Raw genomic sequence first — 112,436 nt, 5'->3', positions numbered from 1 at the left:
GAGGTGTACCAGTCGACGGTCTGGCCGAGGGCGTCGTCGGTGAGCCGCGGTGACTGGTGCCCCAGGAGCGACTCGAGCTTCGACACGTCGGCGAGGTGGCGACGCACGTCTCCGGGACGCTCCTCCGTGTGGATGACGGGGTGGTCGGGGCGGCCCATCAGGCCGAGGATCCGTGACACGAGCTCGTTGACGGAGGTCTCGACGCCGGTGGCGAGGTTCAGCACCTTGCCGCGGCACTCGTCCGAGTCGTGCACCTGGGCGATGAGGTCGGCGCTGTCCTTGACGAAGATGAAGTCACGGGTCTGCTCGCCGTCGCCGAAGATCTCGATCGGCACGCCGTCGAGAACGCGGCGCACGATGATCGGCACGATCCCGGCGTACGAGCCGGGGTTCTGGCGCGGACCGATGTTGTTGAACGGCCGGATGACGGTCGCGTCGATCCCGAAGGTCTGCACGTACGACTCGATGATGTGGTCGGCGGCGGACTTGCTGGCCGCATACGGCGTGATCGCGTCGTGCGGGTGCCCCTCGTCCATCGGGATGTAGCGGGCCGAGCCGTACGCCTCCGAGCTGGACACGTGGATGAGGCGCTCGACGAGGCCGCGGCGCGCGATCTCGCAGAAGGTGGTCGCGATGCCGACGTTCGTCTGCACCGTCCACGCCGGATAGGTGAGCGACGTCGGCAGAGGGATGACGGCGAGGTCGAAGACGGTGTCGATCTCGTGGGTCGTCACGACATCCTGCATCGCCGCGAGGTCGGACGCGTCGAGCCGGATGATGTCGATGTCCGGTCGGGCGGCCTGGGCGGCGGTGAGGTTCTCCATGCTGCCGAGGAAGAAGTTGTCGACGACGGTGATCCGTCGCGGCTCGTCGCGGATGAGCCGGTCGACGAGGTGGCTCCCGATGAATCCGGCTCCGCCGGTGATCAGAATGGATTTTTCACGCACAGACATGGATTTCGAGTTCTCTCGTTATCGAGCTCCCGTGGCAGCACGGAAGCGGGCAGACTGCTAAGTATCATATGGGATGGAGGTGCGCCGAACCGTGAGAGAGCCCGCAGAGTCGCCGATCCCGGAGGTGCCGGAGTGGCATGGGATCGCTGCCAACCGATTCAACCCGCACGCCTGGATCGTCGGAGAGCCGGAGATCGGCGACGACGTCTGGATCGGGGCCTTCACGGTCGTCGACGGCAGCGGAGGACTCGTGATCGGGGACGGGTGCGACATCTCGGCCGGCGCGCAGATCTACACGCACTCCACGGTGGAGCGGTGCGTCAGCGAACGTGCCCGCGACATCCAGCGCTCATCGAGCCGCATCGGCAGGTACGTGCACATCGGTGCGAACGCCGTGGTGCTCATGGGGGCCGACATCGGCGACCACAGCGTCGTCGCTGCCGGCGCCGTCGTCACCGAGAACACGACGGCGCCCCCGTACAGCGTGCTGCGCGGCGTGCCCGCACGCGTCTTCCTCGACGCCGCTCGGCGCTTCGCGGACTGATCGGCATCGCGGCGCTGCGAGGCGCACCCCCGTAGGCTGAGTGACCGTGAAGATCGTCAGCGTCGTCGGCGCCCGCCCGCAGTTCGTCAAGCTCGCCCCGATCGACCACGCCGCCAAGGCGGCCGGCGTCGAACACGTCATCGTCCACACGGGTCAGCACTACGACCCGATGCTCTCCGACGTGTTCTTCGAGGACCTGGGCATCGCGACGCCCGACGTGCACCTCGGCGTCGGCAGCGGATCGCACGGCGTCCAGACCGGGTCGATGCTCGCGGCCCTCGACGCCGTGTTCGACGAGCACCGTCCCGACTGGGTCCTCGTCTACGGCGACACCAACTCCACCGTCGCCGCCGCCCTGAGTGCGGTGAAGATGCACATCCCGGTCGCGCACCTCGAGGCCGGCCTGCGGAGCTTCAACCGGCGGATGCCGGAGGAGCACAATCGCGTGCTGACCGATCATGCGGCCGATCTGCTGCTCGCGCCGACCGAGGTCGCGGTCGCGCATCTCGCACACGAGGGCCTGAGCGAGCGGACGGTGCTCGTCGGCGACGTCATGACCGATGTGCTGTTCCAGGTGCGCGATCAGGTGGCGGGCACCCCGTCCCCGCTGATCGCCGAGCTCGGCCTGGAGTCGGGAGGCTTCTACGTCGCGACCATCCACCGTCCGGACAACACGGATGACCCTGCCCGCCTGGCGGAGATCGCTGCGGGCCTCGCCGACCTCGACAAGCCCGTGATCCTGCTCGCCCACCCGCGCGTCGTCGCGAAGGCCGCCGCCCACGGCATCGCACTCACCCAGGGATCCCTGATCGCGCACGCGCCCCTCGCGTATCCGGACCTCATCGCCGCGGTCGTGTCGAGCGCGGGCGTGGTCACCGACTCCGGGGGGCTCCAGAAGGAGGCGTTCCTGCTGCGCGTGCCCTGCACGACGGTGCGGACCGAGACCGAGTGGGTCGAGACCGTGCAGCTGGGATGGAACGTGCTGGTCGGCACCGCGCAGGAGATCGCGGCCGGCGTCACACGCGAGAGGCCGGCGGACACGGACCAGGCTCCCTACGGAGACGGACACGCCGCCTCGCGGGTGATCGCGGTTCTGACCGGCGACGGCCGCTGAACGCACACCTCGCGCAGGCGCGGAGAACAGTTGACGCGCGCGGGCGCTGATGCGTCGCAGCGAAGAGCCCGGCTCTCCGCCCGCCATAGAATATTGCTCATGCGTATCGCCGTCGTGGCCCTCGGGAAGATCGGGCTCCCCCTTGCTCTGCAGTTCGCCGACCGCGGGCACGAGGTGATCGGAGTCGACGTGAACCCGGCGCTCGTCGATGCCATCAACAGCGGAGTGGAGCCGTTCCCGGGCGAGGCGCAGCTGCAGGAGAAGCTCACCGCGGCGCTGGCCGCCGGACGCCTGCGCGCGACGACCGATTACGCCGAGGCCATCCCTTCGGCGGAGGCCGTCGTCGTCGTCGTGCCGCTCTTCGTGAACGAGGAGACGGCCGAGCCCGAGTTCGGCTGGATGGATCAGGCCACCACCTCGCTCGCGAAGCACCTCAGCCCTGGCACGCTCGTGTCCTACGAGACGACCCTCCCGGTGGGCATCACCCGCGGACGATGGAAGCCGCTGCTGGAGGAAGTGTCCGGTCTCACCGAGGGTGAGGACTTCCACGTCGTCTTCTCTCCGGAGCGGGTCTACTCCGGCCGTATCTTCGCCGACCTGCGCAAGTACCCGAAGCTCGTCGGGGCGCTGTCCGACGAGGGCGCGCGTCGCGCGGTCGACTTCTACGAGGCTGTTCTCGAGTTCGACGATCGTCCGGACCTCGCGCGGGCCAACGGCGTCTGGGATCTGGGCAGCGCGGAGGCCGCCGAGATGGCCAAGCTCGCCGAGACCACGTATCGCGACGTGAACATCGGCCTGGCGAACGAATTCGCCCTCTTCGCCGGCGCCAACGGGATCGACGTCTACCAGGTGATCGAAGCCTGCAACTCCCAGGTCTTCAGCCACATCCATCGTCCCGGCATCGCCGTCGGCGGTCACTGCATCCCGGTGTACCCGAAGCTCTACCTGTCGACCGACCCCGGTGCCGATATCGTCCGCACCGCCCGTCGGGTGAACGAGTCCATGCCGGAGCGCCTGGTCGCCCAGGCGGAGGGCATCCTCGGCTCCCTCTCCGGGCTGCGCGCCGTCGTCCTCGGCGCGAGCTACCGCGGCGGCGTCAAGGAGACGGCGTTCTCCGGTGTCTTCCCGACGGTGGCCGCCCTCGAGAAGCGCGGCGCGGTCGTGCAGGTGCACGACCCCCTGTACAGCGACGAGGAGCTCCGGCGCCTTGGCTTCGAGCCGTACGCGCTGGGCGACGACATCGACATCGCGATCCTGCAGACCGACCACGCGGCCTACCGTGAGCTCGAGCCGGCGCAGCTCCCCGGCATCAAGCTGCTGGTCGACGGACGCGCGGCGACGGATGCCGCGCGTTGGGCGGGCACGCCCCGCATCGTCGTCGGGACCGCCGTCGAGTTGATGGCCGCAGCAGGAGCACCGAGCTGACGAACAGCCGCCCCGCGCCTCGTCGGGGCACCGCATTCCGCGCCGACATCCAGGCGCTCCGTGCGGTGGCCATCGGCGCGGTGGTGCTCAACCACCTCTGGCCGACGCATCTGACCGGCGGCTACGTCGGCGTCGACGTCTTCTTCGTCATCTCGGGATTCCTGATCACGAGCCATCTCGCCCGCGAGGTTTCGGCCACCGGGCGCATCGCGCTCGCCTCGTTCTATGCGCGTCGGGTGCGCAGGCTGCTGCCGGCGGCTCTCCTCGTGCTGGTCGTGAGCGCGATCGGCACCCTTCTTCTGCTGCCGTACCCGCGCTGGTCGCGTGCCGGCGCGGAGATCATGGCCAGCGCCGGGTACGTCGAGAACTGGTACCTGAGCGCCATGTCGGTGAACTACTCGGCGATCAACGACCAGGCGACGGTCGCTCAGCACTACTGGTCGCTGTCGGTCGAGGAGCAGTTCTACCTTCTCTGGCCGCTGCTGCTGCTCGCGGCCTCCTGGTGGGCGGCGCGGCGGTCCGCGCGTCCTCGTGTCGTCGCCGTCGTGGTCCTGAGCGTCCTCGTGGTCGTCTCGCTCGCGGCGAGCGTGATCGCCACGACACTCATCCCGAGCCCGGCGTACTTCGCGACGTACACGCGGGCGTGGGAGTTCGGGGTCGGCGGGCTGCTGGCGCTGATGGCGACACGACGTCTGCCGGCGGTGGGGGCCAATGTGCTCGCGCTCGCGGGGCTCGTGATGATCGCCCTCGCCGCGGTGCTGTTCGGGCCGACGACGCCCTTCCCCGGGTACGTCGCGCTCCTGCCGGTGCTGGGCACCGCAGCCGTGATCCTCGCCGGGACCGGACGGGAGCGCCTCTGGCACACCGCCGTCACCGGCATCCGTCCCGTGCAATGGATCGGCGACGTCTCGTACTCGCTCTATCTCTGGCACTGGCCGCTGATCGTGCTCGTGCCGTTCCTGATCGGGGCGGCGACGTCGACGGCCATGAAGATCGGCATCCTGGCCCTCTCGGTGCTGCTGGCGTGGGCGACGGCCCGCTTCATCGAGCGTCCCGGTCAGCGATGGAAGCTCCTCACCGTGTCTCCGCGTCGCACTCTCCTCGCGATGCTGGGAGCGGTGGCCGCGGTGGCCGTCATCGGAGGCGGGCTCGTGCTCGCGGGCAGAGCCGTCTCGGCGGCGGATGTCCCGCCGGTCAGCGTGACTCTCGAAGAGTGCGTGGGCCCGCAGGCGATGGATCCCGGTGCGGAGTGCGCGGACCGGTTCGGTCCGGCGGCCGACGTCGTCATGGGGCCGGGCAACGCCTACTTCGCGGTGCCCGACGAGTGCAGCGCCGATCCCGAACTGCTGCCCTTCGGCGGCACGACCGCGACCGTGGTCTGCGATTTCAGCGGGGGAGCCCCCGACGCACCGGCGGTCTGGCTCGTCGGGGACTCGCACGCTCAGCAGTGGCAGGGTGCGGTGTTCGACCTCGCCCGTGCACAGGGGTGGACCGTGACGACCTCGTTCGGCGGAGGGTGTCCGGTGATCGATGCGCCGTTCGTCGGCTTCCGTGAACCGTCGAGTGCGGCGGACCGGGATCGATGCCGGGACTGGTCGACCGCGGTGCAGTCCGCGGTGGTCGAGGCGGCGCCCGACATCGTGCTCACCTCGTCGGCGGGCAGGGTGCAGCTCGTGGACGACGGCTCCGACCGACCCCAGTCCGACCAGTTCGCGGACGGCCTGCAGCGCACGTGGCGCTCGTGGGCGGATGCGGGTGTCACGGTCATCGCCCTCGGCGGCGTGCCGTTCAACGGCGAGGTGCGCTCGCCGGACTGCCTGCTCGTCAACGCACGCAACCCGCTGGCCTGCGCCGTGCCGATCGCCGAGGCGCAGCCGGAGGATCCGTACCTGCGGGCGGCCGCCGCCGCCGCAGACCCGGCGATCCGGTCGTTCGACGCCGGGCCGTACTTCTGCGACGAGACGCAGTGCTACGCCGCGATCGGCGGCACAGCGGTGTACTACGACGCGGATCATCTGAACCTGGACTTCGTCCGCCGGTTCGCGCCGATGCTGGCGGATGTGATCGGCGCCGTCCCCGGGGACTGAGCTCCCAGGTACGCGCCGATACGATTGCCGTATGGATCTTCTCGTCGTCGGGTCGGGTTTCTTCGGCCTCACCATCGCGGAGCGCGCAGCAGAAGCGGGCCGCAAAGTCACCGTCATCGACCGTCGCCACCACATCGGCGGCAACGCCTACAGCGAGGCGGAGTCCGAGACCGGGATCGAGGTCCACCGCTACGGCGCCCACCTCTTCCACACCTCGAACCCGACGGTCTGGGAGTACGTGAACCGGTTCACGACCTTCACGAACTACGTCCACCGGGTGTACACCACCCACAAGGGCACCGTCTTCCCGATGCCGGTGAACCTCGGCACGATCAACCAGTTCTTCCAGGCCGCCTTCACCCCCGACCAGGCACGTGCGCTGGTCAAGGAGCAGGCGGGGGAGTTCGACGCCAAGACCGCGGCGAACTTCGAGGAGAAGGGCATCGCCCTCGTCGGGCGCCCGCTGTTCGAGGCCTTCTTCCGCGACTACACCGCGAAGCAGTGGCAGACCGACCCGCACAAGCTCTCCGGCGACATCATCAGCCGGCTCCCCGTGCGCTACACGTACGACAACCGCTACTTCAACGACACGTGGGAGGGACTGCCGACCGACGGCTACACCTCGTGGATCGAGCGGATGGCGGATCACCCCAACATCGAGGTCAAGCTGAACGTCGACTACTTCGACGAGTCGCAGCCGCTGAGCAAGAAGGCGACCGTCGGCCAGGTGCCCGTCGTGTACACCGGGCCCGTCGACCGGTACTTCGACTACGCCGAGGGCGCGCTCAGCTGGCGCACGCTCGACTTCGAGCAGGAAGTGCTGAACGTCGGCGACTTCCAGGGCACGCCGGTCATGAACTACCCCGACATGGACGTCCCGTACACGCGCATCCACGAGTTCAAGCACTTCCACCCGGAGCGCAAGGACGTCTTCGCGCAGGATAAGACCGTCATCATGCGCGAGTTCTCCCGCTTCGCGAACCGCGAGGACGAGCCGTACTACCCGGTGAACACTCCGACCGACCGCGAGGGCCTGCTGGCGTACCGCGAGCTGGCCAAGGGCGAACAGGACGTGCACTTCGGCGGCCGCCTCGGCACGTATCAGTACCTCGACATGCACATGGCCATCGGCTCGGCGCTGTCGATGTGGAACAACGAGCTCGCCTAGACTCGGCACTGTGAGTCACGCTGCTGTCGGGGCGCCGGGAACGCCGCGGCGATACCTTCATTCGCTGTGGCTGTTGTCGGCCCGCGACCTGAAGGTCCGGTACGCGACGAGCATGCTGGGCTACGTCTGGTCGGTGCTCGATCCGCTGGTGATGAGCCTGATCTACTGGTTCGTCTTCACGCAGGTGTTCCACCGCGATGTGGGCGAGGAGCCGTACATCGTGTTCCTCATCAGCGCGCTGCTGCCGTGGGTCTGGTTCAACTCGTCCGTCGGCGACTTCACGCGTGCGTTCAAGAAGGACGCCAGACTCGTGCGGTCGACGGCGATCCCGCGGTCCATCTGGGTCAACCGCATCGTGCTGAGCAAGGGGATCGAGTATCTCTTCTCCCTGCCCGTGCTCGTGCTGTTCATCGTGATCAGCCTGTTCATGGAGACGGATCCGAACAACACGGTGCAGATCGGCTGGGGCATCCTGTGGATGCCGGTGGCGATGCTGCTCCAGACGATCCTGCTCGTCGGGCTGGGGCTGCTCGTCGCGCCGCTGTGCGTCATGTACGTCGACCTCGAGCGGACGACGGCACTGATCCTGCGCGCGATGTTCTACGCCACCCCGATCATCTACAACGTCACCGACCTGCCGGGCATCGCGCAGAAACTGGGGGCGTTCAACCCGCTCGCCGGCATCTTCATGCTCTACCGGATGGCGTTCTTCCCGGATCAGTGGAACCTGTTCACGCTGGTGATCAGCGTCGTGATGAGCCTGGCGATCCTCGCGCTCGGAATGTGGACCTTCCGGCGGCTCGAGCGTCCTGTGCTGAAGGAGCTGTGATGGCTGCAGCGATCGAAGTCCGGGGACTGGGCGTCCACTTCCGCCGGAACAGACGGGGCAACCGCTCCTTCAAGGACCTGTTCGCCGGTGCGTCGCGACGGTCGCGACCGGGGGAGTTCTGGGCTCTGCGCAACGTCTCCTTCACCGTGCAGCCCGGCGAGTCGATCGGCGTCGTCGGTCGCAACGGACAGGGCAAGTCGACGCTGCTCCGTCTGGTCGCGAAGGTACTGCTGGCCGACGAGGGAACCGTCGAGGTCAACGGCGGTGTCGCCCCGCTGATCGAGATCACCGGCGGCTTCGTCGGCGATCTCACGGTGCGCGAGAACGTGCGACTGACCGCGGGACTGCACGGGATGTCGCGCGACGAGGTCTCGCGCCGGTACGACGACATCATCGCGTTCGCCGAGCTGGCCGGCTTCGAGGAGACCCCCTACAAGCACCTCTCCAACGGCATGAAGGTGCGCCTCGCGTTCTCTGTCGTCTCGCAGCTCGATGAGCCGATCCTGCTCGTCGACGAGGTGCTCGCCGTGGGCGACAAGGCGTTCCGTGAGAAGTGCTACACGCGCATCGACGAGCTGCTCGCCGAGGGGCGCACGCTGTTCTTCGTGAGCCACAACGAGCGCGACCTGCGCCGGTTCTGCACTCGCGGGCTCTACCTCGACAGGGGCGAGCTCGTGCTCGACGCCCCGATCGCCGAGGTGCTCGAGCGCTACAACGCCGACTACAACAGTTAGACCGGTCCTGTAACGTTCCCCCTCGTCGCGACACTCCATGGTGAGGGGAGCCGTCGGCTTCCGAGGGCGCGAGCAAGGAGGTCGGTGTGGCGATGTCGATCAGGTGTCGCGCATACGCGGCTGCTCTCGTGTTGGTGGCACTGATCGTGTCGGGGTGCGCCACGCCGCGCTCTGACGGCCAGCGAGCCACTGGTGCCCTCGGGGCCACGGCATCGGTGACGTTCATGACGGAAGCGTCGGGAACCGTCATCGAACGGAATGGTCGAACGGATCTCTGCTTCGGCGTGGCACAGTCGAGTCCTCCCGGCTGCGCCGGCGGGGTGCAGCTGGTCGGCTGGGACTGGGACGCCGTCGACGCGGAGTACGACGAGCGCATGGAGGTGCACTGGGGAGATTTCACCGTCAGGGGGAGCTACGACACGGTCGCACAGGTTCTGACCGTCGTCTCCGTCACCGCGTTCTCCGTGACGTCGTCCTCGATCAGCCCGCAGGGGCCGGTCCTGCCATCGCGCTGCCCGGAGCCTGCGGGAGGATGGCGGATAGTCGACGAGTCGCTGGCCACCTACGACGCGCTGCTCGGGATCCACGCCGCGGCGACGGCGCTGGACGGATACGCGACCTCATGGATCGACAGGAGCGAGATCCCTGCGGTGTCGCCGGGGACGGATGTCCTGGAGGAGATGCGACTCGACGCGGTCCACGCCGGCCTCTCGATCGTCAATGTCGGCGTCCACGGTGACCCTGCCGCGGCCGAGGCTCGGTTGCGGCAAGTATGGGGAGGAGCGCTCTGCGTCTTCTCGGCCGACTACACGGCCGCGGAGCTCGATGCGAGGCTCCAGGAGATCATGTCGGATGAGAAGTTCCTGTCGGATCACCAGGTCATGTCGGCAGGGCCGGACGCGATGACCGGTCAGATCGGAATCAGCGTCGTGCACGATGAGAATGGAGAGCTGCAGCAGCAGATGGACGACGAGTACGGACCGGGGGCGGTCGTCGTCTCCTCGGTCCTGAAACCGCTCTGACCGCCCATGGTCATGCTCAGCGGAGCCGACAGCAGCGACGTCGACCTGTGGGCGCGGGCGTGCGCCGGCGACGCCGACGCGTTCGCCGCGGTCTTCGATCGGCACGTCGACCGCGTGCATCGGCACGCACGGCGATTCGCTCGCACGCGCGAGGATGCCGAGGACGTCACGGCGATGGTGTTCCTCGAGGCGTGGCGGCTGCGCTCCCGGGTGAGGGTCGTGAACGGCTCGGTGATCGGCTGGTTGCTCGTGACGGCCGCCAACCTCGCGAGGAACAGTGCCCGGACGCGGATGCGGCACGAACGGCTCCTCCGGAGGCTGCACCCCGAGACCGCTCCGGACCATGCCGAGGAAGTGCTCGAGGCCGAGACGCGCGCTCATCGTCGCGGCGAGGTCGAGGCGGCGTTCGCGCGGCTGAGCGCGGCGGACCAGGAGATCCTGGCTCTCTGCGTGATCGAAGAGGTCGCGCCCGCGGACGCGGCCCGGCTGCTGCGCCTGCCGGCCGGAACAGTCCGCACGCGCCTCAGCCGCGCGAAGGAGCGACTGCGCATCGCGATGGTCGAGCTCGCCCCCGACGCGGGGATGGGCGGGAGGGAGTTGTCATGAGCGGAGGAGACGAAAGGCTCGACCCGGTGTTCCGCGCACGGCTCAAGGAGACCCTTGTCGCGCAGGCGGCAGGCGACGACGGATCGATGCGACGAGGTCCGCGGATCGCGTGGGCACTGGTCGCCGGCGTCTGCCTGGTCGCCGGGGCCGGTGCCGCCTGGGTGCTCGCTGGCCCCGGCGCGGAGTCCGTGGCCGGCGGGCTGGAACTGCGGTCGGTGGAGGTGGTCTGCGCGACTGTCGCCGGCCCGATCAACTCCGCGTCTGCCACCGGCGGTGCACTCACGGAACCGCGCGACGTCACGATCTCGGTCGCGATCGCGGGTGAGACGGACCCGTCGCCCGCACTGATCGACGGCTGCATGCGGCTGTGGGACGAAGGGCTGCTCGCGGGTGTGGAGTTCCAGAGCAGCAGTCCCCAGAGCGGCGCGGACGACGTGCCCGCTCTGACGCTGTGCAGCCTTCCCGACGGCGCGCCCGTCGTGATCCCGGCATCCGACTGCCGTGCCGCGGGCATGACGGAATGGAGCGACGCCGATCGACCGGCGTCGTGATTGCGGGCCGGCCTCAGAGGCCGACGAGGCTCCGCAGGTTCTCCGCAGCCGTCCGGGCGGCTCCCGCCGCACTGGCGGTCGAACCACCTGACGACACCGCGGAATCGAGCTCGGTCAGCCGCTGCGAGTAGGCCGAGAGCCCCTCGCTCCACGCCTGCGCGATCGACGAGGGCGCCGGAGAGTCGGACAGACGCTGCGCATCCTGCTGCAGAGTGTCGACCAGAGACACCGCGTCCTCGCCGCTCGTGCTCGCCAGGAGGTCGAGAAGGCGGGTCGCGTCGTCGAGCGACGGAGTCACCTTCTCGCGGAACGCGCCCACGTCAGGATCGACCACGGGCGGTGCCGTCGTGATCGGAGTCTGGGTCGGCTCCGGCGTCGCGGTCGGCGTCGGTGACGGCGTCGCCGTCGCGGAGGCAGACGGAGAGGGAGACGGGCTCTCTTCGGGCGTGGGGCCGTCGCCACGCGGCAGGAAGAGGAACAGCAGCACGCCCACGATCACGAGCGCCGCGACCGAGAGCCCGACGATCAGCCAGATACGTCCGGTGCGCCTCGGCGCAGGTTCCAGCGGCGCCCACCGCAGTTCCGGCTGCTGCTCGTCCATCGTCATGCCTCCAGGGGTTCCATCGGCTGCCAGGTGCGGTCGCGACCGGCCTTGCCGCCGTCACGGATGCCGCGGAAGAGGTTGCTCGTGCCGCGCACCGTCCGCTCGACGAACACGAGCCGGATGAGTTCCTTCGCGAAGGTCGCCGCCGTGCCCAGACCGAACAGGACCGGGTTGTAGACGCCGTGCACGCGGTAGTACTGCTTGATGAATCCGCGGTTGCGCATGATGTAGTAGCGGTAAGCGTTGCTCGACGCGTTCATGTGGCGGATGCCCATGTCCCACTGCTTGATCTCGCGCGTGCGTCGCAGCACGAACTCGTCCACGATGACCGCCGTCGTCCGGCGCGAGGCGAGCCACCCGTACATCTGGTCGTCCCAGTAGATGAAGAACCTCGGGTCGGGGAGGCCGATCTGCGTCACGATCGAGCGGTGGATGAACATGCCCTCGAAGCATCCGCTGTTCATCTCCTTGAATCCGGACCCGTCGAATCCGGAGGGGGCGAACGGGATGGGGATGCCCATGCGCTCGGCGATGCGGTACTGCCAGTAGAACTCGCTGCCGTCGTAGTCGAAGCGGCGGCCCTGGATGCTCTTGAAGCGCGGCGCCCACTTGCCCATCTTCGCGAGGCCGTCGGTGAGGACCTCGACGTCGTCGTCCATCATCCAGATCCACTCGGACCCGAGCTCGTACGCCGTGCGCATGCCCTCGCTGAAGCCGCCGGATCCGCCTGTGTTCGTCTCGAGACGGCGATAGACGATCTCGGTGCCGATGCCCTCGCGGAACGACTCGACGACGTCGGTGGTGTCATCCGCCGAGGCGTTGTCGATGATCACGACGTGGCCGGGCTTCGGGTTCATCGCCGTGATGCTGGTGAGCAGTCCCGCGAGCAGGTGCGAGCGGTTGAAGGTGACGATGACGATCGTCGCGGCCGTGGGGTCGAATGCAGCGGGCGCCGCGGTCATGCCTTCTCCTCGAAGATCTTCTGCCAGGACTGGGGTGAGACGAGCTCGGGGAGCGCATCGCGATACTGCTTCTGCAGCTGCGGCCACCTGCGGCGCAGCTCGGAGTGCAGGCGGATGCTCTCGCGGAGCATACGGCGGTACTGACGCCGATCGCGCGTGTAGATGTTCTTGCCGGATCCGTCGGCCGCGCTCACGAGCGCGCTGTCGAACGACGGGACGCGCCACCACAGGGCGTCCTCCTTGCCGAACTCGACCTCGGGCTGAGCGATGTTCGCGGGGTGCGGGCGATGGATCCAGTGGGAGATGAGGGCGCGCAGCGTGAACACGCGGAGCTTCATCCCCGTCGGGTTGTCGAGGTCGTTCTTCGAGAGCTGCTGGAAGACGCGTCGTCCGTGGCGGGAGTGCAGCACGGTCGACGGGTCGCGGTGCACGACCGTCTCCGGGAACTCCGGTGCGAGCGCGCGAGCAGCGGGCATCGCCGTCGCCAGGTTCCGCTTCATGTGGTCGGGCCCGGACAGCACGTCCCGCAGCGCACGGGCACGGAGCGCGACGGGGTAGTACTGCATCATCATCAGGTGCTTGAGGTCGACGCGCCTGCTGTGCTTCAGGAGGGTGCCGCCGCGTGGCGCGCCGGAGTGCAGAAGACCCGCCACGATCCGGTTGCGCGCATGGAAGTACGCCTGCCAGTCGATCGTGTCGTCCTTATTGACCCAGGAGACGTGCCACAGCGCGACGCCCGGCATCGACACCGTCGGGAACCCGGCCTCGCCGGCACGCAGGCAGAATTCCGCGTCGTCCCACTTGATGAAGGCCGGGAGGGCGAGACCCACCTCGCGGATCACGTCGAGGGGGATGAGGCACATCCACCAGCCGTTGTAGTCGGCGTCCATCCGGATGTGGAGGAGCGTCGACTGGCGCAGGTTCGACACGCCGAAGTCGTGCGGCATCTTCTCCTGGTACAGGTTGCGCCACATGAATGGGCCCTCGTCGACCACCTCGGCCCAGCCGTGCAGCTTGGGTCGGTCGAGCAGGTCGAACATGTGGCCGCCGACGAGCACCGGCGTGGTCGCGTATTGCCCGAACACGATCGAGCGGCGCAGCGACTCCGGCTCGAGGCGCACGTCGTCGTCGAGCAGCTGCACGAAATCGCTCTCCGGACGCTGCAGGGTCTCGTGCATCGCGCGGGCGAATCCGCCGGAGCCGCCGAGGTTCTCCTGGCGGATGAGCTGCAGCGTCTCCCCGAGGCTCTCGGACACCTCGTCGAAGCCGTCCTGCTCGGAGACGAGCTGAGAGCCCTGGTCGACGAGGAAGATGCGATCGACGAACTCGAGTGCGTCCGGTGAGGCCGCGAGGGCGCGCAGCGTCTCGACGCAGTAGTCCGGCTTGTTGTAGGTGGTGATGCCGAGCGACGCCTTGCCCGTGCGGGCGGGCTCCTGCTCGGTCGTCCACTCCGCGCCCTCGAGCACCGCCGGCTTCTCGTCGGCGACGATGTCGAACCAGATCCAGCCACCGTCGCTGTACTGAGTGAGCTCGAGGTCGAAGGTCGTCGTCGCCTCGCCGGTCACCTCGCGGGTCGCGACGCGCTGGCGGATGCCGGACCCGTTGGAGCGGTAGACGAGGATCGTCGCGGGTCCGGTCGTGCGGACGGTCAGCGTGACGTCTCTGACGCTGGTCCAGTGCTGCCAATACGACGCGGGGAAGGCGTTGAAGTAGGTGCCGAGCGACACGCGGCGTCCGGCGACGATGCGCGCCCGGTGACGGCCGAGGATGTTGCCCAGGTGCGCCCTGTTCGACACGCGCACGGGTTCGTTCTCGATGACCGACCACGTCTCGGGGTCGGCGTACAGGGGAAGCAGATCGGGGTCGCGATCGAGTGGGAAGACGACGTTCTGAAGGACGTGGGCCACAGGGAAGTTCTCCGATGTTGGTGCCGCAGACAGCTGTCACAGGACAGCGCGCGACTCGACGAGCAGTGAGTAGCCTACCGTCCGTCGCCTTCGGATCTGCGGAGAGTGCGCTCCATGAACCGTGCCCCCGGCTGGCTAGACTGGGCGCGATGAAGGTATTGATCACCGGCGGCGCCGGCTACATCGGGTCCACTGTCGCGACGGCGTGCATCGAGTCCGGCATCGAGGTCGTGATCCTCGACGACCTCTCCAAGGGTCTGCGTGCGTTCGGTGAGGGCCGCAACCTCTACGAGGGCGACATCGCCGATGCGGCGCTGCTGGACCGGCTGCTGGCGGATCATCCCGACATCGACGCGGTCGTGCACTGCGCCGCTCGCGCCGTCGTGCCGGAATCGGTCGCCGATCCCCTCGGCTACTACGACTCCAACGTCGGCAAGACCGTGCTCCTGCTGCAGCGCCTGCGCGACGCCGGCATCGCCCGCATCGTGTTCAGCTCGTCCGCGTCGGTGTACGAGGGAGAGAGCGGTGACGGCGTCGATGAGAACGGCGTCCTGGCACCGTCCAGCCCGTACGCGACGACCAAGGCCATGGTCGAGCAGATCCTGCACGATGCTGCGGCCGCCGGCGACTTCCGGGCGATCGCGCTCCGCTACTTCAATCCGATCGGCGCCGACCCGCAGCTGCGCACGGGCCAGCAGAACCCGGCTCCCTCGCACGCCCTCGGCAAGATCATGCAGGCGCGCGCCGCAGGTGAGTCCTTCACGATCACGGGCACCGACTGGGCCACCCGCGACGGTTCGGGGCTTCGGGACTACATCCACGTCTGGGATCTCGCGCTCGCGCACGTCGCGGCGGTGGTGAAGTTCGACGAGGTGGCCACCGAGGAGGAGCCGTACCAGGTGATCAACCTGGGCACCGGCGACGGCGTGACCGTGCGCGAGCTGGTCGCCGCTTTCGAGCGAGTGACCGGAGAGCCGCTGCCCGTCGTGGAGGCCGGCCGGCGTCCCGGCGATCAGGCCGGAGCCTTCGCGATCGTGGATCACGCCGCCGAGGTGCTCGACTGGCGTGCTGAGCGCTCCGTCGACGACGGGGTGCGCGACGCCATCGCCTGGGCCGAGAAGCTGAGCGCGCTGCGCTGACCTCGGGCTGAGACCGTCGGCTCAGAGCTGCGGGCGCAGCGTCGGGATCGCGCCCGTGTGCGCGGCATCGATGTTCTCGCGCCAGGAGCGGGACTGCCCGGCGCGCAGGGCGCAGAGCACGAGCATGAACCAGCCGGCGCCGACGAGGGTGAAGCTCTCGAACATCGAGTCGACCGCCAGTGTCACCAGGGTGATCGGCGTCCACGCGTAGACGACGGATCGGCGGACGCTCGCCACCAGCCAGGAGCGGATCAGCGCCACCCCGCCGAGGAGCAGGAAGAGCACGAGTCCCGCGGCGCCGAGCTGGAGCAGCACGTCGAAGAACGCGTTCAGTGCGCTCTGGTGGTGGTCGTCGAGCTGGAAGTTGATGTAGGTGAACGGATACTCGCCGCGCGCCCAGTCGCCGAACCAGCCCCAGCCCTGGACCGGCTTCACGGCGACGAAGTCGAGGATCGTGTTCCAGAGCGTCGCACGGATCGAGAAGTCGGAGCCCGCGTCGAGCAGCGCGATGATCTGGTGACGCAGCGAGAACGCCACGGTGAGCGCGAGCGCGACGAGGATGCCGAGCATCCACTGCACGAGACCCCGTCGTTGCGGGGAGGCGTGCCGCACGATCGTGAGGGCGGCCGTCACGATGCCGACCGCGACCGCCAGCACGAGCACGGTCGGCGAGGACGAGAGGAACGCGAGCGAGCCGGCCAGCGCGACCGACACGACGGCGAGCGGCGGATTCACCGACTGCGTGCGCCACTCGATCACGAAGGTGATCAGCGCGATCACGGCGATGAACCCGAGCATGTTGCGGCTGCCGAACAACCCCTGGACGGGACCGCCGTCGGCGAGGTTGCCCTGGATGCCGAGGAAGGCGAACGGGACGTCGAGCAGGATGCCGGACAGGATCTCGACGCCGAGCGAGACGGCGAGCAGACCGCGGAGCGTGTCGCCGATCGCGCGCACGGTCTGCAGCGTGTCGCGGATATGGCCGACGGTGAGCGCGAGGAACGCGAAGCCGAACAGCGAGAGCCAGCCGAAGACCGTGTCGGAGCGGTCCGTGGTCCACACGAGACTCACCAGTGCCCAGCAGAGGAAGGCGAAGAGCGACGTCGGAGCGATCCGCAGCGGAGACAGCTCCTCGCGGCGGACCCAGAGGATGGCCCCGCCGAGCAGGCACAGCGCGGTGATGACGGCGGCGAGGGTCACGGCCGACGTCATCTGCTGGATCGCGAACGACCCGAACACGGCCGTGAGCGCGGCGAGGGTGAACGCCCTGGCCATCTCGACGGACCCGAGGAGGCGCACCATCGGGCGGACGGGGGTCACGGCACCCGCCGCTGGCGTGCGCCGCGTTCGAACAGGAGGTCGCGCTCGCCCACGCCCACCAGGGGCACCGACTTGAGTTTGAACGACAGCAGGACGAGCAGCATCCATCCCCAGAGCATGATCGGCGTCGACTCGGACAGGCCCTGCACCAGCAGCACGACCGTGAACAGGATCGGGAGCAGGGTCAGCGGCGAGAACGGCCGGGCGCCCTCGAGATCCCAGCGCGGCCGGTCGACCGCGAAGAACCACGAGCGCCAGAGAAGGCTGATGTAGGCGAGGGCCATCAGGACGACGCCGAGCACGCCGAGCTGGAGCAGCACGTCGAGCCACATGTTGTGCGCGTGGAAGACCGTGATGCCGTGGTCGATGATCCAGCCGTCGAAGGCGGGGTCGGTCGGGATCCACGGGCTCGAGAAGCCGTTGCCGAAGAGCGGATGCTCGCCCGCCCGCTCGAGGACCTTGCTCCAGATCCGGTCGGAGCGGCCGGTGAGGTCGGAGCTGCGGCCGAGGAGGGCCAGCAGCGGTCCACGGAGCAGCCACACGGCGACCACTCCGACCACCGTCGTGCCGATCGCGATCACGTAGATGAGGGTGCGTGCTCCGGGGGTCGATGCCCGCCGCATGAGCAGCGCGACCACGAGCACGACGGCGGCGGCCGCGGCGCAGACGAAGGCGGTCGCCGAGGAGGTGCGGAAGAGGAAGTAGGCGGCGAGCAGCGCCCAGAGGGCGAGGGTGGTGCGCCAGCGCGCACGCGCGGCGAAGAGCACTCCGAAGGTGATGATCGCGAAGAGCGAGATGATCGCCAGCAGGTTGGCGTTCCCGACGATGCCCTGGATCCGCCCGCCGTCGAACAGGTTGTCGCGCACCCAGTACCACTGCGGGTCGAGCTCGCCGTCCGGCAGGGTGACGAAGTTCGGCAGCAGCGGCCCGTGGATCACGAGGGAGACCCAGAGCTCGAGGGCCAGCGAGAGCCCGAGGATCCATTTGAAGGCCGACGACAGGGCGCGGACGATCTCGTGCCAGGTCAGCACATGCGCGATGAACAGGCCGTTCACCGTGACTGCGGCGAGAAGCACCCACGTGAGCACGGTCGGCCCTCGCCATTGCGACCACGCGACCGAGACGAGCGCGAGGGCCGTGTAGCCGAGAGCCGCCCAGGGGAGGCGCCGCCAACGGAACGGCTGCGGCCGGTTGCGCGCGAGCTGCGGGATGCCGATGGCGAGGGTCGCGAGCGTGAAGAGGCCGAGCACCGCCCCGGCGCCGACGATGCCGAGGAGGTTGTAGACGGCCGAGTGCGCGAACGTGATGAACAGCACGAAGATGACGTAACCGCGCAGCATCAGGTGCCCCGTCGACTCGCGTTCCGGCGCGGTGGGCGGGGGCGCCACGGGATGCTTCGTGTACTGGGCCATCGCGTTCAGGCTACCGCGCCGCGCTTCCGGCGTCCCTGAGCGCCGCCGTGCGCCTCTACGCTGGGATTCATGCTGCTCAGCCTCACCAATGCGCCCCGCGACTACGCCTGGGGATCCGACACGCTTCTCGCCGAGCTGGAGGGCCGCACGCCCACGGGGGCTCCCGAGGCGGAGGTCTGGTTCGGCGACCATCCGGGGGATCCGGCGGACGTCGAGGGCGGCGGCACGCTCGACCAGGTCACGGGCGGCACGCTGCCCTACCTGCTGAAGCTGCTCGCGGCCGGCCGGCCGCTCTCGATCCAGGTGCATCCCACGGTCGCGCAGGCGCGCGACGGGTGGGCGCGAGAGGGCGAGCTCTCGGAGGACGACCCTCAGCGCAACTACCGTGACGACAATCACAAGCCCGAGCTCATCGTCGCCCTGAGCGAGACCTTCGAGTCGCTCAGCGGTCTGCGTCCGGTGGCGGGCACGCTCGACCTGCTCACCGCGCTCGGTGACAGCGCCGGCGTGAGGGCACTCCGAGAGCGGCTGGGCGGCGAGGGGGATGCCCTCCGTGAGGTGCTCGCCTGGTTGCTCGGCGGTGACGCGCAGTCCGAGGTCGACGACATCATCGCGGCGGTCGAGACCGCGGCGGCCACGGCGGACGCAGGGGAGTGGGCCACCGCGATCCGCGCGATCGCCGGTGTCGCGGCGAACTATCCGGGCGATCCCGGTGTCGTGGTCGCACTGCTGATGAACCACGTCATCCTGCGGCGCGGCGAGGGTGTCTTCCTGCGGGCGGGGCTGCTGCACGCCTACCTCGCGGGCCTGGGGGTCGAGATCATGGCGGCCAGCGACAACGTGCTCCGCGGCGGGCTGACGCCGAAGCGCATCGATGTGCCGGAGCTGCTGTCGATCCTCGACACGACCCCGGGCGAGGTGCCGGTGCTGCGTCCGTCGGGCGACGGCGCGATCACCCCGTACCCGGTGCCGGTGCCCGACTTCGCGCTCGAGAGGGTCGCGCTCGACGGCACACCTGTCACGCGGCAGGTCACGGGGCCCACGATGGTGCTGGCGACCGCGGGCGAGGTCACCGTCGCCGCTCCCGGAGGAGCGGCGCGGCCGATCGCCGTGGGTGCCGTGGCGTTCGTGACGCCCGACGAGGAGACGGTCACCCTGTCCGGCACGGGCGAGGCCTTCATCGCAGCCCCGGGCGCGACACGCCGATGAGCCGCCAAGAACTTTAAACAGCGGCTTGAGGGTTTACGATCCGCGACTTGACCGGAGCGAATGACACGGGTGTAATTAGTCATGAGCACGGCCCGCCGGGGGGCGGAGACAGGGTTGGAGATCGAGATGAGCGGATACCGTTCCGACGTACCGGAGAACTGGTTCGTCGATCCGATCAACCTCGGGGTCCCCGGGGTTCGGAAGCCGAGCGCCGATGACGACAACGCCCTCGCGTGGCAGAGCGATGCGCTCTGCTCGCAGACCGATCCCGAAGCCTTCTTCCCGGAGAAGGGCGGCTCGACCCGAGACGCGAAGCGCATCTGCACGACGTGCGATGTCCGTGGCGAATGCCTCGAATACGCGCTCAACAACGACGAGCGTTTCGGAATCTGGGGCGGCCTGTCCGAGCGCGAGCGTCGCAAGCTCAAGCGCCGCGCGAGCTGACCCGCTCGTCAGACCGGGCGGCCCGCTTCGCGGGCGCGCCGCGTCCACTGCTCCAGCGCCGATGATCGCGCGCTTAGGCTGACGACGTCATGCCAGCCCGAGTTCACGCCATCATCGTCGCGCGCCCCGGATCTTCTGCCCGCGCGCAGCTCCTCCGCACTCTCGACGCCGTGCGGTCCCAGACGGCACCGCCGTCCGCCGTGACGCTCGTCATGTGCGGTGATGCGATCACGGCCCGCGAGAGCGAGACGGTCGCCAGCACGGTCGAGGGCATCATCGAAGCGCGCTCCACGACATCGTTCGCGGAGGCGGTCGAGCTCGCGCGTCCTCGCGTCGCAGACGGATCGGCGATCTGGCTCCTCGCGCAGGACACCGCGCCGCATCCGCGCGCCCTGGAGCGTCTGACGGGGATGCTGGAGCGCTCGCCGTCCGCGGCCATCATCGCGCCGAAGCTCGTCGCGACCGACAACGAGCGCGAGATCGTCTCCCTCGGCGTGAGCATGACGACTCTCGGTCGGTCGGTCGAGCTCGCGGCCGGCGAACTCGATCAGGGACAGCACGACGGCATGGACGACGCCCTCGGCGCCGACATCCGCGGAATGCTCATCCGCGGCGAGATCCGCGACTCCCTTCGTCCTGACCCCGCCCTGGCGGGCGCCGATGAGGGGCTCGACCTGGGCGTGCGCGCACGGCTCGGCGGCGGCCGCGTCGTGCTCGCTCCGACCGCGCGGATCTCCGTGTCGCCGGACGGTCCCGCTGCCCTCCCGACGGGGTCGTCTCGTCGCGCCTACGTCCGACGGCTCGCCCAGCTGCATCGACGCCTCGCCTACGCCCCCGCGCCGGTGGTGCCGCTGCACTGGCTGGCCCTCCTTCCGCTGGCGCTCTGGCGATCGATCACCGACCTCATCGGCAAGCGACCGGAATCGGTGATCCCCGAGTGGGCAGCCGCACTCACGGCGATGCTCCGCTTCGGGGCCATCGCGCGCTCGCGCGCCGGCATCCGCTCCTTCCGCTCCTCCGGCTGGGCGAGCATCGCGCCGCTGCGGGTGACCTCATCGCAGCTGCGCCGTCGGCTCGACGACGGGCACGGCAGCGAGGGCGGCGCGGTCAGCGAACTGCGGTTCTTCTCCGGCGGAGGAGCATGGACCGTGCTGGCGGCCCTGGTCGTCAGCATCGCGTCGTTCACCACCGTGCTGGCATGGCCGGCCGTGGGCGGTGGCGCTCTGCTTCCGCTGCGCGAGACGGTGGCCGCACTGTGGGGCGACGCCGCGTGGGGGCTCCGCAGCGTCGGCGTCGACCTCGTCGGCCCTGCCGATCCGTTCGCGGCGGTCGTCGCGGTGCTCGGCACCCTCTGGCCGGCCGCTCCCTCGTTCTCTCTCGTCCTGCTCTGGATCCTCGCCCTCCCGCTCGCGGTGCTCGGCGGCTGGTTCGCCGCGACCCGTGTCACCGACCGTGCGGGCCTGCGGATCTTCGCCGGTGTGGCATGGGCGATGGCGCCGACCTTCCTGACCGCGCTCGTCGACGGACGGCCCAGCGCCGTGCTCGTGCATCTGCTGCTGCCGTGGCTCTTCCATTCCGCCGTCGTGGCGCACCGGTCGTGGGGCGCGGCGGGCGCCGCCTCCCTCCTCCTCGCCGCGGTCGTCGCCTGTGCGCCCTCGCTGGCACCGGCCCTCGCTCTGCTGCTCGTCGTCGCGATCGGCATCACCCTGGCGACCGCGCAGTTCCGCGGGGCCGGCCGGTTGCTCTGGCTGCCGCTTCCCACGGCTGTGCTGTTCGCCCCGCTCGTGTTCTGGCAGCTCGCACACGGCACACCGCTGGCCCTCCTCGGCGATCCGGGAATGATCTGGGCGGGTCCGCAGGCCTCCGCCGACGCGGCGGGCCGACTCGCGATCGCGACCGGCTTCCCGACGGTCGACCTCGCCGGCTGGACGGTGCTGGCACCCGCGGCGATCGGCACCTGGGCGCCCCTGCTGTGCGCGCCGATCGCGCTGCTCGCCCTCGTATCGGCCGTCGCACCGCGCTGGCGCGCGGGGATCACGCTTCTCGTCGTCGCGCTGGCCGGAGTGGCGACCGCCTTCCTCGCGGTCGGCATCACCGTCAGCTTCACGCAGGGGACTCCGGTCGCGATCTGGCCGGGCGCCGGATTGAGCCTCGCCTGGATCGGCGTGGTGGGAGCCGCACTGGTCACCCTCGACACCGCGCTCACCCTGCCGCGACTGCGCCTGCTCGCCACCGCCGTCGCCGCAGTGGCCCTCGTCGTGTGCGCCGTGCCGGCCCTCACGGCGTTCCACACGGGGCGGTCGGCTCTGACCAACGGCCCGGTGTCGACGCTGCCCGCATATGTCGCCGCGCAGGCCGCGGGGGATCGGCCGATCGCGACGCTCGTGCTCACTCCGCAGAACGACGGCGGTCTCGCGGTCGACGTCGCGTGGGGTGCGAGTGAGACGCTGGGTGCGCAGTCGACGATGCTGACCACGGCCGTCGAACCCCAGGGCACCGACATCAGCTCTCTCGCCGTCGACCTCCTCTCCGCCCGCGACTTCGACGCGCCGGGAGAGCTCGCCGCGCAGGGGATCAGCTACGTGCTCCTCGCGCAGATCCCCGGCGGCGAAGGCGATCAGGCACGCGCGCTGCGGACCACGGCCGTCACCTCGATCGATCAGCGCCCGGGTTTCGTCCACGCCGGCACCACCGATCGCGGCGTGCTCTGGCGCCTGGAGGCGGATGTCGCCGAGCCGGAGTCGTTGACGTCGGTCCAGCAGGGCAATGCCCGCCTGGTGATCACCCTGCAGCTCCTCTTCGTCTTCGCCGCTCTGCTCCTCTCCGTCCCGACGCGTGCGTCGCGTCGCGCAGCGCGGGCCCAGTCGCGCATCGTCGGTCGGGTCCCGGAGGAGCCGCTCGTGCTTCCTCGGCATGCCGAGGATCGCGACGACGAGGTCGCCGGCGTCGCCGAGGCGACGGTGCCGACGGTCGCGACCGGGGAAGCCGAGGACGCGATCTCCGACGATCCTCTCGTCGGTGTCGAACCGATCGACGAACCGCCTGCTGACGAACCGCCCGTCGATGAACCGCTCGTGGACGAACCGCCCGTCGATGACGCCGGCGCAGACAGCGATCCGGAGCAGGCCGCACCGACATCCGACGACCCGGCTGAGGAGGAAAACCGATGAACGGCACCCGCGCGTTCCGAGTCGCCGCCACCGGCGCACGCGTCGTCACCGGCGTTGCCGTCGCCGTGGCCTGCGTGGTCGGCGTCGTCGCCGCGATCCATGCACCGTGGCCGAGCGTGCGGCACGATCCGGCCCAGGTCGAGGTGACTCCGCTCCCCGGTGACACCGTGCTCGTGTGCAACGGCGATCTGCGTGCTCTGGGTCGTGATTCCTCGGCGCCGCTGGACATGCGCTCCGCCGCGTCGCCGCGACTCACCCAGGCAGGCACGTCCGGCACGCCGGCCACGCGGACGCTCGAGGCGCCCGATCTCATCGACGCCGGAGACGTCCGCGTGCTGACCGGCGCGGTCGAAGGGCGCAGCGCCCCGATGCTCGCGGCAGCGGAATCCGTATCGATCGCCGAAGAGGATCTCGCCGGGTTCGCAGCTCTCGCCTGCGGCGAGCCGCGTCTGGAATCCTGGCTCGTGGGCGGCAGCGTCGGCACGGGCACCGAGGACATCGTGATCCTGACCAACGCGGGTGAGGTGCCGACGACGGTCACGCTCTCGGTCTACGGCACGACGCGCAGCTCCCGCACCGTGGTGGTGCCGGCCGGCACGCAGTCCGCGCTCCCGCTCACCTCCATCGCCGCGGGAAACGAGGCGCCCGTCGTCAAGGTGAACGCCGTCGGCGCGCCCGTGCGCGCCGTGCTGCAGTCCTCCGTCGTCCAGGTGCTCGACCCCGCCGGCATCGATCTGCAGGATGCCGTCGCCGGCGCCCAGCAGAACGTGGTGCTCGCGGGGGTGCAGGCCTTCCCGGTCGAGGGCGACGAAGCCGACATGACCGTGCTGCGGCTGCTCGCTCCCGAGAACGACGCGCAGGCCCGCATCATCGCGCGGTCGTCGGGATCCGGCGCCGCGGCGACCGAGTTCACGGTTCCGCTGACCGCCGACACTCCCGCCGACGTCTCGCTCAGCGGGCTCGAACCGGGCACCTACACGGTCGAGGTCGAGGCCGACGCCCCGGTGGTGGCCGCGGTGCGTCAGCAGGACGGGTCGGGGCTGGACTCCGACTTCGCGTGGGTGACCCCGGCGCCCGAGATCGATGCCGAGGTGCTCGTCGCCGTGCCGGAGGGCCCGACGCCTCAGCTGCAGCTCGCGAACACCGCCGACGCGGAAGCGACGGTCAGCCTCGAACCGGTCGACGGCGGCGACGCGGAGGAGATCGTCGTCCCGGCGGGGGAGTCGGTGAGTGTCGACCTGGAGTCGAACACGACCTACCGGCTCAGCCCCAACGGAACCGTCCACGCAGCGGTGACGATGACCGCGGCCGCGGCGCTCGCGGTGCTGCCGGTCCACCCCGGTGCCGGCGCGGAGCAGGCGATCACCGTCTACCCCTGAGCGTCGTGCTCAGTGGTCGTGGCCGAGATCCCACGGCTCGCGCCCGACGTACTCCGCGGCAGCGCGGAACACGGCGCTCTCGATCGCCATCCGCCGGTGCGCCGCGTCGTCGTGACCCGGCGGGAGCAGCCTCTCGATGGGTAGACGGAACAGCACGATCCGACGGTTCTCCCGGTCGAGATACCAGCGTGGCACCTCGTCCGTGGCCTCGAAGGCGGGGATGGCACCGATCTCGAACCGCACCTCCTGCAGCTCCGGCCAGGTGCCTCGCAGGAACTCGACGGCGGTCCCCACGGTCAGATCGAACCTGTCGAGTCGGCCGTCGAGGGGAGCGAGCGGAGGACGCACGACCTCGCTGCGGCCGAGGCGCCCGTGCCGTCCGTGCCTGGCTCCGCGCCGAGGGGCTGCGGAGGCGCGAGCGGTTCGGCGACGGGGCATGACGAAAGTCTAGGCGGTGCGGGTGTGCGCGGCGCGGCATCCGTCCGCCCGCGTCGGGGCGTCGTACTGTTGCGGTGATGGACGGACGACTCTGCTCGAAGGTCGGCTGCGCGCGAGAAGCGGTAGCCACGCTCACCTACGATTACGGCGACCAGATGGCCGCGCTCGGACCGCTCGGCGCGCCGAACGATCCACAGGCGCATGACCTGTGCTCCCCCCACGCGGATCGGATGTCGGTGCCGTCGGGTTGGATCGTCGTGCGGCACGAGGCCCTCCGCGCCTGACGCCATGCCGGCATACCGCCGACACGCGGCGGATGACCCGATGTCCGCATTTCGCGACTGGCATCCTGTCTGCGGGCGTGTCAAGGCGGCGGGTCCGGAAAGGCAGCCGTGATCGTCTGGCGACGCTGGATCTTCCCCCTCCTTCTCGTCCTGGTGTTCGGAGCCTGCGCCGCAGCGCTGGTCAAGATCGCGTTCTTCCCCGACCGCGCGGAGAGCATCGTCAGCCCGGAGTCGGGGATCACCGATCCGATCGTGGCCGTGGAACGCGGCTCGGTCGTCAACGCGCTGAGCCTCACGGGGAACGTCGCGCGGGATGACAGCTACGCCGTGCGGAGCGAGCTGAACGGCACGGTTCTCGCCGTCCATGTCGCGGAGGGTGCGTCGGTCGCAGCCGGGCAGAAGCTCTTCACCATCCGCCAGGATGACCCGCGCAAGGACATCGACGTGCTCGCCCCGGAGGCGGGCGACGTCTCCGAGATCGCCCTGGTCAAGGGGCAGGTCGCAGCCGTCGGCGCCGAGTCGTACAAGCTGACGCCGGCGCGGTACCACCTGCTGGCGACCGTGGAGCCCGTGCAGCTGTATCGGCTGGTGAACGCGCCGACCGAGGGCACCGTGACGATCGCGGGCGGCCCTGCCCCCTTCGTCTGCACGGGGGTCGGTGTGCAGGTCAGCGCCGAGGGCACGGCGAGCGTGCGCTGCGCCATCCCCACCGATCAGACGGTGTTCGCTGGTCTCCCCGCGACCATGGACCTCGCTCTCGGCCAGGTCGAGGACGCCCTCGTGGTGCCCGTGACGGCCGTGCAGGGCGGTGCAGCGTTCGGAAACGTGTGGGTGGATGCCGGTGATGGATCCGATCCCGAGGAGCGCGCGGTGAAGCTCGGCGTCAACGACGGCGAGATGGTCGAGGTCACCGAGGGGCTCGAGGAGGGCGAGAGCATCCGGCAGTTCGTGCCGGGCTTCGTGGCTCCCGTCGAGGAGTTCTGCTACGAGGTCTCGCCGGGCGTCGAGCAGTGCGACACCGGGACGAGCTGGTGACGCTCGTCGCGCTGGAGGCCGTCGCCAAGAGCGTGCTCCTGGCCGATGACTCGCGCCTCGAGATCCTGCGCGGCATCGATCTCGAAGTCGGGGCCGGTGACCACGTGTCCATCGTCGGACGCTCGGGGTCGGGAAAGTCCACGCTGCTCAACATCCTGGGCATGCTCGATTCCCCCACCTCCGGCACGGTCTCCTTCGAGGGCAAGGAGGTGCGCCGCATGCGCTCGGGCCGGCTCGATCGGCTGCGCGGCGACAACGTGGGCTTCGTGTTCCAGCAGTTCAACCTGCTGCCGGGGCGCACGGCGATCGACAACGTCATGATGCCGCTGGGCCACGCGAAGGGGCGGATGTTCTGGAACCGCCGGCAGATCGCCGCGGACATGCTGGAGCGCGTCGGCCTGGGCCACCGGGTCGATCAGGTCGCCGACCGGCTGTCCGGCGGCGAGCAGCAGCGCGTGGCCATCGCCCGCGCCCTGGTGCGCCGCCCGGTGCTGATCCTCGCGGACGAGCCCACGGGTGCGCTCGACATCGACACGGGTGCCTCGGTCATGTCGCTGCTCGATGAGGTGGCCACCGAGACGGACGCCGCGCTGGTCACGATCACGCACGACCTGCACGTCGCCGCGCGCGCCCGCCGCCACTACCGTCTGGACGCGGGGATCCTCGCGCCCGCGGACCTCGGTCGGGCTTTCGAGGCGTCGACCCTCGCAGCGCCGGTGCCGAGCGCCGTGAACGGTCCGAGCGCGTGACCGGGTTCCTGGGGGCCCTGTCCGATGCCTGGGCGGAGATCCGCGTCCACAAGCTCCGCGTGCTCCTGAGCCTCATCGGCATCGCCGTGTCGGTGGGCGCGCTGACGGCCGTCGTGGCGATCTCCGAATACCAGCGCCAGTATCAGGCCGAGCAGTCCGACCGCTGGGGCGGGCGACCGGCGACGATCGTCGTCGGCGTCACCAGCGAAGACGGCAACCCGGTCGACATCGACGACTTCGACAAGCGCTTCACCCGGGCGACCGAGCGCTTCGACTTCAGCCACACGGCGCGCGTCGCGCAGGGGTTGATGGTCGGCGTGCAGCTCCCGGAGGGCATCACCGATGTGAACGCCCGGCTGATCGATCCGATGTACACGCAGATCCACCGCGAGCAGCTCCTCGAAGGGCGCTGGCTGCGTGACGCGGACAGCGAGGCGCTGGCGCCGGCAGCGGTGATCTCCGAGCCGCTCTGGGATCGGATCGGGCGGGTGCCGCTCAGCGGCCATCCGACGGTCACGCTCACCGGAGACGGCGGAGGCACCTATCAGGTCGTCGGCGTGGTGCCGCGCGGGGGCTTCGGCGATGAAGAGCTGCGCATCGACCTGCTCTACGACGCCTACCGCGATCGCGTCGATGCGCTGCCGGAGGACGCCTGGTCGCAGTACGAGATCTGGGTCGGTCCCGATCAGGCGGACGAGATCGGGCCGGTGCTGGCCATGGATCTCCGCGCCGGCCTCCCCGAGGGGCAGACCGTGTCGGTGAACCGGTCCGACTGGGGAGCGCAACCCGGGGCGATGGACGCGCAGGCGACGTTCGAGATGGTGACCGGCGGCATCGCGGCGCTGATCCTCGCGCTCGGGGCGCTGAGCCTCATCAACATCCAGCTCGTGGCGATGCGGCAACGCGTGCGCGAGATCGGCGTCCGTCGAGCGTTCGGCGCGAGCTCCGGTCGGGTCTTCTTCTCCGTGCTCCTCGAGAGCCTGGTGGCCACCACCGTCGCGGGAGTCATCGGGATCGCGATCGTCGTCGCCGTGCTCCGCTCCGACTGGCTGGTCACGACGATGTTCGTCGGGATGCAGGACGTCCCGCCGTTCCCGATGCGGGCGGCGCTCGTCGGCCTCATCGCGTCCGTCATCGTGGGCGCGGTGTCCGGATTCATCCCCGCGCTCGTCGCCCTGCGCGTGAAGGTGATCGACGCGATCCGCTTCTGACGCGCACCGGGTGGGCGGGCGACGTGCTGGGCGTGCAGCTCACTCCTCTGACGTCAGACGCCCACGCGGCGACCGGTGAGCTTCTCGGCCCGACGGTCGGAGTTCTCCAGTGCGCGGCGTTCGCGTTCCCGGCGCAGCACCGTGATGCCGATCAGCACCGCCTCCGGGTGCGCGGGAGGCATCGGAGAAACGAAGGGCGTCGCCTCGGCCAGCAGGTCGTGAGCGACCCTGGCCCTGGCGGACGGGACCATGCGCGGGGCGCTCTGCAGGAACTGCGAGATTCGCCGGGCCAGTCTGTCGGGTAGACGCGCGACATCGGCGATCTGCGCCCAGCCGGCGAGCTCCGGCGGGAGGATCGGCACGATCGGGACGAGCCGTGGCGTGCGCACGCGCTGACTGTACGTTCCGGCGACCAGGTCGCCGAGGCGCTGCGATCGGGCGTTGAAAGCGCCCGTGAGCACCGCGATGCCGCCGAACGTGCCGTAGATCTCCAGCACGCCGAGGAGCGCGCGGATGAATGCATGGCGGAATCCCGCGGCACCGCCGTCGACACGCACGATGCGTCCGCCGACGGCGAGCTTGCCGAGACTGCGCCCCTTCATCGCGACCTCGACGGTGATCGGCAGCACCACGAAGCTGACCACGAGGGCGGCGACCGTCGCGATGCGGTCGGTGGCCTCGCCGAGCACACCCGCATCGAGCAGCCAGACGCGGAGGAACAACCACAGGATGAAGACCGCGAAGCCCAGCAGCATGTCGATCAGCGCGCCCAGCGCGCGGAGCAGGAAGCCGACCGGCTGCACGTCGATGGCGACGGCCTCGCCGGAGAGCACCTCGTCGGACGCATCGATCGGGACGGACATGAGTACAGTAAATCAGGTGGATGCCGATGCGCTGTCTGATGCACGCCGTGCCGAATGGGAGCGGCTGGACGAACTCAGCCGCGCCCGGCTCGACGGAGCGGGCGTCGACGAGCTGATCGTGCGCTACCGCGCGGCATCCGCTGATCTCGCCGAGCTGAAGACCTCGGTGGGGGAGTCTCCGCAGGGCGCGTACCTCTCGACCATCCTGGTGCGCGCGCGGCTGCGCCTCACCGGGGCGTCCGACAGCATCCTCACGCAGACCGCGCGGTTCTTCAGCCTGCAGCTGCCGGCGGCCCTGTACCGGCTGCGCTGGACCACCCTGATCATCGCCGTCTCGTTCATCGCGATCGGGGTCGGCACGGCGGCGTGGATCGCGAACGATCCCGCACTCATCGCGACGCTCGGTCCGCCCGACGCGCTCGAGCAGTACGCCGACGAGAGCTTCACGGGGTACTACACCGAGAACCCCGCCGCGGAGTTCATGGGGATGGTCTGGACGAACAACGCCTGGATCGCGATGCAGTGCGTGCTGTTCGGCGTGACCGGGATCTGGCCGATCGCCATGCTCGTGCAGAACGCCATGGGCCTCGGTCTGTCGGGAGCCGTGATGGCCGCCCACGACAAGGCCGACATCATGCTCCTCTACATCCTCCCGCACGGCATGCTCGAGCTCACGTGCATCTTCGTGGCCGCAGCCGCCGGTCTGCACATCTTCTGGGCGTGGGTCGCCACGGGAGCGCGTTCTCGCGGCGAAGCGCTCGCGGAGGAGGGAAGGTCGCTCGCGACGGTCGCGCTGGGGCTGGTCTTCGCGCTGTTCCTCTCCGGCCTCGTCGAGGGCTTCGTCACCGGCTGGGCGCTGCCCTGGCCGGTGAAGATCGGCATCGGCGCGGCCGCGCTCGCCGTGTTCCTCATCTACATGCTCGTCATCGGCGGTCGGGCGCACCGCCGCGGCGCGACCGGAGACCTGGTCGAGTACGAGGCCGGCACACCCCGCCTCGTCGCCGGCTGATCACGCCTCACCGGCCAGCCCCGGACGGATCAGAGCCGGCCGGCCGCCTTCAGCTCGAGGTACCGGTCGGCGATGCGCGGCGGGAGCTCTTCGGGGTCGGCGGCGATCGCCTCGCCTCCGGCCCTGCGGATCGCATCCGCGACGTTCTCGGCATCCCGGAGGGTGCGCTCGGCCGCGGCAGCCAGATAGATCTCCTCGCGCGACCCGCGCTGCCGGGCGAGGTCGGCGATGTCGTCGTCGGTCACCGATCCCACGAGCACCGTCGTCGCACGCGACGCGTTCGGGAAGGCGCCGAGGAAGGCTCTGGCCGACTCCGCGGCGTCCTGCGCGGTGAGCACGACGATGAGCGACGGGCGGGTGGTCAGCGTGCGGACGGCGGCGAACGCGCCGTGCCAGTCGGTGTCGACCAGGCGCGCGTGCACGGGGGCCATGGCGTCCGTCAGCGCGGGAAGCAGGGCGTTGCCGTCGACGCCGGTCACCCGCCCGCGCACGACACGGTCGTACATCAGCAGGTGCACGTGATCCCCGGCGCGTGACGCCAGGGCCGCGAGCAGCAAGGCGGCTTCGAGCGAAGCGTCGACGCGCGTACCGTCGCCCACACGCGCGGCCGCCGTTCGGCCCGTATCGATGATGATGACCACGTGACGGTCGCGCTCCGGGCGCCAGGTGCGCAGCATCGTCGTGCCGGCGCGAGCGGTCGCGCGCCAGTCGATCGAGCGCACGTCGTCACCGCGCACGTATTCGCGCAGCGAGTCGAACTCCGTGCCCTGACCGCGCACCTGGATGCTGGTGTTCCCGTCGAGCTCGCGGAGCCGCGCCAGGCGTGAGGGGAGGTGCTTGCGGGAGGAGAACGCCGGCAGCACCCGGATCGCCCCACGCGCCCGGTGCCGGGCCTGCCGTCCGGCGAGACCGAGCGGCCCGCGCGAGCGGATCATCACGAACTCGCTCACCAGCTCGCCGCGGCGGCGGGGGAGCAGCGGTATCGCGACGCGGGCCCGCTCTCCGGGAGGGATGATGAGCTGCGGGCGCACCGGCGAAGCCCCGGCGGTCGGCTGCCAGGCGTCGCGGATCAGTGCGTGCAGCGTCCGCGTGCCGTGGTTCTGCACGGCGACGCTGACCGGAACCGGCTCGCCGATCCGCGTTCGCTTCGGCACACGACGGGTCACGGTCACCGCCCGCGGGCTGGCCGCGAGGGCGATGTCGATCCCCGTGAGCAGCGCGCACAGTGCGATCCACCCGCCGAACAGCGCGTACGCCGGATACCCCGCCAGTCCTCCGAGGACGAGCGGGATCACGCCCACGGCGAGAGCGATGGCGAGCCGACCGGTGACGAACACCTAGATCGGCACCCTGGTCTGCTGCACGACCGAGGTGAGCACGGCATCCGCCGACACTCCCTCCATCTGCGCGTCCGGTCGCAGCTGCAGGCGGTGGCGCCACACGGGCACGAGCATCGTCTGCACGTGGTCGGGAGTGACGGCGGTCGAGGCGTTGAGCCACGCCCAGGCCTTCGCCGCGGCGAGCAGGCCGGTCGACGCGCGCGGGCTCGCTCCGAGCTCGACGGACGGGGACTGGCGGGTGGCACGCGCCAGATCCACGACGTAGCCGAGAACGTCGTCGGTGACCTCGACGCGGCCGGCCGCAGCCTGCGCCGCGCGGATCTCGTCGGCCGTCACGACCGCTTCGACGCCGGTCAGCTCCCGCGGGGAGAAGCCCTCCGCGTGGCGGCGCAGGACCGAGACCTCGGCATCGCGCTCGGGCATCCCGACGACGAGCTTCATGAGGAAGCGGTCGAGTTGGGCTTCGGGCAGAGAGTAGGTGCCCTCGTGCTCGATCGGGTTCTGGGTCGCCGCGACGAGGAACGGGTCGGGAAGCGGCCGGCTGACGCCGTCGGCTGAGACCTGGCGCTCCTCCATCGCCTCGAGGAGAGCGGCCTGCGTCTTCGGCGGCGTGCGGTTGATCTCGTCGGCGAGCAGGATGTTCGTGAACACCGGCCCCGCACGGAAATCGAACTCGCCGGTGCGCGCGTCGTACACGAGCGATCCGGTGACGTCGCCGGGCATCAGGTCGGGCGTGAACTGCACGCGCTTCGTGTCGAGGCCGAGCGCGCGCGCGAACGAGCGCACGACGAGGGTCTTCGCGACGCCCGGCACGCCCTCCAGGAGCACATGCCCACGCGCGAGCAGCGAGACGAGCAGGCCCGTGACGGTTCCGGCCTGCCCGACGACGGCCTTGTCGACCTCGGTGCGGACGCGGTGCATGGCCTGACGCAGCGCGGCGTCGTCGGCGGGATGGTTCTCGACGGTCACGTTGTGCCCTCGGCTTCCGTGGGGTGGGATGGTTGGCGGGTGGTGCGCGTCGTCGCCTCGACGGCGGTCTCGAGCTCATCGAGTCGTCGGGCGAGCTCGACGAGGGCGGCATCGTCGGCCGGGAGCGGTCCGGCGAGCAGCGCCTGCAGGGTTCCCCGGGGGATGCGAAGGCGATCGGATGCCGCGTCGGCGACCTCGTCCGCTCCGGCGTGCACGGCGAGACCGAGACGACGTGCCAGACGACGCTGCGCCCCGTCCCGGAGCGCCTGACCGGCGTGCGGGGCGTCGGCTGCCTTCGCCGTCAGGCGTGCCCGTCCGTGCATCGTCTCCGACGCGCGCACCGTCACCGGCAGCGTCTCGGCGACGAGCGGACCGAAGCGCTGACCGCGCCAGACTGCGGCGGCGATCCCGGCGGCGAAGAGCAGCAGGATGGCGGGGGTGACCCACGGCGGTGTCAGGCTCCCGAGCGTGTCGGGCGATTGCCCCTCGATGTCGGTGTCGCTGAACGACGGCACGTACCAGACGACTCGCTCGGTCTGACCCAGGAGCGCCAGCGCGAGCGCGGCATTGCCGTTCTCGGCCAGGTAGGCGTTGCTGAAGAGCCTCGTGGCCTCGACGATGGACGTGTGGCGGCCGTCTCCGGAATCGTCGACGAGGACAGCGGCTCCGTCGGCGTCGCCGAAGCAGGCCTCGACGCCGTCTTCGGGGGAGAAGAACCGGTCGGCGCGGATGGTGCCGACGTCGGCGAATTCCGGAACGTCGCAGTCGGCGGAGGCGGGGTCCGAGTTGCCCGGAGCGTTCTCGCCGATGTCCAGCACGCTCAGCAGATGCGTGCCGGTCGAGAGGAAGACGACCCGGTCGGCGGGATCGAGCAGCTCGGCGACGGCGTCATCGGTCAGGGTGTACGGGTTCGTCATGACGAGCGTGGTGTCTTCGTCGACCGCCGCGCGCGCCTCGGCACGGGAGCGGTAGACCGACACATCGACGCCCTGGTCGCGCAGGATCTCGGCGAGAGCCAGCGCCCCGGAGTCGTCGCGACCTTCCGGATCCAGCGTGCCTCGGGCGCTCGGGCCGCTCGCGCTGACCTGGAGCGCGACGAAGGCCACGAGAAGGACGAGGGCGACGACGATGATCCATCCGACGATGGTGCGCGCTCGTCGCGGCCGGGCCTCGGCGGTGGACGTCGCCGGCGTCGCCTGGTCGATCACGCTCACGCGGGCACCGCCTCGGGGCGTCGCGTGCGCAGTCGGTCATCCGTCGCGGCGAGCTCGCGGTAGCTCTCCTCCGTGGCCGGATGCCGCAGGTAGCGGACGTCGTCGAACGACACCGCCGCGCCGCGCATCGCGGTCGCCTCGTCTGCGAACACGGCACTCGCCTCCCGCGCGATCGACTGCGCGGTCGCGCCGGGGGCGGGGTCGATGAGGTCCCTCTCCAGCAGTCCGCGGGCGATCGCGCGGTAACGCAGGATGGTCGCGGTGTCCCAGTCGCCGTCGCGCGCGCTGCGTTCGGCATCCGCTCGGAGCTGTGCGGCACTCCGGTCGTCGCTCTCGCCGAGGAGGTCGTTCCGCGCGCGGCGCACGGCCCGCGAACTGCGTGGCCGGCCCCAGATGACGAGAGCCGTGATGAGCGCCGCGACGATGATCGCGCTCACGATGATGAGCGCCCACGGTCCGACGTTCGCGCCGTTGTCCGAGTTGAAGAGGTCGGCGATGAACCGCCCGATGTCGCGCGCGACGAGATCGAACCAGGTCGGCTTGGCGTCCGCATAGCGCGGATTGGAGAGTTCCTCCTCGGCCCAGCGCCGTGCCTCGTCCCCGTCGGGGACGAACAGGTCGTCGAACGGTCGGATCATGCCGTGCCGTCGCCGCTGCCCGGAGCGGCCCAGCCGCCGTCGGCAGGCGCAGCCCACGGACTGTCGGTCGGGGGCGCGGGAGTCGCCGCAGGCGGTGCGGATGCCGCGGCAGGCGGCGCGGGAGGAGGCGGCGGTGCGGGGGCGAACGCGGGCGCCGGTGCGGACGGCTGCGCAGCGTAGGGCTGCGGAGCCTGTGCCGGATACGGCTGCGGACCCGGGTATGGCTGCGTCGCGTACGGAGGCGTACCGGTCGGCTGTGCTCCGTACGGCTGCGGAGCGTACGGCTGTGCACCGTATGGCTGTGCCCCGTAAGGCTGTGGCGCGGAGGGCTGTGCTCCGTAGGGCTGTGCGGGGTAACCCGGTGCGGCCGGCGCTCCGTACTGCGGGTAGGCGTATGCCTGCGTCATCATGACGTGCTCGGGCACCTGGCGGGGCGGGGGCGCATCGGTCACGGCGCGCGACGGATCGACGGCGAACGGGTCGTCGAGCTGATCCTCGGTCCACCCCAGCTCGCGGCGCTCCACGTGCGAGATCAGCGTCTGGTCGAGTCCTTCGTACCGCATCCGGCAGTCGAGGTAGACGAGCGCCGACCCGGTGCTCTGCACGACGAGGGTGATCGCCTGCAGGACGAGCAGCAGGATCTGCGGGGCGATGAGGGTGAAGATGAAGCCGATCACTGCGCCGGCGTCGTAGTCCCCGGTGGGGGCGATCACGGAACCGAGGAGCGAGCTCAGCATCGCCACCGGGAAGCTCACGACCTGCATCGCGAGACCCATGATCAGGCCGATCAGGGCGGTGACGCCGAACGCGACCCAGAACCGCCCTCGGGTGAGGCGCCAGGAGCGCACGAACGCGTCGCGAAACCGAGCACGCTCGAGCACGAGGATCGACGGCACGAGCAGCAGTTTGGTGCTCAGCCACACGATCAGCGGGATCGATGCGAGCCCGATGAGGATGCTCACCAGCACGACGATCCCGATCAGCTCGGCGCTTCCGCCCAGCCCGCCGGCGACGAACGCCCCGATGATCAGCGCGATGACGACGAAGAAGCCGAAGACGGCGACCACGGACAGTGAGGCGAAGCCGGCGAGACGCCAGAACGACGGCGCCATCTTGCGCCACAGCATCCCGAGCGTCGCCTTCACGCGGATCGACGCGTATCCGACCTCCGCGGCCACCACGCCCTGCATCATCGCCGTGAAGGCGATGGAGGTCAGGCCGACCGCGAGTCCCGCGATGACGTTGATCGCGATCGTGCCGGCGAGCACGGCCTCGAAGTCGGGCGAGGAGGGCGGCACCGTCTCGAGCCGGGAGAAGGTCGTGAAGAACACCACTCCCATCACGCCGGCGGTCACGATCACCACGATCAGCTGGATGACCACGGCGAAGCCGAAGAGAACCTTCGGATTGTGCCGGAGGGCGGCGAACGCCTTACCCAGCAGCATGCCGAATGTCAGTGGATGAAGCGGGATGATGCCCTTCTTCGGGGCAGGGGTCCATGTCTGGCCGCTCACAGCACTCCCTCCATCGTGCGCTCCCATCGTGTCATATCCCTGTCGGTGGTGCGCAGACCTGGGGACGGCGGTACTCGGTGCCATAAGGTAACAGTTATGACCTCACGCATTCTTGTGGTCGACGACGACACCGCGCTCGCCGAGATGATCGGCATCGTGCTGCGCACGGAGGGTTTCGAGCCGGTGTTCTGCGCCGATGGCGCCCGTGCGGTCGACGAATGGCGCACGCAGCGCCCTGACCTCGTGCTCCTCGACCTCATGCTCCCCGGCATGGACGGCATCGAGATCTGCACGCGCATCCGCGCCGAGTCCGGCGTGCCGATACTCATGCTGACCGCGCGGAGCGACACCGCCGATGTGGTCCGCGGCCTCGAGGTCGGCGCGGACGACTACATGGTGAAGCCCTTCAACCCCAAGGAGCTCGTCGCTCGCATCCGCACCCGACTGCGCCCGACGCCGCAGACCACGAGCGAGCAGCTGAAGGTCGGCGACCTCACGGTCGACGTCGACGCCCACGAGGTGCGCCGCGGCACGACGCCGATCGCGCTGACTCCGCTGGAGTTCCAGCTGCTCGTCGCGCTGGCGTCCAAGCCGCAGCAGGTGTTCTCCCGCGAGATGCTGCTCGAACAGGTCTGGGGCTACCACTACAAGGCCGACACGCGACTCGTGAACGTGCACGTGCAGCGGCTTCGGGCGAAGGTCGAGCTCGATCCGGACAACCCCAAGATCGTGATGACGGTGCGTGGCGTGGGCTATCGCGCCGGGAGCGTCGGCTAGGAGCACGATGGCCGCGACGACAGCGACCACCACGGCCGTCGCTGTCCTGCGCGACTGGCGGGGCTGGCCGACCGTGCTCGCGGCGCTGTGGCGTCGCTCGCTACGGTTCCGCACCCTGACCATCACGCTGCTCGCGACGTCGCTGGCCATCTTCATCACCTGCGTCACGATGGCTCTCGTCATTCAGAACGACCTCTTCGTGTCGCGGAAGAACGTCGCACTCGAGGATGCCCGCCGGGCCATCGACCAGGCGCAGGACATCCTCGATGTCGCCGAGGTCGGAGACGACCCGGCTGCCCTCACCGACCTGTGGAACAGCGTCCGCGACAATCTCGCGCGCACCTCGAGCAGCGATCAGCTCGCCGGGTTCAAGATCAACCTGGAATCCGACGGCCCGCAGCTGAGCGGCTTCACGGCCGGTCTGTCCGCGAATCAGTTGAGCCCGGAGCTCCGAGCCCGGGTCGTCGAGTTCGACGATCGGCAGGCGTGGCAGTCGGTGGCGCTCCCCGTCGCGGACGGCGGCGAGGTGCCGGGGATCGTCGTCGGGCAGCAGCTGAGCGTGCCCGAGTCGGGGCCGTTCGAGATCTACTTCGCCTACGACCTGCAGGATGCGAATCAGACGCTCGTGTTCGTGCAGCGCACCCTGTGGATCGCCGGGATCGGCCTCGTCGCGATCGTCGCCGCGATCTCGTGGATCGTGCTGCGCGCGGTGGCGACGCCGATCGTGCAGGCCGCCGAGACGAGCGCGCGGCTCGCGGCAGGCGACCTGGGCGTGCGCCTGGAGGTGCACGGCGAGGATGAGCTCGCCACCCTCGGGCGTTCCTTCAACGCGATGGCGGACAGCATCGAGTCGCAGATCAAGGAGCTCGGCGAGCTGTCGATGGTGCAGCAGCGCTTCGTGTCGGACGTGTCGCATGAGCTGCGCACGCCGCTGACGACCATCCGCCTCGCCGCGGACATGCTGAACGACCAGCGCGAGGAGTTCGATCCCACCACCGCACGCACGACCGAGCTGCTGCACACCCAGGTGCAGCGGTTCGAGACCCTCCTCGCCGATCTGCTCGAGATCAGCCGCTACGACGCGGGCTCCGTGCAGCTCGAGCTCGAGGCGACGAGCCTCGCGCACCTCGCCGAGGACATCATCGACCAGATGCATCCGCTCGCCGAAGGACGCGGATCCGAGCTGAGGCTCGTCGCGCCGGGCGGGTACTCGCCTGTGGACATGGACCCGCGACGGGTGCGCCGCGTGCTGCGCAATCTGATCGGCAACGCGATCGAGCACGGCGAGGGGCGGCCGATCGTCGTCACCGTCGACAGCAATCAGCATGCGGTGGCGGCCGGCGTCCGGGACTTCGGTCTCGGGATGGAACCCGCCGACGCCGAACGCGTCTTCGACCGCTTCTGGCGCGCCGATCCCTCGCGTCAGCGCACCATCGGCGGCACGGGGCTCGGTCTCTCGATCTCGCTCGGCGACGCGACCCTGCACGGCGGCACGCTCGGTGTCTGGTCGGAGCTCGGCGTCGGAACGAACTTCGTCCTGACGATCCCGCGGCACGGCGACGCGCTGGAAGGACCGAGCCCGATCCCGATCGAGCCCCAGGAGCCGCTCGCGGAAGTCGGCGATGCGACTCAGCCCATCTCCTGGGCGGAGCTTCCCGGATTGCTGAAGGAGCCGGACGATGACTGAGCGCAGAGCGACCCGGCTGCTCCGCGGCGTCGCGCTGGTCGTCGCCGCGCTTCTCCTGCCGGCGTGCGCCGGGCTTCCGACGAGCGGAGACGTCTCCGTCGGTCTCGTGCTCGGCGAGTCGGGTCAGGACGTCGACTTCCTCCCGGTGGCGTCGGGTCCGATCCAGGGCGCGGGGCCGCAGGAGATCGTGGAGGGCTTCCTCGAGGCGGGGATCACGACCTCCGACAACTGGGCGACCGCCCGCGAGTTCCTCGCGCCGTCGCTGCAGCGGTCATGGCGTCCGGCGGCCGGAGTGTCGATCGACGCCGGCACCGAGACGCGCGTCTTCACCTCCTCCGTCCCCTCGGACGCCGTGGAGGACGCCGAGAGCGCCGACGTGCAGGTGCGGCTGGATCTCGTCGCGATCGTCGACGAGGCGGGTGCGTACGCGGAGGCGCCCGGCTCATCGCCCACGATGTTCGCCCTGGAACGCGCGGATGACGGCGAGTGGCGCATCACGCAGGCGCCCGACGGTATCGTCATCGATCAGCCACGGTTCGCGAACGTCTTCGAGGGCTATCCGCTGCAGTACTTCGACGGCGCCTGGTCCCGGCTCGTCCCGGACGTGCGATGGTTCCCGCGTCGCCAGAGTCCCGCGACCACCGTCACGCAGGCGCTGATCGACGGATCGCCCAGTCCCTGGCTCGACGCGGCGGTGCAGACCGCGTTCCCCGCCGACGTGCAGCTGGCGCAGGATGCCGTGCTCATCACGGATCAGGTCGCCGAGGTCGCTCTCACGCGCACCGCGGTCGGACTCGACCAGGTCACACTGTCCCGCATGCGCACGCAGTTGCAGGAGACCCTCAAAGCTGCCGGCGTCTCGGTGTCGCAGGTGCGTTTCGCCGTCGACGGACGCACCCTGGATGCCGGGGTCGTCGAGCTCGTCGATCCTCCCGCCGACGTCGGGACGATCGTCCTGCAGAACGGCACCTTCGGCCGGATCGTCGGGGATGAGGTCACGGCCATCCCCGCGGTCAGCGAGGGGATCGCCGCGATAGATCAGCCCATCGTCTCGATCGACGTCGCGATGGACGACTCCGAGGCCGCGGTGCAGCTGGCCGACGGTCACGTCTATCTGGTCGGTGACGGGAGCTTGAACGAGCTCGACGGGCGGCCGGGGCTCATCGAGCCCTCGCTGGACCCCTACGGCTACACCTGGACGGTCCCGGCCGGCGAGCCGGGTGCCGTGCAAGCCCGGGGGAGCGACGTCGAGCCGCACAACGTGGCGAACGCCTGGCCCACGGCCTCGTCCGTCTCCGACCTCCGGGTCTCGTCCGACGGTGCCAGGGTCGCAGCGGTCATCACCGTCGGGCAGCAGCGCTGGGTCGTGGTCGCCGCCGTCGTGCGCGACCCCGCGGGGATCCCGATCGAACTGGGCGACGCGAAGCAGGTCACGATGATCTCGGCCCCGGCCACCGGGCTGGCCTGGCTCGGCACCGAGCGATTGGCGATCCTCGTCGATCCGCTCGGACCGCAGGTCGTCACCCAGACGGTGGGTGGCCCCGGGACCGTCGAGGCCGCCCCCGAGGACGCGGTGTCCATCGCGGGCGCGCGGACCGTCGGCGGGCTGCGGGTCGTCGGCATCGGCGGACAGCTGTTCGCGCATGCCGGTTCGACTTGGCGGGAGATCGCGACGGGCATCTCCGTGCTCGCGACGCGTGCGGGGGAGTGAACCACTTCTCCTGCACTGCGAGCTGATCCGCCCGGGCTTGCCTGTCCGCCGTGTCCAGGAGGTTGCGCGGCGGGTTCCGTCCGTCATGATCGTCGGATGAGCAGCGCCTCGGTCCTCCGCGCCGTCGGCGGCGAGATCGCCGCCTTCCTCCTCGGCGCATCCTGCGCCGGGTGCGATGCCCCCGGTCAGCTGCTGTGCGCGTCATGCCGCCTGGAGCTGGCGCCGGCGGCGCGCGAGCACGTCACGCCCGCAGGACTGCGCGTGCACGCGGCTCTCGGATACGACGGGGTGGCAGCGCGCTGCATCCGACGGCTCAAGAGCGACGGCGAGACCCATCTCGCGCGTCCCCTCGGGGCGGCGCTCGCCGCGGTGCTGGTCCCCGCCGTGTCGCCCTCGACCTGGATCGTGCCGGTCCCCACTTCTCGCAGCGCATTCCGCCGCCGCGGCTACCGCGTACCCGAGCTGCTCGTCCGTCGCGCAGGACTCGCACCCCAGAGCGTGCTCTCGCTGGTGGCGAGACCGGCCGATCAACGAGGCCTCGGCATCGAGGACCGCGCCGCGAACGTCCACGCGGCGATGCGCGCGCGTGGTGCCGGTGGCGGGGCGGAAGCGGTCCTGGTGGACGACGTCGTGACGACCGGGGCGACGCTGGATGAAGCCTCCCGCGCCCTTCGCGCGGGAGGTTTCCGAGTGGTCTCGGCGATGGCGCTCGCCGCCACGCCGAGGCGCGACCGATTCTGAGGAGACTCATCGGGAACTCACCGACGACACGACGAAAGTCACCAGTGACATCGACTCGCATGCGGACTACGGTTGGGGACCACAAGGCGACAACGGTCCGCCCTTGGCCGGGAGGACCGGGACAAGGAGACAGCAATGGAAACGAGCATCGTCGGCGTCGGAGTGGGAATCACCGATCGCTTCCGAACCGTTGTCGAGGAGAAGATCGCCAGAGTCGAGACGCTCGCGGGGCGGGCGCAACGGCTGGATGTGAAGGTCACTCACCGCGTGTTCCGCAACGGTCACGTCCCCGAGGAGACAGTCGAGCTGACGCTCGTCGGCAAGGGCCCGGTCGTTCGCGCAGAGGCGACGGACGGTGACAAGTTCGTCGCTCTCGATCTCGCGGTCGACAAGATGTCGGAGCAGCTGCGTCGCGCGAAGGAGAAGCGCGTCGACGGACGCCAGCACCCGCGCGGCGCCCACTTCGAGAAGGGCACCGGAGAGCTCGAGGGCCTCGATGTGCAGCCGGCATCGGCCGATGTACTGCGCGCGGTGGCGACGGGAAGCATCCCGGTGCAGAACGACGACGACGAGTCCTACTCGCCGGTGGTCATCCGCACGAAGAGCTTCGACGCGGAATGGATGACGGTGGAGGAAGCCGTCGACCGCATGGAGCTGGTCGGACACGACTTCTTCCTGTTCGTCGACGTTCGCACCGACCACCCCAGTGTCGTGTACCGCCGCAAGGGCTGGGACTACGGCGTGATCGCGCTGAGCACCCAGGCTCCGCCCGCGGAGGCGCTGGCTTCCTGAGCTGATACGGAGAACGGCCCGTCCCGAGAGGGACGGGCCGTTCTTTCGTGCGGATCGCTCAGTCGAAGATGCCGTCGAGAAGGCTGCCGATCACGAGGCCGCCCAGGATGCCGGACGCGATGTCGCCGCCTCCGCCGCCGCGCGGGCGACCGCCCCAACCGCCTCCGCCGTAACCGCCTCCGCCGCCCCAGCCCTGATCGTCGGGCCGCGAGGAGTCGATGTCCCGCTGCGCGAGCTGGAGGGCCTCGGAAGCCAGATGAGCCACTCGTCGGGCCTGCACGAGAGCCTCCTCGCGCGTCTCCTCCGCCGGGAGGAGGTCGGAGAGGTCGACGCGGAGCCGTTCGGCCTCGGCGAGGCGGGTACGGGCATCGGCGCCGATCCAGCCGCGGTGTCCGGAGATGAGCCCGCGCGCCACGCCCAGCTGTCGGTCGGCGTCGTCGATCGCATGCTGCACCTGCGAGATGCTCGGGAGCGGGTGCTCGGCCCGGTGCTGGGCCTTGGCGATCGCATCGTCGAGGGCGGAGTTGGCCGTGCGGAGCTGCGACAGCTCCGCGAACGGATCGTTCGGCGTCCCGGCGGGGGTGAGGGCGCTCAGAGCGGCCTGCAGCGCGGTGACGGCTTCAGCGACGGCGGGCACGGGGGGAGCGTTGCGCGCGGCGATCAGGTCGCCGCGCGAATCCGCCACGACCTCGGCGAGTGTGGACTCGGCGCGCAGCGCCTCGATCTCGAAGTCCTCGACGGCGTCGAGCAGGGCAGACGCCCGGCGTGTGGCCTCGGTCGCCGTCTCCAGGGCGAGGTTGGCCTCCTCGTTCTGCTTGGCGGCCCGTCGCCGCTCGGAGATGTCGGCGCTGTGCGTCGCGAACGCGATGAGCTGCTCGGCTTCGGCGGCGCTGGCCGTGATCTGGTGCATGGCCGACTCGGCATAGCGGGCAGACAGCCGCGAGACGGATTCGTTCGTCTGGGGGATGCGGGTGCTCAGCGCGGCGGCATCCGCTCGCACCTGCGCGATGACCTCGGGCGCCCGGCGCACCTTGGCGACAGACGCGGCGAGCACCGATGTCTTCTCGTCCAGCAGGTCTTGGGCCCAGTCGCACAGCTGGAGGATGCGGGCGTTGCGGGTGCGCAGCTCTTCGGCGGTGTCGGGGATCTCGTCGTGGTTCAGCTGGTGGAGCTGGAACGCCTCGCGCAGGTGCGTGCGAACGGCGGACAGAGCCTTGCGCAGATCGGCCGTCAGAGACTCGCCGAGTTCGGCCTCGGCGAACGAGAGCTCGTCCGACGTCGTGCGGATCCTCTCGTCGGCACTGACCAGGGCCTGCTCCGCGCGACGCGCCAGATCGGCGTCCTGTGCGGCGAGTTCTTCCTGTTCGCGTTTGCGTCTGCCCCAAATTCCAGCCATGATCCGATCCTAGTTTCCCGCGTGCTCACGGTGGCTGAGCATCCGCTCGGGGTGGGCCGGGTTCGCTCAGGGCGTCACGCGATCGCCGCGACCCTCGTCGTCGGACGCCCGCGCTTGGGCCGCTCCGTGGCGAGCTCGAGAGCCATCGCGTGCTGCGGATGCTGCGCGAGACGCTGTGCGGTGTGATCGAGCCAGCGCACCTCGGCCTCGGCCGCGAAGATCATCGACTCGAGCACCAGAGACCGCGCCAGTGCTTCGGGGCCGTCGTCGGCTGCCCCCGGATGCCGCGCGTCCTCCAGCGTCTTCAGAGTGAGATCGGACGCATCGCGCTGCGCCCGAAGGGCGGCGGCCACATCGACGCCGGGCAGTGTCGCGGCCACCGCGAGCTTGATCGCCAGCTCGTCTCGCGTGGCCTGAGGGCGCACGACGGGGGAGGCGAGCCACTGCGCCACCTCGGTCGATCCGGCATCCGTGATCTCCCAGTACACGTGTCCGTGCGCATCCGCATCACCGCGGCGGACCAGTCCGTCGCGCTCGAGGCGCTCGAGGGTGTTGTAGATCTGCCCGACGTTGAGCGGCCAGGTCGAACCCGTGCGACGGTCGAACTCGTGTCGCAGCTGGTAGCCGTAGCACGGGCCCTGATCGAGGATGGCGAGCAGGCTCTGACGAACCGACATGATGATCTCCCGACGGCGTGTTGTCGAACGCGATACCGAGTATATGGATACCGGGCAATCATCCGGGCCGCCTCGCGGAGCGTGCTTGCAGGCGACGTGCAGGTCACAGCCCGGTAACATGGCAAAGTATGCCTGGCGACCACGTCGTGGTCGCCGGCGATTTACCCACTGACAGGGAGATGACATCCGTGGCCAATCCTCTTGAGAAGCTGCTGCGTGCTGGTGAGGGGCGGGTCATCCGCCGCCTGAACCAGGTGGTCAAGGCAGTGGGGGCGCTGGAAGAGGACATCTCCAAGCTCACCGATGACGAGCTGCGGAACGAGACGACCGAGCTCCGCGCCCGCTTCGAGAAGGGCGAGACGCTCGATCAGCTCATGCCCGAGGCGTTCGCCGCGGTGCGCGAGGCGGCCAAGCGCACGCTCGGCATGCGGGCCTACGACGTCCAGATCATGGGCGGTGCGGCTCTGCACCTCGGCAACATCGCCGAGATGAAGACCGGTGAGGGCAAGACGCTCGTCGCGACCTTCCCGGCGTACCTCAACGCGATCGCCGGCAAGGGCGTCCACATCATCACGGTGAACGACTTCCTCGCGAGCTACCAGGCAGAGCTCATGGGCCGTGTGTTCCGTGCCCTCGGCATGACCACCGGCATCATCGTCTCCGGGCAGACCCCGGCCGTGCGCCGCGAGCAGTACGCCGCGGACATCACCTACGGCACGAACAACGAGTTCGGCTTCGACTACCTGCGCGACAACATGGCATGGCGCAAAGAAGACCTCGTGCAGCGCGAGCACTTCTTCGCCATCGTCGACGAGGTCGACTCGATCCTCATCGACGAGGCTCGCACCCCGCTGATCATCTCCGGTCCGTCGTCCGGCGAGGCCAACCGCTGGTTCGCCGAGTTCGCCAAGATCGCCCGCACCCTCGAGGCCGGTGAGGACTACGAGGTCGACGAGAAGAAGCGCACCGTCGGCGTGCTCGAGCCCGGTATCGAGAAGGTCGAGGACTACCTCGGCATCGAGAACCTGTACGAGTCCGCGAACACCCCGCTGATCTCGTTCCTCAACAACTCGATCAAGGCGCTGGCCCTCTTCAAGAAGGACACCGACTACGTCGTCATGAACGACGAGGTCATGATCGTCGACGAGCACACCGGTCGCATCCTGGTCGGTCGTCGCTACAACGAGGGCATCCACCAGGCCATCGAGGCCAAGGAGGGCGTGCCCGTCAAGGCCGAGAACCAGACCCTCGCCACGGTCACCCTGCAGAACTACTTCCGCCTCTACGACAAGCTCGCCGGCATGACCGGTACCGCCGAGACCGAGGCCGCCGAGTTCATGTCGACCTACAAGCTCGGCGTCATCCCGATCCCGACGAACCGGCCGATGATCCGCAAGGACCAGTCCGACCTCGTCTACAAGAACGAGACGGCGAAGTTCACGCAGGTCGTCGAGGACATCGCGGAGCGCCACAACAGCGGCCAGCCCGTGCTCGTCGGCACGGTGAGCGTCGAGAAGAGCGAGTATCTCTCTCGCCTGCTCGCCAAGAAGGGCATCAAGCACGAGGTCCTCAACGCGAAGAACCACGCACGCGAGGCCGAGATCGTCGCCCGCGCCGGTCGCCTCGGCGCCGTCACCGTCGCCACCAACATGGCCGGTCGTGGCACCGACATCATGCTCGGCGGCAACGCCGAGTTCCTCGCCGTGCAGGAGCTCAAGGGCAAGGGACTCGACCCGGTCGAGACGCCCGAAGAGTACGAGATCGCCTGGGACGAGACGTACCAGGCGATGAAGGACGTCGTCGCCGAGGAATCGGGCAAGGTCATCGAGGCCGGTGGCCTCTACGTCCTCGGCACCGAGCGTCACGAGTCCCGTCGCATCGACAACCAGCTGCGCGGTCGTTCCGGCCGTCAGGGCGACCCCGGTGAGAGCCGGTTCTACCTGAGCCTCACCGACGACCTCATGCGCCTGTTCCAGTCGGGCGCCGCCGAGGCCATCCTGTCGCGCACGAACTTCCCGGACGACGTGCCGATCGAGTCGGGTTTCGTCTCGCGGGCGATCCGCAGTGCGCAGTCCCAGGTCGAATCGCGCAACGCCGAGATGCGCAAGAACGTGCTCAAGTACGACGACGTGCTGAACCGTCAGCGCGAGGCGATCTACGCCGACCGCCGTCACATCCTGCAGGGCGACGACATCGCCGGCCGGGTGCAGCACTTCATCGAAGACGCGATCAGCGGCGTCGTGGGCGACCACACCGGCGAGGGTCACAACGAGAGCTGGGACTTCGACGCCCTGTGGACCGAGCTGAAGACGCTCTACCCCGTCGGCGTCACCATCGACGAGGTCGTGTCGGAGGCCGCGGGTCGCAAGGGCGGCATCACGGCGGACGGGCTCACCCGTGAGCTGCTCTCCGACGCGAAGATCGCCTACGAGACGCGCGAGGAGTCCCTCGGCGAGGCCGCGACCCGCGAACTCGAGCGTCGCGTCGTGCTCCAGGTGCTGGATCGTCGCTGGCGCGACCACCTCTACGAGATGGACTACCTCAAGGACGGCATCGGCCTCCGCGCGATGGCGCAGCGCGATCCGCTGATCGAGTACCAGCGCGAGGGCTACGCGATGTTCCAGTCGATGATGGGACAGATCAAGGAAGAGTCCGTCGGCTACCTCTACAACCTCGAGGTCGAGGTCCGTCGTGCGGACTCGCAGACCGCCGAGGTCGAGGCCAAGGGGCTCGCGACCGACGGGGGAGAGCAGCGCCTGGAGTACTCCGCCGCGAACGACGCCGGCGAGGTCGAGGTGCGCAACGACCGCGGCCAGGTCCAGCAGGCGGCGACCGAGCGTCTTCGCCAGGCTGCCGCCGCCCGGGCACAGGCTCCGCAGGAAGAGCCCGAGGAGGCGCCTCGCGGTGCCTTCGGCCAGCGGACGGATGGCGCAGCCTCTGCTCCCGCTGCCGGCAACCGCGAGCAGCGCCGTGCGCAGGAGAAGAAGAAGAAGAAGAAGTAGTCCGCAGAGCGCGGAAGAGAGGGCCAATCGGTGTCGATTGGCCCTCTCTTCGTCGCTGTAGGCTTGGCCGATGACCCCCATGCGCAACTTCGATCAGTCATCGAAGCTCAAGAACGTCCTGTACGAGATCCGCGGAAACGCCCTCGTCGAGGCGGCGCGCCTGGAGGCCGAGGGACACAAGATCCTCAAGCTGAACACCGGGAACCCCGCGATCTTCGGCTTCGACGCTCCGCACCAGATCGTGCACGACATGCTCGCCGCTCTTCCCACGGCGCACGGCTACAGCGACAGCAAGGGCATCATCTCCGCCCGACGCGCGGTCGTCAGCCGCTACGAGCAGATCGAGGGCTTCCCGCGCTTCGACCCGGACGACGTCTACCTCGGCAACGGCGTCTCCGAACTGATCACGATGACGATGCAGGCACTGCTCGACGAGGGCGACGAGGTGCTCATCCCCGCGCCGGACTATCCGCTGTGGACCGCGATGACGAGCCTCGCCGGCGGCACCCCCGTGCACTACCTCTGCGATGAAGACGACGGGTGGCAGCCCGATCTCGAAGACATCCGCTCGAAGATCACGCCGCGCACGAAGGCGATGGTGATCATCAACCCGAACAATCCCACGGGTGTCGTCTATTCTCGCGAGATCCTCGAGGGCCTCGTGCAGATCGCGCGGGAGCACCAGCTGCTGCTCCTCTCGGACGAGATCTACGACCGCATCCTCTTCGACGGCGCGGTGCACATCCCGACCGCGACGCTCGCCCCCGACCTGCTCTGCCTCACGTTCAACGGCCTGTCCAAGACCTATCGCGTCGCGGGCTACCGCTCGGGGTGGATGGTCATCACCGGGCCGCAGGATCACGCGAAGGGCTTCCTCGAGGGGATCACCCTGCTCGCGTCGACGCGGCTCTGCCCGAACGTGCCGGCGCAGTATGCGGTTCAGGCCGCGCTCTCCGGAGTGCAGTCGATCGATGCGCTGATCTCCTCGACGGGTCGACTGCACGAGCAGCGCGACATCGCGTGGGAGGGTCTCGAGGCGATCCCCGGGGTGTCCTGCGTCAAGCCCCAGGGCGCGCTCTACGCTTTCCCCCGACTCGACCCGAACGTCCACGAGATCCGCGACGACGCGAAGCTCGTGTACGACCTGCTCATCTCGGAGCACATCCTGCTCGTGCAGGGCACCGGCTTCAACTGGCCGACGCCCGATCATCTGCGCCTGGTCACGCTTCCCGAGCCGCGAGTGCTGAGCGAAGCCGTCGAACGACTGGGGAACTTCCTCGCGAGCTACCGCCAGTAGCGGCGTCCGCGCCTTCCGGGGCGAGTGACGAGGCGAGACGGCGTACGGCGGCGGCGACGGATGAGCGCGGCGCGACATCGGCGATGGGTCTGGCATGCAGCAGCGCCGCGTCGGAGGCGCGCCGGTCGAAGGGGACGAACGCGACGTCGGTGATGCCGGCGAAGCGCTCGAGCGTGCGGCGTACCTGACCCCGCGCGTCGATTCCCAGCGGGCCGGGGCGCACCTGGTTCACCACGACGAGCACCGGACTGGGCGAGGCGAGTCGTCGCAGCTCCGCGTGGTCGCGCAGGAACCTGCTGATGCCCACCGGGTCGGCGGAAGCGACGGCGATGACGGCATCGGCCTCCTGCAGTGTCGCCGACGTCGCGGCGTGCCGACGCGGTCCGGCCAGGTCGCTCATCACCTCGTCGTCGGCGTCGAACGCGGCACCGACATCGACCACGGTGTCTTCGATCCACTCGCGACAGGCACGCAGCGTCTCTCTCATCCGCGTCGCGGACAGCTCCGGCCACCGGCCGGGCCGGTTGATGCCGGGGAGCACCTCGATGTCGCCCGCACTGGTCGAGATCGTCGTGGCCAGGCGAGTGAGTTCCGCCGCATCGAGTCCTCCGAGCTCGGCGCGTCGGCATGCGGCGGCGATGCCGGGGGAGTCGTCGCTGAGTCCGAGCAGCAGCGCGAGAGAGGGAGCGACCGAATCCGCGTCGACGAGAGCCGTGCCGCGGCCTGCCCGCGACAGCTCGACGGCGAGCTGGATCGAGATGGTGGACCGGCCCGGTGCACCCTGCGGGCCCCAGACCGCGATGACACGGTGATGTTCGGTCGATCGGGGTGAGGAGAGGATCGGCGACTCGGCGTTCAGAGCCGCGACGACCTGCCACCCGGCGGCGTCGGCCGGGAGAGCCGCGGCGAGCCCGAGCCGACCGAGCAGGCGGGTCTCCGCACCTCCGAGGGTGACGATGCGCACTCCGGCACGGTCGCACGCCGAGATCAGGGCCGAGGTCAGCACCGAGCGCGTTGCTGGGACCACGATCGCCTCGATCCCCGGTGCGAGGTCGATCGGAGCGTCCGGACGGACGACGGCCACGACCCGGACGTCTTCCGCCTCGAGCTCGGCCGCGAGCTCCCCGGCACGAGGCTCGGGGAGCGCCACCATCACCGAGGTCATGAGCCCGACCGGACGGGGACGACGGAGAGTGAGGAGCCTCCGGTGACGGCGGCGAGGACGTCGGCGACATCGGACCGATCGATCACGAGTTCGATCCCGGTCCCCTTGTCGGCCAGCATCCCGTCGGACTCGACGACGGAGCGGACGGTCACGTCGGCGACGAGGATGCGAGGCACGTCGTACGAGCGCCCGTCGTCGAGCGGTGGGGCGTGCCAGACCTCCACCACGGTGCCCGTCGTGACATCCTCGGGGATGCCGGTGCTGCTCTCGACCACGATGGTGGTGCTGCGATTCTCGGCCGCGGCGGCCGCCGCCGATGCCGGCACGATCTCGCCCTTCTCGAGCGTGCGGACGGCGACCTGGCCCGGCTCGAGCTCCTGCGGACCCAGGTAGCCCTCGGCGAGTGCGCCCAGCCCGACCTCGACGATCTGGAAATCGCTCGACGAGAGAGCCTCGCCCTCGGTGATCGTCCGGTTCGCCTGGAGCACGGGTACGGCGTCGTCGGAGGCGGAGACGATGAGCCAGACGCCGGTGATGGAGATGATCACGAGAGCGATGCCGACGAGGAAGCGGACATCGGCCCAGAATGCGCGCCGGGAGCGGGAGAGGACAGCCATGGCCACATCGTCACAGAAATCGCGCCGCAGTCCGTCGAGTTATCCACAGGCGACGATCGTCCACTGCCCGTGGTCGTACGTGGGGGAGAATGGGGACATGGCAGATTCGCCCGCGTCCGCTCCGCGTTTCCTCGCTCCGGCGCAGGTCGCCGAGTTGCTGAGCGTCGGCGTCGACGAGGTGATCGCTCTCGTCCATGAGGGTCGACTCCGCGGATCGCAGCTCGGCTCACCCGCGCGCTGGCGCGTCGAGGAGTCGAGCCTGCAGGACTATCTCGCCGAGCAGTCGGAGACGGCGCGGCGCATGGCGCTCTGGCGGCAGTCGCAGACCGCGAGCTTTCCCGAGGTCTGGGGCACGTCTTCGGCTCACGGCGCCTGAGCGCCGGGCGTGCGCACCGCGACGAGCCAGGTGAACGGGATGACCCGGAACCCGTGCACCGCGGATGCGCGTCGGGCATCTCCGGCGTCGTGCACGGCCAGATCGAGATGATCCGCGGCAGCGCGGTCGATGGTTCCGTGGACGTCTTCCCCGGCGAGAGTGCTCACGTGCACGGCGACGCGACGCCGCGCGAGGTCGCGCAGCACGAAGCCGAGCGTCATCCTCTCGCGGAGCGCGTGCGCTGAGGGCGGTGTGTCGTCGAGACTGGCGAGGATCATGCCGTGATCGAGGGCGATGCCGGCGATGGCGTGCTCGGGGATCAGGAGGGTCGACGGTGCGCTCTGGACCCCGGCGGCGACTCGCGATACCGCGGCGATCCAGTCGGCGCCGAGACTCCGCAGGGTCACCGGGAGGCGTCGGCCGTCCGCGAGGTCGATCGTGGCCTCAGCACCGGCCGCGCACAGGGTGCGCAGCCGCGTGCGCAGCTCCAGGCGCGCGATCCGCAGGCGCTCGGATTCGGCGTCGAGCGCGGCGCGTTCGGCTTCCCACTCCGAGACGAGCTGGCCTTCGAGGTCTTCGAACAGGCGATCCCAGTGCATCCGACAGAGCGTAGGGGAGGTCCGGCTGCCACGTACGAGTTATCCACATTCCTGCTGCGCCCACCCCTGCGGTCGCTCCTCCGCGTGCTGAACTGACTCGCCGTTCTTCACGATCGAGAGTTTCCCATGATGACGCTTCACGAGTACTTCGCACCGCAACCGACGCCGACCGTCGACCTCCCGGATCCCCTGCCGCTGCTACGCAGCCTGACCCAGGGAGCGCTCGAGGTGCTCGCCGGAGTCAGAGAGGTCGATCAGCTCGCCCGATGGTTCAGCGAGGATGCCTTCCGGAGCCTGGTGACCAGAGCGAACCTGTCGGCGAGGGCGCGGAGCGCGAGGGGCGTGCCGCCCGCGCGTCCGACGTTCGAGATCCTGTCGATCCGCACCTGCGAACCGCTCGACGGCGTGATCGAGGCGGTCGTCGTGGTGGCCGGTCCCGGGCGTACGCGCGCCGTCGCCGTGCGTCTGGAAGGCCTGGACCGCCGTTGGCGTGCGAGCTCTCTGGCGATCCTCTGAGCGATGTCGCCCTAGGCTGGTGAGGTGTCAACCCTCAGTGATCTCGCCCACGCCCAGGGTCGCCTGACCGAGAGCGACGTCGAGTGGCTCCATCGGCTCGCCGGCGACGGACAGCTTCTCGCCGACCTCGCATCCGCTGACATCGTCATCTGGATCCAGACCGAGGACGGATCGTTCATCGCGGTGGCGCACGCCAGGCCCAGCGGCGCGGCCACGCTCTTCTACCGCGACATCGTCGGAGAGCGCGTACGGCCGCAGTGGCGCACCCAGGTGCAGGGGGCATTCGAATCGGCGAAGATCGTCGACTCGTCCTCGCCCGACTGGTTCGAGGAGACGCCGACCCGCGTGCGAGCCGTCCCGATCGTCCGTGGTCGCGGAAACGCCGACCACGGCCCGACCGTCATCGGCGTCGTGACCCGGCATACGAACCTCGGCGAGGCACGGACGCCGTCCCGCCAGCAGATCACCTTCGACGAGTGCGCGAACGACCTTTTCCGGATGATCGCCGACGGCAGCTTCCCGGATCTCGCCGCACCGACCTCGCCGCGTCGCGGTGCCCCTCGCGCATCGGACGGGCTCATCCGCATCGACGTCGACGGGATCACGACCTTCGCCAGCCCGAACGCCCTCTCGGCGTTCAACCGCATGGGATTCGACGACGAGCTCGAGGGCGAGTCCCTGGCAGAGGTGACCACGCGGCTCGTGCCGCCGTCCCGCCAGGTCGACGAGTCCCTCCCGGTCGTCGTCACCGGACGCGCCCCGTGGCGCACCGACATCGAGGCGCGGGGTGTGACGGTGTCGCTGCGCGCGATCCCGCTCAAGGATCACGGCACCCGGATCGGCGCGATCGTGCTGTGCCGCGACGTGTCGGAGCTGCGGCACCAGGAGCAGGAGCTCATCACCAAGGATGCGACCATCCGCGAGATCCACCACCGGGTGAAGAACAACCTCCAGACGGTGGCGTCCCTGCTGCGCATCCAGGCGCGGCGCACGCATTCCGACGAGGCGCGCGACGCTCTCACCCAGGCGATGCGGCGGGTGGACTCGATCGCGGTCGTGCACGACACGCTCGCGCAGGGGCTGACGCAGAAGGTCGACTTCGACGAGGTCTTCCACCGCGTGCTCAAGCTCGTCGCCGAGGTCGCCTCCGCGCCGAACACCCGGGCCCGCACGCAGTCGACCGGTCGATTCGGTGTGCTGCCCAGCGAGTATGCGACGCCGCTCGCTCTCGCGCTGACGGAGGTCGTCACGAACGCCGTCGAGCACGGTCTCGCCGGCCGCGAGGGCCTGGTGACGATCGATGCGACCCGCACCGAGGACAACCTCCGCGTGACCGTGCACGACACCGGCCTCGGGCTGCCCGAGGGCCGGATCGGCCAGGGACTCGGCACGCAGATCATCCGCACGCTCATCCAGGGCGAGCTCGGCGGCACGATCGAATGGCGCGGTGCCGACGGCGAGGGCACCGAGGTGGTCATCGACATCCCGCTGCGGTGGCTCGAGCCCTGACGACGGACTCCGCGCACGCGAAAGCGGCCTGAGACCGGAGTCTCAGGCCGCTTTCGTGAAGATCAGGAGGCGCGGCGGGCGCGTGCGGCGCGGCGCTTCAGGGCGCGGCGCTCGTCTTCGGAGAGACCGCCCCAGACACCCGAGTCCTGGCTGCTCTCGAGGGCGTACTGCAGGCAGATCTCGGTCACCGTGCAGGTGGCGCAGACGGTCTTCGCCTTCTCGATCTGGTCGACGGCCGGACCGGTGTTCCCGACGGGGAAGAACAGCTCGGGATCGACAGTCAAGCAGGCGGCTTTGTCGCGCCAGTCCATGGGGGCTCCTCGGTGTGGATTTCCAGAGAGGTCGGGACACGACCGCTCTGATTTCGGGCGACTGTTCGGGTTCAGTTACCCTGTTGATATGCGGACGGATGCCCGCGAATTGTGATGCGAGCGAAACGCCCGCCCCACGCCGCTGTGGGAGCACATGACGCTGTCCATTCTGTTACATGAAACCTGCGAAATCAAGGGTTTTCCGCCTTCTCACTCGATTCTCAGGAGACACATCGTGCGCGCACCCGGACTGGCTCTCGCGGCGGCGGCCGTGCTCGCTGCGGAGGGCGCGGCACTGCTCGTGTTCGCGGTCATCGAGCTCGCCGGACTCGGTGCCGGCGACGCCGCGTCGCTCCCGACCGCGCTCGCCCTGATCGTGCTGACGCTCATCGGCGCGGCCGCACTGATCGCCTTCGCGATCGGCACCCGCGCCGGGCGCTCGTGGGCGCGATCCGGGGGAGTGGTCTTCCAGGTGCTGGCCGTCGCCGTGGCGCTCGCCTCGCTCACCGTGCAGCCGATCTCATGGCTCTTCACCCTCGGCGTCGGCCTGCCGGGACTGCTCGGATTCGCCCTGCTGATCGCCAGTGCGCGTCGCGAGGGTGAGCAGCGCGCGGCGGAGTGACCGCCCGGTGAGAACAGGCGACGTCAGGCGTCGATGCCGAGCAGCTTGCGGATGCGCGCGACGTGGCCGGTGGCCTTCACGTTGTAGAGCGCGAGGTCGATGACGCCGTCCGCGTTGAGGACGAACGTCGAGCGGATGACGCCCTCGATGACCTTGCCGTAGTTCATCTTCTCGCCCCACACCCCGTAGGCGGAGTGGACCGCATGGTCCGGGTCGCTGAGGAGGGTGAAGGTGAGTCCGTCTCGCTCGCGGAACGCGGCCAGAGTCGAGGGCTCGTCGCGGGAGATCCCGATGACGCGGTAGCCGGCGCCCTGGAGAGAGCCGATGCTGTCGCGGAAGTCGCACGCCTGGGTCGTGCAGCCGGGCGTCATCGCCGCCGGGTAGAAGTACAGGACGACCTTCTCGCCGCGCAGGTCGGCGAGCGAGATGCGGGTGCCGTCCTGGTCGAGGAGGCTGAAGTCGGGGGCTGCGGTTCCGGGTTCGAGGCGCTGAGTCACCCGTCCACCCTATCGGCCGGGGGTCTGCTCGGCCTTGTCGGAGAACGTCTGCAGCAGCCGCTGGAGCGAATCGAGGCGGGCGCGCCCGGTCTCGCTGAGCTCGCCTCTCTCCGCGGCCTCGATGAGGGCGCAGTCGGGGGCGTCGGCGAGGTGCGTGCACCCGCGCGGGCAGTTCTCGGCGATCTCGGCCAGCTCGGTGAACGCCGCCAGGATGTTCGCCGGGTCGACGTGTCCGAGGCCGAACGAGCGCACCCCCGGGGTGTCGATGACCCACCCGGTGCCGAGTTCTCCGTGATAGCGCAGCGAGACGGTCGACGACGAGGTGTGGCGGCCGCGGCCGGTGACCTGATTGACGTGCCCGGTGGCTCGCTCCGCCGTCGGCACGAGGGCGTTCACGAGCGTCGACTTGCCGACGCCGGAGTGTCCGACGAACACCGTGGAGTGTCCGACGAGCGCGGCGCCGATCTCGTCGATCGGCATCTCCTCCAGCGCACTGGTGAACACGCGCAGGTCGAGGCCGTCGAAGTGCGCGAGGAACTCGGTCGGATCGGCGATGTCGGTCTTGGTCACGACGAGGAGCGGGCGGATGCCGGCATCCAGGGCAGCCACGAGGTAGCGGTCGACGAGCCGGGCGCGCGGTTCGGGGTCGGCGGCGGCGACCACCACGAGCATCTGGTCGGCGTTCGCGACGATGACCCGCTCGACCTGGTCGGTGTCGTCGGCGCTCCTGCGCAGCAGCGAGGTGCGGTCGGCGATCCCGATGATGCGGCTGAGCGTGCCCTCGTCGCCCGAGGTGTCGCCGACCACGCGAGCCTGATCTCCGGTGACGATCGGCATGCGGCGGAGCTCTCTGGCGCGGACGGAGCTGATGACGTGCTCGTCGTCGGTGTCCTCGTCGAGCAGCACGGTGTAGCGCCCTCTGTCGACTCCGAGCACGCGACCGGTCTGCGCGTCTTCATGAGCGGGACGGCGCTTCGTGCGAGGTCTGTTCGCCTTCGGGTTCGGACGGGTGCGGATGCTGCTCTCGTCGTAGTCCTCGAATTCGTCATCGAGGTCGTCGTCGTCATCCAGCCAGCTCATGAGTCAGCCCCGCAGCATCCGCTCCCAGAGCATCGTGAACTCCGGGAGTGTCTTGGCGGTGGTGCCGATGTCGTCGATCTCGACGCCGGGGATGCGCAGGCCGATCAGCGCTCCGGTGGTGGCCATCCGGTGGTCATGATGGGCGGCCCAGGCGCCTCCGTGCAGGGGAGCGGGGATGATGCGCAGTCCATCGGAGAGTTCCTCCGCCTCGCCGCCGAGCGCGCGGAGATCGCCGATCAGCGCCGCGATCCGATCGGTCTCGTGCAGGCGGATGTGGCCGATGCCGCGGATCGTCGTCGGTGCGTCGGCGAAGGCCGCGAGACCCACGAGCGTGGGGGTGAGCTCGCTCGCCGCGGAGAGGTCCATGTCGAGGCCGCGGATGCCGGATCCGCCACGCACGGTGAGCGTGCCGCCGTGGCGCCCCACGTGGGCGCCCATCGCCTGCAGGATCTCGGGCAGCAGCGCGCCCGGCTGAGTCGAGTGCGCCGGCCAGCCTGTAATGGAGACCGACCCGCCCGTGACGAGAGCGGCGGCGAGGAACGGCGCGGCGTTCGAGAGGTCGGGCTCGATCGCGATCTCCTTGGCGCGGGGGACGCCGGCCTCGACGAGCCACTCTCCGACGGCGGGACGCTCGATGCGGATGCCTCGGCGGCTCAGCGCTTCGATCGTCATGTCGATGTGGGGCAGGCTCGGGAGGTGCTCGCCGATGTGCACGAGGTGCAGTCCGACGTCGAAGCGGGGAGCGGCGAGCAGGAGCCCGGAGACGAACTGGCTGGACGCGGAGGCGTCGATCTCGACACGGCCGCCGCGGATGCGTCCGTGTCCGCGGATGGTGAAGGGGAGCGCCCAGGTGCCCTCGTCGTCGATGTCGACGCCGAGGTCGCGGAGTGCGCTGATCAAGCCGCCCATCGGACGGTGCAGTGCGGTCTCGTGGGCGGTGAGGTGCACGTCGTGCGCGGCAAGACCGGCGAGCGGGGCGATGAAACGCATCACGGTGCCGGCCTGGCCGCAGTCCACCGTCTTGCCGCCCTCGAGCTTGGCCGGCGTGACGACGAGGTCGGGGCCGAACTCGTGCCCGGCATCCACCTCCTCGATGCCGACGCCGAGAGCGCGCAGGGCGTCGACCATGCGCGCCGAGTCGTCGGAGTGCAGCGGCGCGATCAGGCGGCCGGGCCCATCGGCGATCGCCGCGATGATGAGCTCGCGATTCGTCAGCGACTTCGAGCCGGGGATGGTGAGCTCGGCGTGGATCGGAGCATCGACGGAGGGCGCGGCATAGACGCCCTGGACTCGGGCCGGGGAATACCTGTTCGCGCTCATCGGTTCTCACTTTAGTGAACAGGATGCCCACGGCGTGAAGGCGCGGGCGTCCGCCGAGGAGGAGAGTGCATGCTGGGCACCCTGGAACGCGAGACGCTGGACATCAGCGGCCTAGACTGGCCGGTGATGGATGACACCGTAACCGCAGAGACCGTCGGCGACCCTCGACGCGAGTTCGAGGAGCAGGCGATCCCTTTCATGGATCAGCTCTACGCCGCCGCGATGCGCATGACGCGCAACCCGGCCGACGCCGCCGACCTCGTGCAGGAGACGTTCGTGAAGGCGTACGGATCCTGGGCGACGTTCACCCAGGGCACGAATCTGAAGGCCTGGCTGTACCGCATCCTCACGAACACGTACATCAACATCTATCGCAAGCGGCAGCGCGAGCCTTACCAGGGCACGATCGACGAGCTCGAGGACTGGCAGCTCGGCGGCGCCGAGTCGACCACCGCGACGCACGGCCGTTCGGCCGAGGCGGAGGCGATCGACCGGATGCCGGCTTCGGTCGTCAAGGATGCTCTCCAGGCGGTTCCCGAGGACTTCCGACTCGCGGTGTACTTCGCCGACGTCGAGGGCTTCGCGTACCAGGAGATCGCCGACATCATGAAGACCCCCATCGGCACCGTGATGAGCCGCCTGCACCGTGGCAGGCGGATGCTGCGGGAGCTGCTGGCAGACTACGCCGCGGAGCGGGGCATCGCCGCGGCTGACACGAGGAGCACGAAATGAGCGACTGCGGCTGCGACAAGGCCCGTCAGGATCTGGAGGAGTACCTCCGCAACGAGGTGTGCAAGACCGAGCACACCGAGATCCGCGAGCATCTGGAGAACTGCGCATCCTGCCGGGACGAGGCCCTCGTCGCGACGACCCTCACCGAGGTCGTCGCCCGCGCCTGCAAGGAGACCGCTCCCGAGGAGCTGCGCGACCAGGTGTTCGCCCGGCTCCGCGAGGTCCAGGCCGCACAGCACTGATCCTCTGTCGGAGGGCGTCGGTAGTGTGGAACGATGACCACCCTCGACGCACGTGACGTACCCGCCGACCCCGGATCCACGGAACGGCTGCGCTCAGCCGGCCTGGAGTACCGCGTCGTCGATCTGACGGATGACGCCACCTCGACCGCCTTCCAGCGTGCTGCCGACCGGGGCTTCCTCGGAGCCGAGCCGAACGCCGATGCGCTCGCGCACGCGCGCACCACTTTCGAGGCCCGTCGCAACATCGGCGTCTACGAGGCGGGCGCCGAATCGGGCGCGTTCCCGGTCGCGACCACCAACGCCTGGGTGACCCCGCTCACCCTCCCGGGTGGCGGCAGCATCGGTATGTGGGCGATCAGCATGGTCACGGTCTCCGGCACCCATCGACGCCGCGGCATCGCGCGCTCCCTCCTCGAGGGCGAACTGCGCGCTGCGGCATCCGCCGGCGTGCCCATCGCCGGTCTCACGGCATCCGAGGCGACGATCTACGGGCGCTACGGCTTCGGCTCCGCCATCCCCGTCGCGCGCTACGCCATCGACGGCCGCCGCGCCGGATGGGGTGGTCCGACACCTCCCGGACGCGTCGAGTACGTGGATCGCGAGACGCTCTCCGCCGAGCTCGGCCGGGTGCATGATCGCACCCGCCGGCTCGTGCCCGGCCGTATCGAGGGCTGGCAGGGGCGGTGGGAGGGTCTGTCCGGAGCCCATGTCTCCGTGACAGAGCGCGACAAGGTGCGCGGCGTGCACTACCTCGACGAATCCGGCGAGGTGCGCGGCGTCGTCGCCTACACGGTGAACGAGAAGGGCGATTCGTTCCGCTTCGGACTCGATGTGCGACTGCTCGTCGCAGAGACGCCCGACGCCCTCGCCGCCCTGTGGAGATTCATCGTGCAGCACGATCTCGTCGACGAGGTCACTGCCGATCTCCGCCCACTGGATGACCCGCTGCCCTGGCTGGTCGCCGATCAGCGCGCCGTGGAGCAGGTCGTGCACGATCACGGCTGGCTGCGCATCCTTGACGTTCCCGCCGCACTCTCCGCACGCACGTACTCCGGGCCTCTCGATGTGGTCCTCCGCATCGAAGACCCGCTCGGATTCGCTGCGGGGGAATGGCGGGTGAAGGTCGATGCCGAGGGCACGGCGACCGTCGACAACGCAGCAGGGCGATCCGTCGATGCCACGATCGGCGTCTCCGCGCTGTCGTCGCTGTTCGTCGGTGGCGTGCGTGCGGGGACCCTGCGTGCTGCGGGTCTGATCGATGCAGACGACGACGCCATCGCGGTGCTCGATCGCGCCTTCGCCGCCTACCCGGCTCCCTCCCTCGACATCTGGTACTGAGCACGGCGTCCAGACCCCCGGACGAAAGAGAAGGAGCCCCGACCGTGAGGTCGGGGCTCCTTCTGTCGTCTGAGCCGTCGTATGAGGCCGTGTCAGCCGAGGGTGAGAGCCTCACGCAGCAGCTTCGCCTGCTCGGCGGCGTGCACCTTCGAGGATCCGGTCGCCGGCGACGCCGAAGCCGCGCGGGCGACGGGGCGGAAGGAGCGGTCTCCCGGAACATCGGCGAACGCGAGAGCCAGGAACGGCCACGCGCCCTGGTTCTCCGGCTCTTCCTGCACCCACACCAGCTCGGCGTTCGGGTACGAGTCGGTGATGGCCTTCAGCTCGGCGATCGGCGTCGGGTAGAGCTGCTCGAGGCGGACGAGCGCGACCTCGGGGTTCGGGTTCTTCTCGAGCTCGGCCCGAAGATCCCAGTGCACCTTGCCGGAGTGCACGAGCACGCGCCTGACCGCGTTGCGGTCGAGACCGCGGTGGTCGTCGATCACGGGCTCGAAGCGGCCCTGCGTGAAGTCCTCGACCGGGCTGGTCGCGCCGCGCAGCCGCAGCATCGCCTTCGGGGTGAACACGATCAGAGGCTTGCGCGGACGGGCATAGGCCTGACGGCGCAGCAGGTGGAAGTACGACGCCGGGGTCGACGGGCGGGACACGATCATGTTGTCCTGCGCGCACAGCTGGAGGAAGCGCTCGATGCGGGCGGACGAGTGGTCCGGCCCCTGGCCCTCGTAGCCGTGCGGGAGCAGCAGCGTGACACTGGACTGCTGTCCCCACTTCTGCTCTGCCGCGGAGATGTACTCGTCGATGACCGACTGGGCGCCGTTGACGAAGTCGCCGAACTGCGCCTCCCACAGCACGAGAGCCTCGGGCGCCTCGACCGAATAGCCGTACTCGAAGCCGAGGGCCGCATACTCGCTGAGGAGGGAGTCGTAGATGAAGAAACGTCCCTGGGCGTCGGAGAGGTTCGACAGCGGCAGCCACTCCTGGCCGTTCGCCCGGTCGTGCAGGGTCGCATGACGCTGCACGAACGTTCCGCGACGGGCATCCTGCCCGGCGAAGCGCACCGGCGTGCCCTCGACGAGCAGTGACCCGAACGCCAGCAGTTCGCCGAAGCCCCAGTCGATGCCGCCGTTGCGGCTCATGTCGAGCCGCTTGTCGAGCAGCTGCTGGATCTTCGGGTGCACCGTGAAGCCCTCGGGCTTGTTCACGAAGGCATCGCCGATGAGCTGGATGACCTCACCCGGAACACCGGTGACGTCGGGGGCGCCGGTCTGCTCCTCGACCGGGAGGTCGGGCGCGAGCGGCATCGCTCCGGTCTCGGCCGCATGCGTCTCGGCGAAAGCGATCTCCAGACGATTCTGGAAGTCGGCCTTCGCCTCGTCGTACTCCTGCTCGGTGATGTCACCGCGGCCGACGAGGGACTCGGTGTAGAGCTTGCGGACCGAGCGCTTCGCCTGGATGAGGTCGGTCATCAGCGGCTGCGTCATCGAAGGGTCGTCGCCCTCGTTGTGACCGCGTCGGCGGTAGCAGACGAGGTCGATGACGACGTCGCGGTGGAAGCGCTCGCGGTACTCGAACGCCAGCTGCGCGACGTGGATGACACCCTCGGGGTCGTCGCCGTTCACGTGGAACACCGGCGCCTGGATCGTCTTGGCGACGTCGGTGGCGTAGACCGAGGTGCGTCCGTCGTTCGTCGAGGTCGTGAAGCCGACCTGGTTGTTGACGACGACGTGGATCGTTCCGCCCGTGCGGTAGCCGCGCAGCTGCGACATCTGCAGAGTCTCGACCACGACGCCCTGACCCGCGAAGGCCGCGTCGCCGTGCACGAGGATCGGCAGCCAGGCGAAGGTGCCGATGGGCTTGCGGTCCTGCTTGGCGCGGACGATGCCCTCGAGGACACCGTCGACCGTCTCGAGGTGCGAGGGGTTGGCGGCGAGGTAGACGGGGAGCTCGGAGCCGTCGTCGGCGACGAACGTGCCCTCGGTGCCCAGGTGGTACTTCACGTCACCGGATCCGCGCTGGTTGCCCGGCGTCTGGGTGCCCTCGAACTCGCGGAACACCTGACCGTACGTCTTGCCCGCGATGTTGGTCAGCACGTTCAGGCGGCCGCGGTGGGCCATGCCGATCGCGGCGCCCTCGAGCCCGGCGGTCGCCGCACCCTGCAGGACCTCGTCGAGCAGCGGGATGAGCGATTCGCCGCCCTCGAGCGAGAAGCGCTTCTGGCCGACGAACTTCGTCTGCAGGAAGGTCTCGAATGCCTCGGCCTCGTTGAGCTTGCGCAGGACACGCAGCTGCTCGTCGTGGCCGGGCTTCTGGTACTTGACCTCGACCTTCTCCTGGAACCAGCGACGCTGCTCCGGGTCCTGGATGTGCATGTACTCGATGCCGAGCGTGCGGCAGTACGAGTCACGGAGCACACCGAGGATGTCGCGCAGCTTGGCGACGCGACGGCCGCCGAAGCCGCCGGTGACGAACTCGCGGTCGAGATCCCAGAAGGTGAGGCCGTGGCTCTCGATCTCGAGGTCGGGGTGCGAGCGCTGCACGTACTCGAGCGGGTCGATGTCGGCCATGAGGTGGCCGCGCACGCGGAACGAGTTGATGAGTTCCTGCACGCGCGACTGCTTGTCGACCCGCTCGGCGAGGTCGACCGCGATGTCGGGGTTCCAGCGGATCGGCGCGTAGGGGATGCGGAGCGCGGCGAAGAGGTCGTCGTAGAAGCCGCGCTGCCCGATGAGCAGCTCGTGCACCTTCTTGAGGAACTCGCCGGAGCCGGCACCCTGGATGACGCGGTGGTCATAGGTGCTGGTCAGCGTGATGGTCTTGCCGATGGCGAGCTCGTTGAGCGTCTTGTCGCTCGCGCCCTGGAACTCGGCCGGGTACTCGAGGGCGCCGGCGCCGATGATGCAGCCCTGGCCCTTCATCAGACGCGGCACGGAGTGCACGGTGCCGATGCCGCCCGGGTTGGTCAGTGAGACCGTCGTGCCCTGGAAGTCCGCAGCGGTCAGCTTGTTGTTGCGGGCGCGCGTGACGAGGTCTTCGTACGCGACCAGGTATTCGCTGAAGCTCATCGTGTCGGCGCGCTTGATGCTGGGCACCATGAGTGCGCGGGTGCCATCGGGCTTGGGCAGGTCGATCGCGATGCCGAGGTTGACATGGGCCGGGGCGACGACGGACGGCTTGCCGTCGATCTCGGCGTAGAACACGTTCTGGCTGCGGAACTCGTCGAGCGTGCGGATCAGCGCCCAGCCGATGAGGTGGGTGAAGCTGACCTTGCCGCCGCGCGTGCGGGCCATGTGGTTGTTGATGACGATGCGGTTGTCGATCAGCAGCTTCGCCGGGATCGTGCGCACGCTGGTGGCGGTCGGGACGGTCAGGGACTCGTCCATGTTCGCCGCGAGGGTCTTGGGCAGGCCGCGGAGCGGGGTGACCTTGTCCTCTTCGGCCGCGGCTTCGGCTTCCTTCGCCGTCGGCTTGGGCGCCTGGGCGGGGATGGGGGCAGCGGCTGCCGGCTTGGTGGTGGTGCGAGCGACGGGCTGCGAGCCGATCACCGGGATCGGGGCAGTGACCGGATGCGCGGGCTGTGCGGCGGAATCGGGGGATGCCGCCGATGCTGCTGCCGGTGCTGCCTCCGCTGCGGCGGATCCGGAGGTATCGGCGTGATACTTCTCGAGGACCGGCCACCACTCCTTGTCGACCGAGTCGCGGTTCTCCTTGAACTGCTCGTAGAGCTCTTCGACGAGCCAGGAATTGGCTCCGAACCCCCCGTCGCCCCCGACGCCGGTCACCTGGTTCGACACGCTGTATCGCCCTCTTTCATCGCTGAAGCACTTTGATGCAAGACGACGGGGCAGGATGCGCCCGGGTCCGCACACTCTCGACATCAAGCCTAACGTGTTTCGCCCCGGCAATCGTCGAAGCGGTGTGCCCAGGGTGCGGCGATCTGGGTACCGTGGAGACATGGACTTCTCAGGAGCGCAGCCGACAGTCGATCTGACCTATTCGGACGTGTTCCTCGTCCCGCGCAGATCCGCGGTCACCAGTCGGCTCCAGGTCGACCTCGCGCCGCAGGACGGCACTGCGGCCACCCTTCCGCTCGTCGCCTCGAACATGAACTCGGTGACGGGCCCGCGTCTGGCGGCGGTGCTCGCACGCCGCGGTGGTCTCGGCGTGCTCCCGCAGGACCTGCCGCTGCAGGACCTGGATGCCGCGATCCGCGACGTGAAGGCGCAGCCGGTGCTCTGGGACACCCCGATCGTCCTTCCGCCGGAGGCATCCGTCGCCGATGCGCTCCGCCTCCTGCCTCCCACCGCCGGGCACGGGATCGTGGTGGCGCGCGGAGGTGCGCCGATCGAGGTGGGCGAGGTGCTCGGCATCCTTCCCGCGACGAGGCTCGCAACCGCTCTTCCGGATGCCCAGCTGGGCGACCTCGTGCACTCCGGGGTGCCGTCGATCGATGCCGACGACATCGGCTCCGAGCGTCACGCGTTCGACGTCATCACCGATGCGGGCGTCGAGATGGTCACGGTCATCCACCACGGGCACCTCGTGGGCACTCTGAGCGCGCGCACCGCGCTGCGCTCGACGCTGTACCGTCCTGCCCTCGACGCCGACGGCCGTCTGGTGGTCGCGGCCGCCGTCGGCATCAACGGCGACGTGGCGGCCAAGGCGAAGGCGCTCGCCGGTGCGGGCGTCGACGTGCTGGTCGTCGACACGGCCCACGGCCACCAGGAGGGGATGCTCCGCGCGCTGCGCGCCGTCGCCGACCTCGACCTCGGTCTGCCGATCGTGGCGGGCAATATCGTCACCGCGGACGGGGTGCGCGACCTCGTCGAGGCCGGAGCGTCGATCCTCAAGGTCGGCGTCGGGCCCGGCGCGATGTGCACGACCCGCATGATGACCGCGGTCGGCCGGCCGCAGTTCTCCGCCGTGCTCGAGACGGCGCAGGCCGCGCGGGAGCTGGGAGCGCACGTCTGGGCCGACGGCGGCGTGCGGTACCCGCGCGACGTGGCGCTCGCGCTCGCCGCGGGCGCGGCATCCGTCATGGTCGGCTCCTGGTTCGCCGGCACGATCGAGGCGCCGGGGGAGCTGCAGCGCGATGCCGAGGGTCGCATCTTCAAGGAATCCTGGGGCATGGCGTCGACCAAAGCCGTCCAGGCGCGGTTCGGGCGCCTCGACGCGTACGAGCGCGCACGCAAGGAGCTCTTCGCCGAGGGCATCTCCTCGTCGAAGATCTACCTCGATCCGCTGCGCCCGGGACTGGAGGATCTTCTCGACATGATCACGTCGGGCGTCCGTTCGTCCTTCACCTACGCGGGCGCATCGTCCGTGCCGGAATTCCACGAGCGCGCCCTGGTCGGCCTGCAGTCGGCGGCCGGCTATGAAGAGGGCAAGGCGCTGCCGGTCAGCTGGTAGGGGCGGGAGTCGCACTCACGGACAGGTTCTGTAGAATCGTCCGCATAATGGACGACCCTCCCAGTTGCAGAACATCGCCCCACTGTCCGCCTCTCTCACCGGAGAGGAACCACTGATGGACTTCATCATGTTGGGCGTGGGGCTCCTGCTCACGGTCGGCACCGGCCTCTTCGTGGCGAGCGAGTTCGCTCTGGTCAATCTCGACCGCGCCGACCTCGAAGCCCGCCAGTCGCGAGGCGAATCCCGCCTCTCTCTGACGATCAGCGCCCTCCGGCACACGTCGACCCACCTCTCGTCCGCGCAGCTGGGCATCACGCTGACGACGCTCCTCACCGGTTACACGATGGAGCCCGCGCTGTCGAACCTGCTCCGGCCGACCTTCGTGGCCTGGAACATCCCCGAGGCGGCCGTCGCGCCGATCGCCACGGTCATCGCGATGCTGGTGGCCACCGTGGTGTCGATGATCCTCGGTGAACTCGTCCCGAAGAACTTCGCCCTCGCGCTTCCCCGGCAGACAGCCAAGCTCGTCATCCCGTTCCAGGTCGCGTTCACCGCGGTGTTCAAGCCGGCGATCATCGTGCTCAACGGCAGCGCGAACGGCGTTCTGCGGAGCATGGGCATCGAGCCGAAGGAGGAGCTCTCCGGTGCGCGCAGCGCCGAGGAGCTCTCCTCGCTGGTCCGCCGCTCCGCGAGTGCCGGACTGCTCGAGGCCGACACGGCGAGCCTGTTGGATCGCACACTGACCTTCTCGCGGCTCAGCGCCGCCGACGTGATGACGGCCCGTCCGAGCATGCACGCGCTCTCCGCGGGCGACTCCGCCGACGATGTCATCCAGCTCGCGCGCCGCACCGGCCACAGCCGGTTCCCGGTCTACGACGACGACCTCGACGACATCTCCGGCGTCGTGCACCTGAAGGCCGCGATCTCGGTGCCGCGCGAGCGTCGCGCCGAGGTTCCCGTCGGCGCCCTCGCGACCGATGCGCTCCGCGTTCCGGAGACGGTGCATGTCGACGGCCTCATCTCCGAGCTCCGTGCCCGCGGCTACCAGCTCGCCATCGTCGTGGACGAGTACGGCGGCACGGCAGGCCTCGTGACCCTGGAGGACCTCGTGGAGGAACTCGTCGGAGAGGTCTCCGACGAACATGACCGCACGCGGGCCGGCGTCATCCGCGGGCGGGACGGCGTGACGTTCCCGGGTGAGCTGCGACCGGACGAGCTGCGCAGTCGTGCCGGCGTCGTGGTGCCGGAGGGCGACGTCTACGACACGGTCGGCGGCTACGTCATGAGCGTGCTCGAGCGGGTGCCCTCGGTCGGAGACGAGGTGTCCGTCGACAGCGGCACGCTGCAGGTCGTGCGGATGGACGGGCGCCGCGTCGACCGCGTGCGCTACGTCCCGAGACCGCACGAACCAGGAGAGGAGGCCACCCGATGAACGATTGGGGAGGACTCGCCTGGCTGGTCGTGCTTCTCGTCGCGAACGCGTTCTTCGTCGGCGCCGAGTTCGCGGTGATCTCCGCGCGGCGCTCGCAGATCGAACCGCGTGCCGAAGGGGGTTCCCGCGCTGCCAAGACCGCGCTCTACGCGATGGAGCACGCGACCCTGATGCTCGCGACCTCGCAGCTCGGCATCACGATCTGCTCGCTGCTGATCCTGAACGTCTCCGAGCCGGCGATCCATCATCTTCTCGCCGTGCCCATGCACGCGGTCGGCTGGTCGGACGGCGTCGTCGACGTGGTGTCGTTCACCATCGCCCTGCTGATCGTCTCGTTCCTGCACGTCGTGTTCGGCGAGATGGTGCCGAAGAACCTCGCGTTCTCGGTGCCGGACCGGGCCGTGCTGCTCCTCGCGCCTCCGCTCGTGTGGGTGTCGAAGATCTTCATGCCGGTGATCTGGCTCCTGAACGCGGCCGCCAACGGGGTGCTGCGCCTGTTCCGGGTGGAGCCCAAGAACGAGGCCGCGTCGACCTTCACGCTCGAGGAGGTCGCCACCATCGTCGACCAGTCACGGCGTGAAGGCGTGCTGACCGACACCGCCGGAACCGTCGCGGCCGCCGTGGAGTTCACCGACAAGAAGGCGCGCGACGTCGCCGTTCCGCTCAGCGATCTCATCACGCTGCCGCAGTCGACGACGCCCGACGACATCGAGAAGGCGGTCGCCCGCTACGGCTTCTCGCGTTACGTGATCGTCGACGCGGATGCCGTGCCTGTCGGCTACGTCCACCTCAAGGACATCCTCCGGGCGTCGGACGGTCCGGACGCCGCCGAGAAGCTGGTGGAGCCCCTCCCGTCGAAGCGGATCCATCACATGGTGCCTGTGCAGGAGGACACCGATCTGGAGGACGCTCTCGCGCTCATGCGCCGGGCCGGCCGCCACCTGGCAAAGGTGCGCGACGCCGAGGGGCGGACGACCGCGGTGCTGTTCCTCGAGGACATCCTGGAGGAACTGGTCGGCGAGGTGCAGGACGCGACGCGTCGCATCCGCGGTCGCTGACCGGAGGCTCCCGCACGAGGAAGGCCGCCGCCCCGAAGAGGGACGGCGGCCTTCGTCGTGTTCGGCGGGGATCAGTGCCAGCGCGCGCGGTCGTACTGCGGCGGCCAGGCGACGTCGGATCCGAGCTCGTGCGCCGCACGGAGGGCGAAGTGCGGGTCGCGCAGCCATTCGCGTCCGGCGAAGATCGCGTCGGCCGCGCCGTCTGCGAGCACCTGCTCCGCCTGCGCCGCGGCGGTGATGAGCCCGACCGCCGAGACGGGGATGCGGCCGCCCTGGCGGACGGTCTCGGCCAGCGGGACCTGGTAGCCGGGGAAGACGTCGAGCTGCTGATGGGCGACGAGCCCGCCGCTGGACACGTCGATGAAGTCGGCGCCGTGCTCGGACGCCCAGTCTCCGACGACCGCGGCCTCGTCGGAGGTGAAGCCGCCTTCGGCGTGGTCGGTCGCCGAGATCCGCACGAACAGCGGAACGTCCTCGCCGACTTCGGCGCGAACCGCATCGACCACCTGGAGGAGCAGTCGCGCCCGGTTCTCGAGTGCTCCGCCGTACTCGTCTTCGCGCAGGTTCGACAGCGGCGAGAGGAACTGGTGCAGCAGGTACCCGTGGGCCCCGTGCAGTTCGAGCACGTCGAATCCTGCGTCCACGGCGCGCCGCGCGGCCGCGGCGAACGCGTGCACGACCTCGTCGATCCCGGCGGCATCCAGCGCGCGCGGGGCGGCGAAGCCGTCGTAGGCGACCGCCGACGGTGCCGTCGTCGTCCATCCGCCGTCCTGCGCGGGCACGGAGCCGCGCGCGTGAGCCCACGGCCACCAGGTCGACGCCTTGCGTCCGGCGTGTGCGAGCTGGATGCCGGCGACGGCCCCGCGGTCGTGGATCGCCTGCACGATCGGCGCCCACGTGTCGCGCTGCTCGTCGTTCCAGAGGCCCGCGTCGCGCGGCGAGATCCGTCCCTCGGGGAGCACCGCGGTCGCCTCCGCGACGATGAGCCCCGCGCCGCCGGAGGCGAACTGGGCCAGGTGCGTGTGGTGCCATTCCTGCACCACGCCGTCGACGGCGCTGTACATGCACATCGGCGACACCCAGAGCCGGTTGCGGAACGTGACGGAACGGATGGTCAGAGGAGAGAAGAGAAAGCTCACCGTACGACGTTACGCCCGCGCGGGTGCACCGAGGGGCGTCCCGCTAACGTGGAGTCATGGTCGAGGTGCGCGAATGGTCACGGGGCGACACCGCACGGTTCTTCCGCGCTCCCGCACCGGACGATGACAAGTACTCCCGCGGCGTCGTCGCCCTGCGCACCGGGTCGCCCGCGTACCCCGGCGCGGCAGTGCTCGGCGTCGAGGCGGCATGGCGCGCCGGGGCGGGCTTCGTGCGTTTCGTCGGAGCACAGCGGGTGGCGGATGCCGTGCTCGCCCGTCGCCCGGAGACCGTCGCAGGCCCGGACGCCGGCGGCACGCGCGCGGACGTCTGGGTGATCGGCTCCGGAACGGACCCGGGGGAGCGCAGCGACGCGGAGACCCTGGCGCTGCGCGACATCCTCTCGGGGTCGGCGACGGTGATCATCGACGCCGGAGCACTGGATCTCGCACCGGGCACGCGCGCTCCGTTCGTCGTGACGCCGCACGCCAGGGAGTTCGCGAAGCTGAGCGACCGCCTGCGCGTCGTCTCCGAGGACGACGGACGTGCAGAGGCCGCGGCGCAGATCGCGGCGAAGATCGGCGGCACGGTGCTGCTCAAGGGCGCCCGCACGCTGATCGCCGACCCCGCGGGAACCGTCCACGTCGTGGAAGCGGGCACCGGGTGGCTGTCGACGGCAGGGACCGGCGACGTGCTCGCCGGCGTGCTCGGCGCGGTGGCCGCAGCGAACCCGGGGGAGTCCTTGGCCGAGGTCGCGGCCGCCGGCGCGTGGCTGCACGGCCACGCCGCCCGGATCGCGGCCGGTGTGCTCGACGGCGCCCCCGGGCATCCGATCGTGGCGATGGACGTCGCCGACGCCCTTCCGCTCGCGATCGCGGACGTCCTGGCGTGAGTCGGATCCGGACGACCCGCCTGGTCGCGCTCTGGAGCGTCTTCCTGCTCGTGCATCTCGTCACGGCCGCCGTGGGGTGGGTGTACCCGAGTCAGCCCATGGGCGACGTCGTCCTCGTCTACGAGCCCTGGGCGTCGGCGGCCCTCGGAGGCGGGCCGATCGTCGGTGTCACCGAGTCCTGGGTGTACCCGCAGCTCGCCCTCGTGCCGATGCTGCTCGCCAAGGGGCTGTCCATGCCTCTCGTGCCTCTGATGGGGGTGTCCGGCGCCTACCTCGTCGCCTGGGCGCTCCTCGTCACGGCCCTGGATGCGGTCGCGTTCGCCGTGCTGGTCGGACGCGCGCCCTCGCGTCCGCGCCGCGTCGCCGCCTGGTTCTGGTGCGCGGCCCTGCTGCTGCTCGGGCCCATCGCGATCTACCGCATCGACGCGGTCACCGTCCCGCTCGCCGTTATCGGCGGGCTCTGGCTCGCGTCGCGGCCCGTCGTCGCAGCCGCGCTGCTGACGGTCGGCGCCTGGATCAAGATCTGGCCCGGCGCTCTGCTGCTGGCCGCCGTTGTGGCGGGTCGCGCACGGATCCGGATGCTGCTCGCCGCCGCAGCGGTCACCGCCGCTGTCGTCGTGGTGCTGCTCCTGCTCGGAGCCGATACGGAGATCTTCGGCTTCCTCACCGAGCAGACCGGGCGCGGCCTGCAGATCGAGGCCGTGGCCGCGACGCCCTTCCTCTGGCTCGCCGTCGCCGGCGCCGCGCGGATCGAGTACAGCTTCGAGATCCTCACGTTCCAGATCACCGGCGTCGGGACGGATGCCGTCACGGCGGTCCTGATGCCGCTGATGGTGCTGGCCGCGCTCGCGGTCACGGCGATCGGCGCCATGAAGACAGTGCGCGGAGCATCCTTCACACGGCTCTTCCCGCCGCTCGCCCTGACGCTCGTCGTCGTCCTGATCGTGACCAACAAGGTCGGCTCGCCGCAGTTCCAGACCTGGCTGATGGCGCCGGTGATCCTCTGGATCGCCTTGGACGGTCTCAGAGCCCGGGTGCCCGCGGTGCTCGTGCTCACCCTGTGCGCGCTGACGTGCCTCGTCTATCCGCTGAGCTATGACGCGCTGCTGCGCGCGGAGCTGCTGCCGGTGCTCGTCCTCACGCTGCGCAACGTGCTGCTGCTCGTCCTCCTCGCCGTCGGCATCCGCGCCGTCGTGCGGGTCCCCGTGAAGCGTCCGTCCAAAATCAGGGAGTGAACATGCTGATCGCCTTCTCCGTCGCCCCGAGCGGCACCCCCGCCGATGGGGCCGCGCGCTCCGACGACTCCGTGCACGATGCGGTGGCCGCGGCCGTGCGCGTCGTGCGGGAGTCCGGGCTGCCTCACCGCACCACGAGCATGTTCACCGAGATCGAAGGCCCCGACTGGGACACGGTGATGGATGTCGTCAAGCGCGCGACCGAAGCGGTGATGCCGTTCGGCTCGCGCGTCTCGCTCGTGCTCAAGGCCGACATCCGTCCCGGGTACTCGGGCGAGCTCGACGCGAAGATCGAGCGGCTGGAGGCGGCGATCGACGAGACGGATGCCTGACCGTCACGCTCACGCGGAGGTGAGTCTCCGCCCCGCAGTGGCCGCGGATCTGGAGTGGCTCGCCGATCTTCGCGCGATCGTGCTCCGCGACGACCTGGAGCGTCTCGGGCGCTACGACGACGTCCGCGTGCGGCAGCGGCTCCGCGATGCCTATGATCCCTCGGTCACCCGGATCATCGTCGTGGACACGGAGGACGTCGGTTCGATCGCCATCCGCCGCCAGGACGACACGCACTGGCTCGAGCATTTCTATCTGGCTCGATCGCATCAAGGACACGGCATCGGCGGGCGCATCCTCCGCGTGGCCCTGCAGGGCCACGTGCACTATCGGCTCAACGTGCTGCAGGGGAGTGCCGCACGGCGCCTCTATGAGCGTCACGGCTTCGTCGTCGAGCGGGAGGACGAGGTCGATGTCTTCATGATTCTCGACCGGACGAGCGGATCGACGCTCCGCGGACCGCTAAGCTGAACCGGTGAATCCCTCGACTGAATCGAGGGGTGCGGCGAAGAGGGCGCTCCTCTCCCTCGCCATCGGCAGTTTCGGCATCGGCATGACCGAGTTCGTCGTCATGGGCCTGCTGCCCGACATCGCCGGCGACCTGCTGCCCACCCTCTGGTCCTCCAGTCCGGAGGATGCGCTGAGCCAGGCCGGCTGGCTGATCTCCCTGTACGCGCTCGGCGTCGTCATCGGCGCGCCGACCATCGCGGGCTTCGTCGCGCGGTTCCCCCGTCACCGGGTCATGATCGTGCTGGCGCTCGCCCTGACCGTGTTCAACGCGCTCACCGTCGTGCTGCCGACGTTCGAGCTCGTCGGTGCCTCACGCTTCCTCGCAGGCCTCCCGCACGGCGCGTACTTCGGCATCGGTGCGCTGGTCGCGGCCGACGTGATGGGTCCGGGCAACCGGGCGAAGGGCGTCGCGTTCATCCTCACGGGGCTCACGGTCGCCAACGTGGTGGGCGTGCCCCTCGGCACGTTCCTCGGACAGCAGTGGGGCTGGCGCGCGGCCTTCGCCGTCGTGGCCCTCGTCTTCGCACTGGCGACGCTGTGCATCGCCCTCTTCGTGCCCGCGCACCCCGGGTCGCCCGGACGCACCATGCGCCAGGAGCTCGGCGTCTTCCGCATCCCGCAGGTCTGGTTCACGCTCGGTGTGGGCGCCATCGGCTTCGGCGGGTTCTTCGCCGTCTACAGCTACATCGCCCCGGTCGTCACCGACGTCGCGGGGTCGCCGGAGTGGGCCGTGCCGATCGTGCTCGTGCTGATGGGCATCGGGATGACGGCGGGCAACCTGGTGGGCGGACACCTGGCCGACATCGATCTGCGTCGCACGCTGCTGATCGGCCTCGCCGTCATGGCCGGCGCGTTCGCCCTGACGGCGGTGCTGTCGTTCTGGATCGTGAGCCTCTGCCTGATGGTGCTCATCGTCGGCTTCGTCTCGTCGGTCCTCAGCCCGACCATCCAGACCCGGTTGATGGACGTCGCCGGCGACAACCAGTCGATCGCCGCGGCGATGAACCACTCGGCGCTCAACATCGGGAACAGTCTCGGTGCGTTCCTCGGCGGCGTCGTCATCGCCGTCGGCTGGGGATTCACGGCTCCCGCGTGGACCGGAGCCGTGCTCGCCGTGGCCGGCCTGCTCATCGCCCTGCTGTCGTTCCGGCTCGAAGCACGTCGGGCCGTCGTCCCGGACCTCGTCGCGCCGTAGAGTGTCGGGGTGACTTCTCCCGAAGACTCCCTGCCCGTCGCGGGAACGGCCGTGCTGTTGCGCTCCGCCGACATCGGCTTCGAGGTGCTGCTCATCCGTCGCCCCGATCGCGGATCCTTCGCCGGCGCCTGGGTGTTCCCCGGCGGCAAGGTCGAACCGGCCGATCGGCGGGTCGGTGAGTCGGAGAGCGACGATGCGCTGCGGGCCGGCATCCGTGAGACGCAGGAAGAGGTCGGCCTCACGATCGATGACCTGGTGCTCCTCTCGGAGTGGCGGCCGCCGGCCGAGGCGCCCACCCGCATCCGCACCTGGTTCTTCCTCGCGAAGGCTCCGGATCAGGTTCCCGTGCCGTCGGAAGATGAGGTGGCGGAGATCGCCTGGGTGACTCCCGCCGAGGCGCTCGCGCGCCATGCCGCTGGAGAGTGGACGCTGTTCCCTCCCACGTGGCTGACACTGCACCAGCTCTCCGCGTTCGTCGACGCCGAGGCGGCGCTGTCATCCGCAGGCGCGGCGCAGCTCTTCCAGACCCGCGTGCTCGACACCGCTGCGGGGCGGGCGTTCGCGTGGGAACAGGGGCGGCTGGAGGCCGGAGCGCTGCCCTGGCGGTTCGTGCCGAGCTGAGTCCCGCGGCTCAGCTGTCGAGCAGCTGCCGGAGGTGTGCGCCGACGGCCTCGGTCTCGATCAGGAAGCCGTCATGGCCGAAGTCGCTGGTGAGCACGACGGCCTCGCCGCCGACGACGTTCGGGATGCTCCGGGCGATGCGCTGCTGCCCGTCGACGGGGAACAGGCGGTCGCTGTCGATGCCGAGGACGAGGGTCTTGGCCGTGACGGCGCGCAGGGCCTCTTCGACGCCGCCGCGGTCGCGCCCGACGTCGTGCGAGTTCATCGCCTCGACGAGCGTGATGTAGCTGTTCGCGTCGAAGCGGCGGGTGAACTTGTTCCCGTGGAAGTCCAGATACGACTCGACCGCGAAACGTCCGCCATGTCCGAGCGGGGAGACGCCGGACTGCCACGAGCGCTGGAACCGCTGGTTGAGCTCGATCGGGCTGCGGTAGTTCAGCAGAGCCATCCGCCGGGCCAGGGCGAGGCCGCGATGCGGACCGTCCCCGTCGGCGAGGTCGTAGTACTCGCCGCCCTGGAAGCGCGGATCCATCCGGATCGCCTCCAGCTGCACCGTGTTGAGCGCGATCTGGTCGGCGGTCGTCACCGGGGGCGAGGAGAGCACGGCGAGTCGCTCGACGCGCTCCGGATGGGTGATCGCCCACTCCAGAGCGTGCATGCCGCCCATCGAGCCTCCGACGACGGCGGCCCACCGGTCGATTCCCAGCCCGTCGGCGAGGCGCACCTGCGCCGCCACCTGATCGCGGATCGTGAGGTAGGGGAAGCGGGAGGCCCATTCGTAGCCGGTGGGCGCCACGCTGGCCGGTCCCGTGGACCCCTGGCATCCGCCCAGCATGTTCGGCGCGATGACGAACCAGCGGTCGGTGTCGAGGGGCGCACCGGGTCCGGTGACGTCTTCCCACCAGCCGGCTGTCGCATGGCCGGCACCGGCCGCACCGCGCACATGGCTGTCGCCGGTGAGGGCATGCAGCACGAGGACGGCGTTGTCGCGGGCGTCGTTGAGCTCGCCCCACGTCTCGTAGGCGAGGCGGATGCCGGGGAGAACCGCACCGCTCTCGGTCGTGAAGGCGCCGAAACTCCCGAAGCGGCGACCGCCGACCGGGTCTCCGTCGCGCCAGGCGCCGGTCGCCGGAGGACGTGCTCGGAGCAGACGCACGTCCGCCTCCGTCACGGGCGCGGAGGGCACCGTGTCCTCGGAGGTCGTCTGCCAGTCCATGCTTCCATTCTCGCGTGGCGGGGCGCCTGCCCGGCGAACGTTACGGTGCCGGGTCGGATTCGCCGCCGCGCACGCTGACACTCGTCACGGTCGCGAGATGGTCGCTGTTGCCCGCGCGCTGCGTCGTGGAGCTCTGCACGTCGAGGCCGCGCACGAACACCTGGTCGATGCGCGCGAGGGGCAGGGCGGCAGGCCAGGTCATCCCGAGGGTGCCGTCGGTGGGCCGCACCCAGTCCATCTCGGAGCGGATGGCGCCGAGGGCCGGGTCTGCGGAGGCGGCGTTGAAGTCGCCGACAACGATGATCGCCGAGGCGGGATCGGATGCTGCCGCCTCGGCGATGCCGGACAGCATCGTGTCGCGGTCCTGCTGATGCCCCGGCCGCACGGAGGCGGCGTGCATGACGTAGACCGCGACGGCGGCATCCGGAGTCTGCACTTCCACCCGGAGCGCTCGTTTCCAGTCGAGTCCGAGAGTCAGCGGCTGGGCGTTCGCGATCGGGAAGCGGCTCCAGACGCCGACCGTCCCGATCGCGTACGAGTGCGGGTACTCCTCTGCGAGGGCGTCGCGAGCGGTCGTCAGGCTGTCGGCGTCGAGTTCGGTGAGAGCGATGACATCCGCACCGTCGTCCGCGAGCTCGGCCGCCGATGCCGCGGCGCCTCCGGAGTGCGCGCGCACGTTCTGGCTCACGATGGTCAGCGGCGCGGCATCCGCGGACGGCGCCGTTCCGAGCCCCGGGAGCGACGGGAAGATCGCGAGCGCCCAGACGAGCGCGGGGATCAGGACGACGAGCAGCACGCGGCGCGCGAGGAAGAGCGCGAGCACGGCGACGAGCGCGAGGGCTAGTCCGCACCAGGGCAGGATGGCGGCCGCGGCCGTTCCGACGAATCCGGGCACCCAGGTGCCGATGGCGAGAACCAGCAGGAGCAGAGCGGACACTGCGAGGACCCGTCCCGAGCGCGCGCGTGAGCGCCGCGACGCCGGTCGCGGGCTGGGCGGTCGTTGCTGGATGACGTCGATCGGAGGCTCCTCGGGCAGGACCCTCCATTCTGGCCGGGTCTGCTGTGCGATCCCCGTATGCAGCGGCGATACACGCAGAAGTGCCCCGAGCCACGGCCCGGGGCACTTCCTTCTCCGACGGGAGGTCAGGCGCGAGCAGCCTCCGACACGCGGCGCGCCGCGGCGAGAGCCTCGTCGAGGTCGGCCTTCAGGTCGTCGACGTTCTCGATGCCCACCGAGAGGCGGACCAGGCCCGGCGTGACGCCGGCCGTGAGCTGCTGCTCGGGGGTGAGCTGGGCGTGCGTGGTGGACGCCGGGTGGATGACGAGCGAGCGCACGTCGCCGATGTTGGCGAGGTGGCTGAACAGCGACAGGCTGTTGACGAACTCGCGACCGGCCTCCACGCCGCCCTTCAGCTCGAACGACAGCACGGCGCCGACGCCCTTGGGTGCGTACTCGTTCGCCTTGGCGTACCACGGCGAGGAGGGGAGGCCCGAGTAGTTGACCGTCGCGACGTCGTCACGGCTGTCGAGCCATTCGGCGATCTCCTGCGCGTTCTGCACGTGACGCTCGATGCGCAGAGACAGCGTCTCGACGCCCTGGATGAGGTTCCAGGCGCTCTGCGGTGCGATGGCCGAGCCGAGGTCGCGCAGCAGCTGCACGCGCGCCTTGATGATGTAGGCGAGCGGGTCGCCGACCGCAGCGGTGTAGCTCGCGCCGTGGTACGAGGGGTCCGGAACGGTGAGCCCCGGGAACTTGTCGACGTTCTTCGACCATTCGAACTTGCCGCCGTCGATGATCACGCCGCCGATGGTCGTGCCGTGGCCGCCGAGGAACTTCGTGACGGAGTGCACGACGATGTCGGCGCCGAACTCGAACGGACGGATCAGGTACGGCGTCGCGATCGTGTTGTCGACGATCAGCGGCACACCGTTCTCGTGCGCCACGTCGGCGACGGTGCGGATGTCGAGGATGTTGATCTGCGGGTTGCCGATGGTCTCCGCGAAGAAGAGCTTCGTGTTCGGGCGGACCGCGCGACGCCATTCCTCGGGGTCGTCCTGGTTCTCGACGAACGTGACCTCGATGCCGAGCTTCGCGAGCGTGTACTTGAAGAGGTTGTAGGTGCCGCCGTAGATCGAGCTGGAGGCCACGAAGTGGTCGCCGGCCTCGGCGATGTTCAGGACCGCGAAGGTCGAGGCGGCCTGCCCGCTGGCGAGGACCAGGGCGCCGGTGCCGCCCTCGAGCGCGGCGAGGCGCTGCTCGAGCACGTCCTGCGTCGGGTTCTGGATGCGCGTGTAGATGTTGCCGAACTCCGCGAGGGCGAAGAGGTTGGCGGCGTGGTCCGCGCTGTCGAAGACGTACGACGTGGTCTGGTAGATCGGCGTGGCGCGGGCCTTCGTGACCGGATCGGGTGCGGCACCCGAGTGGATCTGCTTGGTCTCGAAGCGCCAGGACTCGGGTGCGGACATGTGTTCCCCCTGGAAACGATTGAAGGCTGGATGGCGGATGCCGTTGCAGCGAGAGTACGGAATATCGCGCCGTGTCAACAGGGGATGGGAAATGTGACGTAACAGTGCCGGACCGCGAAATCCAGGGCGGACATCGTACGGTGGAGGCATGGTTATCAGACGTGCAGTGGTGACAGGTGCGAGCTCGGGGATCGGTGCGGCGACGGTGCGCACGCTCCGCGGACGCGGATGGGACGTCGTCGGCGTCGCACGGCGCGAGGATCGGCTCACGGCGCTCGCCGAGGAGACGGGCGCCTCTGCGATCGCCTGCGACCTCACCGACCCTGCCGCCGTGGACGCGCTCGTCGCCGAACTCGAGAAGTCCGGGCCCGTGCACGCGCTCGTCCAGGTCGCAGGCGGAGCTCGGGGGACCGACCGCGTCGAGGATGCGGCGATCGACGACTGGCAGTGGATGTTCGACGCGAACGTGCTCGCGACGCAGCGACTCGTGGCCGGGCTCCTTCCGCTGTTGCGCCGCGCGGCGGCATCCGACGGGCACGCCGACACGATCTTCATCACGTCCACCGCCGCACTGACGCCCTACGCCGGCGGCGCGGGCTACAACGCCGCCAAGGCGGCCGAGAGCATGCTCGTGAAGGTTCTCCGTCAGGAGCTGAACGGGGAGCCGATCCGCGTGGTCGAGATCGCGCCGGGAATGGTGCACACCGAGGAGTTCACGCTGAACCGTCTCGGCGGCGACACCGTGGCTGCCGAGGCCGTGTACTCCGGCGTCGAGGCGCCGCTCGTCGCGGGCGATGTCGCCGACGTCATCGCCTACGCGCTGGAGTCGCCGGCGCACGTCAACCTCGATCAGATCACGATGCGTCCGGTCGCCCAGTCCGCCCAGCACCTGCTCGCTCGCGGTCCGCTGCGCGTGCGGTCGATCGACTGACGATGGCCCGCACCCTCGCCGAGCTCGCAGCGGACGGGCAGATCGACACCGGGTGGGCGGAAGCGCTCGCCCCCGTGCAGGAGCAGATCACCGCCCTGGGTGAGCGGTTGCGTGCCGAACAGGCCGCCGGCCGCGGCTACCTGCCGGCCGGAGGCAACGTGCTCCGCGCGTTCCAGCGTCCGCTCGCCGACGTCCGGGTGCTCATCACCGGGCAGGACCCGTACCCGACGCCCGGGCATCCGATCGGACTGTCGTTCGCCGTGGAGCGCGACGTGCGTCCGCTCCCGCGCAGCCTCGCGAACATCTACAAGGAGCGCGAGAGCGATCTCGGCCTCCCGCCCGCTCCGCACGGCGACCTGACGGCGTGGAGCGATCAGGGCGTGCTGCTGCTCAACAGGGTGCTGACCGTGCAGCCCGGCAACGCGGCATCCCACCGCGGATGGGGCTGGGAGGCGGTCACGGAGCTCGCGATCAGAACGCTCGTGGCCCGTGATCAGCCGCTCGTCGCGATCCTCTGGGGGAGGGATGCCGCGAACCTCCAGCCGATGCTGGGCGACACGCCCGTCATCGCCTCCGCCCATCCGTCGCCGCTCTCGGCCAGCCGAGGGTTCTTCGGCTCGAAGCCGTTCTCGCGGGCGAACGCGCTGCTCGAAGAGCTCGGCGCGGATCCGGTGGACTGGAGGGTGGAGGGCGAAGCGCCTTCCTCCCTAAGCTGAGCGCATGCAGTTCGAGCCCGGGGACCGTCGCCGCGTTCTGCCGCGTCATCTGCGTCCGGAGGCGGCGCCCGAGGTGTTCTCGTACACGATCCGCGCCGCGCGCACCAACGACCTCGCCCACATCCGCGAGATCTACAACCACTTCGTGAGCAACTCCGCGGTGACGCTCGACGAGCGGCGCAGCAGCATCCCTTACTGGCGGGAGAAATTCGCGCTGCTCGAGAAGCTGAAGCTGCCGTTCCTCGTCGCCGTCTCCTCGGGCGGTGAGGTGATCGGCTACGCGCTCGCTCAGCCGTGGGCCGGCAAGAACGCCTACCGGTACACCGTGGAGGACTCGATCTACCTCGGGCCGGGCGCCGGAGGGAAGGGCCTCGGCGCGGCGCTCCTGCAGGCGCTCGTCGACGCCTGCGAGCAGATCGGGCTGCGCGAGATGGTCGCGGTCATCAGCGACAGCGGGGCAGAGGCTTCGATCCGCCTGCACGCGAAGCTGGGCTTCGTCGAGGCAGGACGCATGGGGCGCGTGGGCTACAAGTTCGGCCGCGACCTCGGGACCGTGTACATGCGTCGGGTGCTCAAGCCGGTGGGACGGCGGCGGGGGAGCCTGTTCGGGGCGAAGCGCTGAGAGCGCGTTCCGTCTCGCTGAAGCCCGCTCAACGACCGGGGGAGTGCGGGATGACCGGGATCGCCGACAGCAGCGTCTTCGTGTAGTCGTGCTGGGGGTGCAGGAGCACGTCGGTCGTCGCCCCGCGCTCGACGATGTGGCCGTCCTTCATCACGACGACCGTGTCGCAGAGGTTCTGCACGACGCCGATGTCGTGCGAGACGAGGAGCAGCGTGAGCTCGGTCGTGCGCCGCAGCTCCATCAGCAGTTCGAGGATCTGCGCGCGCACCGTCACGTCGAGCGCCGACAGGGGCTCGTCGCCGACCAGGATGCGAGGACGATGCACGATCGCGCGGGCGAGGGCGATCCGCTGCCGCTGTCCGCCGGAGAACTCGTGCGGGTAGCGGTCGGCCATGTCGGGCTCGAGCCCGACCTGCTCCAGCACCTCACGGACCCGGGCACGGTGGTCGCCCTCGATGTCGAGCGCCCACAGCGGCTCGCGCACGATCTGTCCGGCCGACATCCGCGGATCGAGTGACGCATACGGGTCCTGGAAGACCAGCCCCGTCTCGCGACGGAGCCAATGCAGACTCTTGGCGGATGCCGCGGCATCCACCCTCCGTCCGTCCACGCTGACCGTTCCATCCGTCGGGCGGTCGAGTCCCAGCAGCAGGCGGATGAGCGTGGACTTGCCCGATCCGGATTCGCCGATGATGCCGACCGAGGAGCTCTCGACGACGTCGAGGTCGGTCGGCGCGAGTGCGGTCTGCGTGCGGCTGCGCTCGAACGTCGACCGCTTCGGGACGAAGAAGTCCCGGCTCAGTCCTCGTGCTTCGATGAGGCTCATGGGGTGCCTCCATCCGGGCGCCAGAGCGTCGCCGTCGCATCACGCAGCAGCCCCTGTGTGACGGGCGAGGTCGGAGCCGTCAACAGGGTCGAGACCGGTGCGGCTTCGATCACGCGTCCGTGCTCCAGCACGACACCCTCGGTGGCGACCTGGGCGAGCACGGCCAGGTCGTGGGTGATGAAGACGAGCGACATGCCCTCCTCCGCCACGAGCGACAGCAGCAGGGAGAGGATCTCGGACTGGATCGTGACGTCGAGCGCGGTGGTCGGCTCGTCGGCGATCAACAGTCGGGGGCGGCACGCGAGAGCCATCGCGATCGCGACGCGCTGCCGCTGCCCGCCGGAGAGCTGATGCGGGTACCGGTCGACGATCGATTCGGGGTCGGGCAGTCGCACGCGCGCGGCCTCCGCGATCGCGCGTTCGCGAGCCTCCCGGCGGCTGACCTTCTCATGGATGCGGATGGATTCCGCGATCTGCCGTCCGACCGTGCGGATCGGGTTCAGGGCGGTCCTCGGCTCCTGGAAGACGATGCCGATGTCATCGCCGCGGAGCTTCGCGAGCTCGCGATCGGGCATGCCGATCAGCTCGGTGCCGTTCCAGCGGATGCTGCCGCTCGCGGTGGCCCCGTCGGGGAGGAGTCCGAGCACGGCGAGGGCGGTGAGCGACTTGCCGGAACCCGATTCTCCGATCAGTCCGAGACGCGAGCCGTCCGGCACCTCGAACGAGATGCCGTCCACCACGCGACGGCCGTCGATCTCGACGACCAGGTTCTCGACCGCGAGAGTCATGCGACCACCGCCGGGGTGTGGATCTCCGCGGCACGGTGCCGCAGCGTCGGATCCGTGGCTTCACGCAGCCCGTCACCGAGGAGATTCAGGGCGAGGACGGTGATCGTGATGGCGAGTCCCGGCCAGATCACCGACAGCGGGTGCACGCCGATGTAGCGCTGCAGGTCGGCGAGCAGGATGCCCCAGCTCGGCTCGACCACCGAGGCGCCGAAGCCGAGGTACGACAGGCCGGCTTCTGCGAGCACGGCCACGGCCATCGACCACGAGAGCTGCACGATGAACACGGGCGCGACGTTCGGCAGCAGATGGCGCACCAGGCTCTGGCCCGACGTGAGGCCGGAGGCGCGGGCGGCGAGAACGAAGTCGCTCTGCTGCACGCGGCGCAGCTCCGGGCGCGTGACGCGGGCGATGTTGACGCCGAAGCCGATGCCGACCGCCCAGATGACGACCCAGAGCGATCCGCCCCACACCGAGGAGATCATCATCGCGATCAGCAGCACCGGGAAGGCGATGAGGATGTCGACGAACACGGCGACCGTCTCGCGCACCCAGCGGGTCGTGAGCGCGCCGAGCGCGGCGAGGACGATGCCGATGACGGTCGCGACGACACCCGCCCCGACGCTGACGAACACGGTCGTCCTCGCGCCGGCCATGATCAGGCTGAGGATGTCGCGGCCCGTGTCGTCCGTGCCCAGCAGATGCGGCCAGCTGGGCGGGAGCCAGCGATCGCCGATGTCGGACGACTGCGGATCGAACGGCGTCCAGAAGGACGACACGATCACGGTCACCGCGATCACCGCGACGACGATGAGTCCGAAGCACCCGGTGGCGGTGCTCCACAGTCTCGAGAGCCAGCGGGCGGTCATGCGGCCTCCCGCTGTCGCGGGTCGATCGCCCGGTGCAGCAGATCGACCAGGAAGCCGATCACGAGCACGAAGCCGGTGAGCACGAGCAGTTCGCTCTGCACCTTGATCAGGTCACGGGTGCCGACGTCGGCGACCAGCATCCGTCCGATGCCGGGGAGTGTGAACAGCTGCTCGATGACCACGGAGCCGACGATGATCCCGGCGACCTGCAGCCCCAGCACGGTGATGATCGAGAGTCCGACCGCCGGGATGCCGTGCTGGATCAGTGCCCGCGTGCGCGTCAGCCCCTTCGCGGCGGCGGTGCGCACGAAGTCCTGACCGGCCGCCTGCAGCGTGGCGCTGCGGACGAAGCGCATGAGCATCGCGCCCTCGACGATCCCGATCGTGAGGGCGGGCAGCAGGAGTGCCTCGATGGCCTTTTCCGGCGTCGACCAGCCGGTGCGCGGGAATCCCTGCGGCGGCAGCCATCCGAGCCAGACCGAGAAGACCACGATCAGCATCATGCCCGCCCAGACCACGGGGACGGCGGCGAGCGTCTGCGCGCCGACACTGAGCGCCGTTCCGCCGCGCCGTCCACGGAGGAGAGCGGCGAGGATGCCGAACGGCACCGCGATGAGGACCGCGATGAGGAGCGACATGATCCCCAGCGGCACGGTGACCTGCGCCTTGAGGAACAGCTCTTCGCCGACCGAGGCTCCGGAGAGCAACGAGGTGCCGAGATCGCCCCGGAAGATGCCGCCGATCCAGTCGGTGTACTGCGCGAGGAGCGGACGGTTCAGCCCGAGCGACTCGCGGAGGGCGTCGACCTCGGCGGGGGAGGCCTGGGTGCCGGCGATCAGCTGGGCGACGTCGCCGGGGAAGACCCGCAGCGTGAGGAAGATCAGCACGCTCGACACGAGGAGCCCTGCGACGAGCAGGGCTCCTCGGACGAGCGCGTAGCGGAGCACGGAGAGTGAACCGCGGCTTACTTCTCCGGCGAGACGGTCACGCCCGCGAGGTTGATGCGCGAGTTGATCGAGTCCTCGGGGAAGCCCGCGACGATCGGGCTCACGGCCGTGATGGTCTCGCCGTTGTACAGCCAGTCCGCGGCGTGATCCTCCGACACGATCCGCGCGGCCTGCGCGAGCAGCTCGGCGGACTTGTCGGGGTCGACCTCGGCCTGCGCCTGCTCGTAGAGATCCTGCACCTCGGCGTTGTCGTAGCCGAAGTAGTAGTCGGGGTTGGCGAAGTTGCCGAAGTCGCGCGGCTCGACGTGCAGCACGAAGCTGAGGTCGTAGTCGTGGTTCGTGTACACGTCTTCCAGCCAGGCCGGGAACTCGACCGAGTCGACCTCGAGCGTGACGCCGACCTTGGCGAAGTCCGAGATCAGCACCTTCGGCACCGTCGTCCCGTAGAAGCTCGGGATGGTGAGAGTGAGCTCGAGGTCCTCCTGGCCGGCTTCGGCGAGGAGCTCCTTGGCCTTCTCCGGGTCGTAGGAGATCACGTCGGAGAGGTCTTCGTAGCCCGGGTCGAGCTCGGGGATCGGCCCGTACAGCGTGGTGCCGGCGCCGACCGCCTCGATCAGCGCCTCATGGTCGATGGCCAGGCGCAGGGCCTCTCGCACGCGGACGTCGTCGAGGGGAGCCTTCTTGTTGTTGAAGGCCAGCGTCGCCTTGTCGGTGGTGCGGCCCTTCGTGAGCGTGAAGTCGCCGGAGTCCTCGAGCTGCGAGGCGAGGTTGGGATCGACCGCCGTCAGCACGTCGACATCGCCCGCGAGCGCGGCGTTGACGCCGGCCGTGAAGTCGGGGATGTACTGGAACTCGACCTCGGCCACGCCGGCCTTCTCGCCCCAGTAGTCGTCGTTGCGCGCGAACGTGATGGTGCTGCCCTTGTTCCAGCGCGTGAGGGTGAACGGGCCGGTGCCGTTCTCCGCCGTCTTGAGGTCGGTCGTGTCGCCCGACTTGAAGACGAGGCCGGCAGGACCCGTGAGCGCGAACAGGAAGTTCTGGTTCGGCGCAGAGAGGACGATCTCGACGGTCGTCGCATCCGGCGCGGTGATGGATGCCACCGACGCGAACTCGGCGTTGCCCTGGATCGTGGCGTCGGTGCGGACCGCCTCGTAGGAGGCGACGACGTCGGCGGACGTGAGCGGGGTGCCGTCGTGGAAGAGGACGCCGTCGTTGAGCGTGAAGGTGTAGGTGAGTCCGTCGTCGGACACCTCGTAGTCGGAGGCGATCCGACCCTCGATCTCGTTGTCCTGCGTGCGGGTCACGAGGCCCTCATAGATGTTGTCGATGAGGACCTGCTCGAGCGCGGCACCGCTGGTGTGCCGGATGTCGAGGTTGGTCGGCTCGAGGACCAGGCCGACGTGCAGGGTCGCGTCGGGGTCGGGCTTGCCGGGAGACGCGGACGGCTCCTGCGCAGGGGTGCCGGAGCAGGCGCTGAGGATCACGGCCGTGGCCGCGAGAGCGGAGATCAGCGCGAGACGTCGGGTGCGTCGGAACATAAGGCGTTTCCTCTCGGTGCGGCAGTTGCTGTGTGCCGTTGGATCGAGCCTAGAGATGGGTGGAGGTGTGCGGGTCGGCTGTGGAACGATTCGTCATATTCCGGTGCCTGCCGACGCGAGCGAGGCGATGAGATCGGCAAGGGCGGTGGGGGCCGTCTCCTGCACGTTGTGCGTCGCATCGAACGCCACGACACGGGCCTGAGGGACGCGGCGCTGCAGTTCCTCGGCATCCGTCTCGCTCACGAAGCCGCGGGTCGCGCGCACGAGCGTGATGGGCGCGCGCACCGCTGCCAGGTCGTCCCAGCCGGTCACGTGCAGCACGGACGGCGCCGCCGCTGATCCCGGGTCGTGAGCGGCGAGCGCCTGCGCCGCGAGGTGCGCGAAGTGATGCTTCCACTCGATGCGCCCGTCGGCGCGGACGCGCGTGTTCAGGAACACGCCGCGTTCGGTCTCGGGGCGTGTGCCGCCGAAGCCCAGGGAGATCGCCTTGTCGACGAGCTCGTCGCGCGTGGCGAAGTCGGTGGGGCCCTCGTAGAAGGCGCGCAGCGCCGCAGGTCCCGCGCTGACATCGATGCCGGGAGTGATGTCGACGATGACGAGTTCGGCGACGAGGTCGGGGCGGGATGCGGCGAGGGCCGCTCCGGTGAGGCCGCCGAGTGACTGCCCGATGATGAGCTGCGGCTGCGTGGTCCATGCATCGAGTGCCGCCGCCACGTCGACGGCGAGCGTGCGCGGGGTGTAGTCGGCATCCGCGCGCCAGGACGAGTCGCCGTGGCCGGCGAGGTCGATCGCCAGCAGCGGCTGCCGCAGGGCGAGGGACGTGGTGTCCCAGGTGTGCGCATTGAGGCCGGCCCCGTGGAGCAGCGTCACGCGGGGCGCTTCGGTGCCGAAGCGCAAGGCGCTCACGGTGCGTCCGTCCCCGAGTTCGAGCGCGACGCGCTCCACGGGAGGAAGCGGGACGCCCAAGGCTTCGGCCTGTGCGGGAAGATAGCTGAACTCGGTGATGTCGATCGCCACGTCCACATTCTGCTCCCTGAAATCGACCGCGGGAAATTCGAGAGCAGATTGGTGAGCAAAATGGCGTCACATCTTCGCCATACGCTCAATCTGAAGAATATGCAGTGTGCATTCTGCATTCCACCCTCGTCGTATGGCCGCAGCCGCGGCATCCGGGTGGCGAATATCATGGATGAATGAGCGAGACGCGCGTGCATCTGTCCAAGACCGAACCGGCGGCGTACCAGGCGCTCGACGCCTTCGCGAGGACGGTGGGCGAGATCTGCGCCGCGAACGGCATCGACGATCGCCTCAAGGAGATCGTCATGATCCACAGCTCGCAACTCAACGGATGCAGCTACTGCGCCCGGCTCCACGTCGATCGGGCGCTCAAGGCCGGTCTCGACACCGACACCATCACGCAGATCCCGACCTGGCGCGAGAGCGGCGTCTTCAGCGACCGCGAGCGTGCGGCCCTCGAGCTCGCGGAGGCGTTCACGTTCATCTCCGAGGACGGCGTCTCCGACGAGGTGTACGACCTCGTCGGGAGCGTCTTCACCGAGAAGGAGTACGCCGCATTGAGCTGGGCCTGCATCTCGATCAATGCGTTCAACCGCGTCGTCATCGCCGGTCGCTACCCGGTTCCGCCGCGCACCCCACAGGCGCAGGCATGACGATCCTCGACATCGACGGCGTCAACAACGTCCGCGATGTCGGCGGCATCCCTGCAGAGGGCGGGCGCATCCGCGCCGGCATCCTGCTGAGGTCGGGCCAGCTCTCCGGCGCGACGACCGCGGGCGTCAACGCGCTGCGGGGGAGCGTGCAGCACATCGTCGATCTGCGCGACGGCGAGGAGGTCGCTGCCGAGCCGACCGAGATCGAGGGGCCGGCCACGACGCATCTTCCGCTGTTCCTCGGCTCGGTGCGGTCCTTCTTCGAAGACGACACGAGCCTCGACGACCTGTATCTGCACCTGCTCGAGGAGAGCGGAGAGCGGCTGGTCGAGGCCATCCGTATCATCGCCGCGGGCAGGCCGACGCTCGTGCACTGCACGGTCGGCAAGGACCGCACGGGTGTCACGGTCGCTCTCGCGCTGTCCGCCGTCGGAGCCGATCGGGAGGCCGTGATCGCGGACTACGCGCTCACCGAGTCGCAGCTGCCCGCCCAGCGGTCGCAGCGCATCGCGGACTATCTACGCGCGCAGCATCCGGAGGCACTGCACGCCGTGGCCCTCGCGACGCAGTCGCCCGCGCCGGTGATGCGCCGTCTTCTGGAGCAGGTCGACGAGCGGTGGGGCTCTGCGGCCGGCTATCTCCGAGCCCAGGGGATGACCGACGAGGAGCTTGTCGCGCTGAAGAAGGCCCTCGTCGAGGAAGGTTAGGCAAGCCTTCACTTGGTGTACGATGGGATCACCATGAACACCTCCCTCGAGCTCCGCAGCACGCGCGCCCAGCGGCGCGAAGCGCGTCGCCGCGCACACCACCTGGTGACCGCAGACGAGCACTCGCTCGCCGACCTCGAGATGTTCCTGGCCACTCTTCCTCTCTGCGCGTCCGGCCGCATCTTCATCGAGGTGCCCGACGCGTCCGACATCGGCGTTATCCACGCACCGGGCCGCATGACGGTCACCTGGCTGGCCCGCGGACAGCGCTCCGGCGCACCCGGCTCCGGTCGTTCGTGCGCTCCGGGTCAGGCTCTGGCCCGCGCCACGTGCGCGTGGGCAGACGAGATGATGTGCGACGACGAGATCGAGACCCACGTCACGCTTCTCGGCGGGTACCTCGGCACAGCTGACATCGTCGATCACCTGACGACGGCGCTCGACATCGAGCCCTCGCTCATCCACTCTCCTGAGCGTTTCGGCCTGCTTCCCGCCGACCGCTGACGTCTCCGCGGGCGACAGCCTCAGCGTGAGCGACGCACGTAGTTGCCGTCCTCCAGGCCCGCCTCGATCTCGAAGCGGTTGCGCAGCGGGTTCCGTCCTGCGAACAGGTAGAGCACCGGCATCAGGAAGCCGTAGCGCAGCCACTGCTCCCTGTGCACCGCCTCGTGGCGCAGCACGGCATCGGTCGGACGCGAGTCTCCGGTCAGGAAGCAGCCGCCGACGCAGACGCCGCCGCGGTTGAAGGTCCATTTCGGCATGCCCTGGAAGATCCAGAGCCCCGCGCGCCGCTCGACCGGTCCGGTGCTCCAGAGGGAACCCCAGATCCAGCCGACCGCGGTGCCCCACCAGTAGCCGACCCGGCTGATGGGCGACCGCAGCAGGAAGGCGGGGATGCGGCGGTCGAAACGCCGTCCTCGGTCAAGGGCCGCGTCAGCGGCCGGCCGCCAGTCCGCGGTCATGCGACGGCCCCGACCAGGCGGAGGAGCGCGCCGAGATCGTCGACCGCATCCGCCGGTGACCGCGGCGCGAACCCGGAGATCGTCGCTCCGGCGAGCGGGACCTCTTGGCGCAGTCGTCGGATCGCGGCGCTCAGTGCCGCCGGCGAGGCACCGAACGGTGCGGCCGACGACACCCCGGCGAGGTCCGAAGGGTCGAGCACGTCGACGTCGATGTGCACCCACACGCGGGAGGCTCCCGTGGCGCGCACCGCCTCGACGAGCGCGTCGGTCCGCTCGAGATCGTCGACCGAGAGCTGCGTCAGCGAGCTGAGCTGATCCACTTCGGCGTCCTCGAGGTCGCGCATGCCGACGGTGACGACCCGGTCGCGGCTGATGCCGGGGGAGAGAGTCAGCTGCTCCTCGCCTTCGCCGAGCACCGCGCGTAACGCCATCCCGGAGAACGCCCCGGACGGCGACGTCTCCGGCGTGTGCATGTCGGCGTGGGCGTCGCACCAGACGACGGCCAGGTCGTCGGTGCCGCCGGGCAGTGCAGCGAGGGCGGCGACGGTGACGCTGCAGTCGCCACCGATGACGACGGTGCCGGCCTCGAGGTGCTCGCGCACGAGTTCCCGCGTATGGAGCAGGGCGCTCAGGCGACGAACACCCGTGCCCAGCGACTCGCCGGCTTCGACCGGGACATCCAGCACGGTCGTGGCCGCGCGAGGGAGGTCGCCGGCGATCGCGGACGCGCCGTCCACGAGGAGCATCGCACGCGGTGCGGGCGAGCCCTGCCACTGCGGGACGACGAGGAATCGCACCATTGTTGCCTCCGGGGGAGAAGCGCTGATGCCCCGGACTCTTCGCGTCCGGGGCATCAGCGGGTGGTGTCAGTTGCCTTCGATGGCCTGGCGCGGGGCGGAGCCGCCGGCCTTGAGCTCGGCGAGGCGGGCCTCGACCTCGGTCAGCTCGCCGAGGTCTTCCAGGCTCTCGAACTGCGCGTCGAGGCTGGAGGCCGCGAGCTCGATCTTGCCCTGGGCGAGAGCCTCCTGGCGGCGGACCTTGTCCTCGAAGCGTCCCAGCTCGCTGGTCGGGTCGAGCACGTTGATCGACCCGACGGCGTCCTGCACCTTCGTCTGGGCTTCGGCGACCTTGGCGCGGGCGAGCAGCTCGCTGCGCTTGTTCTTCAGCTCGCCGAGCTTCTCCTTCATGCCGTTGAGGCCGCTCTTGAGCTTGTCGACGATCTCGGTCTGCGAGGCGATGGTCGGCTCGGCGCCGCGAGCTTCGCGCTCGGCGCTGATCTGGCGCTGCAGGGCGATCTTCGCGAGGTTATCGAACTTGTCGGCATCGGCGGGGTTGGTCGCACGCACGTCATCGGCCTTGCGGCTGGCGGCGAGGGCCTTGTTGCCCCACTCGGTGGCCGCCTGGACGTCTTCTTCGTGGTCGCGCTCGAGCAGGCGCAGGTTGCCGATGGTCTCGGCGATCGCGGACTCGGCGTCGGCGATGCTGTTCGTGTAGTCGCGAACGAGCTGATCGATCATCTTCTGCGGGTCTTCCGCAGAGTCGAGGAGCGAGTTGATGTTCGCTCGGACGAGGGTCGAGATACGTCCGAAGATGGACTGCTTGGTCATGCGTGGTTCCTTTCAGAGGGACGGAATCGTGAGCCTGGGATACATGTCGATGTGCGGATCAGAAGCGCCTACCTCCGGATCGTCCACTGCGACCGCCGCTGCTGCGGGAACTGCTGCGCGAGCTGCTGCGGGAGCCGCCGCCGAAGCCGGAGCTGCGGTAGCCGCCGCCTCCGCCTGACCGCCAGCTGCTGCCGCGAGAGGAGCCGCCACCGCCGCCGCCTCCGGAGAGAAGGCCACCGATGATGCCGCCGAGGATGTCGCCGCCGAGCCCGGAGCCGCCCGACGAGGAGCCGGAGCCGCCGAATACCCCGCCCCAGCCGTTGTCCTGGTAGGTGTTGGTGTCGTAGGACTGCACGTCCGACTGCGCGGTGTACGTCGCCTGTCTCACGAGTTCCACGGCGCGGTTCGCCTCGGCCAGTGCGGCGTCGACGTCGGTCGCGCGGAGGCTCTGGGCCTGTGTCAGGCTGGCTTCCGCCGAGGCGAGCCTCGTGCGTGCCGTGGAGCCGACCGTGCCGCGGCGGGTCTCGATGTACTCGCGTGCCGCGCGGATCTCGGATGCCGCCTGGGTGAGGGTCTGATCGAGCATCTGCTGCACCCGACGCGCCCGCTCGACGGTCTCGCGTCCCTGTGCGAGAGCGGCGTCGATCTGGGTGTTCGCGGCCGTCAGGGTCTCGAGAGCGCTCTGCGGATTGCGCGGTGCGGCGGAGAGCTGCGTCTGCGCGACCTGGAGCTGCTGGGCGGTGGCGGATGCCGCTGCCGCGATCGTGCCGCCGGCGTCGGGGAGCTGCTGCGCGGCAGCGAGGTCGGCCTGCAGCTCGGCGATCAGGGCCTGCGCCTGCGCCTCGATGGCGGTGAGCTCCTGGCCGAGAGCGGAGATGGCCTGTGCGAGCTGGGCCGACTGCGCGACCGACTGCTCGGCGGTGCGGATCGCGAAGGCCGCCTCGCCGGACCGGCCGGCGGCGATCGCCTGCGCTGCCGCCTCGATGGATCGGTCGGCGAGGGCGGCACGCTCCTGGGCCTGGGCGGGATTGTCGGCCACGGTGCTGAGGGCAGCGGCATCGTAGGCGGTCGACAGCGTCGCCAGCGCGGGGGCCGCTGCCGCGACGACCGGCGTCAGCGCCGCTCGCTCGCCGCGCACGCGCTCCAGTTCCTGGGGAGCGTTCTCCTCGAGCTTGCGGAGTGCGTCGAACGCCTCGGTGTTGTCGTCGAGCACGTCGTCGATCTCGTCGGCGAGCTGGATGATGCGGATGTGCCAGGCGCGGCGGTCGTGGATCGTGTCCTCGATCTCGTCGTCGAGCTTCTGCTTCAGATCGAACGCCTCGGACATCTTGGCCTTGGCCGCATCGACGGCGTGCGTGAACTCCGCCGTGGCGCCTTCGCCGAACTGGGCGACGGCGAAGCCGAGTTCTTCCTTGCTCGAGGTGATCGCATCGTCTGCCTGCACGAGGGCGACACCGGCCTGAGTCTCGACCTGCTCGTCGGTGAGAGTGGAGAACGGATCGTTCGGGTCGGGCTTCTCGGGCATGGCGCCGCGTCTGCGGACCTCGGCATTGCGTCGAGAGCGCCGGACGAGGGCGATGACGAGCCAGAGCAGCAGGCCCGCGACGACGATCGCGCCGATGATGAGGGCCACCCGGAGGGCCCCCGCACCGCCGTCGCCCTGGATCTCATCGGCGGCCAGGGTGATCGCTCCCACCCAGTCGTCCTGCGAGGCGAGCGGCACCATCTTGTTCTCGACGTCGTCGAGCTTCGCGTCGCTCAAGGGTCCGTCGGGGGCGGCGGAGATGTAGAAGCTCCGTCCTTCGACGGCGATCGCCAGCAGGTACTGCTCGGAGCCGAGGTTGTTGGCCTCGGCGACCGCGTCGGCCCACTCGGCGTTGTCAGAGGGGGACGAGAAGTCGTCGACGAGCACGACGAACAGGTCGGCGTTGGAGTTCGCGCTGAGCTCTGTCAGCCGGGCCTCGACGTCGGCTTCCTCACCTGGGCTCAGGACACCGGCGTCGTCTGTGACGTACCCGGAGTCGAGGGTGAGCGGATCGGTGGCGGAGGCCGCGGAAGCGGAGAACGCTCCGGCGACGGCGGCCACGGCCAGCGCGGCCAGCGTGAGCCACCGTTTCGTCATGCTGTTCCCTCCGACCGGCAGCCGAGCCCCATGTCACGAGTCTATGCACAGAGGTCGACACGCGACAGCACTCGATGGCCGATCTCCGTTCGCCATCAGCGGAGACACATACGCTGGAAGGCATGGATGACAGGTACGGATCGGACGTGCTGGCGTCGGGTTGGCGCGACCGCGGAGTCAAGAAGGTGCCGCAGGTGCCCGCTGAGACCGATCTCGTCGTGGAGGTCGCGGACGACGGCTACTGCGGTGCCGTGACCCGGGTGCAGGGCGGCAATGTCGAGCTCGAGGACCGTCTCGGGCGCAAGCGGCTCTTCCCGCTCGGCGGCGGCTTCCTCATCGACGGCGCCCCGGTGCGGCTTGTCGTGCCCGCCGCCAGGGAGCAGGGGCCGAGGCGCACGGCATCCGGGTCCTTCGTCGTCGCCGATCAGCGCGCGCGCGTCGCGCTGCCCAGCCGCATCCTCGTCGAGGGAAAGCACGACGCGGAGCTCGTCGAGAAGGTCTGGGGTGCGGATCTGCGCGTCGAGGGCGTGGTCGTCGAGTTCCTGCAGGGCGTCGATCTGCTCGATGAGCTGCTCGCCGCAGAGCCGCCGAGCGCGAGCCGCCGCTACGGCGTGCTGGTCGATCACCTCGTGCCCGGGTCGAAGGAGTCGCGCATCGCTGATGCGGTGGCCCGTGGTCCGCACGGCCGTCATCTTCGCATCGTGGGGCATCCGTTCGTCGACGTGTGGCAGTGCGTCACTCCGCGCGCCCTCGGCATCGCGAAGTGGCCGGACATCCCGCGCGGCACCGACTGGAAGACAGGGATCTGCCGCGCCTTCGGCTGGCCGCACGAGACCACGGCCGACACGGGACGGGCGTGGCAGCACATCCTCTCGAAGGTGACGACCTACCGCGACCTCGAGCCCGCGCTGCTCGGACGCGTCGAGGAGCTCATCGACTTCGTGACGGAACCGGCGCGCTGAGTCCCTGCGGCTACCCTGGGAAGATGCCCGAACCCCGCACCTTCCGTGACGAGCCGGTGTCCTTCGTGCGCCGGAGCGGCCGGATGTCCGAGGCGCAGGACCGCGCCTTCATCGAGCTCGCCCCGCACTACCTGCTCGACGTCCCGCGTGATTTGGCGTGGACGTCGGTGCACCCGGAGGCGCGCCTGGCTCCGGCGGCGGAGTACGGCCGGGATGCCGACCTCTACGTCGAGATCGGGTCGGGGCAGGGGCATGCGATCGTCGCCGCGGCATCCGCTCGTCCGGCAGACGACTTCCTCGCCGTCGAGGTGTTCCGCGCGGGGCTCGCGCGGACCATGCTCGACGCCGACCGCGAGGGCGCGCGCAACCTCCGCGTCGTCGAGGCGAACGCTCCGGAGGTGCTGGCCTCGTTCCTGCCGGAAGCCGCGGCCCGCGAGGTGTGGATCTTCTTCCCGGACCCGTGGCACAAGAAGAAGCACACGAAGCGGCGTCTCGTCCGGGCCGGCTTCGGTGACACCGCGGCGCGCGCGCTGCGTGACGGCGGGCTCCTCCGGCTCGCGACGGACTGGGAGGATTACGCGCTGCAGATGCGCGACGTGCTCGACGCCGAGCCGCTGTTCGAGCGGGCCTTCGAGGGAGAGTGGGCCGAGCGCTTCGACGGTCGCGTCATGACCGCTTTCGAGCGCAAGGGCATCGCGAAGGGCCGCGACATCCGCGACCTCGTCTACCGACGCCGGGACCGCGCATGACCGAGACGACCAGTCGCACGTCGATCCGTACCGGCATCCTGCCGGCGATCCTGGTCTGCGCGGCGGCTCCGGCGTTCTTCGTGCTGGAGATCCCCTGGCTCGGCTGGGTGCTGCTCGCGCTCGGCATCGGCGCGGCCTGGTTCGTCGAACGGGGGAGGGTGACCGCCTCCGAGCCCTCACTGACCCGCGACCTCTCGCTCATCGCGATCGGGCTGCTGATCGTCAGCATCATCCCGCTGGCAGCCGAACTCGACAATCTGGCCATGCTGCGATTCACGCTGGCGCTCGGCGGCGCGGTCGCCGTGCCCTACGTGATCTCGCGCTTCGTCTACCGTGACCGTGCCATCAGCTTCCCGTGGCGCACTCGCAAGCGCTGGGGGCGCCTCCAGTGGGGCTGGCTGGTCGCGGTGCTCGTGCTCGGCTGGCTGATCCTGCCGTTCTACTTCATCACGAGCGGTGTCTACCAGAACTGGCCCGTCGTCGACTCGCCCGAGCTGATCGCGCGTCTGTTCGTCGGGGTCGGCGCGGTCGGCATCTGGGACGAGCTGTTCTTCATCTGCACGGTGTTCGCCCTGCTCCGCCGGCACTTCCCCGACATGATCGCCAACCTGCTGCAGGCGATCGTGTTCGTCTCGTTCCTGTGGGAGCTCGGCTACCGGGAATGGGGGCCGCTGCTCACGATCCCCTTCGCCCTGCTGCAGGGATTCATCTTCCTGCGGACGCACTCGCTCGCCTACGTCGTGACCGTGCATCTCCTGTTCGACGCCGTGGTGTTCGCCGTGCTCGTGCACGCGCACAATCCCGGACTTCTTCCGATCTTCCTCGTCTGACAGCGGTGTTCTGAGAGAATCGGCCCATGCTCATCGTCGGTCTCGTCCTCGCCGCAGCCGCTGCGGCCTTCCACGTGTTCATCTTCGCGCTCGAGTCGCTGCGGTGGACCGATCCCGAGACGAGGAAGATCTTCGGCGTCGCCAGCGAGGCGGATGCCGTCACGATGAAGCAGCTGGCGTTCAACCAGGGCTTCTACAACCTGTTCCTGGCGCTGACCACGCTGCTCGGCATCGGCCTCGTGATCGTCGGATCCGCCACCGTCGGACTGACCCTCGTGTTCGCAGGCACCGGCATGATGGTCGCCGCGGCCCTCGTGCTCGTGCTGTCGGACCGCACCAAGGTGCGGGCCGCCGCGATGCAGGGCACGCTTCCGCTCCTCGCCGTCATCGGCACCGCGATCGGCATCGCGATCAGCTGACGGGGTGACATCCGGTCCACCAGCCGCCACACTCGTTCCATGGCCGACTGGGTGCTGCACGTGGACATGGATCAGTTCATCGCCGCCGTCGAGGTGCTGCGTCGTCCGGAGCTCGCCGGGCTTCCGGTGATCGTCGGCGGACGCGGCGACCCGACCGAGCGTGCCGTCGTGTCGACCGCCTCGTACGAGGCTCGCGAGTTCGGCATCGGTTCCGGCATGCCGCTCAAGATCGCCGCCCGCAAGGCACCGGAGAACGCGGTCTTCCTCCCCGTCGACCACGAGGCCTACGGATCGGCGTCGGCCGAGGTCATGGCGGCGCTCCGGGCGCTCCCCGGCGTGGTGCTCGAGGTGATCGGCTGGGATGAGTGCTTCCTCGGCGTGATCACCGACGACCCGGAGGCGACGGCCCGTGAGGCGCAGGCCGCCGTACTCGAGGCGACCGGGCTGCACTGCTCCGTCGGCATCGGCGACAACAAGGTGCGCGCCAAGATCGCGACCGAGTTCGGCAAACCGCGGGGGAGCTTCCGGCTCACGGAGGAGAACTGGTTCGACGTGATGGGCGCCAAGCCCACGCGCGACCTGTGGGGCGTCGGCTCCAAGGTGCAGAAGCGCCTCGCCGAGCACGGCATCGCGACGGTGCGCGAGCTCGCCGACGCCGACGAGCAGGAGCTGGTCACGGAGTTCGGCCCGAAGATGGGCGTCTGGTACCACGGCCTCGGCTCCGGACTCGGGCCGAGCGTCGTCGACGACACGCCCTGGGTCGCGCGCAGCCACAGCCGTGAGACCACCTATCAGCAGAACCTCACGAGCCCGGCTGAGGTCGAGGCGGCGCTCCGCGAGCTCGCCGGGCACGCGTTCGACGACTGCGCCGCCGAGGGGAGGCCGGTGATCCGCGTGCATCTCAAGGTGCGCTACGCGCCGTTCGAGACGAAGACCTTCGGACGCAAGCTCGCGGCGCCGACGACCGAGCGCCAGGATGTCGTCGATGCAGCCGTCGCCCTCGGTGTCACGCTCGACTCCGGGCGGGAGGTGCGGCTGCTCGGCGTGCGGGCGGAGATGGCGATGCCGGATGAGGGCGATGCCGTGGAGCGGACGCCGGTACGCGGCAGGATCTGACGCGACTCTCAGTCGTCGTACACGCCGAAGAGTCCCTTTCCGAACCGTGTCACCGCGTCATAGGCCTCGCTGTACGTCTTCGGCGCCTTCGCGCCCGGGTTGTACCGGGCGAGGAGCAGCCCCGTGAGACCGACTGCCGGAGCGGTGAGCGGACGGTGCTTGTGCTTGACGGCGGCAGCCGTCGCGTCGTCCTCTTCGGGATTGCGTCCGATGTAGAGCGCTTGCGGCTTCGGCCACGTGTAGGGCTGTCGGGGCTCGGTGAGGTTCACGGCGTTGAAGATCGGGTTCGCGCTCTGGTCTCTCAGGGTGAGCGGTGCCAGACCGTGCTGACGGCAGAGGGTGTTGATGATCGACCCGTGGTGCATCTGATCGTGGATGACCGTCTCGCGGGCGGTGTAGGCGCTCACCACGATCGCCGGTACGCGCACGCCGAGTCGATCGAACACGAAGCCCATCTCGCCCGGTCCGCCCCGGTCCGGAGGCGTCGTCTGCGGCGGTGCGACGTGATCGTAGGTGCCGCCGTGCTCGTCGAAGGTGATGACGAGGGCGGTGTTCATGGCGTTCGACCCCTTGCGGGACTTGCTCGTCCGGATGGCGTCGTACACCTCCTGCACGAGCCGGTCACCCGAGCGCACGTCGGAGAGAGCGCTGTTGTATACCGGCACCTTCTCGCCGTCGATCTCGACGTCCGTCTCGCGGACGTACTCGCCCCACGGCGGATGCATGTCGTTGTGGTTGAAGACCATGCGAGGCTCGATGAAGCTGTAGGCCGGAAGGTCGCCGTTCCTCGCGTCATCGTGGAACTGACGCATCTCGCGGAAGTTCGTCTTCCAGTAGCGCTGCAGCACCGGCGAATGCAGGAGTCCGGTCAACGAGACCAGCTGGGAGCCGTCGTAGTAGACGCGCCAGGGGATGCCGGCCTCTTCCAGGCGGTTGAAGATCGTGGGGGCCGCGGGGCCGTCGATCCATTTGTAGTATCCGTCGCCGCCATGATTCGTGACGTAGCCGTGCGACGTGGAGGCGTGGAAGAAGAGGCGGTTGCAGAACGTCTGCGAGGGAACGGCGGCGTGCCACGCGTCGTAGACGGCGAACTCTCGGGCGAGGGTCGAGAGCACCGGCATCATGTCGGGACTGAAGCCGCCCATCGCCACCCGATACTCGTCCGGTGTCGGGGGCCGGCCCTTGTCGAGCTCGAAGTTGATGATGTAGTCGCGAACGAACCCTTCGTTGGTCGGGGTCGCCCCGGTCGCCGGGGTGTTGAAGGGCGGCATCTGCCCGTTCTGCCGGATGTGCGAGTTGCCAGCCGGATCGACCGTGCCGAAGAGCTGCGTGTTCACATGCGGGAAGTGCTCTCCGGGATCCGGCTGCGGAGACTGCATGATCTGGTCGGTCGAGCCCGAGTAGATGTGCGCTTCGACCGTCTCGCCGTCGGGACCGGGGTTCGAATAGGTGCCCTGCGCGAGCCCGTCGAACTGGTCCTTCGACTTCTCGTCGGCGCTGTAGAGGTGCCCGAGCATGTTGTCGAAGCTGCGGTTCTCGAACATGACGACGACGACGTGATCGAACCCGGGGACCGTCCGGGTCGGCAGCGGCGCGAACTCGGGCGGGTTGGCCGTGGCCGCCGCCGTGACGGCGGCGCCTGCCGATCCTCCGATCGCGAGCCCCGCGGCGCCGAGTCCCGCCCGGCGCAGGAAGTCGCGGCGTGACTGCGGCGAGGTGGACTCCCCGTCCGCGTGGGTGCTCGTCGCTTCGTCCACCGGCGCCTCCGATCGCGTGCCGCAATGATAGCAACGCCGCTGACCCGGTGATCGGAAGGCATTCGCTAAGGTCTCATCATGGCGGTGCGAGTGCGATTCGACAGGAATGCCCGGTACGGCGCGTCCATGGTCGGGGTGCTGTTCGCGGCCTACTTGAACATCGCCACCAACTTCGATGCCTTCATCCAGGCGGAGAACTACGCGGGGGTGCTGGGCACCGACGTCCCCGCGGTCGACGTCTTCGAGTTCCTGATCTGCCTCGGTCTCTACGTCGTGTCGTTCGCGATCTTCCCGACGTCGGGTGCCAGACGGCTCGGCGCCGTGACGCTGGCCTGTGTGACGCTGCTGCTCTGGGCGACGATCGGCATCGAGCGGGGCGTCGGCAACATCGTGGAACCCGTCGGCCTCTGGCAGTTCGTCACAGACCAGGGCATGATCACGCTGCTCGTGAGCCTGGGCGGATGGCTGATCGTGCGGGAGCGCACGCCCGGCGCCTTCGTCGTTCTCCTCCTGATCCTCATTCCGCCGGGCGCGAGCAAGCTCCTGATCGAGAGCTCGGTGACGTCAGGCGCTTATTCACTCGTGACGATAGGGCTGGTGGTCATCCTCGGCCTCGGCGGTGCGTGGCTCGCCGTATCACTCGACAGGCGGATCCGCGCCGGTCGAGCGCGAATCGCAGAGGCTCAGCCGCGGAAGTAGTCGTTCGCCGCCTTCGCGTACTGCAGGATCAATGCGATCCGGCCCTCTCCGCCGTCGATGACGGAGAGGACCGGATCGGACAGAGTGGCCTCCGTGGAAGCCGAGTTCCTTCTCGATCAGCTCGTGAAGTAGTCGTTTGCTGCCCGCGTGTACAGCAGGATCAGGCCGATGAGCGCGAACGCGGCAGAGAGAATCGGGGTGACGAGGTTTCCCGGGTGCGCGGTGATCGCGAAGATCGCCGACGCGAGCGAGAGCAGGAACGAGATCGTCACGAGCACGCGTGCGAAGCCGCTGCCGCTGAACAGGAAGAAGGCGACGAGGAAGGATATGACTCCGACGATGATCGCGACCCACGCCGCCGCGGAGGGAATCCCCGCTGGGGCCACTATTCCCGTCAGGATGAGGACTCCCGAGACGATCTGAGCGATCGCCCCGATCCACGCGAGAACTGCAATGAGAACCACACCACCTGGGCGCTGTCCAGCCATGATACCCACCTCCGGTTTTCTTCTGAATCCACAGGTTTCTGCGGATTTGCTCAACGGTAATGAGCACGTCGGAGAATGGCGGGATATTACAAAACGGTTCGCGGTCTTGCTGGCTCTGGTCAGTCGCGGATCACTGCGGCGACGGCGCTCACCTCGATGAGGGCCCCGGGCACCCCGAGGCCTGCGACGAGCGCGGCCGTGACCAGGGGCGGTGCGCCGTCTCGTGCGAGCTTCGAGGCGACCGCTCCGTAGGCGGCGCGGAGGTCGGCATCCTGGTGGATGAGAACGGTCCAGCTGATGACGTCGTCGAGGCTCGCGCCAGCGGACTCGAGCGCGACCCTGGCGTTCTCGACGGCGCGGGCCGACTGCTCGGCGGCATCCGCCGAGACGACGGCTCCCGTGGCGTCGACACCGTTCTGTCCACCGACGTAGATCGTCGTCGCACCGGGCGGCACGACGGCGACGTGACTGAATGCAGGGCTGACGACGAGCCCCTCGGGTTGAGCGAGTGTGATCTCCATGGAGCGATTGTGCCCCCGGCATCCGACATCGCACCATCCCGCACAGCGCACAGCGCACGCCGCCCGGCCGCCGCATACGAGTACACCGTGCGGCGGCATCCCCGCAAGGGGCCTCCGCTGGGGCGTACGATCGGGCAACGTGAAGGGCATGTTCCGCGTCAGGAGGTCTCTATGACGAATGCTGCCGATTCCCATCCCCAGACCGCATCGATCCCGATCCTCACCCAGGAGCCGTTCCCGGACACCCCGGGGAGTCCGGAACCGGAGTGGTTCAAGACCGCCGTCTTCTACGAGGTCCTCGTCCGCTCGTTCCAGGACGGCGACGGAGACGGCTCGGGCGACTTCCGCGGACTCATCGACAAGCTCGATTACCTGAAGTGGCTGGGCATCGACTGCGTGTGGCTGCCGCCCTTCTTCCCGTCGCCGCTGCGCGACGGCGGGTATGACGTCGCCGACTACACGGGCATCCAATCCGACCTCGGCACGACGGCCGACTTCCAGGAGTTCCTCGATGCCGCGCACGCGCGCGGCATCCGCGTGATCGTCGACTTCGTGATGAACCACACGAGCGACGAGCACGTGTGGTTCCAGGAGAGCCGGAAGGATCCCGAGGGACCCTACGGCGATTTCTACGTCTGGAGCGACACGGACGAGCTCTACGAGGACGCGCGCATCATCTTCGTCGACACGGAGCCCAGCAACTGGACGTGGGATCCGGTGCGGCAGCAGTACTTCTGGCATCGCTTCTTCGCCCACCAGCCCGACCTGAACTTCGACAACCCGAAGGTTCACGAGGCGATGATCGACGCCATGCGCTTCTGGCTCGACATGGGCCTCGACGGCTTCCGCCTCGACGCGGTGCCGTACCTCTACGAGCGACCCGGCACGAACGGCGAGAACCTCCCGGAGACGCACGACTTCCTCAAGAAGGTGCGCCGCATCGTCGACAGGGAGTATCCGGGGCGTGTCCTGCTCGCCGAGGCCAACCAGTGGCCGGCCGACGTCGTCGACTACTTCGGCGACCCGGAAGTCGGCGGCGACGAGTGCCACATGTGCTTCCACTTCCCGGTCATGCCGCGCATCTTCATGGCCGTCCGCCGCGAGTCGCGCTATCCGATCACGGAGATCCTCGCCGACACCCCGCCGATCCCGTCCGGATGCCAGTGGGGGATCTTCCTCCGCAACCACGACGAGCTCACCCTCGAGATGGTGACCGACGAGGACCGCGACTACATGTGGAGCGAATACGCACAGGATCCGCGCATGAAGGCGAACATCGGCATCCGACGTCGCCTCGCACCGCTGCTCGAGAACGACATCGATCGCATCGAGCTCTTCACGGCGCTGCTGCTGTCGCTGCCGGGATCGCCCGTGCTGTACTACGGCGACGAGATCGGGATGGGCGACAACATCTGGCTCGGAGACCGCGACGGCGTCCGCACGCCCATGCAGTGGAGTTCGGATCGCAACGCCGGGTTCTCCAAGGCGAATCCGGGCAAGCTGACCCGTCCCCTCGTGCAGGACCCGGTCTACGGATACCTCGCGGTGAACGTCGAGGCCCAGCAGGAGGATCGCTCGTCTCTGCTGCACTGGACCCGTGAGATGATCCACGCCCGGCGCAAGCACCCGGCCTTCGGTCTCGGGAGCTTCAACGACCTCGGCGGCTCGAATCCCGCGGTCCTCTCCTACACGCGAGAGCACTCGAACGATGACGGATCGGTCGATGTGATCCTCTGCGTCAACAACCTCTCGCAGTTCCCGCAGCCGGTGGAGCTCGATCTGCGGCGCTTCGAAGGTCTCATGCCGGTGGAGCTCATCGGCGGGGTGCCTTTCCCTCGCATCGGCGAGCTGCCCTATCTGCTCACGCTCGGCGGTCACGGTTTCTTCTGGTTCCAGCTGCAGGAACCGGCGGAGGAGCCGGGAGATCAGAGGATGCTGTGATCCACATCGAACCCGCAGTCCTCGAGGACTACCTCGTCCGCACCCGATGGTTCGCCGGCAAGGGGCGACCCTTCCGTGTCACGCAGATGCGGCCGATCGCCGCGCTCGCAGCGGACGCCTCTGATCCGACGGTCGAGATTCTCCTCCTCACGATCGAGTACTCCGACCCGGAAGGCGGGAGCGAGACCTATCAGATCCCGCTCGCGAGCTACGACGAATACGTCGAGCAGATCGGGCATGCGTTCGTCGGCGCCGTCGAGCACGAGGGCGGCCAGAGGTACGTGTTCGACGCCGTGCACGACCGGAAGGCGATGGCGCTGTGGTTGGGTGCCTTCGTCGCCGCGGAGGCCGAGGGCGAGGCCCGCATCGGCGACCTGCGCTTCCGGCGGGTGCCCGGGGGAGAGGCGCTCGACCCGGCTCTGCGCGCGTCTCCGCTGTCCGGTGAGCAGTCGAACTCGTCGGTGCGATTCGACGACACCGCGATCATGAAGATCTTCCGCAAGGTGAGTCCGGGCGTGAATCCCGACATCGAGATCCACGAGGAGCTGACGCGCGGTGCGGTGGAGAGCATCGCCGCCCTCTACGGGTGGGTCGAGATCGATCTCGACGGTGAGGTCCTGCAGCTGGCGATGCTTCAGGAGTTCCTGCGCACCGCCTCGGACGGGTTCGAGCTCGCGACCGGAAGCGTGCGCACTCTGCTGGCCGATCCCACTCAGTCGGTCGCCGATTCGGGCGGCGATTTCGCCGGCGAGGCGACCCGACTGGGCGAGGCGCTCGCCCAGGTGCACGAGATGCTGCGGGATCGATTCCCTTCCGAGCGTCGGGGACCGGATGCGACGGCGAGTCTGGCCCGAGCGCTGAACGAGCGGCTCGACCATGCACTCGGTGTGGTTCCCGAGCTCGAGGCGCAGGTCGGCCGCGTGCGCGCGGCGTACGATGCCGTGGCAGCGCTCGAGAGCATCGACGTGCAGCGCGTGCACGGCGATCTCCACCTCGGGCAGACGCTGCGCACGTCGCACGGATGGCGGATCGTCGACTTCGAGGGTGAGCCCGGCAGGCCCTTCCCCGAGCGGGCGCTGCCCGATTCGCCCTGGCGGGATGTGGCCGGGATGCTCCGGTCGTTCGACTACGCGCCCGGAGTGGTCCAGCTGTCGCGCACCGTCGGAGGGGATGCCGCGGAGGACGAGGAGCGACTGCGCGAGATCCGCGGCGAAGAATGGTCGCGTCGCGCACGCGAGCACTTCCTCGACGCGTACTCGGAAGCGATCGGCGCGCCCCTTCTGGATGACGCCCACCGTCGGCTGCTCGATGCGTACGTCGCCGACAAGGCGGTCTACGAGGCCGTCTACGAGAAGCGCAACCGGCCGACGTGGGTCCGGATTCCGCTTGCTGCGCTGGCCGAGATCGGGGCTGCCGCGACCGGAGACGCCGAGACCGGGGACGGAACCCCGATCCCGACGTGAGGCGCCTCAGAAGCGCAGCAACACCTTGCCCACGCGGCCGGGCGTTCCGCTCGCGCGCACGGCGTCGGCGATGTCGGCGGCGTCGAAGACTCCGGAGACCGGCAGTGTGAGCGTGCCGTCACCGACGCGCTGGAACAGCTCGCCGAAGAGCGCGTTCCGCTCGGCCGGATCGAGCGCGGGGATCACCTTGCTGCCCCAGAAGCCCTTCACCGTGGCCTGCTTGAAGATCACGTCGGACGACGAGATCTCCATGGTGGGCGAGTCCATCGCCCCGAACGCGACGAGGGTGCCGCCCTCGGCGAGGAGCGAGAGCACCTGACCGGCGGAGGCCCCGCCGACCGAGTCGACGCCCGCGACGATCGGCGCGTCTCCGGTGATGGCGGCGACCTGGTCGCGCCAGTCGTCCTGATCGGTGGCGACGACGTTCTCGATGCCCTGGGCGCGGAGTTCGTCGACGCCGGCGGTGCGGCGGACGAGCCCCAGCACGTGGACTCCACGCGCGGCGCCCAGCTGCGCCAGCATCCGCCCCACCGCGCCGTTGGCCGCGTTCTGGACGATCCAGTCGCCCTCCTTCACGTCGAGGAACTGCAGCAGCGTCATGGTGCTGAAGGGCATCGAGACGAGCTGCGCGGCACTCTCGTCGGGCAGGGAGTCGGGCACCGGGATGAGTCCGGCGGCGTTCGCGACGATGTACTCCGCCCAGGCGCCGAAGGTCCCTCCGGTGGCGACGCGCTGACCGACGGTGAGGGTGTCGACACCGTCTCCGAGAGCGTCGACGACGCCGAGCGCCTCGGTGCCCGATGCCGCGGGCAGCTCGGGCTTGAAGCCGTAGGTGCCGCGCACCGTCCACAGGTCGTGGTTGTGGATGGGGGAGAGGACGATGCGCAGGCGCACCTGTCCGGGACCGGGCTCGGGGAGCGGGCGGTCCTCGACGGTCAGGACGTCTTCGGGAGCGCCGAATTCAGGATGGATGAGTGCGCGCATGATGTGTGCCTTTCGGGTCAGTCGTCGGAGACCGTGATCGTGACGTCGATGTTGCCGCGGGTGGCGTTCGAGTACGGGCACACCTGGTGTGCGGCGTCCGCCAGGGCCTGCGCCTGCTCGTGCGGGAGCTCCGGGATGACGACCTCGAGCTCGACGGCGAGACCGAAGCCGCCCTGTCCGTTCGGTCCGATCTGCACGCGTGCGCCGACGGAGGTGTCGGAGATGCGCACCTTCTGGGCGCGCGCGACGCTCTGCAGGGCGGAGTGGAAGCACGCCGCGTAGCCGGCGGCGAACAGCTGTTCGGGGTTCGCACCGTCACCGCTGCCGCCCATCTCCTTCGGGATCGCCAGATCGAACTCGACGCGGCGGTCGCTCGTGGCGACGTGCCCGTCTCGTCCTGCGCCGGTGGCGAGGGCTTCTGCGGTGTAGAGAGCATCCATGGGTGCGGTTCTTCCTTCTGTCGTGGTGGTCATGCGCCGCTGCGCGCGTGCGTGGCGGCGTCGGTCGTGGCGTCCTGGAGGAGGGCGGTGAGCTCCTGCAACTCGGCGATCAGACGGCGGCGGTGCGCGTCGTCGCGGATTCCGGAGAAGCGCGCCACCTGTGCGGGGATCGACGCGAGGTCGTGTCGGAGCGCGTGTCCGGACGGAGTGAGAGCGACCGTGACCACGCGCTCATCGTCGCTGCGGCGTGCGCGCGCGACATGGCCCGCCAGTTCGAGGCGTCGGACGAGAGGCGAGAGCGTGCCCGAGTCGAGCTGCATGGCGTCGCCGAGCGAGCCGATGGTCTGATCGCCCTCGTGCCAGAGGATCGCGAGGACGAGATACTGCGGATACGTGAGTCCCCAGGGCGCGAGCAGTGCGCGGTACGCCTGCGTGGTGGCGCGGGCGGCGGAGTACAGCGAGAAGCACACCATCTCATCGGTCACGGCCATCTCTCAACCATGTCACGCAATTCAATTGTGCACAACTCAATTGATCGAGGTCGCCCTAGGATGAGGCGCATGGAGGCGACTGCGGCGGTGCGGGATCCGGATGAGGTCGACACCGATCCCGGAACGGGACTCACGGCGGCGCGCGTCGCCGAGCTCACGGCGGAGGGGCGGACCAACGCCTTCACCGGCGATTCGAGCCGGAGTGCATGGAACATCGTCAAGGCGAACGTCTTCACGCTGTTCAACGCCATCGTCGGCACCTGCTTCCTGATCCTGCTGCTGCTCGGACGCTGGCAGGACGCGCTGTTCGGACTCGCGGCCTTCGGCAACGCGATCATCGGCTGCTGGCAGGAATTCCGCGCGAAGGCCGCGCTCGACCGGCTCGCACTGCTGAACGCCCCGCGCGCCCGGGTGCGCCGGGACGCGCAGGACGTCGAGATCGCTCCGGCAGAGGTCGTGCAGGGCGACATCCTCGTGCTGCGCGCCGGCGATCAGGTCACTGCGGATGCCGTCGTGCTCGAGCACCGGTCGCTGCAGGTCGACGAGTCGATGCTCACCGGTGAATCGGATGCCGTCGACAAGCAGGCCGGCGACGAGGCGCTCTCCGGGTCGATCGTCGTGGCCGGCGAGGGCATCGCCCGGGCGGTGCGCGTGGGCGCGGACTCCTACGCCAACCGGTTCGCCGCGGAGGCGAAGCGGTTCTCGCTCGTGACATCCGAACTGCGCACATCGATCGACCGCGTCCTGAAATGGGTCGGCTGGGGAATCGGACCGATCGGCCTGCTCGTGCTCAACGCGCAGATGATGGTGGCCGGCGGCTGGGTGTCGGCGTGGGAGACCGGCACGTGGACGCAGGCGATCGTCAACACCATCTCGTCGCTGACCGCGATGATCCCGCTCGGACTCGTGCTGATGACGTCGATCGCCTTCGCGGTCGGCGCGGCGCGCCTGGCGGCACGGCAGGTGCTGGTCAACGAGCTTCCCGCCGTCGAGGGACTCGCGAGGGTGGACATCATCTGTCTCGACAAGACCGGGACGCTCACCGAGGGAGAGCTGGCCTATCGCGACCTTGTTCAGCTCGATCCGGGCGCGGACGGGTGGAAGGACGCGCTGTCGTGGTTCGGCAGTGCTCCGGATGCGAACGCGACCGCACGCTGCCTGCGGGAGCCGTTCCCCGACGAGGGGCCCCGTGAGGCGTCGGTGTACATCTCGTTCTCCTCCGCCCGGAAGTGGAGCGCCCTCTCCTTCGCGGATGGTGGCGACGAGACCTGGGTGCTCGGTGCTCCGGAGATGGTTCTGGGCGACGCGGCGACGGATGCCGCGACCGAGGTCGGCGAAGCCGTCACACGGCTGGCGGCGGAGGGGCTGCGCACCCTCGTTCTCGCCTGCACCACCGAGCCCTACCCGACGGTGGCGCAGGAGGCCGAAGCGCTTCCCGCGGGCCTCGCGCCGGTGGCCGTCATCACGTTCAGCGAGAAGGTGCGGCCGGATGCCGCGCAGACGCTGTCGTACTTCCGGGCCCAGGGCGTCGGCGTCCGGGTGATCTCCGGAGACAACCCGCGAACGGTCGCGGCGATCGCCCGGCAGGTCGGCCTCGATGTTCCGAAAGGCTATGACGCCCGGCAGCTCCCGGAAGACGATGACGAGCTCGGTGCCGTGCTCGAGGCGCACACGGTCTTCGGCCGGGTGACGCCGGAGCAGAAGAAGCGCATGGTGGTCGCTCTCCAGGCGCGCGGGCACACGGTCGCCATGACCGGTGACGGCGTGAACGATGCCCTGGCGATCAAGACGGCCGACATCGGCATCGCGATGAACTCCGGATCGCCCGCGACCAAGGCGGTGGCCCGCCTGGTGCTGCTCGACGGGCAGTTCTCGCACCTTCCCGACGTGGTCGCCGAGGGACGTCAGGTGATCGCGAACATCGAGCGCGTCTCGATGCTCTTCCTCACCAAGACCGTCTACGCCACGACGCTCGCGGTGCTCTTCGGGGTGATGGTGCTGGAGTTCCCGTTCCTGCCGCGCCAGCTGTCGATCACCGACGGGCTGACCATCGGCATCCCGGCGTTCTTCCTCGCGTTGATGCCGAACACGAGTCGGTACGTTCCCGGATTCCTGCGCCGCTCGCTGACCTTCGCGATCCCGGCCGGGCTGCTGATCGCGATCGCTCTGACGGTCTACACCCGTGGCGCGATGGCGCTCGGTGTCTCGGAACCGCAGTTGCGGACCGGGTCCACGATCATTCTCGCCGTCGTCGGCATCTGGGTGCTGGCCGTGCTCGCGCGACCCCTCAACCGGTTCAAGGTGCTGGTGGTCGGTGCGATGTTCATCGCCCTGTCGATCCTGTTCACCGTGCCGCTGGCGGGGGAGTTCTTCCAGCTGGTCGACCCGGGCGAGGGTGCCGCCTATCTCATCGCGCTCATCACGATCGTGACGATCCTCGCGATCGAGATCGTGCGGCTCGTTCACCGGCGCTTCCTCGCCAAGGTCATGGCGGGCCCGGTCTCATCGGGCCAGGCCTCGGCGAGCGAGGTCTCAGCGGGTGAAGAACCGTCGCGATGAGGGCGGCGCCCAGACCGCGACGAGCACGAGCAGCTCCACGACGGTCTGGACGAACACCGCCCAGTCCCAGGCGGTCGTCAGTGCGGTCACCACGTGCAGGACGAGCTGGATGCCGAGATAGATCGTGACGAGCAGGCGGGCGCCCCTGCTGCCGCGGCGGATGCCCCCCGCCACCGCGAGGGTGAGCAGGCCGAAGAGAATGACACCGGCGCCGATGAGCGACACGACCATCACGTCGCCGTCGGGCACCTGATAGCGGCTCAGCAGCACGGTGAGCCCGAGGAGGGCATTCGACAGGCCGCTGAGCACGACGAGGACGACGACGATGCTGATGACGACGGGGCGCTTCTGCGGCGGATGCTCGGTCACGGGGTCCACGCGCTCACTGTACAAGTGCCGGCGGCTGTCGTTCCGGATATCGTGGCGCGAATGGAAGACTCCGTTCCCGTCCCCACGTCCGTGCCGTTGTCCGATTGGCTGACGGAGCTCGCTCAGCCCACCGGAGCACCGGGCGGGGGTGCGGCCTGCGGGGTGATGCTCGGGATCTCGGCGGCCCTGCTGCGGATGGTCGCCGAGTACACGGACGACGAACGGGCCACGGCATCCGCCGCACGTCTCGCGCAGCTGCGCAGTGATGTGCTCTCCGCGGCCGAGGCCGACGAGGTGTCCTCAGCCGCCTTCGGGGCGGCGCTGGCCCTGGACTCGGAGGATCCGGAACGGGAGGTCCAGGTCCGCGAAGCCGCGCTGAGCGCTGCCGCCTCCTCTGCGGCGCTCGGTGAGGCGGGCGCGGGACTCCTCCCCGAGCTGCGGCTGCTCGTGGACATCGGCAATCCCCACCTCGCCGCCGACCTGTCGATCGCCGCGGATGCCCTCGCGACAGGCATCCGCGGAGCATCGACGAATCTGCGCGCCAACCTGCAGACGGCATCGCGGCACGGGGCGCGGCGACAGGATCATCCGATGCTGGTGGCGGCCGTGAAGCGGTTCGCAGAGGTGCAGGAGGAGGCCGGTGAGGTCGTGGCGAAGGTGTCGGCGGGTTTCGACGCCTGACGCTGCTCCACTGACGCGGCTCTTAGACTGCGGGCATGAGTTCGATCCAACTGGAAGACCTTCCCGATCGCGTGACCGAATGGAGCAGCGCGAACAACACGTACCGCTTCACGTACGTCGCTCCCGGCGAATGGGACGTGCACCGCGCGCACGACATCGACTACGCCGCTCACCTCCGTCGTGAGGGTGACAAGTACGAGTTCCGGGTCGAGGACGGGAATCCGGCCGGGAGCGGTCGGGTGCTGTCTCTCAGCGAGCTGGAGGATCTGCTTCTCTGACAGAGCTCGGTCTATCCGTCGCCGATTTAGCTAACTAAGCTAGCGATTGTGAAAAATCAACCTCGTCTGCGGTGGGTAGGCCTCGTCTTCATCAGCATCGCGGTCTCGCTGATCATCGTCGATTCGACGATCGTCAACGTCGCCATCCCCGCGATCGTCGATGATCTCGGCATCACCTCGACCGAGGTGCAGTGGGTGCAGGAGGCGTACACACTCGTCTTCGCGGCACTCCTGCTGGTCTTCGGCAGTCTCGCCGATCGGTTCGGGCGACGACGGGTGATGCTCATCGGCATCGTCGTCTTCGCCGCGGCATCCGTTCTCGCATCGCTCGCACCGGACGGCGGGATGCTGATCCTCGCTCGGCTCGTGCAGGGGGTCGGCGGTTCGATGATCCTCCCCACCACGCTGTCGATCATCAACGCGACGTTCCGCGGTCGCGAGCGGGGGATCGCCTTTGCCGTCTGGGGCTCGACGATCGGCGGCATGGCCGCGGTCGGACCGCTGCTGGGCGGGTGGTTGACGACGGCGTTCTCCTGGCGCTGGGCATTCGGGATCAACATCCCGCTCGGCATCATCATCGTGATCGGCGTGCTGCTGACCGTGGCCGAATCTCGCAGCGACCGCATAGCTAGAATCGACGTCGTCGGCGCCGTGCTCTCCGTGGTGGCGATGGGAAGCCTGGTCTTCGGGCTGATCGAGGGGCGCACTTACGGCTGGTGGCTCGTCGACGAGCGGCCGCAGATCGCCGGCTGGACGTGGCCGCTCGACCTGTCGCCCATTCCCTTCGCCTTCCTGCTCGCCCTCGCGGCACTCGTCGCCTTCATCGTCTGGGGTGTGCACCGCGAACGAGCCGGGAAATCGACGCTGCTGGCTCTGCGCCTGTTCTCGATCCCGTCCTTCCGCAACGGCAACATCGCCGCGGCCGTCGTCTCGCTGGGGGAGTTCGGGATCATCCTCGCGCTTCCGCTGTGGCTTCAGTTCGTTCTCGGCTTCGATGCGCTCCACACCGGGTTCCTGCTGCTCGCGCTCGCCGGCGGCTCCTTCGTCGCCAGTGGCGTCGCCGGAGCCTCGAGCGGGAAGCTGCCTGCCGTGTGGGTCGTGCGCGTCGGGCTGATCGCCGAGATCATCGGCGTCGCCGGTGTCGGCTTCGTGATCGGACCGGATGCGTCGTGGGTGCCGCTGCTTCCCTTCCTCTTCGTGTACGGACTCGGGGTGGGCCTGGCGACGGCGCAGCTGACCGGCGTCGTGCTCGCGGATGTCCCTGTCGCCGAGAGCGGTGCCGCCTCGGGTACTCAGTCCACCTCACGTCAGCTCGGCGCGGCGCTCGGCGTCGCGATCCTCGGCACCGTGCTGTTCAGCAGCACGGCCGGCCTCCTGGGCTCCGCGCTCGACGACCGAGGGATCCCCGCCGCGCAGCGGGATCAGGTGGTCTCGGCGGTCGTCGACAGTGCAGGCGCGGCCATCGCCGGGTTGGAGGCGAACCCTGAGACGGCGGCGATCGCCGACGATGCCCAGCAGGCGTTCTCGGATGGCACGCGATACGCCGCGTGGACGGCGGCTGGTTTCCTCGCCCTGGGGCTGCTCTCCACCATCAGCCTCGGTGCGGGCTCGGCGCGGAGGCATGACGATGAGACGCGGCTCGATGACGGATCGTCACCGGACGCGGAGGACCAGGCAAGCGGGGCGCCTCGATAGGCGATTCCGTGGGGTGTACGAGGAGACTGGTCTGCGCGTCTTTCCGGCGTCGACGGGCTGGTTTGCGCACCACCTCCAGGCGGTCCTCTACTTCGGCCGGGCATGTCTGGCTGACTGGCGGAGACGCGGTCGGTCGCCGTCGAATTGGAGGGAGAGAAGGCGCGAGCAACTGCAGAGCGGCGCGATCCTGTGTCTCCTCATCAAGGCCGAGCTCAGAGGGCGCTGCCGCAGGCGAAACCGCGGTCTCGCCTGTGTGCAGGCGGGGGTGCGCTACCGTGAGCGGGTGACTGATCAGACAGTGCAGCCCGGTTGGCATCCAGACCCGTCTGGGCAGTTCGAGCAGCGGTACTGGGACGGCGCGGTGTGGACGGAGCACGTCTTCGCCGGCGGTGCGCAGACCGTCGCCCCGCTGGCCCGCAGCCGCGCAGAAGCTCGCGCGCTCGCATCGCCGTCCTCGGGTTCCCCAATCCCTGTGGCAAGCACTCCCGTCGTTGAACAGGCGACCGGACCCGTTGCTTCTCCGGTTGTCGGTCAGAACGCGCTGGTCCTGGAGAACATCCCGCTCGTCGGCGCACGTAAGCATGCCGAGAAGCTGCGTGCCGAGGTTGCACGGCTTCAAAGACTGATCGACCAGTACGGGCTGCAGGAGGTGGCGGCTCTCGACGACCTGAAGCGTCACCTAGCTAATGAGGTCGACGGGGTGCGGGCGCAGGTAGCAGCCGCTGTCGCGGAGCTGAGGTCCCGCCAAGTGGACGTCGCGACCACGGAGGCATCGCTGCTCGACCTCCGCGGGGCAGTCGAGGTTCAGGAGCTTGGTCTCTACGACTATGAGCATCCGTCCGAGGACTCGGTTGCCCTCGCCACGCAGCTGGAGGCGCTCCGGGCAGACATCAAGACGGCAGTTCGCGCGGGTCGTGCTACGCAGGCGACCAGCAACTTCACCTTCAACAACAGCACGGCCAAGGGTGCGAAGTTCGTCCGTGACATGTCGAAGCTCATGCTCCGCTCGTACAACGCCGAGGCCGAGAACTGTGTGAAAGCGGTCCGCGCCGGGAACCTGGCCACGGCTCAGAAGCGCCTCACCACCGCAATGGAACAGATCGCTCGCCTCGGCACGATGATCGATCTGAGCATCACGTCGTACTTCCACCAGCTCCGTCTGCGTGAGCTTGAACTCGCCAACCGGCATCTCCGCGCCGTCCAAGAGGAAAAGGAAGCAGAACGCGCGCATCGTGAGGAACTTCGGGAGCAGCGCAAGGCCGAGAAGGAACTGGCCGCTGAGAAGGCACGCCTCGAGAAGGAACGCGGGCACTACGCCAACACCATCGCTGCCCTCGTAGCCAACGGCGATCTCGAAGGTGCGGAGCGCATGCGAGCGCGACTCGCAGATGTCGAGCACGCCATCGAGAACGTCGACTACCGGGCGGCCAACATCCGCGCCGGCTATGTCTACGTCATCAGCAATGTCGGGTCCTTCGGGCCCGATGTGGTGAAGATCGGCCTCACCCGGCGCCTCGAACCGATGGACCGGGTCAACGAACTGGGGGACGCGTCCGTCCCCTTCCGATTCGACGTCCACGCCCTGTTCTTCGCCGACGATGCGGTCAGCATCGAAGCGATGCTGCATCAGCACTTCGCAGACCGGCGCATCAACCAGATCAACCTGCGTCGCGAGTATTTCCGCACCACGCCGACCGAGGTCCGTGAAGTGTTGAAAGCACACTCCGTCGAACTGCTCGACTTTAAGCTCGATCCGGTAGCGGAGGAGTACATGGCGACTCTGGCCTTGCGAGAGAAATAGTCCCGACTCAGCTCCGCGGACAGCACCAGGCCCGGCGCGCGGAGCCTCGGGCGAATGGGGCCCCTCGGTAGGGGGTTACCTAGGAATCGCAGAAGGGGACCGCCCTGGCGGGCGGTCCCCTTCTGCAATTCCGTGCCCCCGACAGGAGTCGAACCTGCGACCTACGGTACCGGAAACCGGCGCTCTATCCACTGAGCTACGGAGGCGTACCGAACGACGATATCACTCGTCGGGGGTGGTCTCCGACCCACCGGCCTCGGTGACCGGAGCGCCGCGCAGCTCGCCCAGCGCAGCAGCCAGCTTCTCGGCCAGATAGCGGTGACCCTCGGTGGACGGATGCTTGTGCCCGAGGTCCACATCGATCACTGCGAGATAGTTCTGGTCGGTGATCCAGTTCAGGGCGATGGGGGAGATGTACCACCAGCCGCGCGCCGCGGCGAGCTCGGAGAGATCGGTGTCGATGCGTGCGGTCGCCTCGCCGACCGGAAGCTCGTGCGGGGCGGGCCCCAGCACGACGATCGACGCTTCCGGATACTTCGCGGCCAGGGCGTCCCACGCGGCGTTGACGGCGTCGCGGTAACCGGCCACGCCCTGGGCCCGGTCGTTGATCGAGCCCTGGATGATGATGAGGTCAGGAGCCAGCGCCGGGTCGAGCAGGGCGATGCGCTCGCCGAAGGTCGGACCGTCCAGCCCCGGCTTGAGGTAACCGCTGCCGCGGACGCCGTTGACGATCGTCTCCGCGTCGATGAGATCGGCGAGCACGTAGGCGTAGCCGAGCGTCGGATCCGTCGCCGCCGAACCATAGGTCCAGGAGTCGCCGAAGACCAGCACGCGGGGGTGATCGGGCAGGCTGAGGGGCGCCGGAGCGACGACCGAAGCCGCGCTTCCCTGGCCGTCGGCCGCAGCGACGGCAGGGGCCGTGGCAGCGAGCGGAGTCCACGGTCGCCACACGCCGAGAACGCCCGCCGAGACGGCGAGGAGCAGGGCGATGGCGATTCCCGCGGTGCGCAGTCGGCGTCGGGCGGCGGAGGCGTGCATTGCATGAGAGTAGATCACCGGAACGCGAACACAAATTCCACGCGCCGCACGGGCGTCGGAGACCGTCATCGCGCGCCCTAAACTGAGAAGGCTATGAACCCTGAAACGCTCGCCGCAGCCCTCCTCGCCGTCCTCGCACCGATCAGTGAGGAACGACGTCCCGGCGAGCCGCTCGAGCTCGCCGTATCCGACATCGTCTTCGAGCGCCCGCGCAACCGCGACCACGGCGACTGGGCGTCGAACATCGCCATGCGACTGGCCAAGCCGTTCGGCACGAACCCGCGCGAGCTCGCGCAGGAGATCGCCGACGGGCTCGCCGGGGTCGAGGGCGTCGCGAGCGCCGAGGTCGCCGGTCCCGGGTTCATCAACATCCGTCTCGATGCCGCCGCAGCCGGCGCGCTCGCGAAGACGATCGTCGACGCGGGCTCCGCCTACGGCACGAACGAGACCCAGGCCGGACGCAGCATCAACATCGAGTTCGTCAGCGCGAACCCGACCGGACCGCTCC

108 protein-coding genes and 1 tRNA gene (2 of these 109 running past the window's edge) are annotated in these 112,436 nt (G+C 69.4%); 63 read left to right on the top strand and 46 right to left on the bottom strand.

Annotated features, from left to right (window positions below; translation table 11 throughout):
* Positions 1–953 carry the 5' portion of a dTDP-glucose 4,6-dehydratase gene (locus tag LC452_RS12750; protein ID WP_136055144.1) on the bottom strand. Its footprint begins 13 nt before the window's first position, so only the first 953 of its 966 coding nucleotides appear in the window; it begins with the start codon at positions 951–953; its stop codon lies off the left edge, out of view.
* Positions 954–1,044: 91 nt separating this feature from the next.
* On the opposite strand from LC452_RS12750, the gene LC452_RS12745 reads away from it, so the two are divergent.
* The 10 genes from LC452_RS12745 to LC452_RS12700 all read left to right on the top strand — a co-directional run bounded on the left by LC452_RS12745 (position 1,045) and on the right by LC452_RS12700 (position 11,033).
* Positions 1,045–1,497, top strand: a complete 453-nt coding sequence (locus tag LC452_RS12745; RefSeq protein WP_223625918.1) for an acyltransferase — start codon at positions 1,045–1,047, stop codon at positions 1,495–1,497.
* A gap of 46 nt (positions 1,498–1,543) precedes the next feature.
* Positions 1,544–2,611 (top strand): non-hydrolyzing UDP-N-acetylglucosamine 2-epimerase, encoded by a 1,068-nt coding sequence (wecB, locus tag LC452_RS12740; RefSeq protein WP_223625916.1) that lies wholly within the window; start codon positions 1,544–1,546, stop codon positions 2,609–2,611.
* A gap of 99 nt (positions 2,612–2,710) precedes the next feature.
* Positions 2,711–4,036, top strand: coding sequence for a nucleotide sugar dehydrogenase (locus LC452_RS12735; protein ID WP_223625915.1), 1,326 nt, complete (start codon positions 2,711–2,713; stop codon positions 4,034–4,036).
* Positions 3,964–6,123, top strand: coding sequence for an acyltransferase family protein (locus LC452_RS12730; protein ID WP_223625913.1), 2,160 nt, complete (start codon positions 3,964–3,966; stop codon positions 6,121–6,123). Before LC452_RS12735 ends, LC452_RS12730 begins: the two co-directional genes overlap by 73 nt.
* A gap of 31 nt (positions 6,124–6,154) precedes the next feature.
* Positions 6,155–7,291, top strand: coding sequence for a UDP-galactopyranose mutase (gene glf / locus LC452_RS12725; protein WP_223625911.1), 1,137 nt, complete (start codon positions 6,155–6,157; stop codon positions 7,289–7,291).
* A gap of 10 nt (positions 7,292–7,301) precedes the next feature.
* Positions 7,302–8,120: an ABC transporter permease gene (locus LC452_RS12720; protein ID WP_223625909.1), complete on the top strand. Its 819-nt coding sequence runs from the start codon at positions 7,302–7,304 to the stop codon at positions 8,118–8,120.
* A complete protein-coding gene (locus LC452_RS12715) occupies positions 8,120–8,854 on the top strand; it encodes an ABC transporter ATP-binding protein (protein WP_223625908.1) in 735 nt (244 codons plus the stop codon). The genes LC452_RS12720 and LC452_RS12715 overlap by 1 nt, the downstream gene beginning before the upstream one ends.
* Positions 8,855–9,138: 284 nt before the next feature.
* The gene (locus LC452_RS12710) at positions 9,139–9,876 is read left to right on the top strand and encodes a hypothetical protein (protein WP_223625906.1); all 738 of its coding nucleotides are present in this window, start codon (positions 9,139–9,141) and stop codon (positions 9,874–9,876) included.
* Positions 9,877–9,882: 6 nt separating this feature from the next.
* Entirely contained in the window at positions 9,883–10,482 is a 600-nt protein-coding gene (locus LC452_RS12705) for an RNA polymerase sigma factor (RefSeq protein WP_223625905.1), read from the top strand.
* On the top strand, positions 10,479–11,033 hold the full coding sequence (locus LC452_RS12700; protein ID WP_223625903.1) for a hypothetical protein: 555 nt from the start codon (positions 10,479–10,481) through the stop codon (positions 11,031–11,033). Before LC452_RS12705 ends, LC452_RS12700 begins: the two co-directional genes overlap by 4 nt.
* A 13-nt stretch (positions 11,034–11,046) precedes the next feature.
* Here the strand turns inward: LC452_RS12700 and LC452_RS12695 are convergent, their stop codons facing one another.
* From LC452_RS12695 to LC452_RS12685, 3 genes are read right to left on the bottom strand one after another with little or no spacing between them, the layout of a single operon-like run.
* Positions 11,047–11,640, bottom strand: a complete 594-nt coding sequence (locus tag LC452_RS12695; RefSeq protein WP_223625901.1) for a hypothetical protein — start codon at positions 11,638–11,640, stop codon at positions 11,047–11,049.
* Complete coding sequence (locus tag LC452_RS12690; protein WP_223625899.1) at positions 11,637–12,599, bottom strand: glycosyltransferase; 963 nt, start codon at positions 12,597–12,599, stop codon at positions 11,637–11,639. Before LC452_RS12690 ends, LC452_RS12695 begins: the two co-directional genes overlap by 4 nt.
* Positions 12,596–14,506, bottom strand: a complete 1,911-nt coding sequence (locus LC452_RS12685) for a glycosyltransferase (protein WP_223625897.1) — start codon at positions 14,504–14,506, stop codon at positions 12,596–12,598. Before LC452_RS12685 ends, LC452_RS12690 begins: the two co-directional genes overlap by 4 nt.
* Before the next feature lie 149 nt (positions 14,507–14,655).
* Here LC452_RS12685 and galE point away from each other — a divergent pair, with 149 nt between their 5' ends.
* The gene (gene galE / locus LC452_RS12680; protein ID WP_223625894.1) at positions 14,656–15,645 is read left to right on the top strand and encodes a UDP-glucose 4-epimerase GalE; all 990 of its coding nucleotides are present in this window, start codon (positions 14,656–14,658) and stop codon (positions 15,643–15,645) included.
* A 21-nt stretch (positions 15,646–15,666) separates the two neighbouring features.
* On the opposite strand, the gene LC452_RS12675 is transcribed toward galE, so the two are convergent.
* Both LC452_RS12675 and LC452_RS12670 read right to left on the bottom strand, forming a co-directional pair.
* The gene (locus LC452_RS12675) at positions 15,667–16,965 is read right to left on the bottom strand and encodes an O-antigen ligase (protein ID WP_223625891.1); all 1,299 of its coding nucleotides are present in this window, start codon (positions 16,963–16,965) and stop codon (positions 15,667–15,669) included.
* Entirely contained in the window at positions 16,962–18,377 is a 1,416-nt protein-coding gene (locus LC452_RS12670) for an O-antigen ligase (RefSeq protein WP_223625889.1), read from the bottom strand. Before LC452_RS12670 ends, LC452_RS12675 begins: the two co-directional genes overlap by 4 nt.
* A 69-nt stretch (positions 18,378–18,446) precedes the next feature.
* Here LC452_RS12670 and manA point away from each other — a divergent pair, with 69 nt between their 5' ends.
* The 4 genes from manA (at position 18,447) to LC452_RS12650 (ending at position 24,579) form a co-directional block, all read left to right on the top strand.
* Positions 18,447–19,586 carry a mannose-6-phosphate isomerase, class I gene (manA, locus tag LC452_RS12665; protein ID WP_223625886.1) on the top strand — a complete coding sequence of 380 codons (1,140 nt, stop codon included), beginning with the start codon at positions 18,447–18,449 and terminating at the stop codon, positions 19,584–19,586.
* Positions 19,587–19,712: 126 nt separating this feature from the next.
* Complete coding sequence (locus tag LC452_RS12660; protein WP_082087629.1) at positions 19,713–20,030, top strand: WhiB family transcriptional regulator; 318 nt, start codon at positions 19,713–19,715, stop codon at positions 20,028–20,030.
* Between the two features lie 89 nt (positions 20,031–20,119).
* Positions 20,120–23,200, top strand: a complete 3,081-nt coding sequence (locus tag LC452_RS12655) for a glycosyltransferase (protein WP_223625883.1) — start codon at positions 20,120–20,122, stop codon at positions 23,198–23,200.
* A complete protein-coding gene (locus tag LC452_RS12650; RefSeq protein WP_223625881.1) occupies positions 23,197–24,579 on the top strand; it encodes a DUF5719 family protein in 1,383 nt (460 codons plus the stop codon). Before LC452_RS12655 ends, LC452_RS12650 begins: the two co-directional genes overlap by 4 nt.
* Positions 24,580–24,588: 9 nt before the next feature.
* On the opposite strand, the gene LC452_RS12645 is transcribed toward LC452_RS12650, so the two are convergent.
* Positions 24,589–25,017: a hypothetical protein gene (locus tag LC452_RS12645; RefSeq protein WP_223625878.1), complete on the bottom strand. Its 429-nt coding sequence runs from the start codon at positions 25,015–25,017 to the stop codon at positions 24,589–24,591.
* A gap of 77 nt (positions 25,018–25,094) precedes the next feature.
* Here LC452_RS12645 and LC452_RS12640 point away from each other — a divergent pair, with 77 nt between their 5' ends.
* The 4 genes from LC452_RS12640 to LC452_RS12625 all read left to right on the top strand — a co-directional run bounded on the left by LC452_RS12640 (position 25,095) and on the right by LC452_RS12625 (position 28,296).
* Positions 25,095–25,301, top strand: coding sequence for a DUF3499 family protein (locus tag LC452_RS12640; RefSeq protein ID WP_136055126.1), 207 nt, complete (start codon positions 25,095–25,097; stop codon positions 25,299–25,301).
* A 108-nt stretch (positions 25,302–25,409) separates the two neighbouring features.
* On the top strand, positions 25,410–26,336 hold the full coding sequence (locus tag LC452_RS12635) for an efflux RND transporter periplasmic adaptor subunit (protein WP_223625876.1): 927 nt from the start codon (positions 25,410–25,412) through the stop codon (positions 26,334–26,336).
* Positions 26,312–27,085 carry an ABC transporter ATP-binding protein gene (locus LC452_RS12630; protein ID WP_223625873.1) on the top strand — a complete coding sequence of 258 codons (774 nt, stop codon included), beginning with the start codon at positions 26,312–26,314 and terminating at the stop codon, positions 27,083–27,085. The genes LC452_RS12635 and LC452_RS12630 overlap by 25 nt, the downstream gene beginning before the upstream one ends.
* The gene (locus LC452_RS12625) at positions 27,082–28,296 is read left to right on the top strand and encodes an ABC transporter permease (RefSeq protein ID WP_223625870.1); all 1,215 of its coding nucleotides are present in this window, start codon (positions 27,082–27,084) and stop codon (positions 28,294–28,296) included. The genes LC452_RS12630 and LC452_RS12625 overlap by 4 nt, the downstream gene beginning before the upstream one ends.
* Before the next feature lie 53 nt (positions 28,297–28,349).
* Here LC452_RS12625 and LC452_RS12620 read toward each other — a convergent pair whose 3' ends face one another.
* Positions 28,350–29,159, bottom strand: coding sequence for an RDD family protein (locus tag LC452_RS12620; RefSeq protein WP_223625868.1), 810 nt, complete (start codon positions 29,157–29,159; stop codon positions 28,350–28,352).
* Positions 29,160–29,175: 16 nt separating this feature from the next.
* Between LC452_RS12620 and LC452_RS12615 the strand changes: the two genes are divergently transcribed.
* Positions 29,176–30,168 carry a stage II sporulation protein M gene (locus tag LC452_RS12615; protein WP_223627656.1) on the top strand — a complete coding sequence of 331 codons (993 nt, stop codon included), beginning with the start codon at positions 29,176–29,178 and terminating at the stop codon, positions 30,166–30,168.
* A 29-nt stretch (positions 30,169–30,197) separates the two neighbouring features.
* On the opposite strand, the gene LC452_RS12610 is transcribed toward LC452_RS12615, so the two are convergent.
* The 5 genes from LC452_RS12610 to LC452_RS12590 are packed head-to-tail and all read right to left on the bottom strand — an operon-like array spanning position 30,198 to position 35,843.
* Positions 30,198–31,505, bottom strand: a complete 1,308-nt coding sequence (locus LC452_RS12610) for a DUF58 domain-containing protein (protein ID WP_223625865.1) — start codon at positions 31,503–31,505, stop codon at positions 30,198–30,200.
* The gene (locus LC452_RS12605) at positions 31,506–32,429 is read right to left on the bottom strand and encodes a MoxR family ATPase (protein ID WP_223627654.1); all 924 of its coding nucleotides are present in this window, start codon (positions 32,427–32,429) and stop codon (positions 31,506–31,508) included.
* Positions 32,430–32,473: 44 nt separating this feature from the next.
* Positions 32,474–33,691 (bottom strand): DUF4350 domain-containing protein, encoded by a 1,218-nt coding sequence (locus LC452_RS12600; RefSeq protein WP_223625861.1) that lies wholly within the window; start codon positions 33,689–33,691, stop codon positions 32,474–32,476.
* On the bottom strand, positions 33,688–34,329 hold the full coding sequence (locus tag LC452_RS12595; protein ID WP_223625858.1) for a DUF4129 domain-containing protein: 642 nt from the start codon (positions 34,327–34,329) through the stop codon (positions 33,688–33,690). The genes LC452_RS12600 and LC452_RS12595 overlap by 4 nt, the downstream gene beginning before the upstream one ends.
* On the bottom strand, positions 34,326–35,843 hold the full coding sequence (locus tag LC452_RS12590) for a hypothetical protein (RefSeq protein ID WP_223627720.1): 1,518 nt from the start codon (positions 35,841–35,843) through the stop codon (positions 34,326–34,328). Before LC452_RS12590 ends, LC452_RS12595 begins: the two co-directional genes overlap by 4 nt.
* 96 nt (positions 35,844–35,939) lie before the next feature.
* Between LC452_RS12590 and mtrA the strand changes: the two genes are divergently transcribed.
* The 5 genes from mtrA to hpf all read left to right on the top strand — a co-directional run bounded on the left by mtrA (position 35,940) and on the right by hpf (position 41,551).
* The gene (gene mtrA / locus LC452_RS12585; RefSeq protein ID WP_223625855.1) at positions 35,940–36,620 is read left to right on the top strand and encodes an MtrAB system response regulator MtrA; all 681 of its coding nucleotides are present in this window, start codon (positions 35,940–35,942) and stop codon (positions 36,618–36,620) included.
* Between the two features lie 7 nt (positions 36,621–36,627).
* The gene (gene mtrB / locus LC452_RS12580; protein WP_223625852.1) at positions 36,628–38,307 is read left to right on the top strand and encodes an MtrAB system histidine kinase MtrB; all 1,680 of its coding nucleotides are present in this window, start codon (positions 36,628–36,630) and stop codon (positions 38,305–38,307) included.
* Positions 38,300–40,018, top strand: a complete 1,719-nt coding sequence (locus tag LC452_RS12575) for an LpqB family beta-propeller domain-containing protein (RefSeq protein ID WP_223625849.1) — start codon at positions 38,300–38,302, stop codon at positions 40,016–40,018. The genes mtrB and LC452_RS12575 overlap by 8 nt, the downstream gene beginning before the upstream one ends.
* 96 nt (positions 40,019–40,114) lie before the next feature.
* A complete protein-coding gene (locus LC452_RS12570; protein WP_223625846.1) occupies positions 40,115–40,759 on the top strand; it encodes a ComF family protein in 645 nt (214 codons plus the stop codon).
* Between the two features lie 135 nt (positions 40,760–40,894).
* The gene (gene hpf, locus LC452_RS12565) at positions 40,895–41,551 is read left to right on the top strand and encodes a ribosome hibernation-promoting factor, HPF/YfiA family (protein WP_223625843.1); all 657 of its coding nucleotides are present in this window, start codon (positions 40,895–40,897) and stop codon (positions 41,549–41,551) included.
* A gap of 58 nt (positions 41,552–41,609) precedes the next feature.
* On the opposite strand, the gene LC452_RS12560 is transcribed toward hpf, so the two are convergent.
* Both LC452_RS12560 and LC452_RS12555 read right to left on the bottom strand, forming a co-directional pair.
* Complete coding sequence (locus LC452_RS12560; protein WP_223625840.1) at positions 41,610–42,947, bottom strand: hypothetical protein; 1,338 nt, start codon at positions 42,945–42,947, stop codon at positions 41,610–41,612.
* 74 nt (positions 42,948–43,021) lie between these two features.
* Positions 43,022–43,624, bottom strand: a complete 603-nt coding sequence (locus tag LC452_RS12555) for a PadR family transcriptional regulator (protein WP_223625837.1) — start codon at positions 43,622–43,624, stop codon at positions 43,022–43,024.
* Positions 43,625–43,812: 188 nt separating this feature from the next.
* On the opposite strand from LC452_RS12555, the gene secA reads away from it, so the two are divergent.
* A complete protein-coding gene (secA, locus tag LC452_RS12550) occupies positions 43,813–46,626 on the top strand; it encodes a preprotein translocase subunit SecA (RefSeq protein ID WP_223625834.1) in 2,814 nt (937 codons plus the stop codon).
* 70 nt (positions 46,627–46,696) lie between these two features.
* Positions 46,697–47,923 (top strand): pyridoxal phosphate-dependent aminotransferase, encoded by a 1,227-nt coding sequence (locus LC452_RS12545; RefSeq protein ID WP_308116475.1) that lies wholly within the window; start codon positions 46,697–46,699, stop codon positions 47,921–47,923.
* Here LC452_RS12545 and LC452_RS12540 read toward each other — a convergent pair.
* A complete protein-coding gene (locus LC452_RS12540) occupies positions 47,847–49,088 on the bottom strand; it encodes a P-loop NTPase (RefSeq protein ID WP_223625831.1) in 1,242 nt (413 codons plus the stop codon). The genes LC452_RS12545 and LC452_RS12540 overlap by 77 nt on opposite strands.
* The gene (locus tag LC452_RS12535) at positions 49,085–49,705 is read right to left on the bottom strand and encodes an SAF domain-containing protein (protein ID WP_223625828.1); all 621 of its coding nucleotides are present in this window, start codon (positions 49,703–49,705) and stop codon (positions 49,085–49,087) included. The genes LC452_RS12540 and LC452_RS12535 overlap by 4 nt, the downstream gene beginning before the upstream one ends.
* 97 nt (positions 49,706–49,802) lie before the next feature.
* Between LC452_RS12535 and LC452_RS12530 the strand changes: the two genes are divergently transcribed.
* Entirely contained in the window at positions 49,803–50,081 is a 279-nt protein-coding gene (locus LC452_RS12530; RefSeq protein ID WP_223625825.1) for a helix-turn-helix domain-containing protein, read from the top strand.
* On the opposite strand, the gene LC452_RS12525 is transcribed toward LC452_RS12530, so the two are convergent.
* Positions 50,069–50,680 (bottom strand): hypothetical protein, encoded by a 612-nt coding sequence (locus LC452_RS12525; protein WP_223625822.1) that lies wholly within the window; start codon positions 50,678–50,680, stop codon positions 50,069–50,071. The two genes, LC452_RS12530 and LC452_RS12525, sit on opposite strands and share 13 nt — an antisense overlap.
* Positions 50,681–50,809: 129 nt before the next feature.
* Here LC452_RS12525 and LC452_RS12520 point away from each other — a divergent pair, with 129 nt between their 5' ends.
* Positions 50,810–51,196 (top strand): Rv3235 family protein, encoded by a 387-nt coding sequence (locus LC452_RS12520; RefSeq protein WP_223627650.1) that lies wholly within the window; start codon positions 50,810–50,812, stop codon positions 51,194–51,196.
* A 24-nt stretch (positions 51,197–51,220) separates the two neighbouring features.
* Positions 51,221–52,705, top strand: coding sequence for a sensor histidine kinase (locus LC452_RS12515; RefSeq protein ID WP_223625819.1), 1,485 nt, complete (start codon positions 51,221–51,223; stop codon positions 52,703–52,705).
* 62 nt (positions 52,706–52,767) lie between these two features.
* Here the strand turns inward: LC452_RS12515 and LC452_RS12510 are convergent, their stop codons facing one another.
* Positions 52,768–53,016 (bottom strand): WhiB family transcriptional regulator, encoded by a 249-nt coding sequence (locus LC452_RS12510; RefSeq protein ID WP_028503730.1) that lies wholly within the window; start codon positions 53,014–53,016, stop codon positions 52,768–52,770.
* A 235-nt stretch (positions 53,017–53,251) separates the two neighbouring features.
* Between LC452_RS12510 and LC452_RS12505 the strand changes: the two genes are divergently transcribed.
* Positions 53,252–53,638, top strand: a complete 387-nt coding sequence (locus tag LC452_RS12505; protein ID WP_223625816.1) for a hypothetical protein — start codon at positions 53,252–53,254, stop codon at positions 53,636–53,638.
* A 23-nt stretch (positions 53,639–53,661) separates the two neighbouring features.
* Here LC452_RS12505 and bcp read toward each other — a convergent pair whose 3' ends face one another.
* From bcp to aroA, 3 genes are read right to left on the bottom strand one after another with little or no spacing between them, the layout of a single operon-like run.
* Positions 53,662–54,135, bottom strand: a complete 474-nt coding sequence (gene bcp / locus LC452_RS12500) for a thioredoxin-dependent thiol peroxidase (protein WP_223625813.1) — start codon at positions 54,133–54,135, stop codon at positions 53,662–53,664.
* Positions 54,136–54,144: 9 nt separating this feature from the next.
* Positions 54,145–55,215: a ribosome small subunit-dependent GTPase A gene (gene rsgA / locus LC452_RS12495; protein WP_223625810.1), complete on the bottom strand. Its 1,071-nt coding sequence runs from the start codon at positions 55,213–55,215 to the stop codon at positions 54,145–54,147.
* Positions 55,216–55,218: 3 nt separating this feature from the next.
* Entirely contained in the window at positions 55,219–56,535 is a 1,317-nt protein-coding gene (gene aroA / locus LC452_RS12490) for a 3-phosphoshikimate 1-carboxyvinyltransferase (protein ID WP_223625807.1), read from the bottom strand.
* Positions 56,536–56,661: 126 nt separating this feature from the next.
* On the opposite strand from aroA, the gene LC452_RS12485 reads away from it, so the two are divergent.
* Genes LC452_RS12485 through LC452_RS12475 form a run of 3 tightly spaced genes read left to right on the top strand, consistent with a single transcriptional unit; the run spans position 56,662 to position 58,847 of the window.
* Positions 56,662–57,267: a sigma-70 family RNA polymerase sigma factor gene (locus tag LC452_RS12485; RefSeq protein ID WP_223625804.1), complete on the top strand. Its 606-nt coding sequence runs from the start codon at positions 56,662–56,664 to the stop codon at positions 57,265–57,267.
* Complete coding sequence (locus tag LC452_RS12480) at positions 57,264–57,509, top strand: zf-HC2 domain-containing protein (protein ID WP_136055097.1); 246 nt, start codon at positions 57,264–57,266, stop codon at positions 57,507–57,509. Before LC452_RS12485 ends, LC452_RS12480 begins: the two co-directional genes overlap by 4 nt.
* A 33-nt stretch (positions 57,510–57,542) precedes the next feature.
* Positions 57,543–58,847, top strand: coding sequence for a GNAT family N-acetyltransferase (locus LC452_RS12475; RefSeq protein ID WP_223625801.1), 1,305 nt, complete (start codon positions 57,543–57,545; stop codon positions 58,845–58,847).
* A 92-nt stretch (positions 58,848–58,939) separates the two neighbouring features.
* Here the strand turns inward: LC452_RS12475 and LC452_RS12470 are convergent, their stop codons facing one another.
* Positions 58,940–62,638, bottom strand: a complete 3,699-nt coding sequence (locus tag LC452_RS12470) for a multifunctional oxoglutarate decarboxylase/oxoglutarate dehydrogenase thiamine pyrophosphate-binding subunit/dihydrolipoyllysine-residue succinyltransferase subunit (RefSeq protein WP_223625798.1) — start codon at positions 62,636–62,638, stop codon at positions 58,940–58,942.
* 160 nt (positions 62,639–62,798) lie between these two features.
* Here LC452_RS12470 and LC452_RS12465 point away from each other — a divergent pair, with 160 nt between their 5' ends.
* The 3 genes from LC452_RS12465 to LC452_RS12455 all read left to right on the top strand — a co-directional run bounded on the left by LC452_RS12465 (position 62,799) and on the right by LC452_RS12455 (position 66,743).
* Positions 62,799–64,253, top strand: a complete 1,455-nt coding sequence (locus LC452_RS12465; protein ID WP_223625795.1) for a GuaB1 family IMP dehydrogenase-related protein — start codon at positions 62,799–62,801, stop codon at positions 64,251–64,253.
* A 115-nt stretch (positions 64,254–64,368) separates the two neighbouring features.
* The gene (locus tag LC452_RS12460; protein ID WP_223625793.1) at positions 64,369–65,685 is read left to right on the top strand and encodes a hemolysin family protein; all 1,317 of its coding nucleotides are present in this window, start codon (positions 64,369–64,371) and stop codon (positions 65,683–65,685) included.
* On the top strand, positions 65,682–66,743 hold the full coding sequence (locus tag LC452_RS12455; RefSeq protein WP_223625790.1) for a hemolysin family protein: 1,062 nt from the start codon (positions 65,682–65,684) through the stop codon (positions 66,741–66,743). The genes LC452_RS12460 and LC452_RS12455 overlap by 4 nt, the downstream gene beginning before the upstream one ends.
* Positions 66,744–66,814: 71 nt before the next feature.
* On the opposite strand, the gene LC452_RS12450 is transcribed toward LC452_RS12455, so the two are convergent.
* Positions 66,815–67,882, bottom strand: a complete 1,068-nt coding sequence (locus LC452_RS12450) for an NADH:flavin oxidoreductase/NADH oxidase (RefSeq protein WP_223625787.1) — start codon at positions 67,880–67,882, stop codon at positions 66,815–66,817.
* Positions 67,883–67,938: 56 nt separating this feature from the next.
* On the opposite strand from LC452_RS12450, the gene LC452_RS12445 reads away from it, so the two are divergent.
* From LC452_RS12445 to LC452_RS12420, 6 genes are read left to right on the top strand one after another with little or no spacing between them, the layout of a single operon-like run.
* Positions 67,939–68,772, top strand: a complete 834-nt coding sequence (locus LC452_RS12445) for an ADP/ATP-dependent (S)-NAD(P)H-hydrate dehydratase (protein WP_223625784.1) — start codon at positions 67,939–67,941, stop codon at positions 68,770–68,772.
* Positions 68,769–70,007, top strand: coding sequence for a hypothetical protein (locus LC452_RS12440; protein WP_223625781.1), 1,239 nt, complete (start codon positions 68,769–68,771; stop codon positions 70,005–70,007). Before LC452_RS12445 ends, LC452_RS12440 begins: the two co-directional genes overlap by 4 nt.
* A 2-nt stretch (positions 70,008–70,009) precedes the next feature.
* Positions 70,010–70,339, top strand: coding sequence for a thiamine-binding protein (locus LC452_RS12435; protein ID WP_223627648.1), 330 nt, complete (start codon positions 70,010–70,012; stop codon positions 70,337–70,339).
* On the top strand, positions 70,332–70,808 hold the full coding sequence (locus LC452_RS12430) for a GNAT family N-acetyltransferase (protein WP_223625780.1): 477 nt from the start codon (positions 70,332–70,334) through the stop codon (positions 70,806–70,808). The genes LC452_RS12435 and LC452_RS12430 overlap by 8 nt, the downstream gene beginning before the upstream one ends.
* Before the next feature lie 4 nt (positions 70,809–70,812).
* On the top strand, positions 70,813–72,042 hold the full coding sequence (locus LC452_RS12425) for an MFS transporter (RefSeq protein ID WP_223625777.1): 1,230 nt from the start codon (positions 70,813–70,815) through the stop codon (positions 72,040–72,042).
* A 9-nt stretch (positions 72,043–72,051) separates the two neighbouring features.
* Positions 72,052–72,663: an NUDIX domain-containing protein gene (locus tag LC452_RS12420; RefSeq protein ID WP_223625775.1), complete on the top strand. Its 612-nt coding sequence runs from the start codon at positions 72,052–72,054 to the stop codon at positions 72,661–72,663.
* Positions 72,664–72,673: 10 nt separating this feature from the next.
* On the opposite strand, the gene LC452_RS12415 is transcribed toward LC452_RS12420, so the two are convergent.
* The 3 genes from LC452_RS12415 to LC452_RS12405 all read right to left on the bottom strand — a co-directional run bounded on the left by LC452_RS12415 (position 72,674) and on the right by LC452_RS12405 (position 76,345).
* Entirely contained in the window at positions 72,674–73,879 is a 1,206-nt protein-coding gene (locus LC452_RS12415) for a homoserine O-acetyltransferase (protein WP_223625772.1), read from the bottom strand.
* Positions 73,880–73,919: 40 nt separating this feature from the next.
* Positions 73,920–74,816 carry an endonuclease/exonuclease/phosphatase family protein gene (locus tag LC452_RS12410; RefSeq protein ID WP_223625768.1) on the bottom strand — a complete coding sequence of 299 codons (897 nt, stop codon included), beginning with the start codon at positions 74,814–74,816 and terminating at the stop codon, positions 73,920–73,922.
* Positions 74,817–75,022: 206 nt separating this feature from the next.
* Positions 75,023–76,345, bottom strand: a complete 1,323-nt coding sequence (locus tag LC452_RS12405; RefSeq protein WP_223625765.1) for a bifunctional o-acetylhomoserine/o-acetylserine sulfhydrylase — start codon at positions 76,343–76,345, stop codon at positions 75,023–75,025.
* Between the two features lie 148 nt (positions 76,346–76,493).
* Between LC452_RS12405 and LC452_RS12400 the strand changes: the two genes are divergently transcribed.
* From LC452_RS12400 to LC452_RS12390, 3 genes are read left to right on the top strand one after another with little or no spacing between them, the layout of a single operon-like run.
* Positions 76,494–77,276 carry an SDR family oxidoreductase gene (locus tag LC452_RS12400; RefSeq protein WP_223625762.1) on the top strand — a complete coding sequence of 261 codons (783 nt, stop codon included), beginning with the start codon at positions 76,494–76,496 and terminating at the stop codon, positions 77,274–77,276.
* Between the two features lie 2 nt (positions 77,277–77,278).
* The gene (locus LC452_RS12395) at positions 77,279–77,992 is read left to right on the top strand and encodes a uracil-DNA glycosylase (RefSeq protein ID WP_223625760.1); all 714 of its coding nucleotides are present in this window, start codon (positions 77,279–77,281) and stop codon (positions 77,990–77,992) included.
* 4 nt (positions 77,993–77,996) lie between these two features.
* Entirely contained in the window at positions 77,997–78,614 is a 618-nt protein-coding gene (locus LC452_RS12390; RefSeq protein WP_223625757.1) for a GNAT family N-acetyltransferase, read from the top strand.
* A 28-nt stretch (positions 78,615–78,642) separates the two neighbouring features.
* Here LC452_RS12390 and LC452_RS12385 read toward each other — a convergent pair whose 3' ends face one another.
* From LC452_RS12385 to LC452_RS12360, 6 genes are all read right to left on the bottom strand, one after another.
* Positions 78,643–79,440 carry an ABC transporter ATP-binding protein gene (locus LC452_RS12385; RefSeq protein WP_223625756.1) on the bottom strand — a complete coding sequence of 266 codons (798 nt, stop codon included), beginning with the start codon at positions 79,438–79,440 and terminating at the stop codon, positions 78,643–78,645.
* A complete protein-coding gene (locus tag LC452_RS12380) occupies positions 79,437–80,228 on the bottom strand; it encodes an ABC transporter ATP-binding protein (RefSeq protein ID WP_223625753.1) in 792 nt (263 codons plus the stop codon). The genes LC452_RS12385 and LC452_RS12380 overlap by 4 nt, the downstream gene beginning before the upstream one ends.
* The gene (locus LC452_RS12375) at positions 80,225–81,094 is read right to left on the bottom strand and encodes an ABC transporter permease (RefSeq protein WP_223625750.1); all 870 of its coding nucleotides are present in this window, start codon (positions 81,092–81,094) and stop codon (positions 80,225–80,227) included. The genes LC452_RS12380 and LC452_RS12375 overlap by 4 nt, the downstream gene beginning before the upstream one ends.
* A complete protein-coding gene (locus LC452_RS12370) occupies positions 81,091–82,041 on the bottom strand; it encodes an ABC transporter permease (RefSeq protein ID WP_223625748.1) in 951 nt (316 codons plus the stop codon). The genes LC452_RS12375 and LC452_RS12370 overlap by 4 nt, the downstream gene beginning before the upstream one ends.
* 17 nt (positions 82,042–82,058) lie before the next feature.
* Complete coding sequence (locus tag LC452_RS12365) at positions 82,059–83,579, bottom strand: ABC transporter substrate-binding protein (protein ID WP_223625745.1); 1,521 nt, start codon at positions 83,577–83,579, stop codon at positions 82,059–82,061.
* Positions 83,580–83,672: 93 nt separating this feature from the next.
* Positions 83,673–84,602, bottom strand: a complete 930-nt coding sequence (locus tag LC452_RS12360; RefSeq protein ID WP_223625742.1) for an alpha/beta fold hydrolase — start codon at positions 84,600–84,602, stop codon at positions 83,673–83,675.
* A gap of 170 nt (positions 84,603–84,772) precedes the next feature.
* Here LC452_RS12360 and LC452_RS12355 point away from each other — a divergent pair, with 170 nt between their 5' ends.
* The 3 genes from LC452_RS12355 to LC452_RS12345 are packed head-to-tail and all read left to right on the top strand — an operon-like array spanning position 84,773 to position 86,460.
* Positions 84,773–85,249 (top strand): carboxymuconolactone decarboxylase family protein, encoded by a 477-nt coding sequence (locus LC452_RS12355; RefSeq protein WP_223625739.1) that lies wholly within the window; start codon positions 84,773–84,775, stop codon positions 85,247–85,249.
* The gene (locus LC452_RS12350; RefSeq protein ID WP_223625736.1) at positions 85,246–85,956 is read left to right on the top strand and encodes a tyrosine-protein phosphatase; all 711 of its coding nucleotides are present in this window, start codon (positions 85,246–85,248) and stop codon (positions 85,954–85,956) included. The genes LC452_RS12355 and LC452_RS12350 overlap by 4 nt, the downstream gene beginning before the upstream one ends.
* 33 nt (positions 85,957–85,989) lie before the next feature.
* Positions 85,990–86,460, top strand: coding sequence for an SIP domain-containing protein (locus LC452_RS12345; RefSeq protein ID WP_223625734.1), 471 nt, complete (start codon positions 85,990–85,992; stop codon positions 86,458–86,460).
* A gap of 20 nt (positions 86,461–86,480) precedes the next feature.
* On the opposite strand, the gene LC452_RS12340 is transcribed toward LC452_RS12345, so the two are convergent.
* The 4 genes from LC452_RS12340 to LC452_RS12325 all read right to left on the bottom strand — a co-directional run bounded on the left by LC452_RS12340 (position 86,481) and on the right by LC452_RS12325 (position 90,647).
* On the bottom strand, positions 86,481–86,918 hold the full coding sequence (locus tag LC452_RS12340) for a Fe-S oxidoreductase (protein WP_223625731.1): 438 nt from the start codon (positions 86,916–86,918) through the stop codon (positions 86,481–86,483).
* Entirely contained in the window at positions 86,915–87,718 is an 804-nt protein-coding gene (locus tag LC452_RS12335) for an arginase family protein (protein ID WP_223625728.1), read from the bottom strand. Before LC452_RS12335 ends, LC452_RS12340 begins: the two co-directional genes overlap by 4 nt.
* A 66-nt stretch (positions 87,719–87,784) precedes the next feature.
* Complete coding sequence (locus LC452_RS12330) at positions 87,785–88,525, bottom strand: PspA/IM30 family protein (RefSeq protein ID WP_136055888.1); 741 nt, start codon at positions 88,523–88,525, stop codon at positions 87,785–87,787.
* A 58-nt stretch (positions 88,526–88,583) separates the two neighbouring features.
* Positions 88,584–90,647 carry a TPM domain-containing protein gene (locus tag LC452_RS12325; protein ID WP_223625725.1) on the bottom strand — a complete coding sequence of 688 codons (2,064 nt, stop codon included), beginning with the start codon at positions 90,645–90,647 and terminating at the stop codon, positions 88,584–88,586.
* A 122-nt stretch (positions 90,648–90,769) separates the two neighbouring features.
* Here LC452_RS12325 and LC452_RS12320 point away from each other — a divergent pair, with 122 nt between their 5' ends.
* The 5 genes from LC452_RS12320 to LC452_RS12300 are packed head-to-tail and all read left to right on the top strand — an operon-like array spanning position 90,770 to position 94,723.
* Positions 90,770–91,609 carry a DUF3097 domain-containing protein gene (locus tag LC452_RS12320; protein ID WP_223625722.1) on the top strand — a complete coding sequence of 280 codons (840 nt, stop codon included), beginning with the start codon at positions 90,770–90,772 and terminating at the stop codon, positions 91,607–91,609.
* 23 nt (positions 91,610–91,632) lie between these two features.
* Positions 91,633–92,358 carry a tRNA (guanosine(46)-N7)-methyltransferase TrmB gene (trmB, locus tag LC452_RS12315; protein WP_223625720.1) on the top strand — a complete coding sequence of 242 codons (726 nt, stop codon included), beginning with the start codon at positions 91,633–91,635 and terminating at the stop codon, positions 92,356–92,358.
* Complete coding sequence (locus LC452_RS12310; protein ID WP_223625717.1) at positions 92,355–93,188, top strand: CPBP family intramembrane glutamic endopeptidase; 834 nt, start codon at positions 92,355–92,357, stop codon at positions 93,186–93,188. The genes trmB and LC452_RS12310 overlap by 4 nt, the downstream gene beginning before the upstream one ends.
* 26 nt (positions 93,189–93,214) lie before the next feature.
* Positions 93,215–93,607 carry a DUF1304 domain-containing protein gene (locus tag LC452_RS12305; RefSeq protein ID WP_223625714.1) on the top strand — a complete coding sequence of 131 codons (393 nt, stop codon included), beginning with the start codon at positions 93,215–93,217 and terminating at the stop codon, positions 93,605–93,607.
* 39 nt (positions 93,608–93,646) lie between these two features.
* A complete protein-coding gene (locus tag LC452_RS12300; protein ID WP_223625711.1) occupies positions 93,647–94,723 on the top strand; it encodes a DNA polymerase IV in 1,077 nt (358 codons plus the stop codon).
* 8 nt (positions 94,724–94,731) lie between these two features.
* Here the strand turns inward: LC452_RS12300 and LC452_RS12295 are convergent, their stop codons facing one another.
* On the bottom strand, positions 94,732–96,480 hold the full coding sequence (locus tag LC452_RS12295) for an alkaline phosphatase family protein (protein ID WP_223625709.1): 1,749 nt from the start codon (positions 96,478–96,480) through the stop codon (positions 94,732–94,734).
* A gap of 78 nt (positions 96,481–96,558) precedes the next feature.
* On the opposite strand from LC452_RS12295, the gene LC452_RS12290 reads away from it, so the two are divergent.
* Positions 96,559–97,179 carry a hypothetical protein gene (locus tag LC452_RS12290; protein WP_223625707.1) on the top strand — a complete coding sequence of 207 codons (621 nt, stop codon included), beginning with the start codon at positions 96,559–96,561 and terminating at the stop codon, positions 97,177–97,179.
* A gap of 116 nt (positions 97,180–97,295) precedes the next feature.
* Here the strand turns inward: LC452_RS12290 and LC452_RS12285 are convergent, their stop codons facing one another.
* A complete protein-coding gene (locus LC452_RS12285) occupies positions 97,296–97,667 on the bottom strand; it encodes a hypothetical protein (RefSeq protein ID WP_223625704.1) in 372 nt (123 codons plus the stop codon).
* Between the two features lie 119 nt (positions 97,668–97,786).
* Entirely contained in the window at positions 97,787–98,188 is a 402-nt protein-coding gene (locus LC452_RS12280; protein ID WP_223625702.1) for a RidA family protein, read from the bottom strand.
* 171 nt (positions 98,189–98,359) lie between these two features.
* On the opposite strand from LC452_RS12280, the gene treS reads away from it, so the two are divergent.
* Together treS and LC452_RS12270 are read left to right on the top strand one after the other, a co-directional pair.
* Positions 98,360–100,129, top strand: coding sequence for a maltose alpha-D-glucosyltransferase (treS, locus tag LC452_RS12275; RefSeq protein ID WP_223625699.1), 1,770 nt, complete (start codon positions 98,360–98,362; stop codon positions 100,127–100,129).
* Positions 100,126–101,592, top strand: a complete 1,467-nt coding sequence (locus tag LC452_RS12270; RefSeq protein ID WP_223625696.1) for a phosphotransferase — start codon at positions 100,126–100,128, stop codon at positions 101,590–101,592. Before treS ends, LC452_RS12270 begins: the two co-directional genes overlap by 4 nt.
* A gap of 6 nt (positions 101,593–101,598) precedes the next feature.
* On the opposite strand, the gene LC452_RS12265 is transcribed toward LC452_RS12270, so the two are convergent.
* The 3 genes from LC452_RS12265 to LC452_RS12255 are packed head-to-tail and all read right to left on the bottom strand — an operon-like array spanning position 101,599 to position 103,507.
* Positions 101,599–102,576: a zinc-binding dehydrogenase gene (locus LC452_RS12265; RefSeq protein ID WP_223625693.1), complete on the bottom strand. Its 978-nt coding sequence runs from the start codon at positions 102,574–102,576 to the stop codon at positions 101,599–101,601.
* 17 nt (positions 102,577–102,593) lie between these two features.
* Positions 102,594–103,016: an organic hydroperoxide resistance protein gene (locus LC452_RS12260; protein ID WP_223627646.1), complete on the bottom strand. Its 423-nt coding sequence runs from the start codon at positions 103,014–103,016 to the stop codon at positions 102,594–102,596.
* Positions 103,017–103,045: 29 nt separating this feature from the next.
* Complete coding sequence (locus LC452_RS12255; RefSeq protein ID WP_223625690.1) at positions 103,046–103,507, bottom strand: MarR family winged helix-turn-helix transcriptional regulator; 462 nt, start codon at positions 103,505–103,507, stop codon at positions 103,046–103,048.
* A gap of 69 nt (positions 103,508–103,576) precedes the next feature.
* Here LC452_RS12255 and LC452_RS12250 point away from each other — a divergent pair, with 69 nt between their 5' ends.
* Positions 103,577–106,066: an HAD-IC family P-type ATPase gene (locus LC452_RS12250; RefSeq protein WP_223625687.1), complete on the top strand. Its 2,490-nt coding sequence runs from the start codon at positions 103,577–103,579 to the stop codon at positions 106,064–106,066.
* On the opposite strand, the gene LC452_RS12245 is transcribed toward LC452_RS12250, so the two are convergent.
* Positions 106,040–106,444: a hypothetical protein gene (locus LC452_RS12245; protein WP_223625685.1), complete on the bottom strand. Its 405-nt coding sequence runs from the start codon at positions 106,442–106,444 to the stop codon at positions 106,040–106,042. The two genes, LC452_RS12250 and LC452_RS12245, sit on opposite strands and share 27 nt — an antisense overlap.
* Positions 106,445–106,495: 51 nt before the next feature.
* On the opposite strand from LC452_RS12245, the gene LC452_RS12240 reads away from it, so the two are divergent.
* The 4 genes from LC452_RS12240 to LC452_RS12225 all read left to right on the top strand — a co-directional run bounded on the left by LC452_RS12240 (position 106,496) and on the right by LC452_RS12225 (position 110,890).
* Positions 106,496–107,116, top strand: a complete 621-nt coding sequence (locus LC452_RS12240; protein WP_223625682.1) for a cyclodeaminase/cyclohydrolase family protein — start codon at positions 106,496–106,498, stop codon at positions 107,114–107,116.
* A 35-nt stretch (positions 107,117–107,151) separates the two neighbouring features.
* On the top strand, positions 107,152–107,394 hold the full coding sequence (locus LC452_RS12235) for a hypothetical protein (protein WP_223625679.1): 243 nt from the start codon (positions 107,152–107,154) through the stop codon (positions 107,392–107,394).
* 48 nt (positions 107,395–107,442) lie between these two features.
* Positions 107,443–109,089 carry an MFS transporter gene (locus LC452_RS12230; RefSeq protein ID WP_223625677.1) on the top strand — a complete coding sequence of 549 codons (1,647 nt, stop codon included), beginning with the start codon at positions 107,443–107,445 and terminating at the stop codon, positions 109,087–109,089.
* A 283-nt stretch (positions 109,090–109,372) separates the two neighbouring features.
* Positions 109,373–110,890 carry a DUF4041 domain-containing protein gene (locus LC452_RS12225; RefSeq protein WP_223625674.1) on the top strand — a complete coding sequence of 506 codons (1,518 nt, stop codon included), beginning with the start codon at positions 109,373–109,375 and terminating at the stop codon, positions 110,888–110,890.
* A gap of 133 nt (positions 110,891–111,023) precedes the next feature.
* On the opposite strand, the gene LC452_RS12220 is transcribed toward LC452_RS12225, so the two are convergent.
* Positions 111,024–111,096 (bottom strand) — tRNA-Arg (locus tag LC452_RS12220).
* A 16-nt stretch (positions 111,097–111,112) separates the two neighbouring features.
* Complete coding sequence (locus LC452_RS12215; protein ID WP_223625671.1) at positions 111,113–111,928, bottom strand: SGNH/GDSL hydrolase family protein; 816 nt, start codon at positions 111,926–111,928, stop codon at positions 111,113–111,115.
* Positions 111,929–112,021: 93 nt separating this feature from the next.
* On the opposite strand from LC452_RS12215, the gene argS reads away from it, so the two are divergent.
* Positions 112,022–112,436, top strand: the start of a protein-coding gene (gene argS / locus LC452_RS12210; RefSeq protein WP_223625668.1) for an arginine--tRNA ligase. 1,250 nt of this gene lie beyond the right edge of the window; 415 of the gene's 1,665 nt are visible here — the first part of the coding sequence; the start codon lies at positions 112,022–112,024; the stop codon falls past the right edge of the window.

Source organism: Microbacterium sp. EST19A (genome assembly GCF_019969685.1).
Classification (GTDB): Bacteria; Actinomycetota; Actinomycetes; order Actinomycetales; family Microbacteriaceae; genus Microbacterium.
Note: the sequence above shows the minus strand (reverse complement) of the source record. Positions and strands in the feature narration are given on the sequence as shown.

Excerpts from the sequence above, each read along its gene's own strand:
- LC452_RS12480 (WP_136055097.1), top strand. The coding sequence starts at position 57,264 with ATGAGCGACTGCGGCTGCGACAAGGCCCGTCAGGATCTGGAGGAGTAC.
- LC452_RS12285 (WP_223625704.1), bottom strand. The coding sequence starts at position 97,667 with ATGGCTGGACAGCGCCCAGGTGGTGTGGTTCTCATTGCAGTTCTCGCG.
- LC452_RS12455 (WP_223625790.1), top strand. The coding sequence starts at position 65,682 with ATGAACGATTGGGGAGGACTCGCCTGGCTGGTCGTGCTTCTCGTCGCG.
- LC452_RS12300 (WP_223625711.1), top strand. The coding sequence starts at position 93,647 with ATGGCCGACTGGGTGCTGCACGTGGACATGGATCAGTTCATCGCCGCC.
- LC452_RS12655 (WP_223625883.1), top strand. The coding sequence starts at position 20,120 with ATGCCAGCCCGAGTTCACGCCATCATCGTCGCGCGCCCCGGATCTTCT.
- LC452_RS12375 (WP_223625750.1), bottom strand. The coding sequence starts at position 81,094 with ATGACCGCCCGCTGGCTCTCGAGACTGTGGAGCACCGCCACCGGGTGC.
- LC452_RS12385 (WP_223625756.1), bottom strand. The coding sequence starts at position 79,440 with ATGAGCCTCATCGAAGCACGAGGACTGAGCCGGGACTTCTTCGTCCCG.
- LC452_RS12700 (WP_223625903.1), top strand. The coding sequence starts at position 10,479 with ATGAGCGGAGGAGACGAAAGGCTCGACCCGGTGTTCCGCGCACGGCTC.
- LC452_RS12660 (WP_082087629.1), top strand. The coding sequence starts at position 19,713 with ATGAGCGGATACCGTTCCGACGTACCGGAGAACTGGTTCGTCGATCCG.
- LC452_RS12265 (WP_223625693.1), bottom strand. The coding sequence starts at position 102,576 with ATGCGCGCACTCATCCATCCTGAATTCGGCGCTCCCGAAGACGTCCTG.
- trmB (WP_223625720.1), top strand. The coding sequence starts at position 91,633 with ATGCCCGAACCCCGCACCTTCCGTGACGAGCCGGTGTCCTTCGTGCGC.
- LC452_RS12290 (WP_223625707.1), top strand. The coding sequence starts at position 96,559 with ATGGCGGTGCGAGTGCGATTCGACAGGAATGCCCGGTACGGCGCGTCC.
- LC452_RS12670 (WP_223625889.1), bottom strand. The coding sequence starts at position 18,377 with ATGGCCCAGTACACGAAGCATCCCGTGGCGCCCCCGCCCACCGCGCCG.
- glf (WP_223625911.1), top strand. The coding sequence starts at position 6,155 with ATGGATCTTCTCGTCGTCGGGTCGGGTTTCTTCGGCCTCACCATCGCG.
- LC452_RS12380 (WP_223625753.1), bottom strand. The coding sequence starts at position 80,228 with ATGACTCTCGCGGTCGAGAACCTGGTCGTCGAGATCGACGGCCGTCGC.
- treS (WP_223625699.1), top strand. The coding sequence starts at position 98,360 with ATGACGAATGCTGCCGATTCCCATCCCCAGACCGCATCGATCCCGATC.
- LC452_RS12305 (WP_223625714.1), top strand. The coding sequence starts at position 93,215 with ATGCTCATCGTCGGTCTCGTCCTCGCCGCAGCCGCTGCGGCCTTCCAC.
- LC452_RS12645 (WP_223625878.1), bottom strand. The coding sequence starts at position 25,017 with ATGCCCCGTCGCCGAACCGCTCGCGCCTCCGCAGCCCCTCGGCGCGGA.
- LC452_RS12545 (WP_308116475.1), top strand. The coding sequence starts at position 46,697 with ATGACCCCCATGCGCAACTTCGATCAGTCATCGAAGCTCAAGAACGTC.
- LC452_RS12520 (WP_223627650.1), top strand. The coding sequence starts at position 50,810 with ATGACGCTTCACGAGTACTTCGCACCGCAACCGACGCCGACCGTCGAC.
- LC452_RS12525 (WP_223625822.1), bottom strand. The coding sequence starts at position 50,680 with ATGCACTGGGATCGCCTGTTCGAAGACCTCGAAGGCCAGCTCGTCTCG.
- LC452_RS12235 (WP_223625679.1), top strand. The coding sequence starts at position 107,152 with ATGAGTTCGATCCAACTGGAAGACCTTCCCGATCGCGTGACCGAATGG.
- LC452_RS12335 (WP_223625728.1), bottom strand. The coding sequence starts at position 87,718 with ATGGTGCGATTCCTCGTCGTCCCGCAGTGGCAGGGCTCGCCCGCACCG.
- LC452_RS12415 (WP_223625772.1), bottom strand. The coding sequence starts at position 73,879 with ATGGACTGGCAGACGACCTCCGAGGACACGGTGCCCTCCGCGCCCGTG.
- LC452_RS12345 (WP_223625734.1), top strand. The coding sequence starts at position 85,990 with ATGAACACCTCCCTCGAGCTCCGCAGCACGCGCGCCCAGCGGCGCGAA.
- LC452_RS12690 (WP_223625899.1), bottom strand. The coding sequence starts at position 12,599 with ATGACCGCGGCGCCCGCTGCATTCGACCCCACGGCCGCGACGATCGTC.
- LC452_RS12395 (WP_223625760.1), top strand. The coding sequence starts at position 77,279 with ATGGCCCGCACCCTCGCCGAGCTCGCAGCGGACGGGCAGATCGACACC.
- LC452_RS12325 (WP_223625725.1), bottom strand. The coding sequence starts at position 90,647 with ATGACGAAACGGTGGCTCACGCTGGCCGCGCTGGCCGTGGCCGCCGTC.
- mtrB (WP_223625852.1), top strand. The coding sequence starts at position 36,628 with ATGGCCGCGACGACAGCGACCACCACGGCCGTCGCTGTCCTGCGCGAC.
- LC452_RS12705 (WP_223625905.1), top strand. The coding sequence starts at position 9,883 with ATGGTCATGCTCAGCGGAGCCGACAGCAGCGACGTCGACCTGTGGGCG.
- LC452_RS12530 (WP_223625825.1), top strand. The coding sequence starts at position 49,803 with ATGGCAGATTCGCCCGCGTCCGCTCCGCGTTTCCTCGCTCCGGCGCAG.
- LC452_RS12595 (WP_223625858.1), bottom strand. The coding sequence starts at position 34,329 with ATGATCCGACCGTTCGACGACCTGTTCGTCCCCGACGGGGACGAGGCA.
- LC452_RS12280 (WP_223625702.1), bottom strand. The coding sequence starts at position 98,188 with ATGGAGATCACACTCGCTCAACCCGAGGGGCTCGTCGTCAGCCCTGCA.
- LC452_RS12605 (WP_223627654.1), bottom strand. The coding sequence starts at position 32,429 with ATGCACCGCGTCCGCACCGAGGTCGACAAGGCCGTCGTCGGGCAGGCC.
- manA (WP_223625886.1), top strand. The coding sequence starts at position 18,447 with ATGCTGCTCAGCCTCACCAATGCGCCCCGCGACTACGCCTGGGGATCC.
- aroA (WP_223625807.1), bottom strand. The coding sequence starts at position 56,535 with ATGAGCGCGAACAGGTATTCCCCGGCCCGAGTCCAGGGCGTCTATGCC.
- LC452_RS12250 (WP_223625687.1), top strand. The coding sequence starts at position 103,577 with ATGGAGGCGACTGCGGCGGTGCGGGATCCGGATGAGGTCGACACCGAT.
- LC452_RS12535 (WP_223625828.1), bottom strand. The coding sequence starts at position 49,705 with ATGGCTGTCCTCTCCCGCTCCCGGCGCGCATTCTGGGCCGATGTCCGC.
- LC452_RS12260 (WP_223627646.1), bottom strand. The coding sequence starts at position 103,016 with ATGGATGCTCTCTACACCGCAGAAGCCCTCGCCACCGGCGCAGGACGA.
- LC452_RS12485 (WP_223625804.1), top strand. The coding sequence starts at position 56,662 with ATGGATGACACCGTAACCGCAGAGACCGTCGGCGACCCTCGACGCGAG.
- LC452_RS12330 (WP_136055888.1), bottom strand. The coding sequence starts at position 88,525 with ATGACCAAGCAGTCCATCTTCGGACGTATCTCGACCCTCGTCCGAGCG.
- LC452_RS12575 (WP_223625849.1), top strand. The coding sequence starts at position 38,300 with ATGACTGAGCGCAGAGCGACCCGGCTGCTCCGCGGCGTCGCGCTGGTC.
- rsgA (WP_223625810.1), bottom strand. The coding sequence starts at position 55,215 with ATGAGCTGGCTGGATGACGACGACGACCTCGATGACGAATTCGAGGAC.
- hpf (WP_223625843.1), top strand. The coding sequence starts at position 40,895 with ATGGAAACGAGCATCGTCGGCGTCGGAGTGGGAATCACCGATCGCTTC.
- LC452_RS12435 (WP_223627648.1), top strand. The coding sequence starts at position 70,010 with ATGCTGATCGCCTTCTCCGTCGCCCCGAGCGGCACCCCCGCCGATGGG.
- LC452_RS12650 (WP_223625881.1), top strand. The coding sequence starts at position 23,197 with ATGAACGGCACCCGCGCGTTCCGAGTCGCCGCCACCGGCGCACGCGTC.
- LC452_RS12400 (WP_223625762.1), top strand. The coding sequence starts at position 76,494 with ATGGTTATCAGACGTGCAGTGGTGACAGGTGCGAGCTCGGGGATCGGT.
- LC452_RS12255 (WP_223625690.1), bottom strand. The coding sequence starts at position 103,507 with ATGGCCGTGACCGATGAGATGGTGTGCTTCTCGCTGTACTCCGCCGCC.
- LC452_RS12465 (WP_223625795.1), top strand. The coding sequence starts at position 62,799 with ATGGACTTCTCAGGAGCGCAGCCGACAGTCGATCTGACCTATTCGGAC.
- LC452_RS12555 (WP_223625837.1), bottom strand. The coding sequence starts at position 43,624 with ATGTCGGTTCGTCAGAGCCTGCTCGCCATCCTCGATCAGGGCCCGTGC.
- LC452_RS12735 (WP_223625915.1), top strand. The coding sequence starts at position 2,711 with ATGCGTATCGCCGTCGTGGCCCTCGGGAAGATCGGGCTCCCCCTTGCT.
- LC452_RS12475 (WP_223625801.1), top strand. The coding sequence starts at position 57,543 with ATGACCACCCTCGACGCACGTGACGTACCCGCCGACCCCGGATCCACG.
- LC452_RS12350 (WP_223625736.1), top strand. The coding sequence starts at position 85,246 with ATGACGATCCTCGACATCGACGGCGTCAACAACGTCCGCGATGTCGGC.
- LC452_RS12715 (WP_223625908.1), top strand. The coding sequence starts at position 8,120 with ATGGCTGCAGCGATCGAAGTCCGGGGACTGGGCGTCCACTTCCGCCGG.
- LC452_RS12355 (WP_223625739.1), top strand. The coding sequence starts at position 84,773 with ATGAGCGAGACGCGCGTGCATCTGTCCAAGACCGAACCGGCGGCGTAC.
- LC452_RS12570 (WP_223625846.1), top strand. The coding sequence starts at position 40,115 with ATGAGCAGCGCCTCGGTCCTCCGCGCCGTCGGCGGCGAGATCGCCGCC.
- LC452_RS12240 (WP_223625682.1), top strand. The coding sequence starts at position 106,496 with ATGGAAGACTCCGTTCCCGTCCCCACGTCCGTGCCGTTGTCCGATTGG.
- LC452_RS12365 (WP_223625745.1), bottom strand. The coding sequence starts at position 83,579 with ATGTTCCGACGCACCCGACGTCTCGCGCTGATCTCCGCTCTCGCGGCC.
- LC452_RS12215 (WP_223625671.1), bottom strand. The coding sequence starts at position 111,928 with ATGCACGCCTCCGCCGCCCGACGCCGACTGCGCACCGCGGGAATCGCC.
- LC452_RS12430 (WP_223625780.1), top strand. The coding sequence starts at position 70,332 with ATGCCTGACCGTCACGCTCACGCGGAGGTGAGTCTCCGCCCCGCAGTG.
- LC452_RS12460 (WP_223625793.1), top strand. The coding sequence starts at position 64,369 with ATGGACTTCATCATGTTGGGCGTGGGGCTCCTGCTCACGGTCGGCACC.
- LC452_RS12405 (WP_223625765.1), bottom strand. The coding sequence starts at position 76,345 with ATGTCCGCACCCGAGTCCTGGCGCTTCGAGACCAAGCAGATCCACTCG.
- LC452_RS12510 (WP_028503730.1), bottom strand. The coding sequence starts at position 53,016 with ATGGACTGGCGCGACAAAGCCGCCTGCTTGACTGTCGATCCCGAGCTG.
- galE (WP_223625894.1), top strand. The coding sequence starts at position 14,656 with ATGAAGGTATTGATCACCGGCGGCGCCGGCTACATCGGGTCCACTGTC.
- LC452_RS12310 (WP_223625717.1), top strand. The coding sequence starts at position 92,355 with ATGACCGAGACGACCAGTCGCACGTCGATCCGTACCGGCATCCTGCCG.
- LC452_RS12445 (WP_223625784.1), top strand. The coding sequence starts at position 67,939 with ATGGTCGAGGTGCGCGAATGGTCACGGGGCGACACCGCACGGTTCTTC.
- LC452_RS12560 (WP_223625840.1), bottom strand. The coding sequence starts at position 42,947 with ATGGCTGGAATTTGGGGCAGACGCAAACGCGAACAGGAAGAACTCGCC.
- LC452_RS12540 (WP_223625831.1), bottom strand. The coding sequence starts at position 49,088 with ATGACCTCGGTGATGGTGGCGCTCCCCGAGCCTCGTGCCGGGGAGCTC.
- LC452_RS12695 (WP_223625901.1), bottom strand. The coding sequence starts at position 11,640 with ATGACGATGGACGAGCAGCAGCCGGAACTGCGGTGGGCGCCGCTGGAA.
- LC452_RS12340 (WP_223625731.1), bottom strand. The coding sequence starts at position 86,918 with ATGACCGCGGACTGGCGGCCGGCCGCTGACGCGGCCCTTGACCGAGGA.
- LC452_RS12640 (WP_136055126.1), top strand. The coding sequence starts at position 25,095 with ATGGACGGACGACTCTGCTCGAAGGTCGGCTGCGCGCGAGAAGCGGTA.
- LC452_RS12620 (WP_223625868.1), bottom strand. The coding sequence starts at position 29,159 with ATGTCCGTCCCGATCGATGCGTCCGACGAGGTGCTCTCCGGCGAGGCC.
- LC452_RS12390 (WP_223625757.1), top strand. The coding sequence starts at position 77,997 with ATGCAGTTCGAGCCCGGGGACCGTCGCCGCGTTCTGCCGCGTCATCTG.
- LC452_RS12320 (WP_223625722.1), top strand. The coding sequence starts at position 90,770 with ATGGATGACAGGTACGGATCGGACGTGCTGGCGTCGGGTTGGCGCGAC.
- mtrA (WP_223625855.1), top strand. The coding sequence starts at position 35,940 with ATGACCTCACGCATTCTTGTGGTCGACGACGACACCGCGCTCGCCGAG.